Raw genomic sequence first — 115343 nt, 5'->3', positions numbered from 1 at the left:
GCTACGGCAACTAAGAAAGGTACTATTCATGACCCAAAGTCGAACCTAAAGGTTGGTGCCTTTAAGTTTACAAAGTCGAAGTTTAAACCGCGAAAGGGCGAGGTTCAATACTTCGTTACGGCAGGCAAAAAAACCTTCGCCTTTGAAACTGAAGGATTTAAGAAGGGCCACCGTCAGGTATTGATACTTGAGATGATCGCCCGTTTTTGCGTTTATATAGGCCTTATCGGCGCTAAAATACACTCTTCGTTACCATCATTCGGGTAACATGCTGGTGCGTTCGGGGTCGTGCAGCATATCGCTCATATCCATGATCTTGTTGTCGATCTCAGACACGCACTTATCCATCATATTAAAGCATTCCTCTTTATTAACCAATCCTTCTTTCTCCAGGTTAATTAACCCCTTAAGTGTGGCAATAGGGCCTCGTATTTGATGCGAGAGATAAGACGAGTATTCTGATAACTTTTTATTCTTCACCTGCAGGTCTTTGGTACGCTCATCTATGATCTCTTCAAGGTGATGATTAACACGATCCAGGTTGTCCTTTTGCCGCGATACTTCGGAGTTAAGATCTGTTAACCGCTGGTTAGTTAACGCCTTACGTTTAATGTTATTGGTAAGCAAGATTATCACAACCACAAGCAGTATAGCCACCGCGGTGACACCGAAAAAGAAATAACGGTCGTTCTTTTGCTTCAATATTGTATTAGCATTTTCCTGCTCTTTAGCCTCTGCACGGTGCTTTATCTGCAGCAATTTTATACGGGCAGAAACATAGTTCTGGAAGTCTGTACTGTCTTTGGTATAGATCTTCTGTAAGTATCTTAACGCTTTCTCGTAGTTCTTACGTCTGACCTCAAGCTGATAAGATGTGTACGTAAAGTCTGACAATAACTGTTTGCCTTTGACAATTTCGGCATAGCTTATACCTTCTTCTACGAATTTTTCGGCTTTATCAAAGTCGCCTTTAGCAATGTAAAGCGATGATAAGGTAAGGTCTATACTGGCAATTTGCTGCGGCATGTTAGCCGCCTTAGTGGCTTCATTACTTTTAAGAAGCAGGTTCTCTGCTTTGTCATATTGACCGAGATTAAAATAGATAACCCCGATATTCTGCATGCAGGTTACCTCAAATTCCTGGTTTTTTAACTTTTTAAACAGCTCGTCGCTTTTCTGATAGTTGGTTAACGCCGCGTAGAAATTTTTCTGGCGGTAATAAACGTTACCAATATTTAAATATAAAGAAGCGATAAGGTTTTCATTGTTCAGCGCCTGAGCTATCTGAAGTGATTTGCGCAGATACTCAAGGGCTTTCTCAAAATCGTTATCACGATACAGGTTGCCGATATTATTATAGACTTTTGCCTGGCCCGATAAATTTTTTGTAGCTAAAAAATAGGTTAGAGCGTTAAGGTAACTTTCTATCGCTTTCTCCGGCTCGTCATTGTAAGAGCGCCCTACGCCAATCACCCTATACGACTCGCCAATGCCGTTTTGAAACTTTAAATCCTGTGCAAGCTTTAATGCTTTGGTACCCATGGCAATGGTCTGTTCGGGGTCAGATTTACGCATCGCGTAACCATCGTCATTTAATTTGTTTACTTGTGCAGTATCAGATGTAACTTCTTCTGTATAACTTGCGTATACAGGAAATAAACAAATAGTAAAAAGTATCAGGAGTAAAAGTTTTTTCATTTATTCACTTATACGTACAAATTATGTTGAAAGTTATAAAAAATTAACAATAATCCAATTCATGCTATTCACGGGGTGAAATAGTACGGTCCAAAAAAATTTATTTTTTTTGGCTATTGGGAAAACATTATTACATTTGCATTGTTAAGTATCTGATTATCAGACAGTTAATAATCGTAGTTTTATATATTTAAATTTTTACCAGCTGATTGATCAGCGTGTTTTACTTGCGAAAAGACATTGGTGAAATTTGAAAAAATAAGACGTGAGCGCATAAAAAGAACGGAAAATTGAGGCTTTTGCCCGAGGCGTTAAATAAAACAAAGGAAGCAGTCAATGACGCTTTCACCGCCGGCAGAGCAAATACGAGTGAAGAAAAAAAGATTTTAAGCAGAAAAAAAAAATAAAACCATGAAAAAATTCATCATTACAACAGGCATTATGCTGGCAGCATCGCTAAGTTTTTATGCTAAACAGACCGTGAATTCTGACACCGTGGAAGTATTGAAGGCGCAAAAATTAAGCGCCGCAGCAAATCTGGACATGCCTTTTAACCGCGGCCACAAAATGGACATAGGCCAGGCAGACGCAGGTAACTAATTAACAAGAGCAATCACAACCAGGAAAATATTTAAGCAATGAAAAAAATCATTATCACCACAGCAGTAGTAGTAACCGCATCTGTCGGCTTTTATATCAACGAAGGTGGTTCGAAATCCAATTTAAAAAGCGCCATAAAAAAGGGCGTTAACTACGAAACCATGTTAGACCTTGGCGCTGTAAGCGGCCACCGCTTAGACATTGCCCAGGCAGACATCAACTAAAAAGTAATCATCAAACAGATCATAAAATATTAAAAATATAAAGTCATGAAAAAATTCATCATCGCAGCAGCAATCACTTTAACAGCTTCTTTAAGCTTCATCACTTATCAAAACAACGCGGTTGCCCGCACTAACGCTCACGCAGAGAAACTGATCAGCAACAACGACCAAGCCGACTTTGCACCTGCGCATAGCAACAGAATGGATATTGGCCAGGCAGATATTAAATAAGTATCACACAACCATTTTATTAATCATAACGTCAAATATATATAGCATATAAAATCATGAAAAAATTCATCATAGCAACAGCATTAATTCTTACAGCATCTTTCAGCTCATTCGCAAACCTTGATACTCTACACTTCGCTTCAAAAGCAAAACAAGATATCGGTCAAGCAGATCTGGCTAAGCAAGACGTAGGGCAAGCTGATCTGGCTAAACAAGATGTTGGTCAGGCAGACTTAGCTAAGCAAGATGTTGGACAAGCTGATTTTGCTAAACAAGACGTTGGACAGGCAGATAACCACGCAAAACAAGACGTAGGCCAGGCAGACATCAAATAATTTATCAATCATCATTATCAATCAACTCAATAATTAATACCCCCTCAATATATAAGGTCATGAAAAAATTAATCATAGCATCAGCAATTGTTCTTTCAGCATCATTCACTTCATTCGCAAGCACTAACTCAAGCGTCAACGCATCTAAAGCTAAACAAGATGTTGGTCAGGCTGATCTTGCTAAACAAGATGTTGGTCAGGCAGACCTTGCTAAACAAGACGTTGGTCAGGCTGATTTCGCTAAACAAGATGTTGGTCAGGCAGACCTTGCTAAACAAGACGTTGGTCAGGCTGATTTCGCTAAACAAGATGTTGGTCAGGCAGATTTGGCTAAACAAGATGTTGGTCAGGCAGACTTAGCTAAACAAGATGTTGGTCAGGCTGATCTTGCTAAACAAGATGTTGGTCAGGCAGACTTAGCTAAACAAGATGTTGGTCAGGCAGACCTTGCTAAACAAGACGTTGGTCAGGCTGATTTCGCTAAACAAGATGTTGGTCAGGCTGATCTTGCTAAACAAGATGTTGGTCAGGCAGACTTAGCTAAACAAGATGTTGGTCAAGCTGATCTTGCTAAACAAGATGTTGGTCAGGCAGACTTAGCTAAACAAGATGTTGGTCAAGCTGATTTGGCTAAACAAGATGTTGGTCAGGCAGATCTTAGCTAAACAAGATGTTGGTCAAGCTGATTTGGCTAAACAGGCTGTTGGTCAGGCTGATCTTAAATAATTATTCTCTTTAACGAGCAGAAATTCAAAGTCATGAAAAAATTCATCATAGCCGCAGCAATTATAATCATATCAGGTATCACAGCACTATCTGTGGCAAAGAACCTGGATACTAAAGCAGAAGTAAAAACTATTAAGATAGAAAAAGCAGAATTTGCCGGCAAAGGCTTTAGCGCCGAGAAAAGCGATATCTCATCTGCAGATTAATTAGCGCACTACAATACACTTTTTACTCAGGCGCCTGCCCCCCACTTGCATTGAATATATATAAATGCCCGGCGCCAAATCAGCGGTCGAAACCGTAAACTGGTGATAACCGGAACTCTGATATTCATCGTAAAGTCCTTTCTCTTTAAGACCTGTTATATTATAAAGGTCTATCACTACCCTACCGGCCTGAGATAAGCTAAAACTTATTGTAGTGCTTTGATTAGCTGGGTTAGGAAAATTCTGGTCAAGCCCGATCAACAACAACTTTTCTTCAATGGCACGGTTTATCCCATCGAACCAGTCATAAGCCAAAACCTCAAATCCGCGTTGGTTGGGGTGAACACCATCCGCATTATATAAAGAAAAATCCCGACCAACATCTTTATTGATGTCAGCTATCAGCAAGTGATTGTCAGCAGCTATACGCTTATATATGTTGTTGATCTGCTTAACATATTGATTTACCAGTTTGTAAAAATCATTGTTCTGATCATTCACAAATTGTATAGTGCCTATAATGGGTATCAGGTTGGCATCTAATGCGGTCTTTACGAAATAACGCATATTAGCCGTTGTCTCCTGTATGGTCATCTTCTTATTCGCCAAAGCTATGGCGTCATTCAGGCCTATCAGGATCAATACAAACCCTGTACGCCCTGCAATTGCAGGTGCAAATCTGGGCCTGGCTATTGTGCTGGTCTCCCCCGGGATGCCGTTGTTGGTAATATCTATTTTCTTGCCGGTATAACAATGTTCCAGATACTGTTTAAGCGGATCTTCGAAATTATAACCGTACATACCATGAACGGTGCTGGCACCGAACGCGGTTATTATGATACTATCCTTTGCATAAAATTTTGACGCCGCGCTGCAGCTGGGTTGCTGGCCGGCCAATGGAATTACAACCGGGGCGGGTATTGGGCCTTGAGGGGTGCCCGGTGTGGTTGTTTGCGCCAAAACATAACCAAACGGAATAAAAGAGATGAAAAGAAAAAATACAATTCTTTTTAAATGCATCATCTTGAAAGTGTACAGCTAAACGGCACTACAATTAGCATTGTCTTTTAATGCAGGCAAGATACTTAGAATAAAATTTTTGCAATGTCAAAATTTTGGGGGTGTTGCAGTAAAATTCTGATTACAAAAATAGCCGGCTTAAGCATTTATTTAAACAAGCCAAATGGTTTTATTAGGTGTATCGATATATTTGCTGCAAACCTATTATTATGGAACAGATTAGATCTTATATAGATAAAAACCGCGACCGTTTTTTGGAAGAGCTGTTTGAGTTACTGCGCTTTCCGTCTGTAAGTGCCGACCCAAAATACAAAGACAGCGTATTGGCGACTGCAGACCATGTTGCCGGGAAGTTAAAAGATGCCGGTGCAGATAATGTAGAAGTGTGCCCAACCGCGGGCTACCCCATCGTTTACGGTGAAAAGATAATTGATAGTACAAAGCCAACTGTGCTGGTTTATGGCCACTATGATGTACAGCCACCGGATCCGCTGGAACTATGGAAAACCCCGCCGTTTGAACCGACAGTCCGCGATGGAAAGATCTACGCCCGTGGTGCCTGCGACGACAAAGGCCAGTTTTATATGCATGTTAAAGCATTTGAGTTGATGATGCAAACGGATACCTTGCTTTGTAACATCAAATTTATGATTGAGGGCGAAGAAGAAGTAGGCTCATCGAACCTGGGCATATTTGTAAAGAACAACAAAGAGAAGCTAAAGGCGGACATCGTGCTGATATCTGATACGTCTATGCTGAGCATGGAAAATCCGTCGTTAGAAACCGGCTTGCGGGGCTTATCATATCTCGAAGTAGAAGTTGTTGGCCCAAACCGCGATCTGCATTCAGGTGTGTACGGCGGTGCGGTAGCAAACCCTATCACCATTCTTACTAAGATGATCGCGAGCCTACACGACGAGAATAACCACATAACCGTTCCGGGTTTTTATGGGGATGTGATCGAGCTAACCGACCAGGAAAAAAGCGAACTGAACAGCGCCCCATATAACGAGGATGAGTACAAAAATGACCTTAAAGTAAATGAGCTTTGGGGCGAAAAAGGTTACAGCACGTTAGAGCGTACCGGTACCCGCCCTACCCTCGAAGTAAACGGAATCTGGGGTGGCTATATTGGCGAAGGTGCTAAAACGGTATTGCCATCAAAAGCTAATGCAAAGATCTCTATGCGCCTGGTTCCTAATCAGTCGTCAGAGAAGATCACGCAATTATTTACAGACCACTTTGAGAAGATAGCGCCTAAAAGCGTTAAAGTGACAGTTACACCGCATCACGGCGGCGAGCCGGTGGTTACTCCAACAGACAGTATTGCCTACAAAGCAGCACAAAAAGCCATTACAGAATCTTTTGGCAAAGCACCAATACCAACTCGCGGAGGTGGCAGCATACCTATTGTAGCTTTATTTGAAAAAGAATTGGGATTGAAAACTGTACTAATGGGATTTGGTCTCGACAGCGACGCATTGCACTCACCTAATGAGAAATACGACATTTTCAATTATTACAAAGGCATTGAGACTTTACCCCTGTTTCATAAATATTTTGCAGAGTTAAGCAAATAAATTTCTGACAGAGAAAAATTATTGCAGTTTGGCCTGGTTTATGTATTAACGTTCACAACTAAAAATAAACACGATTATGGCAACTGCAAAATCAAATTCAAAATCAGAAGCTTCAAAAGATTTGAAAAGCTCAACAACATCAAAAAGTGAAAAATCAGCTGCAGCAAAAACAATGAGCAGCGGAAGCAAAAAAAGCCACAGCAAATAATAATTGCTTAAGCTAACAACAAATCCTCCCGGCTTTCGCCGGGGGGATTTGTTGTTTTAGGCCTATATGAAAGTTCATATAAAGGTGCTACATTTAACTTAACCAATTATGGCATCTTAAACCTATTCTGCCAATGCCTTTAGCGGGCTTACTTCGTGCACAATTATTAACGGTACTTATTTGTCTGTACGCTTTAGTATCGTATGCGCAATTCCCTGCTTTAACACCTAAAACTCCGCCTATAATCTTAAAATTAGATGATCAGGGTAAACATAAGGTTGTTGTTGACTCACTTGCTGCCGTTTACAATCCGACAGACTCTGTGATGAAATTCAAATTCAAACCGGCATCTTTTGATTGTAGCACCACGGGGAAAAATACGGTAAATGTTGTGGGTTTCACCAATGGCGGTATCGAAAAGACAAATTCGGGCGCCCTTGGATATAAAAGTTTTGGAGGTTTAGTTTATGACCAAAGCGGCAATCTGTTTTCCGGAGATTCGGGGATCGGAATTATGCGAAAATTTGAACCTAATGGGCATTTTTCATTTTTCGCTGGAGATGGATTACCTGATGCAAGGAACGGACAAGGCAGAAGTGCAGGTCTTGGTATTTCTAGCCCCGGTGGGATGGTTTGCGATTCATTAGGCAATTTATTTTTCGCTGATAGTCAAAACAAGCTCATTCGCAAGCTGGACAAATATGGCACCGTCAGTACATATGCGGGCACAGGACAAGCGTTTGTAAAAGACGGCGACGCGCAATCTGCCAGTTTTTATTACCCGGGACTGCTTACAATGGATAAAACCGGTAATATGTATGTATCAGAAGGCACGTATAATTATATTAGGAAAATATCTCCGGAGGGTAATGTTACAACACTAAGAAATAAAGAAGGATTTATAATTGCCATGGAAGGGTCGATATCCGGCCTTTCATTAGACAATCAGGGCAACCTGTATGTGTGTGCCCGAAGAGGACCTACAGTGCAAGATGAAGTTTTTGTTAAAAAAATCACTCCATTGGGTGAGGTTTCCATTTTTTTTGACCCGCACACTTATTCATCACAAAATAACGATTTTACAACCATTTATCATGCACAGCCTGAGTGTACTTTATTTTTGCCGAATGGCGATCTTATTTATGGCGGTTTTGGCGAGTTAACCAAAGTATCGAAAAATGGCACGGCGACGATTATTGCGGGCTCGCGAAGTGTGGGGGGATCGGTCGATGGGCGCGGATCGGCGGCACGATTTACCTTGATCTCTTACGTAACACGCGACATTTGCGGAAACTTTATTGTTGTTGATGGAAATTATATTAGAAAGGTTACAATAGACGGTTTAGTTACAACGCTAATAGGAGGTTTAAACCCACCGGTTGACGAAGGTAATATAGGCACAAATAGCTGTCAGGTGGTAAGTGCTGATGTACCGGTCAAAGTGCAAAGCGTACCTAAATTCATCAACACATTTTCAGATCTCACGTTAAATGATTGCGCTAACCTGGCCAACTACACTACTAAAGCTAATACTGCTAATAATTGCCCTGACAACAACGTTACGGTAACGCAAACTCCGGCACCTAACTCACCCGTTTTCAATAATGTGCCCGTAAAAGTTACACTTACCGCCACGGATACTACAGGGGGCACAGCAACAACATCTTTCGTTGTGACCGCAAGATATTCAGGTTCGCTCCCCGGCAGGTCTGTTAGCGTTTCAGCCTCAAAAACGGCTATTTGTGCTGGCGAGCCGGTAACCTTTACGGCAACTTTAATTAACCCCGATGCCAATCCAAATTACCAATGGCTGGTAAATGGTTTTAGTGTTGGCAGTAACCAGCCTACTTTTTCAACAGGCAATTTGGCAAACGGTGACGTGATCAATTGTGCCGTTACAACAGGAAATGGCTGTGGTATACCAAACACGGGGTTACCCGTGGCAATGAGTGTTGATTCTCTGCCGGTGGTAACCCTGGCAAAACAAGAAAGTGTGATAGCCGGTTCTGGCGTAACACTTAAACCTATTGTAAATGGCAAAGTGGTGAACTATTTGTGGTCACCGGCGGCGGGGCTTAATGATATTAACTCGCCATCACCGATCGCTTCCCCAAACCAAACAACCACATATACGCTTTAAGTGACTACAGCGTTGGGTTGCAGTGCTCAAGCAAGCGAAACTATAAATGTGATCAGCACCGTTACCGCGCCTAATACGTTTACCCCTAACGGCGACGGAATAAATGATCTGTGGCAAATACCGCATTTAAGTGATTACACAAATTCTTCTTTAAAGATCTACAATCGGCTGGGGATTATTATTTACGAATCGAAAGGCTATACCGTTCCCTGGAATGGTACTGCAAATGGAAGTAATGTGCCTGCGGGTGCTTACTACTATATTATCGATCTAAAAGACGGTTCCAAACCTGTTACGGGCGAGGTCACCATTATCCGTTAATACTACAAGTACCAATGCTCGCATTTTCGCAAAAACGCTTCGTCTGCGTCTGCGCCAATGCCCGGCGCGTCATCTATCAGTAATTTGTATCCATCGTATCTTACACCGCCTATGCACGGGTCCTCCAGGTGGCCCAGCATGCAGGTGTCCATATCATAAAATTGCACATTCGGGCTGCTGTAAACAAAGTGCAGCTGTGCGCTAAGGCCAATGCGGCTTTCCAGCATCCCGCCCATCATACAAGGAATGTTGTGCTGCGCGGCTATATTATGGATCTTTTTTGCCTCGAGTATTCCGCCCGACTTAGCCATTTTTATATTGATGTAATCGCAAGATCCTGTTTCTATTTGCACGCGTGCATCATGATGGTTGTAGACGCTTTCGTCGGCCATGATCTTTACCGGAGACAGTTGCATCAGTTTAGGCAGTTGATCATTATCCCAGGTACGCATGGGCTGCTCACAAAAAGCCACATCAAAATCTTTCATACCCTGCAGGGCCAATACCGCGTCGTCAAAATCCCATCCCTGGTTAGCATCTATGCGTATCTGCATTTCCGGGCTCACAGCTTCACGGATCAGTTTTATACGTTCTATATCCTCAACCGCGTTCTTTCCAAGTTTCACTTTCAGGATTTTGGCGCCGCTATTTTTGAATTGCATTGCCTTATCGGCCATTTTTTGCGGCGACGCGATACCGATGGTAATATCACTTTCCACCTCGCGCTTTTCGCCACCTAAGAATTTATACAAAGGCAATCCCGCGTTTTTTGCGGCTACGTCATAGAGCGCACAGTCGAACGCGCTTTTTATGGTGCTGTTACCAGCAGTAAAATTGTGCAGTTCTTGCAATCGTGCTTGAATGTCCAGAGCATTTTGCCCCTTCCACAATTTAGCAAAATCGCGCGCCATCACCAGGCAGGTATCCTGCGTTTCTCCAACGATCATCGGGAATGCTGAGCACTCGCCAACGCCGTAAAGTCCCCCGCTGGTATGTACCTTGATAAAGGTGTTTTGGGCATAATCCATGGTACCGGTAGCGATGGTGAACGGCTCCATTGCGATGCTGAAACGATAAATATCGACCCCGGTAATGGTTAGTTGTGGCATGGGGCTAAGGTAAGTAATGAATGGGAATTGCAAGCTTAATTGCGGTAGGGATAGTAGCGTAAAACCATCAGTGCAATGCCAATAGAAGCCCCACCCTAACCCTCCCCCGGGAGGAAGGGGATTAAATTGCATTAGGGATAGTGCCTGAAAATTTCTCCACCACATCTTTGCGAACCGCCAACGGCGGTGTGGCAATCCCCAACCTGGTTTTATAAGCCGCTATGGGATTGCTTCGTCATTTTATTCTTCGCAATGACGCTCTTGTGGAGTTTCATTTACACATCCGTATATCTGCGCATCCTCTCATACGCACATCCACTTTATTTGCACATCCGCACAAATCTGTTATATTTGTGTTGTTAATCTTACACACCGCCACTCAGCGCGTCTCCTGTACGCAAACTTACGCGGTTGCCATTTTTTCACTTTTAATTTTAATAATTGATGGTATCGTCATATACAGATATGCCGGGCGATTTTGATTATAACTCGACCCGCAGCAAACTTTTACTTACGGAATACGGCCGCAATGTGCAGAACATGGTAAAGTACATTTGCGAACTGCCCGATAAAGAAGAACGTAACAAATATGCCCAGGTGGTAATAGACCTGATGGGCTTTTTAAACCCGCACCTGCGCGATGTGGCCGATTTTAAGCACAAATTGTGGGACCACCTGCACATTATATCTAACTACAAGATAGATGTCGATTCGCCTTACCCCGCGCCTGAGCCGGATGTGCTGACCGCCAAACCCGCACCGCTTAAATATCCGCATCAGCGTATTAAGTACAAGCACTATGGCAAAACAATAGAGTTGATGATGGATAAGGCCAAGGCCATTGATGAACCTGCCCGTAAACAGCACATGGTGCAGTCTATAGCCAACTTTATGAAAATGGCTTATGTGCAATGGAATAAGGACACCGTTGCCGACGAAACCATCATTGCCGATCTGAAAGCCATGTCCGGCGGCGAACTGGCGTTGGAAGAGAACACCAACCTGGCCCGTGTTGAGTACCGTGCTCCGGTAACTAATAATGCCCGTGGCCGCAACCAAAACAATAACCAACGCAATAACAACCAAAACAACCGCAACCAGAATAATAACCAGCGGAACAATAACAATCAGAATAACCGCAACCGTAATAACGGCGGCAAGAAGTACTAATTTTTGACAGGTGGTAATCCATCCGGCATCGGTTAATTTGCATGACCGGGTATTTTTGCGTTAGCGATAGTAGCGAAAAGCCCGGAATCCCGCACAATTGCGGGATGAGGACTTGTAGGGCATAGCGCGACCCCGATTCATCGGGGTAACGCCCAAAATCTACGTAAACAAACTATTGACGTTGCTTTTAATAATGGTCGTTTCCTGACAAAAATTAATTCTAAGTCCCTACCAATCCTGCTTTGATATCGAATTTGATTTACGCTTGTTTTTCCCTTTGTAATTCTTTCGTGTAACTTAGCAGCAAATCCGGCTGCCTGGTTGGGTTGTACCAAATAATACCTATGAAAAACGCATTTGTTATAAAGGGCGGCAAACCGCTTAAAGGCGAGATCATCCCTCAGGGCGCTAAAAATGAGGCCTTGCAGATACTTTCTGCTGTGCTGCTTACGCCGGAACCGGTAACCATCAGTAACATACCAGACATTGTTGACGTTAACAAACTTATAGAACTATTGGGCGATATGGGTGTTATCGTAACCCGCCTTGCACCCGATACTTATCGTTTTGAGGCAAAGGATATCAATGTAGATTTCTTTAGTTCTGAAGAATTTAAGGCCAAGGGTGGTGGTTTACGCGGGTCGATCATGATAGTAGGCCCGCTTCTGGCGCGTTTTGGCAAAGCTGCTATACCGAAACCAGGCGGTGATAAAATTGGCCGTCGCAGGTTAGATACCCACTTTTTAGGATTCGAGAAATTGGGCGCGCGGTTTAACTACAACCCCGAGAACGGCTTTTATAATGTAGATGCCAGCAACTTGCAGGGTACATATATTTTACTTGACGAAGCTTCTGTAACCGGTACTGCTAACGTGGTAATGGCTGCGGTATTGGCTAAGGGTACTACCACTTTATATAACGCCGCCTGCGAGCCCTATCTGCAGCAGCTTTGTAAAATGCTTAACCGCATGGGCGCGAAGATCAGCGGTATTGGATCCAATCTGCTCACCATCGAGGGTGTAGAAAAATTGGGTGGCACAGAGCACCGCATGCTGCCGGATATGATAGAGATAGGGTCTTTCATAGGCCTTGCGGCGATGACAGGTTCCGAGATCACCATCAAAGACGTTCAGTATAAAGAGTTGGGCATGATCCCCGATACGTTTAAGCGTTTGGGCATAAAAATGGAGCTTCGCGGCGACGATATTTATATCCCCGCGCAGGAGCATTACGAGATAGAAACTTTCATAGATGGCTCGAGCATGACCATTGCCGATGCGCCCTGGCCGGGTTTTACCCCCGACTTGCTAAGCATTTGCCTGGTGGTTGCTACCCAGGCCAAAGGGTCGGTATTGATCCACCAGAAAATGTTTGAAAGCCGGTTGTTCTTTGTAGACAAGCTTTTGGATATGGGTGCGCAGATCATTTTGTGCGATCCGCACCGTGCCGCTGTTATCGGGTTAGATAACCAGGTGAAACTGCGTGGTATATCCATGACTTCGCCGGACATCCGCGCCGGGGTATCATTGCTTATCGCGGCCTTATCAGCACAAGGCGAATCGACCATTTATAATATAGAGCAAATAGAACGTGGGTATCAGCACATAGATGAGCGTTTAAAAGCACTCGGTGCCGATATTACAAGAATATGATTTTGTAAGCCCTCTCCGAAATGAGAGGGTTTTTATTTATATAAACGCCAGCATTGCCGCGCTCATGGCTATCATCAGGCCATCTTCAATAATGGTTACGGTGCTCATTGGCAGGTTAAACACCGCTCCCAGGCATGCGCATTTGATGGCCCGCTTGTTAAGTACGCTTTGCAGAACGCCGATGATACTTACCCCCATTACTAAAATGGTAGCTGTATTGGTAACAAGTGGATTATAGTTCACTGCATAAGCAAAACCCAAAGCCAATTCAATAAATGCATAAATGTATCCCCACGCGTTAAATTTTCTGGCAATGACATCATACATAGCGTAACTTTCTGCGAAGCCTTCAAGGTTCAGCATTTTGAAAAAGGAGAATACCAGGAAAAAGCCCGCCATGAAAGCCCGCATAGCGGTCATGATCTCAAAATTACCGCTATAGCTTCCGGCGCTTATAGATACGCCAAGCACGTAGCCAAAAATCAGCAAGATAGGTTTGTAGGTTTTAATCCATGTTTTTGATGCTTCTTGCCCGGGCTCGAACACCGCCTTTGGCATGGCGACATTTACGTCGCTGATCTGATACTTTGGATAATCTTTAAGCGCTTCCTTAAAGCTATTTGTATCGATGTGCGATTCCATTTCCACCCGTGCTTCACCGCCAGGCAAATCCACATTTACGGATTTTACGCCGTTAACGCCGCTCAAAAGGGTTTGCACTTTATATTGACATCCGGCGCAAGTCATGCCGGTGATTTTATAGGTATGTTCCATGTATTACAAATTTACAATACGTGCTGTCATTCATTTTACATATTTAGTCCTGGCGAGATGCGGAGGATATTAAATGAACATTTGAAATCTGGATTTCTTAATTAACTTTAGCCAACCAATAACCAATTAATGCCTTACCGTAACAGAAAGTCGACATACGGCAACTTTATCCTCATTTTTGTAGGCATTAAGATACTGTTCAACTTACTGGCAATAAACCACTTCGGTTTTCACCGGGATGAGTTGCTGCACCTGGCATTAGGCAACCATCTGGCCTGGGGATATAAAGAAGTCCCACCGTTTATAGCGTTATTGGCTAATATCATTTTACATGTTTTTGGCAACTCGCTGATCGCAACGCGGATCTTTCCAACGCTTTTTGCGGCGGTAATGGTTTGGTTTGCCGGGAAACTGGTTGTTGAAATGGGTGGGCGTAAAATGGCTATTACCATAGCTTGTTTGACGCTTATATTTTCGCCTGCGTTTGCCGCTAGCGACTATCTATTCCAGCCTGTCATTTTCGACCAGTTTTGGTGGCTGTTAGCAGCCTACCTTGTCGTTCGGTACATCAATACCAAAAACAATCTTAATTTATACCTGCTTGGCGTAGTGGTAGGTGTTGGTTTGCTAAACAAGTACACTATGGCATTTTTTGTGGTGTCATTGATCATCGGCTTATTACTGAGCCGCCAGCACAGGGTGATCTTAAGCCGTCAGTTTGTAATAAGCGCGCTTATCGCAGTTATGATATTCCTGCCCAACGCCATCTGGCAAGCTACTCACCATATGCCTATTGTAACGCACATGGGCAAGTTGGCCAAGTATCAATTAGACGGTAACAGCCGGACTGATTTCATTATTCAGCAGTTTCTTTGTAATGGCACCGGCTTATTTGTATGGATTACCGGTTTACTTGCGCTTTTCCTGTCGTACCGTTTGCGCAAATATTTATTTCTGGGTATAGCCTACCTGCTGGTATTTGCATTCCTGCTAAAAATGCACGGTAAGATCTATTACTTGTTTCCTGCTTATCCCATGCTGTTTGCAGCCGGCGGATATATGATTGAAAGCTGGATCCGCAAGAAATGGCTGGGATTAAGAGTGGTAGCCATCGTTATCGTGATTGTACCTAATCTTGTGCTGTTTCCGTTAGTGCTGCCTTTTTTATCGCTTCAACAGACATTAAGTTACACCGCAGCAACAGCAAAGAGATTGCATTCGGTAAGATTTTTAATGACCTGGGAAGACCGCAAACAGCACCCGCTTACGCAAGACTATGCCGACATGCTAAGCTGGGAGGAAATGGTGAGCAAGACGGCCAAAGTATATCACAGCCTAAGTCCGGAGGAGCAGCAGCAAACTGTAATCCTGGCAGATAATTATGGCGAAGCCGGCGCCTTTGTGCACTTTGGGCCCAAATACGGTCTGCCGCAGATAGTAAGTTTGGATAGTAGTTTTGCCTTGTGGGCACCGGCAAGCATCACTCCTCAAAATTTAATTTACGTTAGCGATGATAATGATGTGAGCGATTTGACACCTTTGGCAGCGTCGACAACCCGCGCTGATGGCGTAACTAACCCACTGGCCCGCGAATTCGGCACGGGTATATTCCTGATCAAAGGGTTGAAGCCACAACTTCAACAGATTTATAAAAAGGTGTTGAACGAAAGGCTGTCTGAATAACGTGTAAGTGCAATGCGATACTGAGGCCCCGATTTAATTTCACTTCTGAAGATGGCTAAATACATTTAGCTTAACGCATCCGCATATCTACTCATCTGCACATTTACTTATTCGCACATTCACTCATCCGCACATCTGCACATCTCTTATCCCGCCATCGCGTTGATAATGTCGTATTGCGTAATTATTTCTATTTCGCCCTTATCATCTTCTACCAATACAGCAATATTATCCTTATTGATCATCGACGAGATTTTGTCAATTGAGGCATTTAAATCAACAAATGGAAAAGGGGGCGTTGTAATTGTTTTAACGGCAGCAGATCGCAAGCCCGGGTTGTCTAACATAGCATCAAGGATGTCGCTTTCTGTGATCTTGCCAATAACCATGCCTTGCTGCGTAACCGGTATCTGCGAAATGTTCATCGCCTTGATGGTGCGGATAGCCTCTAACACCGTTTTCTCAGAGTCGATGGTGATGATCTCTGAGCTTTCTTTTGTAGCAATGATCTCACGTGCGGTAAGTTTCTCATCTTTCAGAAAACCACGTTCGCGCAGCCAGTCTTCATTATACATTTTACCAAGGTAACGGGTACCATGATCCGGGAATATGATGACTACCAAGTCGCCTTCTTTAAAACGATCTTTCATCTGTAAAGCACCCGCCACTGCAGAACCTGTTGAGTTGCCTGCAAAAATGCCTTCTTTTAAAGCAATCTCGCGCGTCATCAAGGCCGCGTCTTTATCACTTACTTTTTCGAAATGGTCTATCAAACTAAAGTCGACGTTTTCCGGCAAAAAGTCTTCGCCGATGCCTTCGGTTATGTAAGGATAGATTTCATTCTTGTCGAAAACACCCGTTTCTTTGTATTTTTTGAAAACCGAGCCGTAGGTATCAATGCCTAATATCTGAATATTTGGGTTCTTCTCCTTTAAATATTTGGCCGTGCCCGAAATTGTTCCGCCGGTACCTACCCCAACTATCAAGTGGGTTATTTTTCCCTCGGTTTGGTCCCATATCTCCGGGCCGGTTTGTTCATAATGCGCCTGCGAGTTCGACAGGTTATCATACTGGTTAGGTTTCCATGAATTAGGAACCTCTTTGATTAGCCTCGAAGAAACTGAATAGTAGGAACGCGGATCTTCCGGGTCTACATTGGTTGGACAAACGATCACCTCGGCACCAAAGGCGCGTAATGCATCGAATTTTTCTTTACTCTGCTTATCTGTACTGGTAAAAATACACTTGTAACCTTTAATGACAGCTGCAATGGCCAAGCCCATACCAGTATTACCAGACGTGCCTTCTATAATTGTACCACCCGGTTTAAGGCGGCCATCTGCCTCGGCATCCTCGATCATTTTAAGGGCCATACGGTCTTTTATAGAATTACCGGGGTTAGTTGTTTCTATTTTGGCCAATACCGTAGCCGGAATGTCTTTTACAATTTTATTGAGTTTAACCAGCGGCGTATTGCCTATGGTTTCGAGGATATTATTGTACCACATAGTATCAGCAAAGTTGCGAATACGCGGCGGAATATCTGCACTTTAATTGTAAGAATAGTTAGATACATGGTACAATTAATACAACTCAGCCAGTAAAATATGTAGTGTATAAGTACAATCTATAGTCGGATTTGATGAGAAACTTATTTTGGGCGTTACCCCTTCAGGGTCACGCTTTCCGCTGCAAGTCCTCCCCGTTAGCCAACGGGTACGGGCTATCCGCTGCAATCGCTAATGCAGCTTGTATATTTGATTGCGAGACTCATTTTTATCAGGAAAACATACTTAGTAACTGTCCTATGAGATGCCGAAACAAGTTCGGCATGACGGTATGGTTTGAGGCATTCTGGTTACTACGTTGTTCATAACGGCATAACGGTAAAACGACAAAGCCCTTGTCTTTTAAACAGGGGCTTTGTTTAGGTTCCTCTCCTTCGGAGAAGTTAGGGAGAAGTGTTTAAAATCTTAAGTGCTTGACAGTTAAACCGCCGTTAATCAATTGCTTTAAAGATTCGATACCTATCTTAAGGTGATTTTCTACATAATTGCCGGTAACTTTTGAGTCGCTTTCGGCAGTTTTAACACCTTCAGGGATCATTGGCTGGTCTGATACCAAAAGCAGTGCGCCGGTTGGGATTTTGTTGGCAAAACCTGTAGTGAATATCGTAGCTGTTTCCATGTCAACAGCCATTGCCCTAAGGGTCTTTAAATAGCGTTTAAACTCTTTGTCATGTTCCCACACACGGCGGTTGGTGGTATAACAGGTGCCGGTCCAGTAGTCATGGCCTTGCTCGCGCATGGTTGTCGATATCGCTTTTTGCAACGCGAACGATGGCAGGGCCGGAACCTCGGGTGGTAAATAATCATTTGATGTACCCTCGCCCCTGATGGCCGCGATCGGCAGGATCATGTCGCCGACATTATTCTTGCGTTTCAATCCCCCGCACTTGCCTAAGAATATCACCGCTTTAGGGTGGATAGCAGTAAGCAGATCCATCACGGTAGCGGCTACGGGGCTGCCCATACCGAAGTTAATGATGGTAATACCCTGGGCGGTTACGCTTTGCATGGGTTTGTCGAGACCCATAATGGGCGCATTCTCATTCCATTCAGAGAATAGCTGTAAGTATTTAGAAAAGTTGGTGAGTATAATGTAGCCGCCAAATTGGTCAAGAGTGCGGCCGGTATAACGCGGCAGCCAGTTTGCTACAATGTCTTCTTTGTTCTTTAACCCCGATTTTACAGGGCTTGTTACCTCTTTTACCTGGGCCGCGTTTTCTACGATCTCAGGATTTTTTTTGATGTTGAGTTCTTCGTTCATATGCCTCTTTTAACGTGCCTCCCACCATTAGGAGGGCTTTTATATCACGAACTTTCGGGTTTTATTCTGCTTGTAAAAGCATGCTGCAGAAGATCTCTCCCTTCAGTTCGAGATGACATTTCGTGATTACGAAACCTTTTTATACAACAAACCCCGGCGTTTCACCAGGGCTCGTTTTCTTGTATGCTGCAAATATACAGCTTTTATTTTTAACAGGCGGTTAAGCCACCTTTAACTTTTTGAGGTCGCTCTTCTCGAACTTCTCGCGGGCATAATCTAAAGTTACGCTTAAGTGTTTTACATCTTTTTGAGACGGAAACTCAAACATGGCGTCTATCATTATAGCCTCGCATATAGAACGCAGACCGCGGGCACCGAGTTTAAATTCCATCGCTTTGTCGACTATGAAATCAAGCACATCTTTATCAAAGTCCAGCTTCACATGCTCATAATCAAACAGTTTTTTGTACTGTTTAAGCAGCGAGTTCTTTGGCTCAGTCAAAATATTGTGCAGCGCGTCCCTGTCTAACGGATTCAAATACGTTAAAACTGGTAAACGGCCGATCAGCTCCGGAATCAAACCAAATGATTTCAAATCCTGTGGAGTAATATACTTATACAGATTTTTCAGGTCTATCTCGTGGTCGTCATTCTTAAACTTATAACCCACTGTTTGCGTACGCAACCTGTTAGCGATCTTTTTCTCGATACCGTCAAAAGCGCCGCCGCAAATAAATAAGATGTTGCTGGTGTTCACGGTGATCATCTTTTGATCAGGGTGTTTACGGCCGCCTTGTGGCGGTACGTTCACCATTGTACCTTCTAGAATTTTTAATAAGGCTTGCTGCACTCCTTCGCCTGATACATCGCGGGTGATAGAGGCATTATCGCTCTTACGGGCGATCTTGTCAACCTCATCTATATACACAATGCCTTTTTCGGCAGCGGTAACGTCGTAATCGGCAGCCTGCAGCAGGCGCGTCAAAATGCTTTCAACGTCTTCACCTACATAACCTGCTTCTGTTAGCACTGTTGCATCGCATATACAAAATGGCACGTTCAGTACCTTGGCAACCGTCTTAGCCAACAAGGTTTTACCGGTACCGGTTTCACCCACCATAATGATGTTCGATTTCTCAATCTCTACTTCATCTTTATCTACGCGCTGGTTAAGGCGTTTGTAGTGGTTATATACGGCAACGGCTAATATCTTCTTGGCATCATCCTGGCCTATCACATACTCGTCCAAGTGAGCCTTAAGCTCGGCAGGGTTTAAGATAGATGGCGCAGATGGTGAAGATTTAACTTTGCGTACCTTAAGTTCTTCGGCAAGTATATCATTAGCCTGGTTAACGCACTTATCGCAGATATGGGCATCAAGACCGGCTATCAGCATCAGAGAATCCTGTTTACCGGCTCCGCAGAACGAACACCTGATTTCTTTGCTGTTTTTGTTCATTTCAAAAGGATTAATATCAAATTTAACTAATAAGGCGCAATCGGCACAAACTTAATAACATTAAACCCCAAACGGGGCTTAATGTTATTTTTAAATTTATTTTTTGTCGGCGTTGTTGCGCAAAACCTCGTCGACCATACCAAAGTCCTTCGCCTCATCAGCGATCATCCAATGGTCACGGTCAGATGCTTCCCAAACTTTCTCATAAGAAGTACCGCTGTGTTTAGAGATGATCTCGTACAATTCTTTTTTCAATTTTTGTATCTCACGGGCAGTGATCTCAATGTCTGAAGCCTGGCCTTGGGCGCCACCCAACGGCTGGTGAATCATTACACGAGAGTGCGGTAACGCAGCACGCTTGCCATCTGCACCTGCGCATAGCAATACTGCAGCCATAGATGCAGCCATACCTGTACAGATAGTAGCGACATCATTAGATACAAATTGCATGGTATCATAAATACCTAAACCTGCATAAACAGAACCGCCCGGTGAGTTAATATAGATTTGGATATCGCGTTTTGCATCGGCCGACTGTAAGAACAGCAATTGCGCCTGGATGATGTTCGCGATATTCTCATAAATAGCATCACCTAAAAAGATGATACGGTCCATCATTAAACGTGAGAACACATCTAATTGCGAAATATTTAACTGGCGCTCCTCTATGATGTAAGGCGTCATGTCAACCGGCTGATGGATACCGGTAGGCATCATTTTATGTTCTACGCTCGATATAAATTTATCTACGTACATGCCGTTAATGCGGTGGTGCTTAACAGCGTAGTTCCTGAATTCTTGTTTATTAATGTTATTCATGTTAATGGTTATTGAAATCTTTTAAAATGTTATTGAGATATGCAAAACAGTGGAATAATATCACCTTCCTTTTTGCAATTTGTAAAAATCAATGATAAAAGAAAAGCAACAAGTATACTTGTTGCTTTCCGGTGAAGATATTTTAATTAAAGCTTAAGCTTGCTCCAATTCAGAGAATTGTTTAAAGTCTATTTGCTTATCGTTAAGCGTAACTACACTTTTCAAATAATCCAAAACCTTAAGGGCCTTAGTTTCTTCGAAAATGCGGTTAGCGTTTTCTTTATTCTGCATAAACTGTACAGCGTACTGTGCCAATTGCTCTTCGCTTATCGGCTGCGGGCTATACATCCTGAACTGTGCATCCAACTGACGTTTAGCTTGTTCAAAAACGTCTTTATATTCAACCTTAATGTCGTTGGCAGCGATCAATTTGTTTGTGATCAGCGTCCATTTAAGATTCTTCGCAAAGTCGTCATAACCACCGGCTAATTCTTCGTCAGTTAATTTCTCATTTGTCGCTTTCAACCAACGTTTCAAAAACTCGTCGGGCAGTTCAAATTTGATCTTCTCAAGGCTGTAATTGTAAAGATCATTCTGCAATTTACGGTCAGCATCCTGAACCATCATCGCTTCAAGTTCCTCTTTAATCTTAGCCCTGAATTGCTCTTCTGTGGTAACGTCAGTTCCTTCACCAAATATTTTTTCAAAGAACGCCTGATCAAGGTCACTTTCGTCTAAACGGTTAACATTTTTAACAGTTAAGCGGAAATTCGATTTCAGTTGCGCTGCTTCTTCTTCATCGATCTTAAACAACCCCGCAATTTTAGCTGCGTCATTGTTATAAGCCTTCTGAATGTCAAACTCAACTACATCGTCCTTTTTAAGTCCGATAAGCGAAGCCTTAATATCTTTATCCTGGATATTTTCTAAACGGATAGAAACAGTTTGCTTTATACCGTCTTCAAAAACAGCACCATCCGGAGAAAGTTGCTGCATTTCGCCATAAAGTACGTCGCCGTCTGCCGATACGTCAGGGTTTGTCATTTTACCATAGCTGCGGCGCAGGTTTTTGATACGCGACGCTAACGTTTCGTCATCAACGCTGATCTTGTAATAATCGATCTTATCTTTAGAATTGAAATCAACGTCGATCTCAGGGGCCAGGCCAACTTCATAAGTAAAATTAAAGTTGTCATTGAAATCCCAGTTGTATTGGGTATCCTCTTCCAGTTTAGGCAATGGCTGGCCAAGTACTTCTAACTTTTCGTCGTTAATGTAATTGTTCAGCGTGTCTGATAACAAGTTGTTGATCTCATCTACAAGGATGTTTTTGCCATACATGCGTTTAACGTGCGCAGGCGGAACCATACCCGGGCGGAAGCCTGGGATCTTAGCTTTTTTTGCTTGCTCTTTTATTGCTTTATCAACGCGTGGCTGGTAATCTTCAGGGTTTAAATTAATGGATATAACCGCATTAAGCTTGCCTGTTTTTTCCTGTGAGATGTTCATTTACTGTCTTTTAAATTTTAACATAAATACCGGCATATCATTTACGCCGATTTTTAGAGGTGCAAAAATACGGATTTTTTTTTAAGACCTGATGCTGCTTTTGCAGGCACCTAAACTATTAAACCTTTTGTGCGTTGTAAAAGCAGATTTAACCCGATGAAAAAGTTTATACACAATACAGCGCTAATGATCTCGCTGATAGCGGTTGTAACCTCATGCGGCATGCGCAGAAATAACAGCAGGCAAATTGCAGAAAAAGACAACCGCCCGGCAGGTACGGTAAATGCGCCCGATTCTACCCGGACAAGCAATAGCCTAAGCGTCTACCCGGATGCGAACCCGATAACTATCCCGAACCCAAATCCTAACCCGCCATCGCCAAACCCGCCAATGTAGGTTATCCCACTACACTTTTGAATTCGGGCGATTGCCGCTTTTTGCTGGCCTGCTCATAGGCATATGCTAACCCAATCAAAGAAGGTTCACTGTAAGCTGTGCCAAAGAAAGACAGGCCCATCGGCAAACCTAAACGGTAACCCATGGGTACGGTTATGTGCGGGTATCCCGCCATAGCGGCGGGACCTGAGAACGAAAAGCCGGTGCCATAATCGTTATTTACCAGATCTATACACCCGGCGAAACCGCTGGTTGGGCCGATTATCGCGTCCAGTTTATTTTCCTTTAACATGGTATCTATGAAGCCCTGCACCATAGTTGTCACTTTGGCTAAAGCTTCCAAATATTCTTTGCTGTCTAATCCGCCGCGGGCTTCAGATGCCTCAAGCGTCTCTTGCTTAAAGTATGGCATAGTTGCAGCCGCATTAGCTTTGTTAAAAGCGATCACATCCGCAAGCGTTTTCATTTTAGAATTGGCCGTTGCCAGGTATCTATTCACGCCTTCCTTAAACTCATATTGCAACACTGTGGTTTCGGCGTTACCTATCTGCCTTATCTGCTTAACCAGTTCAACCTCAACAATGGCAGCACCTTTGCTTTTCAACAAGTCAAGGGCTTCATTTAAAAATGCCACCATTGCCGCGTTACCCTGCAAGGCTGCCTTCTCAACGCCCAGCCTTTTGCCTTGAAGCGCGTCAGCATTGAGAAACTTCGTGTAATCTTTCAAAGCTTTACCTTTTACTTTAAGCGTGGCCTCATCTGCCGCGTCTTCGCCGGTTAAGGCGCCAAGCAAAATGGCAGCGTCTGTAACGTTACGGGCCATTGGCCCGGCTGTGTCCTGCGTTTTTGAAATCGGAATAATACCTGTGCGGCTCCACAAGCCTACGGTGGGTTTAATGCCCACCAAGCCGTTATTTGACGCAGGAGATACGATAGAGCCGTTTGTTTCTGTGCCGATCGCAATAGCGCAAAAATTGGCAGAAGCTGCCGCGCCCGATCCTGAGCTTGACCCGCTTGGTTGACGGTCTAATACATTCGGGTTTTTGGTTTGTCCGCCACGGCTGCTCCAGCCGCTGGTAGAATGGTCTGACCTGAAGTTTGCCCACTCGCTAAGATTGGTTTTACCTAAGATAACCGCCCCCGCTTCGCGAAGCAGTTTTACAATGTGCGCGTCGTAACTGGCATAATTATCCCCCAAAGCCAAAGCTCCGGCAGAAGTTACCATACCGTCGCCTGTGGTGATGTTATCCTTTATCAAAACAGGTATACCGTGCATTGGCCCCCTCAACTTTCCTGCCGCGCGTTCCTTATCTCTTTCCGCCGCTATCGTTAAGGCTTTTTTATTTAACTCGATCACCGCGTTTATGACCGGGCCTTTTTTGTCCATGGCATCAATCCGCTTCAGATACATTTCGCAGATCTTTTTTGATGTGTATTTGCCGGACTGCATCATTTGCTGCAATTGCGGAATAGTAACTTCGTTAAGTTCGAAGTTGTCTTTTAAGACAGGTTCTTCAGCCATCACACTGCCGGCCCTGGCATCAGTGGCTGATAATAATGTGCCGAGGCTTAAAGACGCTATCGAGCCGGTTTTAAGGAAGTTTCTGCGTTGCATACGGTAAGGATTGAAAGTGCCTCAATTTAAAAATTGCCGTCAATTTATTTTGTAACTATCTTATGGGTAAAGCAAATATTGCAAACGCATTTTTTTGTACTCACTTAATCCCGGTTCCCAGCTTTTTCTAATTTCGGCTTCGCTCATACCGGCTTCTACTTGCTTTTGAAACTGGTCTGTACCCATGCGCGCTTCTATCCTGCCCATTGCCTTACTTTGGGTGGCGTCAAAAAATTTAGCTTTATCGGGGTACGCGCTGTACAGGTCTATCATCCATTTAATATCTATCTTACCCGAAGCCCATAGTTTCTTTGCGTCGTAATTGCGCAGGTCAAGTCCGTAACAATCCTGATCCTGATGTAAAGGCGCTTCTGACATGCCCTGGATGCTAACAGGCTTAAAGCTGAAGTCATACTTGCCTTTTAGCAGTGGCGCACCTAATACAGTGAACGGCATGTAAGTGCCCCTACCCTGGCTAATGATCGTCCCTTCGAAGGGGCAAAGCGACGGGTAAAGCAGTATAGATTGCTGAGTATTTAAATTCGGCGACGGGTGTACAGGCAGCTCATAATACATGGCGTGGCTGTAATTCTTTACCTTGATGATCTTTAGCTTGCACTGCTCTTTGTTAGCCAGCCAGCCTTGTCCGTTAATCATTTGGGCAAATTCGCCTATGGTTAAGCCATGGGTGATGGGAATTGGAAACATGCCGATACCCGATTTGAATTTCATATCCAGAACCGGTCCGTCGATATAAGCGTTAGGGTTTGGCCTGTCCAGGATCAATAGTTCCTTTCCGTTCTCGGCGCAGGCTTCCATCACCCGTGCTAAAACATTTATGTTGGTATAAAAGCGGCAGCCTACGTCCTGCAGATCAAAGATCATCAGGTCAATTTTGTCCATGTCTTCTTTGGTGGGCTTGTTTTTTTTGCCGTACAAAGAAATAACCGGGATGCCTGTCTTATCGTCTGTTTCGTCGCTCACCGCAGCGCCGTTACTGGCATTGCCCCTAAAGCCATGCTCGGGACCAAAAATCGCGACAATGCTCACCCCTACAGATTGCAGGCTGTCAACGCTCGAGCGTTTGCCTATTATAGAAGTTTGGTTGACCAGCATGCCGATTCGTTTGCCCTTTAGATATGGCAGATACAACGACGTTTGGTCGGCACCGGTAATGATCGCGTCTTTTTTTTCGGCTTGGACTGCTCCGGTGATTAGAAACAAGTTCAGTAGTAACACTAATGCTTTTTTCATGCTTAGATTATTATAGGTTGGCTGTTATGGTTAAGCGATAGGCAAACAGGCAAATTTTCACTTAAAAACTAATTGCTTATCTTCACCGCCCGAAATATACTTTACAAATATGAAATTGTTAGAAGGAAAAACCGCATTGGTTACCGGCGCTTCAAAAGGCATAGGCCGCATGATAGCGCAAAAGTTTGCAGAGCACGGCGCTAACGTAGCGTTTACTTACCTATCGTCTGTAGAAAAAGGTCAGGCGTTAGAGCAAGAGTTGCAAGCTTATGGCACCAAAGTTAAAGGTTACCGTTCTGACGCTTCTAAATTTGATGAAGCAGAAAAATTGATCAATGATATTGTTGCCGATTTTGGCGCCTTAAATATTGTGGTAAATAACGCGGGCATCACGAAAGACAACCTGCTGATGCGCATGACCGAAGAGGCTTGGGATGATGTTTTGACTACCAACTTAAAGTCGATCTTTAACGTTACCAAAGCCGCTTCAAAAATAATGATGAAAGCCCGCGAAGGCGTGTTCATCAACATCAGTTCTGTGGTTGGCGTTAACGGTAATGCAGGCCAGGCCAATTATGCAGCCTCAAAAGCAGGTATTATTGGTTTTTCAAAATCTGTGGCTAAGGAATTGGGTTCGCGAAACATCCGGACCAACGTGGTTGCGCCGGGCTTTATCCGCACCGAAATGACCGATGTGCTTGACCCGAAAGTGGTTGAGGGCTGGACAGCAGGCATACCATTGAAACGCGGCGGCGAAACTACAGAAGTTGCTGATGTATGCGTTTTCCTTGCATCAGACATGGCATCATACATTACCGGGCAGGTGCTCGGTGTTGACGGCGGGATGTAAATATTGACGATAGACCGTGGACGATCGTCAATAGCAGAAAACAGCTGTCTTGCTGATTTGGCTAAGCATTTACTTTAAAGAATTACAAACAAGGTTCTTCACGTTTGGCGATTACTATCTGTCTAGAGGACAACTTTTAATCATCAGGTACGTATACGGTGTTATGCCTAAAAATATCACGCTAGAAATATGCGCCAGCTCTGCTATGTCTGCCCTTGCGGCTCAGCAAGGTGGTGCCCAACGTGTAGAACTTTGCGAGAACCTTGTACAGGCGGGCACTACACCGTCTTACGGGCAAATAGCCATTGCCCGCAAACTCCTTGACATCAAATTGTATGTACTGATCCGTCCGCGCTCGGGCGACTTTCTTTACAGTGATGATGAATTTGACATCATGATTGCCGATGTTCAGAATTGCGTTAATCTGGGCTGCGATGGCATAGTGACCGGCATTTTAAACCGGGACGGCAGCATTGATAAAAAACGATCGGGACGATTGGTAGATATGGCCCGTGATGCAGGGCTAGGTGCGACTTTTCATCGCGCATTTGATGTTTGCAGCAACTACTCACAAGCCCTGGAAGATATTATAGATCTTGGCTTTGAGCGCGTGCTTACATCGGGCGGGCAGATAACGGCTATTGAAGGGATGTCGACCATTAACCATCTGGTGAAACAGTCGGCAGGCCGCATTGGCATTATGGCAGGCAGCGGGGTTAATGCGCATAACGTTGCCGACCTGATACGTATTACCGGTGTAACCGAAGTTCATACTTCGGCGCGGAAGCAAGTAAGTTCTGCTATGGCATATCACAACAACCACATTACTATGGGTAACCATAAAAATGACCTTTATGGGTATGACCAAACAGATGCGTCTGCAGTAGCTGAAGTACTTAAAGCCGCCCGAGTTTAGAAGATCGAAACCGGCACCACCACTTCGAAACGGTTATTGCCGCGACTGCCTAAATCTTGGTCCAGCAATCTTACATACCTTAAGCCGATGGTGAACGGCAACTCATTAAACAACTTGGTATCGAAAAACAATTCTGCTCCGGTCGAACGGAAATCACCATTATAAACCGTACCGTTAGTGTAATAATCTTGTGCGCGGGTATAATCATAAAATATATTTCCGCGCAGGCGAAGCAGGTAGATGAGGTTGCCAAACCCTGCGTCGGGATAAACGATCGGGAAATGATAGTTGGCTGCTATCTTATCCATTTGGTGTAAATTGTAAACGGTATAGCCTCTGGAAAAAGGAAAATTGTTGGCATAATTAATCACCGAGTTTTGGCTGTTCAACTGATGAGCCGCCCCTATCACTAAATTATGGTTTGCCCAAAAACCCGGGAAATAAAAGTTACCAGTTGCCAGGAACTGGAAGGACGTGGCGTCTATTATGCCTTTTTTAAAGCTTAGGCTAATGTTCTGTGCAAAATGCGGGTAGATGTTCTGAACAGCTTGCTGAATACTGTTGCTAAAACTAAGGTAATTGCTCAGATAAGTATAAGAGGCATCCCTAAACCGCGACCTGAATGCCTCCTGAAAGCTCGTCTTATCATATACAATGTTACTGCCTATGGTAAGGTTTGTGCTATGCCCGGCGCTGCCAAGATTTAAGGGCACTGCCAGCCCGCCATGAACCTGGTACTCGTTATAGTAAATATTCTCGCCGCGGAAAAAGCTGCGGCGATCATACACCGCATCTGCGCCACCGGTGATGTAAGGAAATAAACCTCCATAAGTAGCATTATAGCCAACCTCTTTATAACCTTCGTTGCGATTGTAGGTGCCGTAAATTGATGAGCGGAAAGTGTTGAGCACGTTTTCTCCTTCAAGAGATAAAGTATAATTGGGGTCGGAGAAATCAGGTATCAGGCTATGAAAATTAAAGAAGTTGTGCAGCTTGCTGTACTTTGTTATAGGCAAAGGTTGCGGCTGAACTTTAGCCAGCAGATCTGCAGAGGAATCGCTTTTTAGATTTGTTATGCCATAGTCTTGCAGAGAACCCGTAAAGCCGTTCGCGACTGGCAACATTTTCAGTTGGCTATGTTTGGTAGTATGCAGTTGATAACCATAGGCAGTGAAACTTACCCATGCTAACTTATTGTCACTTATCGTTGGCTGATAATTGCCGATAGCATTCAGCAAGGTATCGTTCTGCAAAAGAAACAACTTTTTATCCGGAATGGATAAGGCATCTAAACGGTCGTTCTTACCCGCAGTAGCCGTGAAATATACCGTGTCTTTGTAAATATGTGTAAACCCAACCGGGGCGATATCAGGCTTTGTTAATTCTGATATTTTACCCGTGGCAATGTCAACCAAAGCAATGGACATTTTGCCATTGGTGTAGCGTATCGCAGATACGATTTTATCTTGCCCGTAAAACTTAGGATAGGTAAAGAAAACGTTTTCAGGATTATTTACCTGCTGCACCACCTTTCCATTAATTGCGTCGAGAATATGTAACTGATATCTACCGTTTGCCGCGACAGCTACTGCCACAACGCGGCTGCCATCGTTGCTAAACGCGGGTGAAAAGTATCTTGTATGGTGCGTAATTTTACGTTCTTCGCCGGTTGATATGTTTACCACTTTCAAGTCATTATACTCTTGGTTGCTCCAGCGAACATCAGGCTGGTAAGATGAGTAAATGATCTTGCCTTTAGCGTAATCAAAATATTTGTCGAGCGAAATATCACGCACGGCAATTCGCTTTTCCAGGCCGTTTCTATTGATCACGAACGCCGGCCTGTTTCTGTAGGTCGACTTCATATACAATATCGTGCTATCGTCAACAATCGCGGGGTATTCTACGTCTGCTATAAAGTGTTGGTTAGATTTGAACCCGGGACCACCTGTTTTATTATCACCCACTATTTCTTTTTTAAAATGATCCAACGCCTCACTCCTGAACTGCTTAAAGCTAATACCAGCATGCTTTTTGAGGGCGCCCTGAAAAGGATAGAAAAGTGTTTTGTATGCAGCAGCATCGTGCGTTACGTCTCGCCAAAAGCTGCTGCCATATTTTTCCCGGCCGTAGGCAGTTAACATATATCCAAGGGGGTACCAGTCCGGCACATAATCTACGAACGACCCATTACGCAGCTTCATCCAGCTATAGTCCTTACCCGCTTCCCAAATGCCGCGGAAACCGTTGAAGAACCAGGGCAACCGTCCCCGGCCCTGGTTGCTTACCAGCGTTTCGTTGTAGACTGCGTCGCCTTCATAAAACCAATCGGGAATGGCTGCCGTGTTACCCAGTTCCTGGCCGCTTTCGCCAAAAAGAATATGCAATACCCGCGAAAGACCAACATCAAACGCATTATTCTGCTGTACATGCCTAAACTCATGAATGGCCAGCTGTTGGTAAAACGGCAAACTGCCCAATGCAAACGAATTTTGCGTTGGCGTTAAGTAAAACTCACTCTTAAATGGCGCCAGTTGCACATAGCCATTGGATGCTAAAGTTTGGTTTTGCAGCAATATGCTTATCTGTCGTTGCTTTGTGCTAATAGTAGGGCGCACGGCGCCGTTCATCCTGCTGATGATATACGCGACGTTCAATCCAACAGAATCCATCCCCTTTGGAAATATAATCCTCGCGGCAGGTATGTTTACCTGATTCCATTTTACAGATGGCGGGTTACCACCAAACTGCGCGCGGCTTACGAAGCCAATTGAAAGCAGCAGTGGTATGAAAAGAAGCGAACGCCCGAACATGCCGTAAAGTAATTAAATAATGCCAAACCAAACGTGGCAATGACACGGCATATTTTTAAACTAATTACATTTGCCGTTTAATATCACAGATATTTCATGGCTAAAGTTTCTATAAACCTTGCTACCGGCTCTTTGCAAAAAGAGGATATCATTGCCGGTATCGACCTGGGTACCACCAATTCACTTATCGCTTTTATCAACCCCGATAAACAACCTGCCGTTATTAATGATCTGGGCAAGGGGGTACTGGTGCCGTCTGTGATCCACTTTTCGCCAAACGGCGATGTGGTGGTTGGTAACGAAGCTAAAGAGTTCCTAACCACAGACCCTGCAAATACCATTTTCTCTGTAAAACGCCTGCTTGGCCGTTCCTACAAAGACATCGAAAATTACCGCGATTTCTTTTCTTACAAGGTTATAGATGATGATAGCGAAAGCCTGGTGAAGATAAAGGCAGGCGATAAATACTACACGCCCATCGAGCTTTCCGCGCTGATATTGAAAGAACTGAAAGCACGTGCAGAGCATGCGCTAAAAACGCCCGTAAACCGCGCGGTCATTACCGTGCCTGCTTATTTCAATGATTCGCAACGCCAGGCCACACGCGACGCAGGTAAACTCGCCGGGCTTGATGTTTTACGTATTGTAAATGAGCCTACCGCCGCCAGCCTGGCCTATGGCATTGGCCTTGATCCCGAAGAAACAAAAACCGTTGCAGTGTACGACCTTGGCGGCGGAACATTCGATGTTTCCATTCTCCAAATTCAGAACGGTATTTTTGAGGTATTGTCTACAAACGGGAATACCTTTTTGGGTGGCGACGACTTCGACCGCGCAATTGTTGATTACTGGATAGAAGGAAACAAAATAGACCGGGCTACACTGGCTAATGACGGCGCTCTAATGCAGCAATTGCGTTTAAAGGCAGAGGAAGCTAAAAAAGCTTTTTCAAAGCAGCATTTGTTTAATGAACAGATCGGTGATATTTTTTGCAGCATTAACAGAACTATTTTTGAAGAACTGATATCTGCTAAAGTCGATGAAACTATTGATGCTTGCCGCAACGCTTTAATGGACGCCAACCTTACGGTAAAAGATATTGATGAGGTGATCATGGTAGGCGGCTCTACCCGCACGGCGGTGGTTAAAAAGCGTGTTGCCGAATTTTTTGAACGGCCGGTTCATGATGATGTTAACCCTGATGAGGTTGTGGCCTTGGGTGCTGCCCTGCAGGCAGATATCCTGGCAGGTAACCGCCGCGACATTTTGCTGCTGGATGTTACCCCGCTTTCTTTAGGTATCGAAACTATGGGCGGACTAATGGATGTGATCATCCCGCGTAATTCTAAGGTGCCAACAAAAGCCGGCAGGCAATATACTACATCAGTTGATGGCCAGGTGAATATGAAGATCACCGTTTACCAGGGCGAACGCGATTTGGTGAAAGAGAACCGCAAACTGGCGGAGTTCGACCTGAAAGGAATTCCTGCTATGCCGGCCGGTTTGCCTAAAGTGGATATAAACTTTTTGCTTAACGCTGATGGTATTTTAAAAGTACAGGCTGTAGAACTACGCTCTGGCACCAAACAGGAGGTAGAAGTAAAACCGACTTACGGCATAACAGACGACCAGGTTGAACAGATGCTAATGGACAGCATCACCCACGCAAAGGATGATGTAAACAGCCGTATGGTTATTGAAGCCCGCACCGAGGGCGAACAAATGGTGTACACAGCCAACCGCTTCATCGAAAAGAACCGGGATTATCTATCAGTAGCAGAAATAGCCGAAACTACCACATTCATAAAAGCTTTACAGGAAGCATTAACTACACAAGATAAGGACCTTATTCATACTAAAATTGATGCCCTTAACGATTATACCCGCCCCTTTGCAGAGCGTGTGATGGATATGGCTATCGGCCAGGCGATGAAGGGGAAGAGTATAGAGTAACACAACAACATTCAAAGCAAATGTCATGCTGAGGCTCTCGAAGCACAATTGCTTTGAATATCGTATTCCCCCGCACCAATGCTTCGTGATGTCATGGTGAGCCTGTCGAACCACCAGCATGACACCTTGTTTTAGTCTCTTACCGCTGCATCAACCTGGCTACGTACTTACCAATAATATCAAACTCCAGGTTTACGGTGTCGCCTGCCTTAATGTTATGCAGGTTGGTATGCTCATAGGTATAAGGGATTATCGCTACAGAAAATGAGTTGGCTTGCGAATTGACCACCGTCAGGCTGATACCGTTTACACAAATAGAGCCTTTCTCCACCGTAATATTACCAATAGCTGCGTCATACTCAAATGTATAGCTCCAGCTTCCGTCTAATTCTTCAACGTTCTTACAGATAGCCGTCTGATCAACATGCCCCTGAACGATGTGTCCGTCCAGTCGGGCATTCATTTGCATACAACGTTCCAGGTTTAACTCATCGCCGATAGCGATGCTGCCCAGGTTAGTTTTATTCAGCGTTTCTTCAATAGCGGTAACGGTATGCAAACCATCCGCAATGGCCACTACGGTTAGGCAAACCCCGTTATGTGCGACAGACTGGTCTATCTTCAGATCGTCAAGCCTCGATTCAACTGTGATGTGCAGATTGCCTTGGTCCTTATAAAGGTCTGTCACAGTGCCAAGGGTTTCAATTATTCCGGTAAACATGGGGCAAAGCTAAAGAATTTCGAATATCGAATTTCCAATCTCGAATCTTGAGCAAACTTAAATTGCTTATAAATGATTATTAGATTGACCGACAACATCGAAATTAAACATCCGATATCTAAATGAAGCAAAGCGCCGGAATATTAGTCTATCGACATGAGCATAAAGAACTTCAGGTTTTCCTGGTGCATCCCGGCGGACCGTTTTGGGCGAAAAAGGATAATGGCGCCTGGTCTGTGCCAAAGGGCGAATTTTTAAGTGACGAGGATCCGCTTGCTGCTGCCAAACGCGAATTTAAAGAAGAAACCGGTCAGCCTATTAATGGCGAATTTAAGCAACTAACGCCCGTAAGATTAGCGAGCGGCAAGATCGTGCATTGCTGGGCAGTTGAAGGCGATGTTGATGCGGATAACATTGTCAGCAATGTTTTTGACATCGAATGGCCGCCGCGCTCCGGTAAAAAGATCTCCATTCCGGAAGTTGACCGTGCCGAATGGTTTGATATGGAAACTGCTAAATTAAAAATCAATAAAGCACAGGTAGGGTTTATAGTTGAGCTGATCAGTTTCTTGAATGAGATTTAATGTTACTTTTCTTGGCCGTCAAGAAAAGTAACCAAAAGAACTCGCGGCTGCACCCTGCGCTACAATGTTTCTGCTGTTTTCAAATGTCGTATTTACGGCGCAGACTGATGCCGCATTTTTCGGCATTGTAAAGTCAGTGCCAACATTGATCCGTCTTGGAACGTTAGCGCGCAGCTTCGGTGATAAATTGCTGAAGGCACCAGGCATGAAACTTTCGCCAAGGCACCCAACTCAACGTAGCAATTTTGTTCCAACGAATGACGCTTGGATACAGCAAAAAATAGATGTGCTTGACAAAAAGAGCGGGGGCCTCGGCAGAAAAGGCGAGCCAGCGTTGGCGTGAATGTCGTTTTAGCTTTTTCGGGCCGTAACCGAAAAAGCGTTAAGAAACGGCAGAGCGGGTTGAAGCGTTTTTCTGCCTTGATTTTTTGGTTACTTTTTCATCTAAGGAAAAAGTAACGAGCCTTTAGCGGCGAATGAGCACTATAAATATTCTCTCCTATTCCTAACCCAACCCGATGCAACTTTTTGCTGGTTTAATGTTGCAGTTAATATTGGTTTTGCAGCGAGCAATTTCTCCATCACAACCGCAGCTATCAGTTCTTCATCATCATTGCGTTCAACTAACTTTTCCGGAGTAAAATATTTCTTTACAAAATGGGTATCAAACTTACCCGATCTGAAAGCTTCATGCTGCATTACAAACTTGCCAAAGCCCAGGGTGGTAGTTATTCCGGTGATCTGGTATTCATCTATCGCGCGGATCATTCGCTCTATTGCCTCTGCCCTGTCGCTGCCATAGGTGATCAATTTGGCTATCATCGGGTCATAATAAATAGGGACTTCCATTCCCTGCTCAAAGCCATCGTCCACACGCACTCCTGGGCCTTGCGGCGCCTTGTAAGTTTGTAGTGTGCCAATATCGGGCAGGAAATTATTGGCGGGGTCTTCTGCATAAACGCGCAGTTCCATGGCGTGGCCGGTAATGCTTAATTCATCTTGTTTAAAGCTAAGCGCCTCGCCGCGCGCAACTTTTATTTGCTCTTTTACCAGGTCAAGACCGGTTATGAGCTCAGTAACAGGATGTTCCACCTGTAAACGGGTATTCATCTCCAGGAAGTAAAAGTTAAGATCATCATCCATGATAAACTCAACCGTTCCTGCTCCGGTGTAATTAACGGAACGGGCGACATCAACCGCGCATCGACCCATTTCGGCGCGAATGGCGGGGGTTAGTACAGATGACGGCGCTTCCTCTACTACTTTCTGATGCCGTCGCTGTACAGAGCAGTCGCGCTCAAAAAGGTGAACGATGTTACCATGCGTATCACCCAAAACCTGTATCTCTATATGCCTTGGCGAAGACACATAACGCTCGATAAATACAGAGCCATCGCCGAATGCCGAGGTTGCTTCTGACACGGCCAGCTGCATCTGCTCTTCAAAATCTGCAGGGGCATCTACAATGCGCATCCCTTTGCCCCCGCCGCCCGCTGCCGCTTTGATCAGTATCGGGAAGCCCACTTCAATCGCCCGTGTCTTTGCTTCGGCAACATCTGTAATGGCTTCTTCAGTACCCGGCACCATCGGGATATTGTATTTCAACGCAGCTGCTTTTGCAGATAGTTTATTACCCATGATCTCCATCGCCTCGGGCGAAGGGCCTATAAGAATAAGCCCTGCCTCGCGCACCATTTGTGCGAACGCCGCATTTTCTGATAGGAAACCATAGCCGGGGTGGATGCCTTCTGCACCTGTTTGGCGGCAGGCGTCAATGATCTTTTCGCCCACCAGGTAAGACTGGTTTGCAGGTGCTTCGCCAATAAAAACGGCTTCGTCCGCATAACGTACGTGCGGCGCAGTACGGTCGGCAGCCGAATAAACGGCTACAGTTTTGATTCCCATTTCGCGCGCCGAGCGCATTACCCTTATGGCGATCTCGCCGCGGTTAGCTACCAGAATTTTTTGCATACAGTTTCAAATATAAGATTTGAGAATCAAGAGCCAAGACTAAGAATCAAGATACAAGAACCAAGAGACAAGAAAGAGACGCAGGAATAAAGAGCCAGGAATAAAGAGCCAGGAATTAAGACAATTCGAAAACTGATTTTCGCCACTGCACTACCTTAAACAAAAAAGCACCGCCATTTAGCGGTGCTTTCTAAGTTTTATATGTCGACTACCTGCTATGCGCCGGTGTAGAACCAGCCGGCGGCGTACCTGCCGGCGGCGTTGTTGGCGGGTTACCACCCGGAGGAGGCATTCCACCTGCCGGCGGCGTTCCGCCCGGAGGGCCATTGCGGCGCGGCGGAGCCGGTGCCTCTACAACTTCGGGGTGCGCCTTACCATTGTGGCAGGTGTAGCAGTTGACACCGCTTTCCATGATCATACCCAGCGAGTCTTTTTCTGCCTTAAAATATTTTTTATTGATCTCTGCCGTCATCTTAAACATCTCGCGGGCCATTTCTTTTTCAGGTTTGGCGTCGCTGGCAAAATCCATTTTCTTGGTCTGCTCATTTGGCGCGTGGCAAAAGTTACAACGCACGCCTAAAGAATGCGCCCACTCATCCATGATATGGTCTACCTGGCGATAAGTAAGTTTTTTTGAAAGGACCTTAATGTTTTGCAGAGGCGGGTCTACCCTTGGCTGTCCGGGCTGCATAACCGTCATTGCCGAAAGGCCGATTACTGCAGAGAACCCAAGTACCGCGATCATTTTTTTGTTAACGTTCATCAGTTTATGCGTTGAAACATCTAAACTATAAAATATAATCCGGATTACATTATCATGACACAAAAAATTTACGAAAGTTTAATGCACGATGCGATTAACTTGCTAAGGCCAGCTTTTCATTATCAAGTATTTTAAGCAAGGCCTTTTCCGCGTGGCTTAATTCCGACGCTTTGTGCATATCTTCAGGATCGAGCCCCTCCAAATATTTAGATAAGGTACCGGCCTCGTAGCTTTGAATGATGGTTGGATGCACGTAGTATTTCTTACAAACGGTACGGGTGTTGCCGAGGGTTAAAGCAACCTCATCTAATACGCTAACTATTTTCTTTTTACAGTCTGATTTATTTTCGGGTTCGCCGGCTTCTTTGAACGCGTAAAGGCTGCTTACGCTGCCGCTCCAGGTACGGAAATCCTTAGCAGTAAAATCTTCGCCGGTTACATTTTTGAGGTAAGTATTGATGTCTCCCGAATCGACAGAGCAACGCGACCCGTCATCATTGTAGTACTGAAACAACTCTTTACCCGGGATGTCGCGGCATTGCTTAACCAATTTGGCCAGCTTCTTACTTTGCAGATCTATTTTATGGAAAACGCCTTTTTTCCCTTTAAACTCAAAGTGCATTTTTGATCCGCTGATGGCTACGTGTTTATCCATCAACGTGGTAAGTCCGTAAGAACCATACAATTTTTTGTACGACTCATTACCCACCCGGATGCTGGTCAGTTCCATCACACGGATCACCAGCGCAACTACCTTATCATGCCCCATGCCTCGTGTAGCCAGGTCTTTGTCAACCTGCTCGCGAATCTTCGGTAAACAGTCTGCAAAGGCCTGCAGGCGGTGGTATTTACTTTGGTTCCGTATTTGGTTCCACTGCGGGTGGTAGCGGTATTGCTTGCGGCCGGCGGCATCTTTCCCGGTGAACTGCAAGTGACTGTTTTCGTATGGCGATATCCATACGTCTGTGTAAGCAGGCGGAATTACCAGTTTGTTGAAGCGCTGTATCAGCTCTTTGTCCTTAACAGTTATACCATCTTTATCTAAAAATGTAAATCCGCTTCCCGACTTTTTGCGGGTATAGCCCGGAGTGGTGTCGCACACGTACCGCAAGCCTACAGCCTTCGCTGTTACTTTTGGGTCGCGGCCAATTTTTTCGAGTTTTTGAGCTAAACGGTTCATGTCGGTTATATCGCTATAACAACATCCTTAACATTAAGTTTTTACATCTCTCCTAGCACCTTCACCACATGCTCAATTTGCTCTGGGTGAATATCCAGATGCGTTACAAAACGGATGCGGTGTTTATCTGTAGAATTTGCTTTAATACCCTTTGACTCTAATTTGGCCAGCATTTGTTCTGCAGGCTGTTCTGTGTCAAAAAGCACAATGTTAGTCTCTACGGGAACTACGTTAGTTACGCAGCCGCAATTGGCCAGTGCGTCTGCCAGGGTGTGCGCGTGGGCATGGTCTATCTTTAACCTGTCGACATGACGATCCAGGGCATAGCTTGCCGCGGCCGCCAAAAAGCCGGCCTGGCGCATTCCTCCGCCAAAAACCTTCCTTAGCCTGCGCGCATACTTAATAGTGTCTTTGTCAGCCAAAAAAACCGAGCCTACAGGCGCGCCCAAACCCTTTGACAGGCAAACAGAAATACCGTCGAAATATTTGCCGTAATCTTTGGCAGAGTCGCCTGTGTACGCCAAGGCGTTGAATATCCTTGCACCGTCAAGGTGTAATTTTAAATTATACTTTTTACATAGTTCCGCAATTGGCGCTATTTGTTGCAGCGTATAGCAGCTGCCTCCGCCTTTGTTAACGGTGTTCTCTAAAACCACCAAACTAGTATGCGGGTAATGAATATTTTCGGCATTGATCTCCGGCTCTATCATTTCGGCGGTCAGGATACCGCGGTAGCCATTTAGCAACCTTGTAGACACGGCCGAATTAAACGCTATGCCCCCACCCTCATACCGGTAAACGTGGGCGGTCTGGTCGGCAATGAGTTCATCCAAAGGTTGGGTAAAACATTTAATGGCTATCTGGTTGGTCATGGTGCCGCTCGGGCAAAAAATGGCAGCCTCCATACCGAACATTGCCGCCGCTTTTTCCTCCAGCGCGTTAACGCTTTCATCCTCACCAAAAACATCATCACCAACTTTGGCGCTCCACATGGCTTCCAGCATGCCCTGGGTTGGTTTGGTTACGGTATCACTACGCAGGTCGACGGTTATCATAATTGTTATAAAAGTTCGTTTATTTGTCTATGATCAAGCTTTTGCGACCAATTTTACTCATTTTATTTTTTATGCTGACCGTTGTATCAGCAAAATCACAAAAATGGCAGCGCGGGGCGTTTACCGATGTAAAAAACAACCGGCTGGAAGGTTTGATCCAGGCATCTCCGTCAGGTAAAGGGCCAATAAAGAACGAAGGCTTCATCATCTATAAGGAAAGCGATAACGCGCCGGAAGTTAGGCTAAGTGCCAGCGACATTAAAGGCTTTGTAGCCGGTACAGACAGCTTCGCGGTAGCACACCCGCCAATGGGCCAAACATGGCCTAACGAAACCGATTTTGTAAAAATAGTGATCAATGAACCGCTTAAACTCTACGTTTATCGTGGCGGCAGCCGCGGAAGCGGTGGCGGTAAAGGCGTGCACTTTTCACCAGGACTGGGTGTTGGTTACGGGGGCGGTGGCTATGGCGGGGGTGGGTACGGGGGCGCAGGCCTTGGCATCTCTATCGGTGGTGGTGGCAATGGTGGGAGTTCGAGGACTGCTTATTATTTTGGGGCAACCACCGCGGAATTGACTGAACTTACCCCGCAGAATTTTGAAGATGTGATGAGCGAGATCATGGGCGACGATACCGAGATACTGGAAGCGCTGCGCAATCATCAGTACAATTACGGCAACCTTGATAAACTTCTGAAGCGATACAAAGCAACCGTCGCTACAGCGAAATAGAGATCATCCGACTATTGCGCTAACATACATTGGCTATTTTTCTATATTTAGGCAAATCTTTTGTCATGAATAAATTCCTGAACCTGCTTGTAGCAGCCACGCTTATTACTGCTGCCAATAACGCTATCGCGCAAAGAAAAACCTTTGTAGATGTTGCCGGTATTGATCAGTCCATTAAACCCGGCGACAATTTTTTCCGTTATGTAAACGGTAAATGGTATGATACCGCCAGGATAGCTGCAGACCAATCGGGTGTGGGCTCTTATAGCTTTATGAACATTCCGCAGCGCAGGCTTTTGCAAAACATCCTCGACAGCGTCTCTAAGAGCACAAACACTTCGGGCAGCATCGAGCAAAAGGTTGGCGACTTCTATGCTTCGGGGATGGACATGGCTACCGTTAACCGCCGTGGGTATGAACCGGTAAAACCAGTATTGGCCCGGATAGACGCTATAAACAGCATTCCTTCGATGATGAAATTTATCGCGACGGAAATGAAATCGGGTAACCACTCGCTTATAGGTTTCAGTGTATCGCCCGACGATAAAAACAGCAGTATCAACATAGCGCACGCCTACCAAAGCGGCACAAGCCTGCCCGAAAAAGGTTATTACTTTAAAACCGACTCGCCAACCCTGCACATCCAGCAAGCATATAAAAAATATATCGCTACGCTGTTCGAACTTACCGGGGCAAACGCGGCAACCGCTGCTAAGGAGGCGGAGGTTGTTTACAACATCGAAAAGCAAAACGCAGTATCGCACAAATCGAACATCGAACTGCGCGATGTTAAGGGTAACTATAATAAACTGTCTATTGCCGCTTTAAATGCGAGTGAGCCAAATATTGGCTGGAAAGCGCTTATGGCCAATCTTGGTGCCGCTGCCGATTCTATAGATGTGGGCCAGCCTGCATATTACGAGAATTTAAACAAGCAACTAAAGACCGTGTATTTAAACGATTGGAAGCTTTATTTGAAAGCACGCACACTGGCAAATTACGCGGACGAATTGAGCCAGCCTTTCGTGGATGCTTCGTTCGAATTTAGTAAATTACTTTCGGGCCAAAGCGTACAGAAATCGCGCAGGCAGATCATGACAGAAAATGTCGATGGCTACCTGGGCCAGGCATTGGGGCAGCTTTACGTAAAACGTTATTTCAACGAGGGAGCCAAAAAACGAGTGCTCGACCTGGTGAACAATCTGCAAAAGTCTTTCGAGAACAGGATCAAAAACCTGGATTGGATGAGCGACAGCACCAAGCAAAAAGCCGTAGAAAAGCTATATGCTATCACCAAGAAAATAGGTTACCCTGACGTTTGGCGCAATTATGACCAGGTTAGCATTAGCCGCACCATATATTTCGAAAACATATTGGCCATTAACCGTAATGATTATCAATATCGCCTTGCCAAACTGAACAAGCCGGTTGATAAAACAGAGTGGCATACCACACCGTCAACGGTTACGGCATATTACAGCCCGTCTGCAAATGAGATAGTTTTTCCGGCAGGTATTTTACAGTATCCATATTTTGACTTTAATGCTGACGACGCCATCAATTACGGCGGTATAGGCATGGTGATAGGCCATGAAATGACACATGCCTTTGATGACCAGGGCGCGCAATTTGACAAAGAAGGCAACGTAAAAAGCTGGTGGACGAAAGAAGATTATCAAAAGTTCAGGGCTAAGACCGCGCAGCTCTCTACGTTATACAGCTCTTTCACCGTGTTAGATACTGTGCATGTTAAAGGCCCGCTTACACTTGGCGAAAATACAGCAGACAATGGCGGCATAGCCATAGCGTACGATGCATTTAAAATGACACCCGAAGGGAAAAGCAATGAAAAGATAGATGGTTATACCCCGGACCAGCGCTTCTTTTTATCCATAGCCCGCATCTGGCGTGTTAAAACACGCGACGCCTTCTTGCGCACTTACACCAATACCAACCCGCACTCTCCGGCCATGTGGCGCGTAAACGGACCGATCATGAACTTCGAGCCGTTTTACAAAGCATTTGACGTGAAACCGGGTGATAAAAACTACAAAGCGCCTGATCAAAGGGTGAGGATATGGTAGAGCCTCACCCCAACCCCTCTCCAAAGGAGAGGGTGCTTGCAAAACTTTATAATGTCGGTTAGCCCTCCTTCGGGGAGTCCGATAGTTATTCGTACCTTACTGAAGGAGAGAAAGGGTATGCTAGCTTATCAATCTTTGTCATCCTGAGCATAGCGAAGGATCTTATGCGTAAATGCAGTTCTGAATAATCCCGATAGGGATCGGGATTCGCAACGCTCAGAATGACATATTTTTAGTTTTCGTGTAGGTTAAATTCAAGATTGTCATTGCGAGGCACGAAGCTCCCGATAGCTATCGGGACTTAGCATAAAATCTTTGGGATTGTCCTATAAGATTGCCGCGTCGCTTTGCTCCTCGCAATGACGTATCGGTGAAAATGCCCTAAATATTTTGCGCGATAACGAAGCCGCTGGCCCAGGCCCATTGAAAATTGTAACCGCCCAGCCAGCCGGTTACGTCAACGCATTCGCCGCCAAAAAATAGCCCGGGTATATTTTTAGCTTCAAGGGTTTTAGACGATAGTTCGTCTGTAGAAACCCCTCCGCGCATTACTTCGGCTTTGTCATAACCTTTATGACCTGCTGCCAAAACCTTAAAATGATGTAACAAATTGTCGATGGTTTCCAAATCGGCCTTGCTTAAACTGCCCAGCGTTTTGTGAATAGGTAAGCGGTCGGCCAGGGCCTCAGCAAATTTCTTGGTATATAATCCTGCCAGCAATGTTTGCAATAATTGCTTGCCATTTACTTGCGCTTCCGTGGTAATCAGCTCCGTGATATTCCGGTCGGGCAGCATGTCAATAAATATCGATTCGCCCGGCTTCCAGTAAGACGATATTTGCAGAATAGCCGGCCCGCTTAAACCCCAGTGCGTAAACAAAATATTTTCTTCGAAGCTTGCCTTATCGTTCCACACCCTGCAAAAAATGCTGCTGCCGGATAGCTGCCCGTACCAGGGCAGGTCTTTCCCGGTAATAGTAAGCGGCACTAGTGCAGGCGCTGTTTCGGTCACCTTTAATCCAAACTTCCGCGCTACGCGCATACCAAAATCGGTTGCCCCTAGCTTGCTGATGGGCAATCCGCCGGAGGCGACAACCACACTTGGCGCGGTAATGCTTTGCTGCTTGCCGTAACGTTCGTAGCTGACAGCAAATCCACCATCGGCGTTTGTGTCAATATCCAACACTTTTGCGTTGAGCCACATTTCCTGCCCCAGGTTCGTCAGCAGATCTGTAAAAACCTTCACCACATCCTTAGCCTTACCGCCCTCAGGGAATAACTGGCCTAAAGTTTTTTCGGCGCCGGTAATGCCATACGTTTCGAAGAAAGCAATGGAATCATCAACCGTCCATTGAGAAAAGGCTGACTTGCAGAAGTGCGGATTTTGAGATATGAACTGATCTGGCGATGTGTAAAGGTTGGTGTAATTACACCGCCCGCCGCCGCTGATCAATATTTTGGCGCCCGGTTTGTCATTATGTTCTAAAATGAGTGTCCGCTTGCCTAAGAATCCGGCTTGCACCGCGCACATTAGTCCGCACGCACCTGCACCTATAATAATAGCATCGAACTGTGTTTCTTTTGTTAAATTTGGAGCCATGGGCCAGGTTGCGCAAATATCAGAATTTGGAAAGATATTTATCTTTCTAATTACGGGTGCCGTAATGGTTGGCGCAGCCTTTGGTGTTAATAAACTGATTGCCCCCAATAAACCAACGCCCGAGAAATTGACCTCTTACGAGTGCGGCGAAGAACCCACAGGGAGCGCCTGGTTGCCATTTAACTCGCGCTTTTATGTCATCGCTTTGATATTTTTATTGTTCGATGTTGAGATGGTTTTCATCTTTCCATGGGCTACGGTTTTTGCCGATAAGAAATTGATAGCGGCGGACGCGCGCTGGTCGACAGTTACGATGATTGAGATGTTCATCTTTGTCGGGATACTTATCTTGGGACTGGCTTATGTTTGGGTAAAAGGCGATCTGGAGTGGATAAAACCCGAAGTGCGAACCTTAACAACGGACGTGAAGATCCCTTTATCTGCCTACGAAAATTTAAACCGGCAGCAATACAAAGTCAGGGAGTTTACCCTTGAACCTACTGCAACTGCAACTGCCACTGCGACTGCTACTGCAAGTGCCACTGCGGCTGCTACTGCGACTGCTGCTACTGCTACTGCCCCTGCAACAACTACAGCCGCCCCACGTTTTAAACCTATATTTAAGAAAGCGCAAGAATGAACCAGGGAATGACAGGCGATGGCGGTGTGGTGATGACCAAGTTTGACGATCTGCTCAATTGGGCGCGCATGTCTTCATTATGGCCTTTAAGTTTTGGCATTGCCTGCTGCGCTATAGAAATGATGGGTTCATATGCTTCGACATACGATTTTGAGCGCTTTGGCGTGTTCCCCCGCCCTTCTGCGCGCCAGGCAGACGTGATCATCATCGCGGGCACGGTTACCTTTAAAATGGCCGAGCGTATTAAGCGCCTGTATGAGCAAATGCCCGAGCCAAAGTATGTGATCTCGATGGGCTCATGCTCTAATTGCGGCGGCCCTTACTGGCAGCACGGCTATCATGTAGTTAAAGGTGTTGACCGTGTTATACCGGTTGATGTTTACGTGCAGGGCTGCCCCCCAAGGCCCGAGGCGCTCATAGGTGCTGTATTGGAATTGCAGAAAAAGATAGAAGGCGAGCGGGTACTGAGCATGTAATTTGCTTGCAGTAAGCACTTTTTCCCTTTATATTTATCGCACCAATTATTCCCAAATTAATTTACTATGCGCCGATTAAACTATTACAGGTCGCTCTTTATTGCTTTTATAATAGCCGGTACCCTTGATATGCTTTCGGCCATATTGCTTAACGTTAAGATCAAAGCAGGCACAAGCTTCTGGCTCAGCTTTCATGAAACCCTTGTGCGCATCTGCAGGTACATTGCCAGCGGCATTTATGGTAAGGCAGCGTTTTTTGCCGGCAACCACATGATCTGGTTCGGGCTGTTGTTTCATTACCTTATCGCTTACGTGTGGGTGGCAACCTGGTTTATACTGTTCCCAACTTTTAAGAAAATACTTAAGAATACGGTGCTAACCGGATTTGTCTTCGGCTTATTCACGTGGCTCATCATGAACTTCATCATTGTGCCGATGAGTAACACACCCAAGCCTAAAGGCGGTATGACCGCTTACGGCATACTAACCGGACTTGGCGCGTTAGTGATCTGCATTGGTATACCCGTAGCCATCATCGCCAATAAATATTACTTCGGCAGTGAAAAGAAAGTGTATTAACGTTGTCTCGCCATTAATAAGAATATTAAATGCCAGAAGTCTTACTTTATTGTAACCGCCTGTTTATCAGCGTACTGACATTTTCATGCCAGTGTTTCACCCTGTGACAATGTGTGACACTTTTCGTAAATTTTTTGGCGGTTGTGTTACACTAACAGGATCGTGCGTGATTGATAATCAACCATTTATACAGCTGACATTTTACTATCAGATACTTAAAAGTCTGTATTTGTAGAGAAAGTGTAACATGTGACACCTACGCTTTTACGGCAGTAAAAATTCGGCTTAATGGAACGGCAAAAAACGCTATTTTTGCCCTCTTAAATTTGAGCGTTTTTTATGAGTATTGCAGCCTTATCAGAACAGGAAATTATACGTCGCGAATCTTTACAGCAATTGCGCGGACTGGGTATCGAGCCTTACCCCGCCGAAGCTTATGCCGTTAATGCCTGGGCGAAGGATATTAAAGATAATTTTAACAGCAAACCCGATGCTTATCAGCAGGTGCAGATAGCCGGCCGTATCATGATGCGCCGAATTATGGGTAACGCTTCTTTCTTTGAATTGCAAGACTCAACCGGCCGCGTGCAGGTATACATCAAGCGCGATGATATTTGCCCCGGCGACGATAAAACGCTTTATAATACTGTTTTCAAAAAGCTATTAGATATCGGCGATTATGTTGGCGTTAAAGGCTTTGTATTTCTTACTCAAACCGGCGAAATATCCGTACACACGCAAGAGCTTTCCGTTCTGGCCAAATCGCTTAAACCATTGCCGGTTGTAAAACGCGATGAGGACGGCAATATCTATGATGGCTTTACCGACCCCGAATTGCGTTACCGCCAGCGCTATGTCGACCTGACCGTCAACCCGGACTTTAAAGAAATATTTATCAAACGCACAAAGGTAATAAGCGCCATGCGCGATTACTTTAATGAACAAGGCTGGTTCGAGGTGGAAACCCCTATACTGCAAGCTGTTCATGGTGGTGCTGCCGCAAGACCGTTCAATACGCACCACAATACGCTGGATATGCCGCTGTATCTGCGCATTGCCAACGAGTTATACCTTAAACGTTTGATCGTAGCCGGCTTTGACGGCGTGTACGAGTTTGGCAAAATGTTCCGCAATGAGGGTATGGACCGCACCCACAATCCTGAGTTTACTTCGATGGAAATATACGTAGCCTACAAAGACTATGTATGGATGATGGAAATGGTAGAGCAATGCCTGGAACGTGTGGCCATAGCCGTAAACGGCAGCGCACTGGCAACGGTTGGTGATAAAGAGATCAACTTTGCAGGGCCGTATGAGCGTTTGTCTATGTATGATTCGATCCTGAAGTATACAGATATAGACGTATCGCAAATGGATGAGGCCGCCCTGCGCCAAACCTGCCGTGATTTGGCCATAGAGGTAGATGCCAGCATGGGTAAAGGCAAACTGATAGACGAGATCTTCAGCGCTAAAGTAGAAGCCAACCTGATACAGCCAACATACATAACCGACTACCCGGTCGAAATGACACCGCTTGCCAAGAAGCACCGTACAAAAGAAGGCTTGGTAGAACGTTTCGAGTTGTTTGTAAATGGTAAAGAAATAGGTAATGCCTACTCTGAATTAAATGACCCGCTGGATCAGCGCCAGCGCCTGGAAGACCAGTTATTATTGGCCGGCCGTGGTGATGAAGAGGCTATGGCGATGGACGAAGATTTCCTCCGTGCTTTGGAATACGGCATGCCGCCAACATCGGGCCTGGGCATTGGTATTGACCGCCTGGTGATGCTGCTAACCAATCAGCATACCATACAGGAAGTATTATTCTTCCCGCAAATGCGCCCCGAAAAGAAAGCTAAAGTAATTTCTGCTGATGATTTTATAGCCATCGGCGTTCCTGCCGAATGGGTGCCTGTGGTAAACAAAATGGGCTTCAATACTCCCGAGGAGTTAAAAGCAGCCAATCCCAACAAGGTATTCAACGATCTGGGCGGTATGCGTAAAAAGTTGAAGCTGGACATTGCCATGCCTGATAAGGACAGCGTGATGTCCTGGTTCGCCTAGAAAACGACCATCAATTTTTTTGTCATCTTGAACGAAGTGAAGTATCTGATTCAGTTTTTAATAACGCTTTGATAAGATTCTTCGCTGCACTCTGAATGACAATTTCTTTGTAGAATGGTCTCTAAAATTGCTTGGTCAGTAAGCGTTACCACGGGATGATACTCGCGTTAGGGACAGAAGCGGCATCCTGCGAAGCAGATACAGCGGATGGCCGACCCGAGTGAAGCGAGGGTAACGCCAAAAATCAAACGATAATACGATGAGATTGCTTCGGCATCCCACAATACAATTACCATTTTGCGCCGTTTATGCTTCGAGAGCCTCAGCATGACACGACGCTGCTATTTCCCTGTTCTTTGATAAGATTCCTCGCAGGCTCGGAATGACAACTGAGAACAAGAGTTTCTTAACCAAAACTTAAAGCGGCGATAACTTTTTATTTATTTCAATGTTTGAACTTTATGGAAAACGACTTTAAGTACGAACACATGACCTTAGAAATAACAGAACAAGAATTTTTAATAAAGCTTGACCGTAAGAAGTTCGGGCTTTCTTTTATACGCAGCTTGCTTAAGCAGGTTGAGATGGCCGACCCGTCTGAAGATGAGTTCATCATCCCAGACAGGCATATTTCTCCGTCTCAAAGGCATTCATCGTCTTCCGCCCCTGACGAATTTGATTCGTTGTACGAGAAATAAACCTCACCCCATCTCTGAGAGGAGTACGATAGTTGGTTTCCCCTTTAGGGGACTAAGGGGTTAGTAATTCCGGTATCCGCGCTGTACTTGTTTATCCATTTGGCCAAGTTGAGATTTCATCATTTTTATCTGATCGGCCAGTAATTTGTTTTTATCGTCTTTTGTGGCTTCGGCAAGATATTGCTGCGCTTCGCGCTTGTTGCGCTTAGCCATTGATATACCCGCCAGGCTAAGTTTTGCCAATGCGGTATTATGCGACATGCGCATTCCTAATGACAACGCCTTTTTAAAATATTTCTCAGATTTCATTGGTGCCGTACGCGACTCCATCAATCCTAGAAGTAAGTTGTAATAACCATATTGGTTCTTGTGCAATTGCTTTTCGTAATCGGTGATCTTGTTTAGCCAGGTTTGTGCTTCCACCGTTTTTTCTTTACGCAGGTAGAATTGCGCAATGATCATATTCTCATTTATAAAGAACGAGAACAGCACAATGGCGCCTATAAATAACACTAAAATTCCCCATCCCCAAAATCCAAATCCGCATAGGGTAACCGCGGCACCCATTATCACACAGGCTAATATCAGCCGAACAATATTTGACATTTTTGTTTTATAATTATACGGCGCAAATATCTGTTTATTTGCACGTTTAACCAAAGTATAATCACTTTTTATGGCGATAGACCTGGAGCCATCATGGCTTAAAGTTTTACAACCCGAGTTTGAAAAACCATACATGGTAAAACTGCGCGAGTTCTTGAAAACAGAGAAAGACAAGGGGCAGATCATCTACCCAAAAAACAAAGATATCTTTAACGCCTTCAACTCTACCCCGTTTGACAAGGTTGAAGTTGTAATACTTGGCCAGGATCCGTACCATGGACCACACCAGGCACACGGACTTTCTTTTTCTGTTCAGCATGGGGTTGCCATACCTAAATCGCTGCAAAATATTTATAAAGAACTGGCCACAGATATCCCCGGATTTGTAAGACCAAACCATGGCAACCTGCAGCACTGGGCAGACCAAGGGGTATTGCTTTTAAATGCTACGCTTACCGTGCGTGCGGCAGAAGCCGGCTCACATCAGAAAAAAGGCTGGGAAGTTTTTACAGATGAAGTGATTCGCAAACTGTCTGATTTAAAAACAGGATTGGTATTTATTCTTTGGGGAGCTTATGCGCAATCTAAAGAAGTTTTGATCGATGCCCGGAAACACCACATCATAAAATCTGTGCACCCATCCCCGCTGTCTGTAGAACGAGGTTTCTACGGCTCCAAGCCTTTCTCTAAAACAAATGCTTATTTAGCGGAGGAAGGTAAAAAGCCTATTGATTGGCAAGTGTAAGCCAATTTTGAATGAGTGAATGATAGAATGAGTGAGAGTTCTTTTTATTCTATCATTCACTCATTCTATCATTCACTCATTTATTAATATTCCAGCGGTACTATCGGTTCTTTTTTACTGGTAGACATGATCATCATGGTCTGGAAGTTCTTTACTACAGGGATGTGGCTTATTTTCTCCATGATCAGTTTCTCGTATGATTTTATATCGCGCACGTATACCTTTAGCAGAAAGTCGCACTGGCCGGTAACGTGGTGGCATTCTGTCACTTCATTGATCTTCTTAATCTCATCAAGGAAGATCTGTATGGTGTTACTTTTGTGAAAATCTAGGGATATCTGAATAAAGGTTTTGATGCCAAGACCGAGTTTTTCCTCATCCACCAGGGCATGGTAGCTTTTAATAAATTCATTATTCTCCAGTTTGCGAACTCGCTCTAAGGTTGGTGCCGGCGAGAGGCCTATCTCGTTCGATAGCTGCAAGTTGGTTATCCTGCCGTTCTCTTGTAAAATTCTGAGTATCTGCAAGTCGGTTTTATCCAGTTCTGATGCCATAATTTGGTCGAAGATATAATTAGCCTGTAAATCAAAATATAATTTTTCAAAAAACGAATTCTACCGAAATATATTCTACAAGAAAAATTATTTAGATTAGTCTAAAATTTAGTTTAGATTTGTTTAAATGCAAACGTTTACCGAAGAAAACTATCTCAAAGCCGTTTACCGCCTTTCTGAAGAGAACGAAGTGGTAACGACCAATCAGCTAGCGGCGTCGCTCAATACAAAGGCAGCTTCCGTTACGGACATGCTTAAAAAACTTTCCGAAAAAAAACTGATAGACTATACCCCATACTACGGCGTAAGCCTTACTCCTGCCGGAAAAAAGATAGCCGTCGACGTGGTGCGGCGCCACCGTTTATGGGAATATTTTCTGGTAGACAAGCTGAACTTTAAATGGGACGAGGTACATGAAATGGCCGAAGAATTGGAACACATCTCATCTACAGAATTGATAGACCGGCTGGACGAGTTTATGGAATTCCCAGCCTATGACCCGCATGGCGACCCAATCCCCGATAAGAATGGCCGCATAAAGAAAAATGAATTTAAACCAATAAGCACTTTAGCCGTTCAGGAAAGCGGAATTATATCGGGCATTCGCGAACATTCGGTGTCTTTTTTACAATACCTCGAAAAGATGAACTTACTGTTGGGCAATAAAATTATGATCATAGATATACTGGATTTTGACCAGTCTGTAGTATTAAAGGTAAACGGGGCAGATAACATCAGCATCAGCAAAGATGCTGCTAGAAAAATATTGGTTACCCCATGAGCGAATCTTTAGGTAACGTCCACAATTCTGTTTCCACCGAGCAAAAAACCGGCTGGAAAAAGTTTCTGGCATTCATTGGCCCGGCATATCTTATTAGCGTAGGCTACATGGACCCGGGTAACTGGGCTACAGACCTGGCGGCAGGCAGTCAGTTCGGCTATAAACTCATCTGGGTACTGCTGCTATCCAACCTCATTGCTTTGCTTTTACAATCGCTGAGTGCAAGGCTGGGCATTGTGCGCGGGCTCGATCTGGCGCAGGCATCCAAACACGCTTACAGCCGCTTTGTAAATTTTTGCCTCTTTATACTTGCGCAAATTGCCATAGTGGCCTGCGATCTGGCAGAAATAATCGGTATGGCCATCGGCCTTAACTTGCTGTTTCACCTGCCATTGTTATGGGGTGTGTCAATCACTCTCCTCGACACGCTGCTTATCCTTTTCCTTATGAACAAGGGCATGCGTAAGTTAGAAGGCTTTATTGTGTCGCTGGTATTCATTGTCGGTGTATCGTTTCTTACCGAAATGTTTATAGCCAAACCAAGTGTGGTAGAGATAGGCAAAGGGTTCATCCCGGATATCCTTTCAGGCAATGCGCTATATATCGCCATTGGTATTATAGGTGCCACGGTAATGCCGCATAATTTATACCTGCACTCGTCACTGGTGCAAACACGGAAGATCGATCGCAGCGAAGAGGGCATCAGATCGGCGATAAAATTTAATCTGTTCGACACCACAATCGCGCTAAACCTGGCATTCTTCGTCAACGCGGCTATTTTGATATTGGCGGCCTCGGCATTTTTTACAAGAGGTTTCCACCAGGTGGCAGAGATACAGGATGCGTATAAATTGCTAACCAAGATCTTCGGCTCTATGGCGCCAACGCTGTTTGCCATAGCACTGATAGCAGCGGGCCAAAGCTCTACCATTACAGGTACCCTTGCCGGGCAGATAGTGATGGAGGGACACATTAACCTGCGTATTGCCCCATGGCTGCGACGCCTCATCACCCGCTTACTGGCCATTGTTCCGGCCATTTTTACCATCATTTATTCTGGCGGCGAGGCATTAGGCCACCTGCTTATTTTAAGCCAGGTGGTGTTGAGTTTACAATTGGGTTTCGCGGTAATACCGCTTATCCATTTTGTGTCTGACAAGGTGCGCATGGGTGCATTTGTGATCAACGCGAAAGTTAAGGTGTTGGCGTGGACCTGCGCCGTCATCATTGTTGGGCTAAATGTAAAACTTGTTATACAGCAATTAGCAGATTGGGAAAAAGGAGGGGCTATATCTGAGTTGGTTTTATACGGGCTGATCATCCCGGTGATTGTCGGTATTACCTTGTTGCTTGTTTATGTAACGCTAAAGCCCCTGCTATTTAAAACGCCCGACAAGCCGAACAACGTTCCGCACGGAATTGCCAGGGCCATAAATCATATCGACAAGATCAGCTATCATCATATTGCTATCGCGATAGATTTTTCGCACAACGACTGGGAATCTGTGAGCAACGCGGTGATGCAGGGCGGCAAAGATGCCAAATACACGCTTATACACGTTGTAGAGACAGCCGCGGCGACCTACCACGGCGCCAACACTATGGATATGGAAACGCAAAGCGACGTTAGCAACCTGCAGACTTATGTAGATGAACTTTGTAATTTAGGTTATGACGCACATGCGCGGATTGGTTATGGCGGCACCGCGACAGCAATTGCGGAAATCGTTAAATCAGAGAAGATAGATTTTGTTGTGATGGGCTCGCACGGGCACAACTTTTTAAAGGACCTGATATTTGGCACTACCGTTAACGCGGTACGCCATAAGGTGCGCGTACCGGTGCTCATTGTAAAACCCGGCGCTAAATAATTTTCGCATATTTGTAGTCCCATGGCCGAAGACCTGTACATAAAGAATAAGAAAGCATACTTTGAGTATCACATACTTGATGAGTATACAGCGGGCATTAAGCTGCTGGGTACAGAGATCAAATCGATACGCGAAGGAAAGGCCAACGTAAATGATGCCTTTTGTACCTTCATTGGCGGCCAGCTGTATGTGCGCAACCTGCACATTTCAGAATATTCGCACGGTTCTTTTTACAACCACGAGGCTAAGCGCGACCGCGTGCTATTGTTGAATAAAAAGGAATTAAAAAAGCTGCTTACCCGCGGCGAAGAAAAAGGCCTTACCATAATCCCGCTTGCGCTATTCATCAGCGAACGCGGTTTTGCCAAACTGAAGATCGCATTGGCACAGGGTAAAAAGATCTACGACAAGCGCGACACCATGAAAGAGCGTGATGTGAAAGTAGAGATGGACAGGGCAATGAAGAGGTAAAACCCCTTAATCCCCTAAAGGGGAAACCAATCAAGCAAATTTTCATTGCTGTAATTGTATCTACAGCCCCCTTCAGAGGGTTGGGGGTTACCACGCTCTATCACCCACCAGCGGCACAAACCTGAAGGTATCGAGCACAACCTTCTCGAAGTCATTTTCACCAACGCGGAGCACGGTCACCATTTTTTGCTCTTTGGCGTCGCCAACGGGGATGACCAGTAAGCCGCCGATCTTTAATTGCCTCAGCAATATATCCGGTACAAAGGGCGCCCCTGCCGTAACTATGATCTTGGCGTACGGCGCGTGCTTTTCAATGCCTTTTGAGCCGTCGCCTAAAAAGAAATGGGCCTTGTAGCCAATATGGGGCAGCACCACCCTTGTACGTTCAAATAGCTTTTCCTGGCGTTCTATCGTATAAACTTTTGCGCCAACTTCGAGCAATACACAGGTTTGGTAACCGCAGCCGGTACCGATCTCCAACACCTTGTCGCCTTTATTGATGTGGAGTAACTCTGTTTGGTAAGCAACGGTGTATGGCTGTGAGATGGTCTGCCCCTCGCCTATTGGGAAGGCAATGTCTTTATAAGCTTGGTTCCAGAAAGTCTCGTCGAAAAAATAGTGGCGCGGAATCTTTCCAATAGCTTCGAGGACATGCTCATCTTCGATGCCTTTTTTCCTGAGCACCTCTACCAGTTGTTTACGGGCGCCGCGTTCGCGGTAATTATCAATATACTTGTAGGCCATATGGGCACCCAAAGTTAATCAAAAAGGGTTGGCGAAAAGGCCTGTTAAGCGTTGCTGAAAGGGATAGTTTTGTATGTCAATTATTTATTTTTTAAACCATGTCGCAATCCAATTACAGGCTTCGTATTTGTTTTTAAATCTTATAGTATGAAATTCAGACTTATCTATTGCTCATTAATATGCTTTTTACTTGCCTTAAGCAGCTGCAAAAAGGACTCGAAAGACCAAAATGTGTTAGGGACTTATAACGGAATTGACGCCACAGTAATTGATGCAGGAAACCCTGCAAGTGATGGATGTGGCTGGATGATAGTTATAGACAAGGTTGCCTATTACGCCGATAATCTAGATGAAAAGTATAAAAAAGCCAATTTAAAAGTTAAGATAAGTTATGATCTGCTAAACTTTAAATATCCATGTAGCTTAGACCCCACCCCGCGCATCAGTCTTATCCATCTTAAGTCTATCAGCACAATTTAATAGGGATCCACATCAGGCTGGACGATGCAGCCTTTACTTAGCTTAGTTGTTTGGAATTGAAGGATCATTGAACGGATCGCGTCTTTGGCTTTGCTAAGCGAAATACTGTCGCGCTCAAACTTTAACATAATAGTCTTGATGTAATAGTTACGAATACGGCTTACCAGCGGATATTCGGGTCCGATGACCCTGTCGCCAAATTGCTTGCGCAGTTCCAATGCCAGATACTCGGCCTGGTGAAAAAGCTTTTCGGGGTCTTTGTGTTTTACATCAAACTGTATCATGCGGTAAAACGGCGGGTATTTAAAGGCTTTTCGCTCGCTTATCTCGTTGTTATACAAGTCGGCATAATCATTTTCAATTACCTGCAGTATAACGCGGTGACCAGGGTCGTAAGTCTGAATCACCACCTTACCCTGTTTACCCCTGCGCCCTGCCCTGCCGCTTACCTGCGCCAGCATTTGAAAGCTCCGTTCGTTAGCGCGGAAGTCGGGATATTTAAGCAAGCTATCTGCGCTGATGATACCAATTACCGTCACGTCTGCAAAGTCGAGGCCTTTGGCCACCATTTGCGTGCCTACCAGGATATCGATGCGTTTCTCTTCGAGTTCATTCAAAATATTTTGAAAGGAATTTTTAGCGCGGGTGGTATCCATATCCATACGCATAATACGCGCTTCGGGCAAAAGGATCGATAGTTCATCCTCCACCTTTTCTGTTCCGAAACCTTTGTATTCTAAATGAGCCGAACCGCACGCCGGGCATATCGAGGGGCTATCTTCTTTGTAACCGCAGTAATGGCAATGCAGCATCCCACTCGACTTGTGATAGGTTAGGCTTACATCGCAGTTTACACATTTGGGGGTATGGGCGCAGGTGCGGCATAACATTACGGGTGCGTATCCCCGGCGGTTCTGGAACAAAATGACCTGCTCTTTTTTAGATAATGCTTGCTGCATATCTTCCATTAGCACACTGGTGAAGTGGGACTGAATGGTCTTGCTTTTTGTTTCCTCGGCAATGCTTACCACTTCAATCTGCGGCAACTCAACCCCGCCATACCTGAATTTTAATTCCGCAAAGCCATACTTTCCGGTCTTAGCATTATAGTAGGATTCGATCGACGGCGTAGCTGAACCCAGCAAGACCTTTGCCCCATAAACGTTACCCAGGTATATGGCCGCGTCGCGGGCATTGTAGCGCGGTGCAGGATCAAATTGTTTGTATGAAGTTTCATGCTCCTCGTCTACCACGATTAGCCCCAAATTTTCGAACGGCAGGAACACAGATGACCGTGCACCCAGTACGATGCGGTAACTGCCGTTCAGTACGTTTTGCCAAACCTCTACCCTTTCCTGGTCGTTAAATCGCGAATGGTAAACGCCTATTGCTTCGCCAAAATAACGGCGTAGACGCTCTATCACATGGGTTGTAAGTGCTATCTCAGGCAACAGGTACAATACCTGTTTGCCTGCGGCAACCGCTTCCTCTATTAATTTAATATATAGCTGCGTTTTACCGGATGAAGTGATCCCGTGCAGCAGCACTACTTCCTTTTGGTTGAACTGGTTTCTTACAGACGCTAAAACCGCTTCCTGTTCTTCGCTCAGTGTAGCGGTCAGTTCAGGCTCCTCGCCGCTTTCTTCGAGCAAGCGGCTCACATTCACCTCTTCAGCAATAAGGATCTCTTTATCAATGAGCGCTTTGATAATAGCAGTACCTGCGCCGGACGCTTCTGCCAGTTCGTTCTTTGCAACCCTGGCACCATTGCGCGACATGTGGATGTAAGCCAGCACAACATCGGCTTGTTTAGGCGCGCGTTTTTCCAGAATCTCAAAAAGCTCTTTTAATCTTTCCTGGTCCTGATAAGCCGAGTTGAGTTTAATAAATGTTTTGCGGCGTGGTTTATACCGTTCGTTAACACTTTCAGATATACTGATGATGTTCTTCTCAAACATCAGTTTCAGGATAGGCATTACTGTTTTTTGCCCAAGCAGTTTGGCGATGTCACTTACGGTAAGTTCGGGCTGCAGTTCAAGTGCATCAACAATTAAAAATTCTTTATCATGTAAGGTGGCACGGTCAACGCCGTGTTCTTTGTTGAGTATGATCTTTGTCTCGCTGGCCAGCTTTAACGCCGATGGCAAAGCGGCGTTCATCACATCGCCGGGGTGGCAAAGGTAATAGTCGGCCATCCAGTTCCAGAATGAAAGCTGCGCTGCCGTAACAACCGGCCTGTCGTCGAGCAGGTCCATCAGGTACTTGGCCTCATATTTCTCGGGCGCCTGCTCTGTAATGGCAACAATAATTGCCGTATACATTTTGCTTTTGCCAAATTGAACTACCGCGCGCTTACCAATGGCAACGGCATCATTCATATCAAAAGGCACACGATAGGTATAATTTTTGGCAATCGCCAAAGGCAATATCACCTCAACAAAAAGTGTCTTACGGCCTGCATTATGGGTATCAGCAAACTCCAGCATCAATTACCTTTCTTTTACAGCTGCAATGGCCAGGGTGATCCACCCGGCGATGAACAAAAGGCCGCCAACGGGGGTGATCGGGCCCATTATACGCAGCCACGGCCAGCCTAAAACCTGTATGCAAGACAGCAGATAGAGTGATCCGCAAAAAAATACTATTCCTAATAAGAATAACCAGTAAGACGCAAAAATAAGTTTGCTTTCTTTATTCTTGAACGTAGATAAAAACAGGATGGCAAAAACATGGTAAAAGTGATATTGTACTGCTGTATGCCAGGTTTCTAATTGCGTTGTTGTAAGTATGGCTTTTAATCCGTGCGCGCCAAAAGCGCCTGTAATAACGGCAATAGCGCCGAGTAGCGCGCCTGTGATAATTGCTGATTTGCTCATGTTGGTAGACAGCTAAATTAACCAATTGAAAACATTACTTTATGGGTGACAGGTAAAAATATACCTTTGCTATAATAGGGTAACAATGAAACACATGCTTATAGCCATTGCATTATTGATCATAACAGCTGTTGTTACCATCTTCTATTTCAGGAGCATTTCGCAAGCCAATTTAAAACCCGCAGACTTGCTTAAACATGTGCCGGGCGACGCCGCTTTGGTGCTGGAATATAACAATGACGATTCTTTTTACGAGGCATTTAACGATAACAACTTATTTGCATCTATCCTTGGCCCCATAAAAACTAGAGAGTTTGCATTGCTTAAAAAGGCACTGATGCAAAACGCCGTTTTCAAAAGCTACTTTAAGAACCGCCCTTTTTATGTGTCTGTACATCCGTTAACCGGCGAGCAGATAGACGTGCTGATCACTACCACTGCAGCTAATCCCGGTAAGGAAAAGCTCTATAAAAATGCAGCAATTTTAAACGACCCAAATTTCAAAGCAAACGTAAGCTACCCGGGATACACTAAATTATTGAAGCTGGACATTGCCGGCATGGGCAGGTCGTTTTTTATTTCAGAAAGTGACGACCATGTGTTCTCTGCCAGTTTCTCATTACCGCTGCTGCGCATCGCTGCCGAATATGATATTAAAAATCAAAGAAATGATTTTTACCAGGTACCAGATCAGCAGCACGCCAACGCCTTTGGCTTGTTGTACATTAACTACGCGCAGTTAAAGCCGCTGGTGGCGCAGGTATTCAGCGGGTCAAACCCCGAATTGCTGAAATCTTTTAAATCCCTGGCAGCACAAGCGGCATTAAGTTTCAATTATCGCAAGGATGCGCTAATGTTTAACGGGCTTACCGCCATTGACGCCAAAAAACCCGCCAGCTACCTTAACCTATTTGCTGCACAACAACCGCTTGATAACAGCCTTAAAGACATTTTTCCCGCAACTACAGCATACAGCACCAGCTTTTCTGTGTCAGACCCGCAGCGTTTTATTACAGACCTGGCGCAATGGATAGGTAAAAGCGGGCTGCACAAAAGTTCCGTCGAGCTTTTTGAAAAGATAAAGGCCGAGACAGGCGTAAACATAGATCACGAAATAAACAAGCAGTTAGGCGCCGAGTTTGCTACACTGACCACACGCTTCCAGGAACGTTATGCAATTGTAGATGTAAAAAACGGGGCGCAGATATTACCACCGCTAATTAATATCAGCACCATGCGCGATGACGGCATCGGTCAGTTCAATTATGAAAAGATTCCTTTCTTTTTATTTGGCGATGCGTTCAGCAATTTCAATAAACCGTACTTTACAATAGTAAATAATTACCTGATACTGGCTAATACGCCGGGCGAGCTGCATTCATTTATTGAAAGCTACAACAACCAAAAGTTTTTGAGTAAGACCGAAACGTTCAACAGTTTCGACAATTTACTATCCGAAAAAAGTAACGTGTCGTTTTATCTGAACTTTAAGAATGCAAGCCATGTTTTCCAAAGAGATATGAAACCGGGCTTTTACAGCGCTTACAACAATGCGGAGCCGGGGCTTAAAAACTTTTACGGATTGTCATTTCAGCTAAGTGCTTCGGACAATAATTTTTATACCAACCTGTGCCTTTACCAGCCTGTGTCAGACACTTCATCGGTAAAAAATAATAACTGATAGAGACTATGAAATATCAACCGGCAATTGCCGTTAAATGGGCAAAGGCTTAATTATCAGACTTAACACAATAATTGTGATTAAAAAATTTACGCTGTTCCTTTTACTGGTTTTACCCATAAGCGCTTTTGCGCAACGCTTTTCGCAATATTTTAGCAGCACGATGGTCGAGTCCTTCGAAAATCCCGCACAAGGAATTTTTAAGCCCGACACAACTAAAATGATGGCATTTAATTTTTTTGTGCCCAACCTAAGTGCCAGTGCTTACACTACCGGTAACGCGACTACAACCCTGAAGCAGTATTTGTTTTTGCATAATAGTACGTTCCCTAATATTTATGTAGGCCGCAATAATTTTAATACGCTTAGCACCAACAATAATATATATGTCGGCATGTTCAAGATGTTTGCAGACCTTGCGGGCAAGCAGGAAATTGGTTTCTCGTGGCAGATACGCGCCGAGGGGACGGCGCACTTTACCGACGAGACCGTGCAGCTTTTTGACGGCGGCACCAACTTTAATAACCTGCAGCCATATACAAACCTTTTTAATGACAGGTATTACGCACAGGGGTATCACCAGTTTAGTTTTACATACCGCGAAACGCTGAGCCCCAAATTTTCTGTAGGCTACAAGATCAGCGCGTTGTCGGGTATCGCGTATGACAACACTACTATCAATCAGTCGGACATTATCTTTAATAAGAATCAGTCGGACGGTACATCGGCTCTGTACCTTAATTTAATAGGCCAGCACCGTACCAGTTATACCCCAGGATCTTTTGCAGCCAACAATGTAGTGCCTAATTTTAAAAATCCCGGCTTGTCTGTAAGCTTTGGTGTAGAACAGCATAACGAAGATGGTGTGCATATCCAGTACAACATTAAAGACCTGGGCTTTATTCATTGGGGCAGCGATCCGCATATTTATAATTTTAATCATACTGATACTATCGGCTTAAGTTCGGGCAACGCAGGTCAGAATGTATATAACGGCGCCAGTTTTATCACTCAGCAGGGCGGCGAGAATAAGTCATTTACCACAGTAACCAATGGTTTGGCAGAGATAAGCGCGACCAAATATTTCTGGCTTGACGGGGAGAAACAGTTTAAATACAACCCTATACTTGTAGCATCGAAACAACTGTTTTACAACGGCATTGCCGGCGCGTTCATTAACAACGTGCAATATGGAAAAGTGACTGTAGGTGTAATGGGCACGTATGACGATCTGAAACAATTTAACCTGGGTGGCAAGATCATGTTCAAGTCGGCAAATGCGGAGGTATTTTTAGGTACCGAGCAGCTGCTTACCAGCTATGATATGTTTCGCGCGCACCGCGGCAATCTTAATTACATCAACAGCAATGCTAACTTTACAGGCGCAGGTATCTTCTTCGGCTTCGCGCTTAAGTTTGGTGCCGATGTAGAAAGCCCCGCAAATGCCAGTTCGATACCAATGGGTGAAGATGAAGGTTTTCTGAAACGTACCTTCAAAAATATCTTCGGTAAAAAGCCTAAGGATTACATAAACAGCCCGGGCGCTACCTCGCCGTAGTGATAAATTCTTTTAAATAGTAGGGCTCAAAGTAGGCTATATCTTCAAAAGCACCGTTTTGATATTTCTGCAAAGCGATGGCCGTTAGTTGCGTTGCAGAGTTTTCAAAATCGCTTAGCCAAAGCACATTGTGGTTTATCAACACATCTTTACATTTGAGTGCGCCATCGCCGAAAATTACCAGTTGATGGTCTCTCACATCTGCAAACGAATTTTCGTCAATGATCTTTGCAGATGTAGGTTTTACAGGCAATGCGTCGCTATCGTATAACGCAGTATATACTTCCATCCTTCTCGCATCTATCATCGGGCAAAGGATGGCATCGGCAGAAAATTGATCGTTAAATACTAACGCGCCTGCAGCCATGGCATCGAGTGTATTAATGGCAATAAGCGGCTTATCCAGCGCAAAGCATAAGCCCTTGGCGGCAGAAACACCAATGCGCAAGCCGGTGTAAGAACCCGGGCCTTTACTCACTGCTACGGCAGCAATATCTGCTAAAGTGTGCTTGGCCTGCTGTAACACATCTTGTATAAACAAGGTTATTTTCTCGGCGTGTACGTTACGCTCGTTCATCTCCTTAACCGCCAGTACGTTACCGTCTTTGGCCAGCGCGACAGAGCAAACTGTAGTTGCCGTTTCTATTTGAAGTATTACACTCATTTGACCTCTCCCAAACCCTCTCCGAGGGAGAGGGCTCTAATTGTTATGTGGATTAAACGGCTACTATGGAACCGGATCGTGGCCGTTGCCACCCCAGGGATGGCACGTGCCAATACGTTTCAAAGTTAGCCATCCGCCTTTAAAAGCGCCGTATTTTTTTATCGCTTCTACCCCATATTGCGAGCATGAGGGGGTATACCTGCATGACACGCCAAACAGAGGCGACAGTAAATATTGGTAAACTTTAATCAAGCTAATAAAGAAGTAACCTGCCAGGGTTTTAAGCAGTTTAACTATTGCTCTCATTTATGGCTGCAGTAAGCTGTTTAAACAATTTGAGCATCTTATCCTGCATCAGGCTAAAATCGTTGATCTCTTTACCGATGTAGCTTACAGACAATAAAATAGAGACCTGTGTATCAAGTAACATATCGTATAAATGTTCTTGCTTGTTAAGACGGTACGCCTCACGGGTGCGGCGTTTAATAAGGTTGCGGTCAACCGCTCGCTTGTAGCGCTTTTTTGCTACGGGAAAAACAACCTGTACAGGAACAGGTGCCGGTTCTTCTAGCTTTAGCCAGGAAACCCTATAGGGATAACATAAAAAAAAAGAACCTTTGTGAAAAAGCTGCTCAAGCAACTTTTTATTACACAAACGTTCTTCCTTTTTAAAAGTATTCATTGTTGCTTACACTACAACCGGATGCTAAAATCCGTTGATGAAATTACAGGTAAAGCAACCGTATGTTGATTACGCTTTGTGGCGGCGCTCGTCAGATACACTTAATCTTTTGCGGCCTTTAGCTCTTCTGGCAGCAAGTATTCTACGGCCGTTAGCTGTAGACATACGCTCGCGGAAACCGTGTTTATTTCTTCTTTTACGCTGAGAAGGCTGAAACGTTCTTTTCATAACTCTATTGTTGTATTCGTTGCTTTAAAAAATAAGAGTGCAAATGTAGCATTTTGTTTTAATCAATCCAACACTTGCACGGCTATATTTTATTTTGTTTGCGCAGCTAAGATATCGCGTATCTCTGCCAGCAACACTTCTTCTTTACTTGGCGGTACGGGCACAGTTGGCGCAACCTCTTCTTTACGTTTTAACGCATTGATTCCTTTCACTACCAAGAATATCACAAAAGCAACGATGATAAAATCAATAAGCGCGTTAATGAACAAGCCGTAGTTGATCGCGGTCTCCGGAGTTTTACCTTCTGCCGCTTTCAACACATATTTCTGTTTGCTAAAATCAAGCCCGCCTGTTAAGATCCCGATCGGTGGCATCAATACATCGTTTACCAGTGAGGTTACGATCTTGCCAAAAGCAGCACCAATGATAACACCAACTGCCAGGTCTACCACATTGCCACGCATGGCAAATTCTTTAAACTCCTTTATAAAAGCCATAAGAAACAGGTTTAATGTGACACTAAGATAAGCCCTTAACCGTTAAAACAATAAACAAATTAACTTTTGCCAAACAATTACCTGCTATTGCGTTTACATTGCAGACGGGTTGCGCCAAACACGGCAACTTTTATATGATGGTTAATTGATGTAATTTTGGCCCGTTCCTAATTATGCTAAAACAGAATCTTCAACAAAAACTTTTACAAAAACTTTCGCCGCAACAAATACAGTTTATTAAGCTGTTGCAGGTGCCTACTGTTTCGCTGGATACGCGCATAAAAGAAGAACTGGAAGAAAATCCCGCGCTTGAAGATCTTAGTTTGACCAATCTTAACGAACCCGAGGAGCAGTACCCCGACCGCGACCCTGAGGATGATAACTTTGACAGCAACGACGACAACAGCGAATATGACGAATTTAACATAGATGATTATTTGCAGGAAGATAATGTAAATGATTACGGCTCTAAATATGACCAGAATGGCGATGATGAGGAAGACCGCAAGGAAATGCCTATCGCTATTCAAACTTCTTTTTTTGAGACCTTACAAGCGCAATTAGACCTGCTGCCATTGTCTGACAAAGACTTTATGATTGGCCAACAGATCATTGGCAGTTTAGACGATGATGGCTACCTGCGCCGCCCTATCATGTCCCTGACAGACGACCTTGCCTTTTCGCAAAATGTAATGGCCGAGGATGAAGAGGTGGAGGAAATGCTGAAGGTAATACAGGCCTTTGACCCGCCGGGCATTGCCGCGCGTTCGCTTCAGGAATGTTTGCTGCTGCAATTGAAACGCAAAGATCACGGCGACCCTATCATCAAGAAAGCCATATTGGTTGTCGAAGACTATCTGGACGAGTTTACCCGCAAACATTACGACAAGCTAGAGCGATCACTCAACATGACGTCTGTCGAGCTGCGCGGTGTGATCAACGAGATATTGAAACTTAACCCAAAACCGGGCGACTCCAGCACTGCCAACACCAAGCAGCTGCAGGTTATCCCCGATTTTCATATCACCAACAATGATGGCCGGTTGGTACTGACCTTGAACTCAAAAAACGCGCCCGAATTGCGTGTAAGCCGCTCTTACCAGGAAATGTTTGATCATTACGACAAGGCATCGCAACGCGATAAGAAAATGAAAGAGGCGGTGCAATTTGTAAAGCAGAAGCTCGACTCGGCAAAATGGTTCATAGATGCTATTAAGCAGCGCCAGCAAACCTTGCTGAAAACCATGAATGCCATAATGCAGTATCAGTATGACTTTTTCCTGACCGGTGATGAGCGCAACCTGCGCCCGATGATCCTGAAGGACATTGCCGACCGTATTGGTATGGACATTTCTACGGTGTCCCGCGTAGCGAACTCGAAATATGTACAGACCGAGCATGGCACCTTTTTGCTAAAATCATTCTTCTCAGAGGCGATACAAACAGAAAGCGGTGAGGAAGTTTCTAACAAAGAGGTTAAAAAGATTTTGGAAGACTGTATTGGCGGCGAAGACAAGCGCCATCCCCTGGCTGATGAAAAGCTCACCGAAATTTTAAAAGAGCGCGGCTATAATATTGCACGCCGCACCGTTGCCAAATACCGTGAGCAGATGAATATCCCTGTAGCGAGGCTCAGAAGAGAAGTGTAAAGGATATGAAAAACATCCATCCCATATTCTTTCTGATCATTGCCACAGCCCTTGAGGTAAGCGGAGACGCGATCATCAGAAGGTCTATCTACAATGAAACCGGCACGGCAAGAATAGCATGGGCAGCCTTGGGTGCAATATTGGTATTTGCTTATGGTGTGTTTCTCAACCTTGCACCGTTAGAATTTGGTAAAGTTGTGGGATTGTACATCGCTACCTTGTTTGTGATGTGGCAGATCATCACTTATATTTCTACCAAAGAGATACCATCGATGCCTGTTCTGCTGGGCGGGTTGTTGATCGTTTCAGGCGGATTGATCGTTAGCTTCTGGAAAACTGCCTGAGCTGTTAACTTAAAACGACCGCTGCGGGCAGGTAACTTTGTAGCGGTTATTCAGCAAAATGCCTAAAACGATCTCGTGCGAACCGTTGCTTACCGTGTTAAGGTTTGAGGTGGTTACATCATAAGAATAGCCCACGTTGATGAGTGAGTTGATATTAAAACCAACCAGGCCTGAGAATGAATCGTTATGGCGGTAAGCACCGCCTACCCAAAACTTATCGCGGAAGGCAACTTTGCCTGTAATATCAAAAGAAACTGGTACCGGATTGATCACCTTTACCATAACCGACGGCAAAAAGGTTACATCATCAGATAAAAACAGCTTTGTGCCGGCTGTAAAAAAGAAATGCGGAACCGTTTGGCTTTGGTTATACGTTTTATTGGTGCTGAAGTACAGGTTTTGTTTGATCAGTTGCTGCACCGATGCGCCAACATAAAAGTTTGATGTATACGCCCAAATGCCGGCACCAACATCGGGCTTCCACTGGCTGATGTTGCCATTCGCGATAGCCGGGTCGAAAGGTGTTTCAAGCGTTATCTCAGATGTATTTAAGATCACATGATTAACACCAGCCGATACACCTACAGACATGTTCCAGGTTGGGCTTAAACCCAAATGGTAAGCGTAAGTAGCATCGATATTGGTTTGCGTTAAAGGGCCTGTCTTATCGTTCACTACCATAAAGCCAATACCGTGATGCGGCTGTGCGGCTTCATAATATTGTGTGTATAAACGGCTTAAGGGGTTAACACCGCCGCCCGCTGCAGACGCGGTTGCGTCTCCGTTTACAAAGTCGGCACCTATTGGGGCGTTAACGGTAAAATAAGAAGTAACAGGTGCGCCGCTAAGGCCTGTCCATTGGCTGCGGTAGCCTAATTTTACGTCGGTGTAGTTTTCAATGCCCGATACCGCCGGATTAAGCAGCATATTGTTGAATACGTACTGCGTATATTGAGGCCTTTGCTGGGCCTCAACATAACTTAGGGTAGCAATAAGAAAAAAAAGTAAAAATAGCGCTCTCTTCATCTATCTAACAATGGTCACGTTCCCGGCTATGGGCTTTTTTCCGTTCTTTAAATTCACAATATAATAATAAACACCCGCCGGTAAGTCGGACCCATTGTATTTTCCATCCCAAGGTACGCTATAACCTACAGACGAGAAAACTTTTTCGCCATTGCGCGTATAAATATTTACAAGTGCCTGCGGATAGTTGCTTAACAAAGCAATATTCCAAAGATCATTGATACCGTCGCCGTTGGGCGAAAAAGCGTTTACAATTTTAGTGCTGTTTAAAACCCTTACGCTAATATTAGCAAAATTTGTACAGCCAGATGCCGATGTAACGGTCAACGTGTATTTTGTATCGTTTAACGGCGTTGCTACGGGATTTAAAACATCATCGCGGCTTAACCCTGAAGCAGGGTACCACTTGTACTTCAACCCGTCGCCATTTGCGGTAGCTTGCAGGAATGTCGAGTCGCCTTCCAGTAGCGTAACATCATTTCCAATAGTAATTATAGGCTCCGGGTATACTATTATATTAAAATTCCTTGTGTAGGTGCATCCGGCAGTTGTAGTAAAAGTGTACGTCATGACGTGAATACCCGGGCCGGCATTGTGCGCATTGAAATCACCGGCTTTGCTTATACCGTCTCCCATAAAAACACCTTTGCCGGTGGCACCCGTTACCGTTGCGAGAACCTTCATTGTGGCATCGCCTTCGCATTGCGGTGCGGGTTGAGCTATACTAATAATTGGCGGCGGCGTGATGATTACGGCTTGAGTAGTTGTCACACTTTGACAGCCATTGCTATTAGCCACCCGTAACGTAACACTGTAAGTGCCGGGGGCAGCAAAGCTGTGCAGCGGATTTTGTTGTGTTGATGTAGTACCGTCGCCAAAACTCCACAGCCAAGAGGTTATCGCTGCATTTTCCGGATCATTTGACGCGTCTTTGAAAGCTACGCTTTCGCCGCTGCAAGTAGTTTGTACGTAGGTAAAATTTGCTACGGGCTTTTTGTTGATGTGCACCGCAACAGGCGCAGATACGTTGCCGCAATTATTAGTTACAAGTGATACAAGTACTTTATAGTCGCCGGGCGCAGCAAATTGATGGTTCATGGTAGCACCTCCGTTAACGACGTTTCCATCGCCGAAATCCCAGTTATAAATACTTGCGTCACCTGCGGCATTGGTTACATTAAAAGTCGTTGTCCCGTCGGCACAAGTGCCGTTGTACTTCACGGCTGGAGCATCAGGCGCAGGTGTAACGCTTACGCTAAACGATTGCGAAAATGTACAAGCGGTTTGGGCAGATGTAAAGTTATAGCTGATTGCATGCGTACCAATGCCCGCTATAGCCGGGTCAAATAATCCTTCCGGCGTAATACCATCACCTGTGAAAATTTCTGTGCCCGTTGCGCCGTTTTTGTTTGCCGTGATTGTTATTGGTGATGCATTAACGCAAACACTTGCAGGTTGATTAATGATGATTGTCGGTACCGGGTTCACCACAATAATTTGTGTGATCACATCACCTGCGCAACCATTATTGTTAGTGACCGTTAATGAAACCTTGTAATTGCCGGCCGAAGGGTAAGTGTGTGTCGGGTTTTGCGATGTGGATGCAGTATTGTCGCCAAAGTCCCACGCCCAAGTGCTTACCGCGCTCCCTGTTGCGGTTGAATTATCTTTAAAACTGATTGCCGTCGCGGCGCAATCTGGTGATGAATAGTTAAATGCAGCTACCGGTTTGTCTATGATCCTTACAATTTGCACAGCCGAGGTGGCGCTGCACCCGCTGGTATAATTGATCGTTAGTGTTGCATTATAGCTTCCTGCTGCTGTGTATATATGGTTTACATTAAATGTTGTGGCAGTAGAGTTATCGCCAAAATTCCACAGCACTGACGCGACATTATTATTATTTGTAGGCGTACCTGGTGTAAATGTAATTGCCTGGCCGATACACGCGCTTGTAGTCGCGAATAACGGAACCGGGGCATCTGTAACAGTCACAGAAAGTTCATTGTCGTCTGTCCCGCAACCAACCGAAGCATTTGCAACAGTGGCGATGATCTTATGGCTGCCTGCCGTAAGATGAATAAGGTTAGTATTCTGAGTTGAATTAAAATAGCTATAGGTGTAAACAGTTTGGTTGTAATTGCGCGTCGATGTAGCCGTTGGGTTGTTCTGAACATAATTGGTGCCATCGTCAAACTTCCAGGTGATCTGTGCCACTTGAAACGGCAGCGTTAACTGCGGCGTATAACCTTTACCGGAGCAAATGGTTGATTGAGCCGTCGCATTTGTAGCAGGATCTCTCAGACTTAATGCTTCATTTAATTTCTTAAAACTTGCACCTGCCGAGTAACCATACGACTCGAAATTGCCAAAGCCATACACTGTAGCGTTGAATGGTTTGTCAGCAGAGATACTGTGTACGCCTAGGGTGGCAGATGGGTTTTGCGTAACCTGCGGACCATTGCTAACGCGTATTTGCGCGTAGGAAAATGAACTGTTGCCCGGGATTGGTGCGAAAGTAACGCTTGCGGGACGCACACCGTCGAGTTTAAATGACGCAACCGCATCGGTCGGGATGGTTACGTTTAAAAAGCTGTTGGCAACAGCCCATTTACCGGCAGCGTAAAATGAAGATGAGGTTACACCTTGCTCAACCGGGTTAAGGTAGATCATCTCCGGGTCGCCGGTATCTCCGTTAGTGTTACTGCACGATGCCGCAAACTGCGATATGGCGTACTGTGCAACCTGCACAGGTTTGTCCGCGTTGATTACCATAGGCTGGTCAGACACAAATTCAATATAACCTTTAGTTTCAAGGTCGGCAGCGTTAAAAGCCGGCACACCTGTTATTGTTGTTGCAGGGTCTGAGACGATAACCCTGTATATATCTTTCTGCGTTTCGCGGCCTGCCAGCGGCACGGTGGCGAATTGAGTCCCCCATGAGGTTACCGGATAAGCCTGCTGAAATAAATTGTCTGACGTGCTGAAAATCGTACAATTTGACACCCGGCCATAAATGGCTGTTTTACTGCTGCCGCTAAACACGGCTATTTGGTTACAAATAGCGCTGTTCGCACCTACAGACCTCACGCGGCTGCCTGTAAGATCGTCGTCAGATAACCCCTGATAAACATCGCCCTTATTTAATGTAATAGTGAAGGGTGTGCCTGCCGGACGAACAGTTAGCAGCCCATCATTATAAACGTTAGCTTTAGGTGTGATCTCTATAGTTGTATTGTCTTCCGTAGCAACAACGTTTAAAAAATTGTAAGCTTTACCTTCGCTGAATGCGGCAGCATTTGATGTTTGCGTAAAATTTACAGAACGGTACTCGGTACCTAACACATTTACCGGCAACAGCATTGTTGCCCCCGAAACACCTACCGTAGTTGCGCCGTAGATCTGGGCAAACACGCTGACATTTTCTGTCGATGTAATATGCACAGCCTTTTTTGCAGCAACTTTTGACAAGCCTTTTAAACTTGCTGAAGGGATCACTTGGATGGTAGTTACCTGGTTTGCCGTAACTGTAAATTGCTGATTGAATGACCCGTCCATCACCTCCACCTTTACCGACGCGTTTCTGTCTGAGGTGACATACAGAAACATAGAACTGGTATTGGTAATATTACTCCCTACCGGACCGGCCGGATAGATGTGTTCAGCATAGGCTGTATAAAACTCCTTGCCCATGTTTGTCGACGTTTGAGCATTAGCTTTATAAGCAGTTAGCAGCCAAACTAAAAATAGCAGGCAGGCATACCTTAAAATAAATCGCACTCCATCTATAAACATCATCACAAAAAAGCCGTGTTGCGCTTTTATACGGACGCTTGTGATAATCGGTTGCGATTTTAGTTTGCTTTTTGCGTTTTATCGCCCTGCTTTAACTTTTGCGATAAGAATTAACTGTTATTTAAGTTTCTACCGGACGACGGTTACCCAGCCCGACATGGTTTTGCGGCCGCTTTTTGGATTGATGATGTAATAGTATACGCCGGCAGGAAGGTCTTGCCCGTTGTATTTACCATCCCACGGAACGCTGTAACCTAAAGAAGAAAATACCTTTTCGCCATTGCGGCTAAACACCTCTACCGTAGAATTTACGTATCGGTCAAGTTGGTCTATGTGCCAGGTGTCATTAACGCCGTCGCCATTTGGTGTAAATGTGTTCGATACCTTGGGCACTTTCAATACAGTGATAAACACGCTTGCCGATACCGAACAACCTTTTGCCGATGTCGCCGTCAATGTATAGCGCGTATCGTTAGTAGGGCTCGCCAGAGGGCTCAGGACATTGTCATGGTCCAGGCCGGCGGATGGCGTCCACTGGTATGTAAGGCTGTCACCAACAGCAGTAGGTTTTAATGTGGTCGTATCCCCTTCAAGCAATTTAAAATCTGCAGGCATAGTTAACACCGGTGTTGCATTAACAACTATATCAAACGTTTGCGAGTAAGTACATTCAGAAGTATTGGTTGTAAATACATAGTTTATCGTGTGCTTGCCCGGCCCGGCTTTGTACGGACTGAATATGCCGCCGGCCGATATGCCATCGCCTGAGAAAACACCATTGCCAATAAATCCATGCTGATCCGCGGGAATTATTACGGGTGATGCTTCCTGGCACACGCTTACAGGCGGTGTTAATGTGATCACCGGATTGGCGTTTACGGTTATCGTTTGCGTTGTTGTGCTTATACAGGTGAGCCCGGTGTACTCGTCAAGTGTAACGGTATAAGTTTTTGCCGTAGGGGTAGTTGCCGCAAACGTGTAAAGGTGCCGATACTGGCCGTTGGTATGGATACTGTCTTTCGGAAAAACACTGTCTGCCGAACTATCGCCCCAATGCCATACCACTTTGGTAATAACGTCGTCGGTTGATTTGGTGGACTTGTCCTGAAAAATCACCGGATTTGCCGTGCACAACATCGTCGAATTATTAACCGCGAACGCTGCTGTAGGCGTCGATGCATTCACAATGATGTCCTTTGTGGCCACAGAAGAAATACATCCAAACGGCGAAGTGATAACAAGTGTGACTGTATAAGTGCCTGCTTTAGTGTAAGCATGCTGTGGGTCTTTCGCGGTCGATGCATTATTAGCCGCCGTCGCGAACTTGTCGCCAAAGGTCCATTGATAAGCAAAGCCTGTTTGCGGGTCGCCTTTGAAATCGCTGGTATTGGTAAACTGCTCTTTACCGTCATTTAGGCAAATGTCGGGCGCGGTAAAGTCTGCCACAGGCGTTGGATGGATGACCAGGTTTTTGGTGGTAGTATCGCCCTGGCAAGCCTTGTCATTAGCTACAACCAGTTTTACCAAATAGGTACTGTCTTTAGCGTATGTGTGTACTGGATTTTGATCAGTTGAAGTAGAACCATCGCCAAAGTTCCAGTTCCATGAAATGATCTTATTGCCTTCGGGATCAACAGAAGCGTCTTTGAAAGCGATGCTCACATTGTTACAATCAGGCGAAGAGTAGCTGAAATCCGCTTTAGGTTTTTTACTGATGTGAACGGCCTGCGGCGCTGAAACATTACTACAGCCGGTGGAACTGGTTACGGAAAGTACGACCTTATAATCACCGGATGTGGCATAGGTATGCACTGGGTTTTGCTCGGTACCATGTAGGCTACCGTCGCCGAAGTCCCAATCATACGTATTAGTTACGGTGCTATCCACTACGCTGCTATATGTAAACGCGGTGCCCTGCCCTAGACAGAAATTGTTTATAGCAAAGCTGATCGGTGGCGGGTCGACGACATTAAAATCAAACTCTATGTCTACGTTGCTGCCGCAATCATCCGCGCCGGGTTTAAATACTGTGGCCACAACGGCGTGGCTCCCCTTTTTAAAGTTTACGGCACCCGTATAAGAATAAATGTAAGCCGGGTTGTCATTAATTACCGTGTCTTTACTAACCGGATTATTTTGATACACAGCGGCAGTGCTGTCTTTAAAATCCCATTTGATCTGGCTGGTCTTGTAAGGCAGTGTCAACTGCAATTTGTAACGTTGGTCTGAACAAGCTGTCGAGGTCAAAACTTGTTTGGTGGTACTATCTGTAACAGTGATCTGTTCTGCCAAATTCTTAAGGTCTGTACCGGCAGAATAACCATATGACTCTACACTACCAAAGCCGTAAGCAATAGCATTGAAATTTGCGCCGGCCGTTATGTTGTGCGTGCCATTTGCAACTTTGATTTGCGCGTAAGCATAGGTACTGTTCGCTAAATTGATAAAATTTGTGTAGGCAGCACCATCAACCTTAAACGTGCTTGCGGCAGTAGACGGAATGATAACATTTATATAACTCGCAGTGATACTATAACGTGGGCAAGAGTAGAGGGTAACATGGTCTAAACCCTGTTCAATAGGGTTAAGATAGATCATTTCCGGGTCCCCGATATCGCTGATAGTAGCACAGGTAAGAGAAGTCCCCTGCGTTACTGCGTATTGGACTACCTGTATAGGTTTGTCAGCTGTGAAAACGTTGGGCGTTTTGGATGTAAATTCATAATAGCCTGCTGACGTAAATGACGTTGCGGGAATTAAGTTGCCATTGATTTTTAACACCGTCGCCGGATCACTCAGTACAACACGAAAAACATCAAAATTACGAGATGATAAAGGCGCTGATATATAGTTTTTCCCCCACGATGAGGTTGGATATACTTGTTGAAAAAGATTATCAGACGTTTTTGCTGTACAATTGCCTATGTATATTCTGCTGCTGCCGGAGAAAACTGCGATCTTTTTACATGCAACCCCATTGGCACTTACCGACTTGATGTGGGTGCCGGTTAAATCTGTACCGTCGGCCGAAAGTCCTTGAAATACCTCGCCTTTATTTAAGGCCAACGTAAAACTTTGCCCCGCTACTTCGCCACTGATTAATGTTGCCGAAGGTGTTACCTGAACAGAAGTATTATCATCTGTTGCAACAATTATAAAAGAGTTATAAGCAGGATTATTTAAAGCGGCATTAGATTTTTGAGTATAATTTATTGAAGTATAATCTTTACCAAGGGTGTTTACGGGTAAAAGCAATGTAGCACCAGATACACTATTGGCAAAAATATGAGCGTAAACAGCAACCGGACGCTGGGCAGTAATATGAATACCCTTTGAAGAAGGGGCCTTACCAGATAGATTTCCTAAAAAAGCGCTGTATGGTACAAGTACCGTGGTTACCTGATTGGCAGTAACAGTAAAGGGTTGAGGAGACGAGCCGTCCGCAAGTTCAACCACGCCGGTTGTAGACACGTCCGACGTAATGTACAGGTTCATACTACTTTGCGTACCGGATGTGCCGGAGCCATTGTTATGATCCATGTAAGCGGTGTAAAACTCTGTGCCTTTATTGCTGGTGCCTTGCGCATGCGTACTAGCGCACACTTTCAGGAGCAGTAAAAACAAGGCAATACACCGCAGCAAAAATCTCACGTCGTCAGATAGTTAATTAGTATCAGGGGTCTAATCAAACCACTAATATACGGCGGCGACGTTACATGCAGATGAATTTTCTATGAGATTTACACCTTGTTACGCCGCTCTGACTTAAGGGATTACATCGAATTGCTTGCGAAGCCGTATATCTTCTGACGAGCTACCCACCATTACCTCAAAGGTTCCGAGTTCTACAGTCCAGTTCATATTTCTGTCTAACAAGGCCATATCATCAGGTTTTAGCGTTATGGTAATGGTTTTGGTTTCGCCGGGCTGCAGGCTTATACGTTCAAATCCGCGCAGGTCATATTCATAAGTGGTCGCGCTGCTTACCAGGTCTTTCAAATATAATTGCACTACTTCTTCGCCTTTTACCTTTCCGGAGTTCGTGACCTTAAAGCTTGCGGTTATCCCTGCCTGCTGGTGTATTTTATCTGCTGATAATTTCAGATCGCTGTAAGCGAAGCTTGTGTAACTCAAACCATAACCAAAGGGGTACAACGCGCCATTCACACTGGTTTTACCATAACCATTCGGTCCCGACGTGGGCTGCCCTGCTTGTGAAGCAGGTTTAAACGGAAAGTTATATTCTATCTGCCCAACAGTTTTTGGGAATGTGATAGGCAACTTTCCGCCAGGGTTATTGTCGCCAAACAATGTCGCGGCGATCACCTGCCCGCTTTCCGGGCCGGGGAACCACGCTTCTAATATGGCAGGCACAAAGCGGTTTTCCCAGTTAATGGTAAGCGGCTGCCCGTTTATCAATACCATAACCACGGGCTTGCCAGTTGCCTGAAGCGCCTGGACCAATTTTAGCTGGCGACCGGGAAGATTTAATCCCGTGCGAGACAGGCTTTCACCCACCCGTTTGGCATCTTCGCCTACAACAGCGATAACTATATCAGCCTGTTTAGCTTTTTCGACGGCCTCATTGATATCAGCTTGTTCCTGCGATGCTAAGGGTGTCTCGATGATCTCACTCTCTGGCCAGGTAGCGTCAATGATGTCGCAGCCTTTTGCGTAATTCACTGTAGTGCCGGCACCTACGTAATTTTTGATACCATCCAATACAGTGGTTACCGGATTGTGCGATGGCCCGTACCGGCTGATGGCATAATTGGCCTCCGTAGCCAGCGGACCTGTTACCAAAATGTTTTTCAGTTTGGCTTTACTAAGTGGTAGGGTGTTATTGTCATTTTTTAACAATACCATGCTTTCCATGTTCATCTGCAAGCCTATCGCCGCCGACTGTGCCGTATGGACTACGTTATCAGCCGACCTGGTGTCCGTCACATATGGGTGATCGAATAACCCCAATTTAAATTTAACGCGCAGCACATCGCCCACACGCTGATCAATCGTCTTCTCTGATATTTTACCCTCTTTGATCAATTCGCGGAGCGGCAAAATAAAAGTTTGCGGCATGGTAAAATTGGTGCGCACATTTAAGCCGGCTTCTACCGACTGTCGCACCGCTTCTTTATAATCTTCGGCCACGCGGTGCTTGCTAAACAGGTATTCGACCGCCTCACTGTCAGACACCACATAACCTGTAAAGCCAAATTTCTGGCGAAGCAACTCCGTCAGAAAGTAATAGCTGCCCGTTACAGGTACGCCGTCCCAGTCGTTGTAACTGCTCATTACGCCAAGCGGATGCGCTTCCTGTATAACCCGCCTAAAAGGATACAAATAGATCTGATACATCTCGCGGGGTGCAACATGCGGATCAGTACGTGCGTTGCCGTCGCGGCCACCTTTAGGCACGCTATAAACCGCAAAATGTTTGAGAGTGGACGCCACACCCTCTTCCTGTATGCCTAAGGACATTTGCTTACCCATCTCGGCAATATGAAATGGGTCTTCGCCATAACATTCCACTACCCTGCCCCAGCGCTGATCGCGGGCTGGATCCAGTATCGGCGCGTAAACGTTTGTATAGCCCAATGCCTTTGCCTCGCGCCCCACAATTTGCCCTGCCTTGCGCACCAGTTCTTTATCCCAGGTGCTCCCTATGCCAATGGGCGCAGGCAGCGAAGTTGCCCTATCGTGGTTTAGGCCGTGGATGCCCTCGTTAGTAAAATCAACAGGTATGCCTATGCGCGTTTCCTCAACAAACCAATGCTGGATGGTGTTTATTGCTTCGGCGTGTTTGCTGTAAGGAAATGAATACTGCGACTGGGCGTTATCTGTGTAAGAAGTAAGGCTGTTTAATTCTTCATCAATATTGGCGATGCCGTCTTTCCAGATCTCGTTCTTCCAGTTAGGCACCGGCATCTCATCTTTCAAAACGCGCTTGTAACCATAAAGCGTAGCCATCTGGCAGGTTTTCTCTTCTACTGTCATTTGCGACAGCAGGTCGGTCACCCGCTTCTCGATTGGCTGCGCCGGATCTTCGAAGACATCTTTTTTACCGTTCTTATTAAAATCTATCCAACCGTTATGGTAGATATTAACTTTTTGAGCCGATGCGTTAAACGCAAAAGCAAACGCTATTAAACAGGCGGAAAATTTCTTCATGGCAAGTAGATTGGCAAGTGCTAAGTAAATAAAAAGCGGACAATGTTTACAGCAACTGTTGGGCTAAGTTGATGATATTATCGGGCGCTGTCATCAGGTAGGTTTGCAGTCCAAGCTTACGGGCGCTAGCAATATGCTGAGGACTGTCATCTACAAAAAGCGTTTCTTCGGCAACTAGGCCGTTTTCTTGCAATACCTGGTTAAACATTTCGGCATCCGGCTTGCGTTTACGCGCCAGGTGCGAGTAATAAGTCTTCTCGAACAAGCTATCGTTACCGTCCATGCCAAACTCGCGCTGCAGGTAATCCATTATCCAGGCATAATGGATTTCATTGTTATTGCTCAATAAGAATGTGCGGTACTTTTTCTTGAGTTCTAATAGCACATCGTGCACGCTCGGCTGCACACCTATCAAGATACTATTCCAGGCGTCATCTATCTGCTCATCAGTAAGCGATGGCTGTCCGGCAAGTTCCCTGACATGATCCCGGAAATCAGCCGCGGATATATCGCCCCTGTCTAATAGATCGAACACCGGATCCTGCTGCAAATGGCCAAAAAAACTATCGACATTCTTTACGCCTAAATCAATAAACTTCTGGCGGACAGTATTGAAGTCTATCATGAAGATGACGTTACCATAGTCGAAGATGATATTTTTAACGTTTTGCATATTGTGTTTGGCTATGTGGGCGCAAATTAGTAAAATTGCACCCGGAAAATGTAACCCATTATCCGCGCCTATAGCTCAGTTGGTTAGAGTAGAAGACTCATAATCTTTTGGTCCCTGGTTCGAGCCCAGGTGGGCGCACTGAGTAGACAATCTCTACACCTACAAACCCCTTAAATCGCTGATTTAAGGGGTTTTTTCATTAATTATACCCTTACCAACCCTTTGTAAAGCCAAGGTTCTCGTTACCTATCCGACTACCTGTTTTTAATTTTTAACTTAGGTAACACAAACCGCTTCAATGAATTGAAATACAGTTTATTACGCGTTAAAAGTTGATTATTTTAGTCAATTTATATTGTGTTTGTGTTACCTGTTGTGTTACCTAAAAACGGGATGTATTAATAAACATTTAAAACTTAAAAATTAGATTTTATGCAAACATCACAGTCGTTCGGTATTCATTTTACCACCCGTCCTGACAAAGCGAAAGACGGAAAAGAACCTATTTATGCCTGCGTGACGGTAAACCGTCAACGCGCTTATATTGCTTTAAAGCAAAATGTTGATCCCAAAAATTGGGATGGCGGCAAAGGTGCCGCTAAAGGAAATAAGGAAGAGGTTAAGTCCATTAATAACTACCTGGAGGAAGTAAGGCTTGCCATTGGCAATAGCTACAAAGAACTTCAGATCAAAAGGAAAATGTTATCGGCGAAAGCAGTAAAAGACCTTTACCTTGGAGAGGAAGCTCAGGTTTATTCTCTGAGCCGTCTTATAACGTACCATAACGAAACTTCTACCGAAGATTTAAAGTGGAGTACACTCAAACATTATTATGTCACCCAGCGCTATTTAGTGAAGTTTCTGGAAACTCAATTTAATGCAACAGATATTTACTTACATCAGTTAGATTATAAGTTTGTAAAAGACTTCGAGGTTTATCTCCGCAACCATAAACCTAAAGATCACCAACAACCACTAAATAATAACGGTGTGATGAAGCATATTATCAGGCTGAAAAAAATGACTAATCTGGCTTTAAATTTACAATGGATAACAAACGATCCATTTGCTACCTACAAGTTAAAGATCCAAAAGGTAAACCGTGAACAATTATCTGAAAAGGAATTGGCGGATATGGAAGAGAAAAAGTTGTCGATTGCCAGGCTGGATATGGTACGGGATATGTTTGTTTTTTGCTGTTATACCGGATTGTCTTATGTGGACATGATCAATTTAACTCCGGCACACATCATTGCCAGTAGCGACGGTGAAAGATGGATCAGGACTTGCCGTGAAAAAACATTAATACCGGTTAATGTACCGCTACTTCCACCAGCATTAAAAATTTTAGATAAATACGAGGACAATATAAGATCACTTTCGGATGGCCGGGTATTTCCAACAGTATCGAATCAAAAGGTCAATAGTTATTTAAAGGAGATAGCCGACTTATGCGGGATAACAAAAAAAGTAACGTTTCATATTGCCAGGCATACTTTTGCTACAACTGTAACTTTATCTAATGGGGTTCCTATTGAAACTGTTAGCAAAATCTTAGGTCATACAAAAATTACCACAACACAGATTTATGCTAGAGTGGTTGAACGTAAACTTAAAGAAGATATGAGAAATTTAAAATCCCGCCTGAATATGGATTGATAAATATTAAGCCTGCATTAAATAACTTTCAATTTTAATGCGGGCTTACAAAAACAATGATAAAATGCTCGTTAACATTTATTGGTATAATCAGCATCTTTTACCTAGAAGCCATATTGAGTTTACAAACCCAGCATATAAATAGTTATCCATTGTTGAATAATCTAAACAAATTGGCGGGATCATTTCGGGGCGTATTTGCGTTTTGTCATATGCTTATCGCAAATGTTCGGTTTAGCGACGCCTTCCGTCTACTTAGCACAACAGATATGATGATAAAACGAGCTGGTTTAACCTGTGGGAAGATGCCGAATGAGATGCGAAAAAGCTTCTGGAGCTGTTGTCTTCATTAACCTGACGACGTTTTATCGAAACCACGCCATAAGTTTAATTTGTCTTCAACGGCTTAGCGCGTTATACAAAGCCTAAAATATTAACTTAGCAAACAACTTTATCATATTTACTTGAACCATCATGAAGCTGGATATATTAACTCAAAACCTGGTCGAAAATGCTGCGAACCTTATTGACCAAGAAGGAATTCCGAAAGACCATGTTTGGAGCCAGCATTATTTCATCGTAAATGAAAAAGAATATCCTTTTAAATACCTCGCCTATCGTGCATTGAGGATAATCGGCAGGACAGACATCAAGTTTGAGTCAAACGATCCCTACCGGAATTATTTTAAAGAAGCGCTGGGCTATAAAATGACCTATTACGAAGGAGGCTATAATTTTTTTACGCTGGAAGAATTGCAATATTACAATTCGGTCTTTAATAAGCCATATCGTAAAGATGAGCCCGCCCATCAGGTCTACCCTAATAAATTATATCCTCTGATTGCCAAAGTAAACTATTGGGCTGCACAGGTAGCAACTGATGGTTACAAACTAAAAAAGGATTCCAACTGGCTGACTGCTTTTTCTGCGAATATCGCGCCGTATATGTGGCCGCGTGTCTTTAAGGAAGAGGACAAGGACATTTTCTTTAATGTGGAGGTTAACGCGCCTAATCAGTTCATTGGTTATAAACTGGATGGTTATATCAAAACCAAGAAAGAGTTAAATGATGAGCAGAAAGGAATTTTATGGGATTTCAAAAATGAAATAGACTGGCAATGGATAAAAATCAAATTTTCGGATGTTCCCAACTATACCTGGGAACGCTTAATTGCCGAGACCAAGGCCTATATCAAAGCCTACGATCAGCATTATGACCATTTAAGAAAAAGACTTTACAAAGAAAAAAGACTAGCCAGGATCACATGGAATACCAATGGTTGGATCAAACCATCCGGTCGGGCGGGTAAAGCACTCAGCAAGAGCCATGAAAACGACCATGGGTTCGGTCACGAAGAATGGTTGTTCGATACTGATCAAATCATCGAAAAGCTTAAGTATGGCTTCCTGGAACCTATCCATAAATTCAAATCCAAGTATACAGGCAAAGTCTTCGACCTTTCCCTGTTCACCCGCAACTCTTTAAACGTTACCCAATACTGGGTAACCACATTAAAAAACGTGGAAGTGATCTCCCCGGAAGAAGCTGCTGCCGTGCTACAGGATTATAGAGACAATGGGTGGTTTGACCAGATGAAACAGGATCTTAAAGCGGTTGACCTTGATGGAACCATGCTTGATCAATGGGTAAAGACTGATCCGACAGCGCTTATTAATATTAAATTTAACGCGGCACAATTAACAGATTTGCCCTTGCAACTTATCGAAGTAGATAACCCGGATGATATCCCGGCCGATCATTATGTGCTTTATCATGTCGATGAAAAGCTAACCGGCAAATACGAAGCGAAGATTAAGCAGCCTTTCTCCTTTGGTTCCGGCAGCATGGAAGCTGATCTAAAAAAGAGAGGTAAGCGAAAAAGTTATACGACAGAGCGGGAAATGGAATTTCGTCATAACGACCTTCAAGAAAAACTCCTACTGTTCTTGCAAGATCAATATAAAAGTAAAGAAGATGTGAAGCGCGAATGCACAGCCTACGGTGGCTGCCGAATAGATATTACCAGAAAAACTGATACGGGCTATATCTTTTATGAAATTAAGACTTACAACAATTTATTGACCTCTATTCGTTTAGGTATCGGTCAATTACTGGAATACAATCTTTTCCCTCAAGCCCAACAAGCAGAGCAAATGATATTGGTTTCAGACCAGGCAGCTACCCAGGAAATACGAGATTATATCCTGCATTTAAAATCCTTTATCAAGCTGAATTTCTCTTATATGCACTTCGATCCAAAGCTTTGTAAGATCATTAGCGAAATTTGACGTTAACAATAATCAAATAACTTTACAATGGTTTAAACTCTATCAGGTCGCCTGTATTAGAAAAGCGATAATCGAAATGGCCAAGACGCAATACCACATCACCTGTTCCATTGCCGCTAATGACCTGATAACGCCCATAATTAATTTCCTGAAATGCCAATCGGGTTATTGGATGCCCATAATGACAAACTCGGATCATATGGAGGTTAACCAAACCGCCATCATAGGTATGCAAAGGAATAAATTCATTGCCAAAAGCGTTAGGAATTGCCGACCAGGCCTCGGATTGAATATTGATTTCCTTTTGCGCACCAAAATCGTCTCCCGACCGGTACTTATAAGCGGCACGAGCCAGAATATCATAAACTGTTTTGTTGACTTGTTTTAATTCTTTAGCCCCGGTGCTAAACCCGTCGTCGTATAGAAAATTACTCAGTAATCCATTGGTAAAATACAGGTAAGTTTTGATCCGTGATGCATAGAACATCCCGTTTCTGGACACATTAGTCAATTTCAGAACACTCGCTAGATAATCTACAGTTAGTGATTCATTTTCAATGCCAGATTCCAGGATGTTCTTGATCTCACCACTCGTATAATACTTTGTGACGGAAAATCCTGTTAGCGCTTTTTTCAAGTCACGATCCGAAATGAAGGTGATCTTCTTATCTGTACGAATAAAGACAATATTCCGGGTGAAAATCTCAAATGCTATATTAGTTATTTTGTCACTCTGGCTGCTATATAAAATCATGACCTGATCCCTGTGATAACCTAAAAACGTCATACAATCATTAAAGGATAAGCCGGACATTTCAAGCGGTGCCTGCTGAAAGCCGTTGCCATCAGGAATAAAAATATCGGTCGCAGGTTTGTTAAAATAAGACATATTAAGCTGAGATCTTTTTGGGAATGTTCGTCACTTTCTTGTTAATAAATTCGTGAATGCGCTTTAATTCAGCATTGCTAAAACTAACCCCGAAGAGCCTTTCAAAATGCTTCAATTGTTGGTTGATATTGGTACTATTTTGAAAAAGTTCCCATATATTGGTCAAACCCTTGAACCGGTTAATCACTTTACGGTCCTTAAACCAATCCATAGAATGAGTTAAGACCTTGCCGGCTATCTTGGCAAAATTTATTTCTTTCAGACCATCCTTCAAATCATGCGATTTCAGGAAAGTATTTGCGCTTTTGTCAAGGTCTGCATTCTGAAAAACATCCAAGTGATTATGAAGCAGACGATGACTGGGGTCAACATATTTTTTAACAAAGGTCGTCCAAAAAGTATTGAAAGCTTTGCGTGCGTCCAGTTGTTCCCGAATGGTTGGCGATTCTTGAATTTGCCGTTCCAACAGTATAAAGTGCTCCCTTAGTTCCTGAAAGTCAGCACGCAGTTGAGCCAATTTAGCTGGTATTTGGTCGATTTTATCCAGTTGAGCAAGTAGTATCGTTGTAAATGGCGGTATGGGTAAATAATGATAGCCCAAACTTTCTAACAAGTCTTCAAGCTGAACTTGATGTAATTTTGCTAATTTCTCCAGTGCTTCTATCGAGTATGGTGTTCTTGCAATTTCGTTGACCTGCTGACCGTACAATCCGATAGGAAGTGTAGTTTGAATCGTGGAGGTATTCGATACACTGATCAGATTGCTGATCAAATCATGAGAACTTGTTTGGACTTCGGTAACAATAAATTCATCGTTGTCATTAAATGCCCCCGTTACCAGCGGAAGCTTGGTTGCCGGTTTAGATACATCGCTTTGTATGAAATAATCTGTTTTTAACTTTCGACCATACTCGGTAATGAACTCTTGTTCGGCTTCCTTTTTGCTCTTCCCGTCACGGTTACCCCTATAGATTACCCGGCCAGGTGTTTCCAACACCCCACTTACGAACTTTAAGCCGGTCTCACGCACAAGCATATTGAGTATGGGCCGGCCTGTAGGAAAAATTGCAGGTGCCGTCAAACTTAAATGATTCAATTCATCCAGTGATGTGTAAAATTCTGAACAGCCAATAAAAGATTCTACAAATGTGTTCAGCGAAAAGATAAACTCAGGTGTCGGCTTGCCGTAGCCTCCTAGGCAATAATCCAGCTCATCTAACAGGCTAAGACTGATGTAGGCGCTATTGTAGTTAACAGTATCTTGGATAAGGTCTTCCATTTTCAAAAATAAGGTTTCGTATGAACCAACTATCAATCAATCCTCAGTACTGACTAAACAGAAGCTGAAGCAGAAGCACGGGCTACAATTTCTAAGTTTACCGGAACAAGCGCACTGTATTTTGCACGGATTTTACTGTACAAATCCACACTGGATTTGGGAGATATTACTGTCAAAACTAAAGCATACTTTATTTTTGCTGAGTTATATCTTCTTCCTCTTTCCAGCGCATGTAAGTGAAACATAGGGTTTCTAATATTGTCTGCCCTTTTGTTTTTTCTTCTTGACTCCAAACTATCCCACTTATAATCAGCGCGTAGTTCGTTTTCAGCCTGATACGGAGTTTGTCCTGATTCACTAACTGGAAATTGTGCCTCCCGTACCCATCCATCTGCTTCTAATTGCGCTACTCTATTCGGCTCAGCCGCGATATCTACCTGTGTTGTTTTGCCAGCCCGTTTGAAAATATATTTTGAGGTGTTAGGATAAAACGAAGTAACAATGGATGAGGTAGAATAATCATCAGGGCTTTGTGGGTCAACATTGGTAAGCACAGCAGCTGTCCACCTAAAATTAATATTTCCGGTGGTGATGTCCTCAGACCACGGAATAGGTAATTCAATAAATTTACCTGGTTCTATTTCGCCGTTATATATCAACGTGTACGATTTATCAGGACAAGTAGCAAACTGCTGGATGTCATCCGGCAAGACTCCGTGTCCTATTTCATAGTTATGGCCTGTTCCTGTTTCTGATACCCCATGAATTACTAGGGCACGTGCAATCAATATATTTATTGCATCATCACTATAGCCCACTAATTGGCCAGTTGTGGCGCTGGCTATTGGACTAGAAAAACTGGTTCCCGCATTCATTATCCTGGAGCCACCCACGTGATTCATCAAATGGATTGGAGTTTGAGAGCATCCGCCGAATGCAGAGAGGTCAGGTTTTAGTTTATTGCCTTCCCGACCTGGCCCAATACAACTGTAAGGCGCTCTAAATATGTTGCTATCCACCTTTGAATAAGCACCAATAGCTAAACCATTAACCATATCGGAAGGCGCCTGAATTCTGTTATAACCATCTATGTCGCCATCATTTCCTACTGCTGTGCAAAATAAAATATCATGCTTTTGAATAAGCATGTCACAGGCAAACGTAAACCGACAAATATGGTCATCTAATATTTGACCGTTAGGGCCTAAACTTAGATTGTAAACCTTTATATGATTATTGGCCGGAACGATTCCTTCTATAGCATCAATAACCTCATATAGATCAGGATCGCTTGTGTCTACCGATAATACACGGAAGTTTTTTACAGATACTGATGGTTCTGGCAGCTGATCAGAATTCCTAAACCTGTTCAGAGCGCCGTACAATACGGCACTGGTTACTTGGGTTCCATGATCGCAGTAAGCGTCCGCAGGTGCGCCGGTAACCCATTCTTCATACTCTACGTAAGGATCTAAAGCGGGATTTCCCGCAGTATAACCGCCATCGATAACTCCTACTGTGACCGTTGGCTTAATGGTGAACTCCGGAGGTCTTGGTGCGCCAGTTTGTATAGACCCGCGATTTATTTTTGAAAAATCCCTGATATTTAAAGGGTGTAGTGTTCTTAAAGGGTTGTAGCCAGCAAGTATTGATAATACGTCACGATTACCAATTAAACTTATGAAAGTTATTCCTTCTTCATATTGCTTATAGCGAACCTGATCCAAATCCACACCAGCTATACTTACAAGATTAAAAAATTGATTTAAAGCGGCTTCTTGATCGATATCGAAAGGGTGAAGTACGGCCTCTAGCCGGCCGCTTTCCCAATCATCAGGAATACCAACGATTTGTTCATTTTCTGAAAGCAAATCAACGCTCACTAATTTTCTAACATCTTCGGTAAAGCTTTTAGTTAAGCTCAACTCTGGTTTATTCAATTGCGCTTTGAACCTAACTAAGCTATTTTCCGTTCCTCTCACAAAAAACAACTTGCCTTGCGATAAAGGATCATTTCCTCCTTTTTCAGCATAATCGGCCGCCCGCCAAACCCTGGAGCCTATTTCCTGTAAGCCAAATCGCTCGGTAGTCCCGTCAAATATGGAATCAGGATAATAGCTTTTAGCCGAAAAATCAGGGTGCATTCTCATACACAAAACAACCTCATTCGGAAGTTTAGAGTTATTAGGCATCTGACGTAAAATCCCGGTTGCTGCGTCTATATCACCAATAATCTTCTCCTTGGCCTCGTCAAAGGTTGCCGGTAAAGGTTTGCCGCCGCCAGATGATCGTTTGGTAACTGACTTACTGTATAGCTCTCCTTTGTAAAGGATGGGTCTTCTTTTGTTACTCATGAGATTTTGATTTAGCTAAGTGATGTTGTACGCCTGCGGGGCTAAGTCCAGTTATGTCTGCTAATTTTCTGACCGTCATATCTTTTCCGAGCATCTTCTTCGCGAGGACGCAAAATTTTCCCCTGATTTTTTTGTCGGAACAAAAATTTTCTAATTCGTTAAGGGTCGCTGTAGCAAAAGCTTCATTTTTTATAACAACCCGTTTCTTTACATTATTTGAAAATTTGCAGATATCAGCAGCACTCTTTTCTGCCAGCATTTCAGAAATTAAGGGTATTGGCATAATTTGAAGATCCTGCGAGAAATACTTATCTAAGTTTTGTTTAAGTAATTCGTTTCTTTCTTCAAGATCAGGAATAGGTATCTCAATTATATGATCGAAACGCCGCCATATCGCCCTGTCTAAAAGTTCAGGGTGGTTACTTGTCGCAATAACCATTGATGATATCGGCCAATCCTCTAGTTCCATCAAAAGAACATTAACAACTCGCTTAATTTCGCCTAAATCGCTATTGTCATCGCGCTTCTTTGCTATGGCATCAAATTCATCAAGTAAAAGTACCGAACCGGTTGATTTGGCAAAATTCAATACTTTTTTTATGTTCGTTCCTGTTTTACCCATTAAGTTGGAGATACTGGCAGAAAGATCCATGATGACTAAATTTTTATCAAGTCTTTTAGCAATAAAATGAGCTAACATGGTTTTACCGGTTCCTGGTTGCCCAATAAGCAATAAGCTTGAAGAAGGCTTAATTCCTTCTTCCAATAAAACTTTAAGATTGTTTCTCTCCTCTAAAATATCTTCGATCTGATTCCGTAATACCAGATTAAATACCGGAACATCACCTTCAATCAATGTTGGACTTTTTACCTGTGCCATTTCCAAGTGTGTTTCTGTGTCCGTTGGTATTGGCGTAAGCCCCGCGCCGGATGATCTGATTGCATTCAGTCCGCCCGTTGACCTTGTACTAATGATAGCCTGAATTTCTTTAGAAATTTCAGGATCTGTTTGCTTAATAGACCTGGCCAAGCTTAGAGCAACCGCTTCCACTTTCCTTACATCGCCCAATAAGCCAGCGGAAACCAAGTCGGTTAAATATTTTAAAGATTGATTTTTGTTTGGTTCTTTGCTCATGTATAATAATAACAGTACAACAAAAGTACGTTAAATAAGCATTTATCAAAGTAACTTGTTCAGTTTATTTTTTATTAATAAAAAAACCATACAATAATTATTGCCAGTTAGAAGTTCAAGGCAAGAAATTATCAAGCAAAAACGGACAACAAAATTTTAAGTTGCGCCAATAAGTTGATACTTGAAGCAATTAACCAATCTAACTGTTGCCGGATTATTTACAAACGAATCGACATCTCAAAGTTCCCGTCGAGATAATTTGAAATTCCTGTAATTCAGTAAGAATTAGCTATTTTTCGTCTGGAGTTCCCTTGTCTTGAGCATTATTGTTACGTCGAAACTCTTCCAAATATTCAGGAATAATAAATTCCGGATCGCTCATATTGAAAGCAATATTTTTTGGTATATCAGGACCGTTGTCAATACGCGTTTGTGGGTTTTTAGGGTCTTGAAATTTTTTAAGTAATTCAAATATTTCGTCCACTTTGGAATTGTAAGATATCTTGGACGTTATAGGATTATACGAGTATGAATAAAAGGAAGCCATTACTTGATCTGCTGTTGGTTCTTGAGACATTGGATCATGTTCAATATACTCATCAAGAATAAACCTAGTTTCTGCAGACACAAAAAAATATTTCTGCAAAAAAACATCATTTCTTAAAGCAATGTTATCGCCAAATCCTTTCCTCTGTACAGACGGATAAATTATTGCTTCGACATCATCTTTTGAGCGGATAGGATAGAATAATTGTTCGGAACTAATGACTGCACTAAATAGATAATCTCTAGGCCTACTTCTGTCTACTTTTAATGTAAATACATCTACGAAAAACTCCCTAATCAAGGAATAAACTAATCGTAGTGGATCTGAAAAATTTTCAGCTGAAAATGGTTCAGGAATAATTACGGAGCATGTGGATTCAGCACCATTTTTCAGTACAAACCGAGTAACTGTTATTATATCCCCATATTTAGGCTTAGTCTCCCAAAATGCAGAGGCTTCATCAAGAGAGCAATAAAGCACTCTTTGCCTCTCAATATTGCATCTGTTAATTTTGACTAAATGTGATGGTGGGGCGAGGATATCTTCTATACTTGTAAAATAACTTACCGGTTTCGACCTGCCAGAAAAAATATTTGTGTTATGGGATATTCTGACCAGATGCCTTGGCAAACTAACAGCTTTTACAACTGATTTTAAATTGAAAAATGTTGCTACATTTTTTTTTAGCAATTCATACTGCTCTTCCGGTAAATCATGAACCTTGCCGAAGAGTGATCGGTACCAGTTTAATTTATCAATTATTTTATGTATTGGCTGAACATTTAATCTTTCTGTATTAAACTTGTTATTAGCGACTTTGGCAATTCTTCCGTTTTCATCAATTAAATCTTCTGCCATTAGAGCTTATTAAAGTGAATATATAAGTTAGGTATTGTGCATTATAGTATTAAGAAAATATCATTATTATGAAAGGCCATTACAATCGCTTAATCTATTAAATTACTTTTCGGAAATATTTATCTTAAAAACATAGCTCATTTTCAAATAATAACAAACAAATTGAATGATTTAATTTCTACCGTATCAATGTTTATACACATCAATATATTTGGATAGCGATTATTTTTAGATTGCGAAGTTTAGAGACAATTGACTAATCTACATCCCAATCATCTTTTGTATTTTCCTTATAATGCTTTAGATACTTGCCCTGTCGTGCCACAAACAAATCAGAACTATCGTCATCGAGAGAAATAATAAATTCAACCTTGAAATATTTGGCACAAACACTATGGATGCTGTTCATTTCATTGAAATGTGATTTTGCAGTTATCAACTGTTCGTCTGTAAAAGCGTGAATATTAAAGTTGTTTCCGGTTTTGGATTTATCGGTATGCGCAAATGTCTTATCCCGTAACATTCTCAAATGTTTATAGAAATCCGAATTTATTAGTTTGTCAATCCGCTCTCCATTAGATTCAAAATCTTTCTGATAAGATTTACCCTTTAGATAAGCAACTTTTCTGTTTAGTTTGTGTAATCCAGCATAATTACTATTACCCTTATTTGATTCTAAGAGCTTACAATATTCCATAGTAAAAGTATATAAAAGGCTAACGTTATACTTTTTGAAAATGAAATTATTTAGAAAATCTAATTCTTCTTTTTTCCGGTGTGGCTTAGAGATAATCAATATCTCTCCAAGTGCTACAGAAAGAAAAAACAGACTTCTGTGAGTGTAGCCGAAATTGTCTGGAAGTTCTTCATCGGATACGCCTTCGTATTGTGACATACAATAAATTAATGTGAATCAATTTTACAATAATTATATCATCTAATATAATAGGGCAATCATTTAATTGCATTGACATTTAAACAGGCTGCATGCAAAATATTGTCATTGCAGTTATTCATCCTAATAACTGTCATTTATAAGAATCACAATAAAAAACACCTACCTCGTACATGAGGTGTGAAAAATATATTTTGCCCTTCCTCACATTTGCTGTGCTAAATTTTTAAGCTATGGCAAATTATAATGAAACTTCAAATGACTTTCCCAAAGTTCACCGTGATCAGTTGATCACGGTGCAGGACTTGATCGATTTTAAGCAACAGCTGATTGTTGACATCAAAAAGCTATTAAAAGAACAGACCGGCCATCCGGGACACCAATGGCTTAAAGCGTTCGAGATCAAAAAGATGCTGCGCCTTTCAGAAAGCAAGCTTCAATACCTTCGCGACAAAGGCCTGATCCCTTTTAAAAAGTTGGGTGGTATAACTTATTACAACCTTGAAGACATCCAGGCGCTGATGAACTCCGGTAAGTTGAACGATCAAATGAAAATGGCATGAAGCGTAAAGCAAAGCGGATCGTTCCGAACGTCCATAAATCACCCAGGAACAGCGTAAAGATTGTTCCACTAAGTGATGAAGGATTAGGCACTTCCGTGCCGCCATCATTGGCCAGTATTGAAATTTATTTTGATCAAAAGGGAGTGTTATTGGCTGCCCGGGATTTTTATGAAGAACATGAGCTAAGGGCATGGAAAACCTCAACAGGTTACCCGGTTAACAACTGGAAGGTCTGTGCAGCTGAATGGATCTTTAATTACCGGCAGGAGTTAAAACGGAAATTCAGAATGTCTCCATTTTACAGCGAGTCTTCGTGAGTAAGTCATTGAAAGTTTGATGACAAATTGGCGGTTGGTGAGTGGCGTGTGAATTCGTTTGCTGAAAGCTTCGGATTTATTCAATGGTCCTAAACGAAGTATTTGTCACCATCAATCTAAAGCTATCAAAACAGGAAGTTTTTGAGAACTATTGGATTATTAAGGCAATCGTACAAGGAGCTCATTGGAACTGGACGAAACAAAACAGATAACTGTTTCCGGTACCCATTATAGATTCGGTATTTACAGAAATATGCATTTATGGAATTATGCAGCTACAGAAAAGTGTAATTATTGAAATACAGAATTACAGATATATGCAATTACAGATGTCTGCAATTAGAGAAATATGTATCTGAAGATTTACAGCATTATGCAATTACATCATAATGTATTTATTAAAATATAGAATTACATAACATGGGAAAGATCATCACCGTAGCCCACCAAAAAGGGGGTGTAGGAAAAAGCACACTCGCTATGAATTTAGCCGTGTGTTTTCAGGATCAATTAAAGGTTGCTTTAGTTGATACGGATTTGCAAGGCAGCCTTATTCAGATCAAAGAGGAACTGCCTGACCTCGCAGTATTAAGTAACGACGAATTGCAGGAAATTAAAAGTTTAGACTACGATCTCATTATCGTCGATACGCCGCCTTACCTGTCGAACAAGCTGCCGGAATTATTTGGACTATCCGACTTTATATTAATACCGACGAAGGCCGGATTTTTTGATGTGATGGCTATCCGTTCGACCATCGCACTGTTAAAAGATGCGCAGGTAACGAAACCGGATATACAGGCCGGCATTGTTATAAATATGATCAAGCCGCGCTCTGGTATTACCAAGGAAGTGAGCGGACTTTTAGCAAGCATGGAAACCCCCGTTTTAGATACAATGATATATGACCGCGTGAGCATCGCAAGGTCATCTATTACCGCTGGGGTTTTGCAAGGAAGCGATACCAAAGCGATAACAGAGATAACAGCTTTAGCGGAAGAGATCGTTAACCGCATCAGTGCATAATTACATAAATACAAAATTATGTAATCGCCAAAATCCGTGGTCTATTCAGGTAATTAAAGGAAAGTTTACAATGACAGATTATAAAGATAAGCTGGGTGGGTTAGCGGACAGGCTTAAAAAGGATACGCCGAAAACTCCGATACAGGAGGTGCAGCCGATCAGGCAGACTGCGGCAGTGAAAGAAGACGAGGCGCAATTAAATGTATGGATTCCAAAGGCACTTTTGAAGCGTGTGAAAACCTATGGGGTGGAATTCGATGCTTCTTTAAAGGATATCAGTATTGATGCTTTAAAGTATTTCTTAGAATCCAAATTGAAGAAGCCAACAGGTTGAAGGTCCTAACGGAATGCAGGCAGATTGAAGAAGTCTTAAAGGAGGAGATTGCCTCTTAACAGCAATCAGCAAGATAAACGTTTGTCGGACAAACGGATCTTGCCCCTGCCTTCCAAAGTCAGTCGGGGGTATTGTAAAAATCCTCCAAGGTCGGATTTTTAAAGATTACAGGAATGGAAAATCAAGAAGAAAATCGGGAACGTAAAGTAACCACACGGTTCAAACCCAATGAATTTAAAGTGCTCGATACCCGGTTTAAGAAAACCCGCTTTTTAAAAATGAGCGAATATATCCGGTGCGTGCTGCTTGAAAAACCAGTCACAGTAAACTACCGTGATAAGTCGATGGATGAAATGCTGGAAGAATTGGCTCTACTCCGAAAGGAGTTAAACGCAATTGGCAATAATCTTAACCAGGCGGTTCGCCAAATCAATAGTGCTCACGGAAATGCGGATAACAGGTTATGGTTAAATCTGCTTTCCATTATCGGCAGCAAGGTTGATCCGGCAATCGGACAGATTAAAGAACGTATGCAAAGTTTCTCAGAATTATGGTCGCAAAAATTAAAACCGGGAGAAGTATCAGCGGCGCAATAAATTACAATGAACACAAAGTGAGGCTGGGGAAAGCAGAGCTGATTTTGGCACAAGGCTACCTCAAAGAACCGGCTGACTTAACGTTCACTGATAAGCTGCAAAGGTTGACCGATTTAACTCAACGCAATGAGCGGACGCTCGTCAATACGCTGCATGTATCGCTGAATTTTGCGGTGAGCGAACACCTCGAAAAAGACCTGCTTCAGCAGATCGCCGATGATTACATGGATGGTTTAGGTTTCGGTAAACAGCCCTATTTGGTCTATCAGCATCACGATGCCGGGCACCCTCATTTGCATATAGTCACTACTAATATCGAGCCGGACGGTAAACGGATCAGCTTTCATTTACTTGCCAACAAGGCTTCCGAAAGTGCCAGAAAACAGGTTGAATTAACTTACAATTTGGTGAAGGCAGAAGACCAGGGCAAGCAGCAAAACGTCATCGGTAAGCCGTTGGAAATGGTAGACTATGGTAAGTCCGAATTGAAAAGATCAATCACCAATGTGGTTAGCGAAGTGATTAGAGCCTATAAATTTACGAGCATACCTGAACTAAATGCGGTCTTAAATCAATACAATATCACCGCTGATCGTGGGTCAAAAGACTCAAGAATGTATGAAAAAAACGGTTTGGTTTATTGGGTGTTGGATGGAAAAGGCAACAGACTTGGGGTACCAATTAAGGCCAGCAGCATCTACGGCAAGCCTACTTTAAAGCACCTTGAGGATCGTTTCCGGCTAAATGAGGTGCTTCGCAAACCCTTGAAAGAGCGCCTAAAGACTGTACTTGACAAAGCCTTATTAACGCCGGTTTCAAAAGCGGCGTTTCAAAAGAAGTTAAAAGCGGATGGTATCCAGGTCATTTTCCGGCAGAATGAAGAAGGCCGTTTGTACGGGATAACCTTCGTCGATCACCAATCGAAAGCGGTGTTTAACGGTAGTGATTTAGGTAAAAATTACAGCGCAGCTGCGCTGATGAACTGGTTCCGAAATGATGAAATAAACCGTAGCGAAACCGTTTCGGCAAGAGAAACCAACAATAGAAATGCTCCTGGTTTTGCTGACAAATTTTCAGGCTCAAACCCAACAGGTGGTGATAGCGATTCACTGCTAAACATATTATTCAAAGAAGAACAACAGGATATGGCCGCACTCGGCAGACTGCAACAAAATAAGCGCAAGAAGAGAAGAAAAGGTAACTCACTTTAAAATATACCATTATGCAAACAGGTGAAAACGAACAAGCCCTTAGAAAGATTATTGACTTTACCAGGCTTTTAAGCATTGCTATTTTAATAGTCCATTTTTATTTAAGCTGTTACCCGGCTTTTCAGATCTTAGGTTTAACCAAACCTTTTGTAAATCATATTTTATTGCCGCTATCAAAAATGGTAGTTTTTGCCAAAGTGCTTTATGCTAAACTGGCGGCACTCTTGCTATTAATGATCTCCCTTGTAGGCAGCAAGGGGAAAAAGGATGAATCCATTAAAGCCAGCAGAATAATGATTTATTGTCTAACAGGCTTGATCTTTTATTTCATCAGTTCGCTATTCCTCACCCTTCGTTATCCGGCAACGACTATAGCATTATTGTACATAGGCGTTACTGCTATTGGTTATATGCTCCTGTTGTCAGGTGTGAGCTTGCTTTTCAGGATGCTTAAACTAAACTTAGGTAAGGATATCTTTAATAAAGAAAACGAATCGTTTCCACAGGAAGAGCGGCTATTAGAAAATGAATACTCAATCAACTTACCGGCAGTTTATAATCTGAAAGGTAAGAGCCGCAATAGCTGGATCAATATTATTAACCCTTTCAGAGGTACGCTGATCGGCGGCAGCCCAGGCGCTGGTAAGTCTTATTTTGTTATCCGTCACATCATCACCCAGCATATTGAAAAGGGATTTACCATGTTAGTTTATGATTTTAAATATGATGATCTAACAAAGATTGTCTACAATGCGCTGCTTAAATACGGCCACTTATATAAAGTGAAGCCTACGCAATACGTCATTAATTTGGAGAATATTATGCACCGGGCTAATCCCTTAGAACCGCATACAATGATCGATATAACTGACGCGATAGATTCAAGCCGCACGATCATGCTTGGCCTTAACCGCGAGTGGATAAAGAAACAAGGCGATTTCTTCGTTGAATCTCCGATCAACTTTATTACAGCGATCATGTGGTTTTTAAAGAAATATGAAGATGGGCGCTATTGCACATTGCCCCATGTGATCGAGTTGGCTCAGGTAGACTATAAAGATCTTTTTGAGGTATTACTTCAGGAACCCGAAATTGAAGTACTCATTAACCCATTTGTTTCGGCCTGGCAAAATGAAGCGTATGAGCAGTTGGAAGGACAGGTAGCAAGTGCCAAGATCAGCCTGGCCCGTTTGTCATCACCGCAGTTATATTATGTCTTGAGCGGCAATGATTTTTCGTTAGATATCAATAATCCGGATGAACCAAAAGTAGTGTGCCTGGCCAACAACCCGCAAAAATCACAAGTTTACGGAGCTGTATTATCTTTATACATTAACAGGATAAACAAGCTGGTTAACCGAAAAAATCAGCAAAAGTGCAGTATGATCTTTGATGAGTTCCCTACTATTTATTTCAATGGCATTGACAATCTCATCGCTACCGCCCGTTCCAACAAAGTCGCTGTTACCTTAGCCGTTCAGGATTACAGCCAGCTTAAAAAAGATTATGGCCGTGAACAGGCAGAAGTTATTTTAAATATTGTCGGTAATGTTGTTTTCGGACAGGTAACGGGAGATACTGCCAAGCAATTATCCGAACGCTTTGGCAAGATCAATCAGGAAAAGGAAAGTATTTCCATCAATAGCCAGGATACTTCCATTAGCAGATCAACGCAATTGGACTATGCGATACCTGCATCAAAGATATCGGGTTTATCTTCCGGTGAGTTTGTAGGAATGGTCGCAGATGACCCAGATAACAAGATCGAGTTAAAGACCTTTCATAACGCGATTCAGAACGATCATTGCGCCATACGCGAAGAAGAAGCAGCTTATCAGCCTATCCCTAAAGTGCGTGATGTTGACCAGGCAGAAGTTTTATTGGCCTACCATCAAATCAAGCAGGATATTAAATTATTGGTTGATAGCGTGTTAAGTAACCTATGTTGAATGAGGAAATAATTTCGCTTAATATTTATAAGCAAGAATAATACAACGCATCCGTTGTACTGATTTCAAACGCTTTATTTTTCTTTTATACTTCCGATGAATAAGGAAGTATTATTAAAAGACCTGGGTGAAAAGATCCGCATTGTCCGCAAGGATAAGGGGATCACGCAGGTACAACTTGCCCACTCCATCGGAAAAGACCAGCAATCAATTCAGCGCTTAGAAACAGGAAACATAAATCCTTCTTATATTTACCTACAGGAAATAGCAGAAGGCTTAAATATGAGCTTGTTAGATCTCCTAAGCCAGGAATTGCCTGCAAAAGCCTGATTAAAGAACTTTCCTGATTATTTAAATTATTGCAGACGCAGTAAAGCTTCGCTGTACATATTTAATTCGTCCAATTAATCTTAAGCTGATTGAAAGATACTGACTAATTACTTACCGATCTAAACCTTACTATTACGATGAGAACATTTGCAGAGCGCTTCTACAGTGCTTTAGAGAACCAGTTAAATGAAGTTTCCATTAACGGCGATTCCTTAGCCGATCAGTACAAGACCTCCATAATGCTTTGCAAAAAGGCAATGGCCAAATTAAAGAACTACATATCCAGCTATGCCTTCGAAAACAAAGAAGATGAAATTTATTTCTTCAAAGTGCTAAAGCCACAGTTTTACAGCAAATACATCTTCTTTATCAATGTATATAACTTCATCATGCAGAAACCAACCGGCGGTGACGAGATCGTGAAGGAATACATAAACTACGAATTGACCGACCTGAAAAGGTTTTTCGACCATAATCATTCTTTTTATCAATATTATCGTTCAGGATCTACACAAATGGATGAGATCTACTTTACACGGGGCGGTTTTGACGTCCACGTTGAATTAGAAGATTTTGAGGAAGATGAGGTTTATTCAACCAGCCACGATTATAAGTTATCAAAGATCATCGCTAACGAAAAATATCAGGATTTTTTAAATCTGGAATTGCAGAAGCTTATTGAACATAATGAAGAACCAACTCCAATGGCCCTTGAATTACCGTTAACCTGGACATTCAACAAAACGGATCTGATTGAATTGATCTATGCCCTTGTTGCTTTGGGCGTTTTCAATAACGGCAATACGGAAATTAAAACCGTAGTCAGTTTTTTTCAAACGGCATTCCACGTCGATCTTGGCCAGTATTATCATAAGTACACCGACATTACCAGACGAAAGAAAGATCGTACCGCTTTCTTAGATAAATTGAAACTTGCTCTATTGCGTAGAATTGAAGATAAATTAGATGAAGACGGATCTTTTCAGCAAAAGATCAAATTTGGCTAATCTGTAATGTGCAGTTTTACCGCAGTTTAACAAGTTTAAAATAAAAATAACACCTACCTTATACATGAGGTGTGAAAAAATAATTTGCACTACTCCAACCTTTGCTTTCAGAATCGCCGCATGGTGCGGTGAGGATTAAAGCAAAGCAATATGTTGTCCTCTATTTCTTGGCAGCACTATCTCGCCGCCGTCGTTATCATTACTGTTTCCTATTACCTGTATATAGTGCTCAGGTATTACCAAAAGGAAATAGGTAATCTATTTAATCGCAAGCCACAAACCTCTAATTTCTTTTCCGGAGTTCAAGCACCTGCTTATGCTGTTATGGGCCAGGCCAAACCGGACAGTGGCGTAACCATCGGCGAAACACAAAACTTACCCTTTACAGACGTTCTGCCGGACGATCTTATTGAAGCCGTTACCAAGTCAACTGATTTGGTCAGCAATCAAAATGACCCTTCATCAGAATTAGTATCAGAAGCGGGAAACCTGATTGAAGCCTATAAAGACGTTGACAATAAACAGGAGTTTATCACACTCATTGGAATTTTAGTCGGCTCTTATAAACGGTTTCAGGAGCAAATAGACCTTCCGGCTGCACTTAGCCGTGTAGTGGAAATTTCCAAAGACAAATTAAAATTCACAGTTGCTTTATCAGACTTTCAAAACATCTGGGCGTAGGCAACATATCCCTTAACATCAAATTCAAATATTATGAAATCTCAAAAAACACACTTCCGCTCTGCGGTCGTAAACTTTCTCAGGCACACTTTGGCTACCATCACCTTGTTGATTATCAGCCTAAGCCTTTACGCACAGGATGGTAATTCAGGCATTACCGCTGCTACCACCCAGGTTAAAAGTTATTTCACTACTGGAACCAGCTTAATGTATGCTATCGGTGCCATAGTCGGGCTCGTAGGGGCTATCAAGGTATTCAAGAAGTGGAATGACGGTGAACACGATACCGGCAAAGTCGCTTCAAGCTGGTTTGGCAGCTGTATCTTTTTAGTAGTAGTTGCTACCGTATTGAAATCATTTTTCGGGGTATAAAATTCATATCATGGCATTATATCAAATCAACAAGGGAATTAATAAGCCTATCGAGTTTAAAGGATTGAAGGCACAGTACATCGGCTACCTGGCAGTTGGATTGGTGTTGTTGCTGATTGTGTTTGCTGTTATGTATATCGTTGGGGTTCCGGTAATATCATGTATTATCATTATCTCCGTATTAGGCAGCGGACTATTTTATCAGGTATTCAAACTAAGCCATAAATATGGCGAGCATGGCTTGATGAAGAAAGCAGCTAAAAGGTATTTGCCAAACCATTTAAAGTTTACTACACGAAATATCTTCTTAAAACTAAAGAAATAATCATGGCATCACATAGCAAAGCGGAACAGGTATTCCCTGTCTATAAGGTCGAGCACAACTGCATGGTGTCCGCAAACGGCGATCTTACCATTGGTTATAAAGTAAACCTGCCGGAGATCTTTACTTTGTCAAATGAGGAATATCTTGCATTTCACGAAGTAATTATAAAAGCGTTAAAACTGCTGCCTAAAAACACCGTGTTTCATAAGCAGGACTGGTTTGTGGGTGACCAATACGAAGCTGTTTTCGCGAAGGAAGGCCATCAGCAGGTTAAAACCTTTCTTTCTCATTCCAGTGAACGCTATTTCCATGAACGCGAGTTTTTGCATCATCACTGCCACATTTTTCTCACTAAAAAGCCGGATAAGTTTAAGCAGTATTCCAGCGCGGTTAGTTCCTTGATGCGTAAACGCATCGTGCCGGCACAAACAACCTGCGAGGAATTATTCAGGGACTTTCAGGATAGCGCAGGACAATTTGTAAGAGTGTTAGAAGATAGCGGCTTAATCTCTCTTTCACGGCTAAATGATGATGAATTAGCCGGTACATTGCAAAGAGCAGGAGTTTTAGAACAGTATTGCTTTTTGCTTAATCAAAACGAAGCGCCGGTATTAAAGGATATTCATATTCAGGACGAGATCAGGATCGGCGACAACCACTGTCAGCTTTATACTTTAAGCGATGCGGAAGACCTGCCGCCGTTATGCGGGCCGAGGATCACCTATGATAAATACAGTACAGATAAAACGAAGTTCAGCACCGGCTTCGCCACGCCTATAGGCACCTTGCTGAAATGCAACCATCTGTATAACCAATATATCTTTATAGGTGACAGTCTGCAAACGATCAAAAAACTGGAAGCAAAGAAATTGCGCTTACAATCGCTTTCAGCTTATTCACGGGAAAATGCCATTGGCAGGGATGCAACCCACGACTTTTTGAACGAAGCGATCAGTCAGCAGCGCTTACCGGTGAAAGCACATTTCAATGTTTTAGCCTGGACTGATAACCCTGCGCTTCTAAAGGACCTTAAAAACAAGGTCAGTTCCTCACTCGCTCAAATGGATGCACAGCCTAAGCAGGAAACCGACGGAGCCGCTCAAATTTGGTGGGCAGGCTTGCCAGGCAACGAGGCCGCTTTTCCAATGAATGACACTTTTGATACCTTTGTTGAACAGGCAACCTGTTTCTTAAATCTCGAAACAAATTATCAGTCAAGTATCAGCCCTTGCGGTATTCGCTTAGGTGACCGCTTATCAGGTAAGCCGGTGCATGTAGATATCAGCGATGACCCCATGACGAAGGGTATTACTACTAATCGCAACAAATTCATTTTAGGCCCATCGGGCAGCGGTAAATCGTTCTTTACTAATCACCTGTTGCGTAGCTATTTTGAACAAGGATCGCACGTGGTTTTGGTAGATGTGGGACATAGCTATCAGGGACTTTGCGAATTTGTCGGCGGTTACTATTTTACTTATACGGAACACGAGCCGATCAGCTTCAATCCGTTTTACATTGCAGACGGTGACGTTTTGGATACAGAAAAAAGGGAAAGTATTAAAGCTATGATTTTGGCTTTATGGAAGAAGGAAGATGAGGGCGTACAGCGGTCAGAATATGTGGCTATATCAGATGCTTTGTACCATTACTACGAGAAATTAAAACAAGAGCCCGAAATATTCCCCTGCTTTGACAGCTTCTATGAATTTCTTAATGGTGAATTTCATGAAACTATGAAGCAATCAAAAGTGAAGGATGAACGTTTTGATATAGATAACATGCTTTTTGTATTGAAACCATACTATAAAGGTGGTGAATACGCTTACCTCCTGAATGCTAAAGAAAACCTCGATCTTTTGCAAAGGCGGTTTATTGTCTTCGAGCTGGACAATATCAAAGACCATCCTATTTTATTCCCGGTAGTTACTTTAATAATCATGGAAACGTTTGTGTCCAAAATGCGCAAGCTTGGAAAAGATGTTCGCAAAATGATCTTGATTGAGGAAGCCTGGAAAGCCATTGCGCGTGAAGGGATGGCCGAGTATATTAAATACCTCTTTAAAACGGTACGTAAATATTTTGGTGAAGCATTGGTTGTCACCCAGGATATTGAAGATATTATCAGCTCGCCTGTGGTTAAACAAGCCATCATCAATAACAGCGACTGCAAGATCTTACTTGACCAGCGGAAGTATCAGAATGACTTTCCAAAAATTCAGCAGCTATTAGGGATTACCGATAAAGAAACGGCGCTTATTATGAGCATGAACCGGAATAATGACGAAAACTTGAAATATAAAGAAGTATTCATTAGTCTAAACGGCCAGCTTTCCAAAGTTTACCGCACGGAAGTAAGCCGCGAAGAATATTGGACTTACACAACCGAATCTTCGGAAAAAGCAAAAGTCCATGCTTACACTAAAAAATATGGAAGTGTTAAGCTTGCCATAGCCGCCATTGTCAGGGAAGAATTAGAAAAAGCAGCATAAACTAAAAACCATAATTATGAAAGCATTAATCATTTTGTTAGCAGTCGTCTTAGTATTTTCAATGGGCTGCAACAGTTCTAACAAGGGCAGTGAGGATATTGAAGGTACCTATGTGACACATTTTCAAAATGAGTATAATATCACTGACGATACTTTGATAGTTTCAGCGGTTAAATCTTCCGACAAAACGTATGATGTAGTAAGACAGACCGGATTTAATAAAATCAGAAATGGTAAGCCGCTACCAAAGGAATTTAAAAAGGTCCAATGGGTATCATCTTATAATACAGACAAGCAAGCTTTACAAGAAACTGATTTGGGCCGACAAATAAGTGTTTTACCAGACCGACATAAGTTGAAGCTTGGAGCATCTGAGTACACGAAAATAAAATAATCACTTCTATTTATTGGCGCTTAAATATTCGATCAAACGACCGGACAGGGAGGTTATATGAAAAAATTTAAAGTTATATACGTGTGTATTGTATTCATAATCATCAATTTGACTTGGGTGAATACCGTAAAGGCACAGTTCGTAATTGGCGAAGTAATAAAGCTTACGGTTACCAAAGTAATAAAGGCGATTGACCTGAAAGTACAGCGTATGCAGAATAAAACAATCTGGTTGCAAAACGCGCAAAAGGTCATTGAAAATCAAATGTCCAAAACGAGGTTAACAGAAATATCTGGTTGGACGGAGCAGCAAAGGCAATTATACAGTAGTTACTATACAGAATTAGGAAACATTAAAGCGACCATATCTAAATATCAGCGGATAAAGGATATTACTTTAAAACAAGCTGCCCTGGTCAGTGAATATAAAAAAGCCTGGGGCCTGTTTCGACAGGATAGTCACTTCAACCCCCAGGAAATCAATTACATGCAGCGTGTGTACACCGGCATATTAGATGCAAGTGTCAAAAACCTCGACGAGATCATGCTGGTCGTTAGCCCTGCTAAAACACAAATGACAGATGAGCAGCGCCTGGAATTGATTAACAAGGCCAGCGATCATTTAGACGAAAATTACAATGACTTGCACCAGTTCAATAACCAGGGCATTCAATTAAGCCTGCAACGCAGCAAAGATTTAAGCGATACCCAATCAATTAAAAAGCTTTATGGAATCAATTAATCAAATGAAGTTCCGGGCGGATCAGATCCGGCGCAAAAGCAAAAAGTTATTGGCGTTCACAGTAATGACATTAGCCGCTTCTGCACTGGCAACTACCGTTAGGGCACAAACCTTTGCTGAATGGTTCAGGCAAAAAAGCACACAAAAGAAATATCTGTTACAGCAGATAGCCGCTTTGCAGGTTTATGCCGCCTACTATAAAGTGGGCAACAATATCGCCCATAACGGCCTAAGCTCCATCACCGGCTATCTGCAATCCGAGAATGGTTTACACACCACCTATTATAATAACTTGACTAATGTCAGCCCTGTAGTTAAGAACAACAAACAGGTAAGCGATATACTGCAATGGCAAAAAGATATTTTAAAACGGATGACTTCGCTGGAAAAAACGGCCAACCTTAACGGCGGCGAGAAAAAGTACATCATCCAAGTTAAAACCGCTCTATTCAAAGATTGCGACCAGCAGATCACGGAACTACAAAACGTGGTGACGGATAGCAAACTAAAGATGAGTGACGAAGAACGGCTCAAGCATATCGGCGTTATACATACCGCTATGCAAAATAATTACCGCTTTGCTTCAGCCTTTGCCGACCAGGTAAAAGTTTATGCCGTGCACCGCGTACAAGAAAACAATAATGTGATTTCGGAAAAGAAGATTTACGGGGTCCAATAACATAAAGAAGTATGAAAAAGGATTTAAAGCATATGGTAGTTATACTCGTATTGTTCGTTTGCCTTGGTTCGGCAAAGCTTGCAAACGCCCAGGCACAGGAAATGCAGCAGCTAATTTTGGACATTGAAAAGCTTACTCAGCTTAAAGGCATTTTAAGTGATATGAAAACGGGCTACCAAATTTATCAGCAAGGTTATGGTAGTATTTCCCAGTTGTCAAAAGGAAATTTTGATTTGCACAGCGTTTACCTGAATGGGTTACTCTCGATAAACCCGACGGTGAAGGATTATGGCCGGGTTGCTGATATTATCACACAACAAGCCAGCCTGTTGAGCGAATACAAAAGTGCTTACAAGCAGTTTAAGCAAAGCGGCTTATTCAGTGCCAGCGAGTTGACGTACATGAGCAATGTATATGGTCAGCTGGTCAATCAAAGCCTTCAAAATCTCGACGATCTGACAAATGTCCTTACCGCAGGCAAGCTGCGTATGTCCGATGATGAAAGAATGCGGGCGATAGACCGGATCTACGCCAGTAGTTCTGATAAGTTACAATTTCTCCGGCATTTCAACCGGCAGGGCGTTTTACTGAATATCCAGCGCAGCAAGGACGCAGGCGACAACCGAACGATGAAACAGCTCTATGGTATAAATAACTAATCCCAATTTTATGAAAAAGAAGATTTATTTAACCGCAATTCTTGCGGTAACGGGGATAGCTTTTCCTTTATTTTCCAAAGCAGATGGGCTTGCAACTGATATACAGGGCCTGCAAGGCACCTTAAACGGCGTCTACAACGATATGCTGCCGATGTGCAGCCAACTAATCGGCGTTGGCAGAGCAATAGCCGGATTTGGTGCCTTATGGTATATCGGCAGCCGGGTTTGGCGGCAGATAGCCAGTGCAGAGCCGATAGACTTTTACCCGCTCATGCGGCCATTCGCTTTGGGTTTAGCTATCCTGTTATTTCCGACGGTCATCGCTATCATCAACGGTATCATGTCGCCTACTGTAAGCGCCACGGGTGGCATGGTGCAAAATTCAGATGCTGCCATTGCAGCATTACTGAAAGCAAAAGAAGCGGCAGTAGAAAAAACGGACACCTGGCAGATGTATGTTGGTGCTGATGGTGATGGCGACCGCGATAAATGGTATAAATACACGCATCCAGAAGATAAAGATGGAAGTGGTGAAGGAATGCTGGCCAGTGTGGGAAACGATGTGAAATTTGCCATGTCTAAAGCATCCTATAATTTCCGCAATTCGGTAAAGCAATGGATGTCTGAAGTGTTGCAGGTGTTATACGAAGCAGCGGCCTTGTGCATTAATACGATTCGCACATTCTACCTGATCATCCTTGCCATATTAGGGCCTATTGTTTTTGGCTTAGCCGTCTTCGATGGTTTTCAGCACACGTTAACCGTGTGGCTGGCTAAATATATTAATGTATTTCTATGGCTGCCGGTTGCCAATATTTTTGGTGCTATCATCGGTAAGGTGCAGGAAAATATGCTGAAACTTGATATTAGCCAGGTCCAAAATGCCGGTGATACTTTCTTTAGTTCAACCGATACAGCCTATCTCATTTTCTTAATTATTGGTATCATCGGTTATTTCACTGTTCCAAGCGTAGCTAATTATATCGTCAATGCAGGTGGAGGAAATGGATTGCTCCAAAAGGTCAATAGTATCGTGAGCAGTACCGGTCAGTCGGTTGTGGGTGCCGCTTCAGGAGGTAGCAATATGTCTGCGGATAGTTTCGGTAATCAGCGCTCAAATACCAGCCAAAGCATGGCGGCCAGCGCCGTATCAAAGCCTTATTTCCAGGATAAAGGCAGTAACCCAAATAATGGACGGGCGAGCAAGATCGATCCGCAGCAAGCCTAATTACTCACCTATAAATTCAAAATTATGTTTACTCATCTCAAAAATATTGAAACTGCTTTTAAGCACATCAAACTCTTCAGCTATTTCCTGATAGCAGCCTGCACCACCATATCCTGTTTCGCACTTTACAAAAGTTATCAGGCAGCAAATATTGCCGGCAGTCACATTTACATATTGGCAAACGGTAAGGCGCTGGAAGCTTTTGCAGCCGACCGGAAAGATAATATCCCTGTGGAAGCAAGGGATCATATCCGGATGTTCCACCATTATTTTTTCACGCTTGACCCCGATGAAAAGGTGATCGATGGCAATATCGGTAAAGCACTATACCTCGCTGATGAGAGTGCGAAAAATCAATACAATGATTTAAAGGAAAAGAGCTATTACAACAATCTGATTTCTGGTAATATCAGCCAGCAGGTTACAGTGGATAGCATCCAGCTGGATATTAATCAGTATCCCTATTACTTCAAATGCTTTGCGACGCAAAAGCTGATCCGCTCCACTTCAACCGCAAACCGAAGCCTGATCACCCAGGGATACTTGCGCAATGTAGCCAGGTCAGACAATAACCCGCATGGTTTCCTGATCCTGCATTGGGAAACCTTAGCGAACAGGGATACCACCATTCAACATTAAAAGCTATGAATTTATCAAACAGTAAAGCGTCAGCGCACTTGAGCGACAAGGTTGCAGCTTCGTTGGCAAAGAGAATTATCAATATCCAACTCTATTTTTCGGCCAGGCTTAATAAGTGGTTTAATGCTTATTCGTTACGGCAAAAGAAACAGATCGCGATTGCAATCGCGCTGCTAACGTCCATCATATTGATCAGCAGTTCGTTTTGCAGCTTTTATACTATTCCCAAATTAACACAAAACTATACCTCTGCCCATATCGGGCGGGCGTCAGAGTTTCCCGACCCCCATTTCATTAAACGTCAATTAACAGATTCATTAACTAAAAAAAAGTAAATCATGAATGCAGCATTAAACAGCGGCCAATTGCCGCAGCATACTCCTGAATTTTTGAAGGAGCGCAAATTTTTGGTCATCATGCCCCTGCTGATCATCCCATTTTTAACGATGGCTTTTTGGGCATTAGGCGGCGGTAAGCAGTCGGCATCTGCCTATGAAAATTCCAATGTCCAGGGGCTAAACGCCACACTTCCGCAGGCGCAGTTCAAAGATCAAAAAGCCCAGGACAAAATGGGAATTTACCAAACAGTTAAGACAGATTCCGCGAGTTCAGCCAATAGCGGTGTTAGTGAAAGTTTTGTTAAATCGATGGGACTGGATGCGGCTAAAGCCGGGCATTCTGATTCGGCTACCCAACGTTCGACCGCTAACCTTACAGGTGGCCCAACGGTAGCAGATGTAAACGAAGCAAAAATCCAGGCGAAGCTTGCCGCTATCAACCAGCAAATTAACCAGCCTGAACCCGCGAATTACGGCGGCGGCGCATCATCGCCCCAATCCGCCGCCGATGTGAAGCGCCTCGAATTGATGATGAAAGCAATGAATGGCAGTGGCGGCGGCAATGATCCTGAAATGAAGCAGCTAACTCAGATGCTGCAACAAATTAATGATATACAAAATCCAGGTAATGTAAATAGCAGGCTGCGCAATCAATCTATGAAAAATCACGGTCGTGTGTATGCGGTAATGGCAGCGAACAACGATGACGACGACAATACCCCAACTGAAAAAATGCAGGTGAACTACGCTTCTTACGACGGAGGCGGTAAAGCGAAAAAGCACCGTTCCGCTACAGCTGAAGCTGGAAACACCATCCAGGCAGTTGTGCATGAGGATCAAACGCTGGTTAGCGGCGCGGTGATCAAATTAAGGCTGTTGGATGGCATTTATGTGAACGGCAAAATGATTCCAAAGGGAAGTTTTGTCTATGGAACCTGCGCTTTAAACAATGAACGCCTGGATATCAAGATTGCCAGTATTCGCTATCTCAATAACATCCTGCCCGTAGCACTTACAGTTTATGATTTGGACGGTATGGAAGGGCTATATGTTCCAGGATCAATCGGCAGAGACGCTGCAAAGAACGGCGTTGGAGATGCGGTTCAATCTATGCAGCTGATGTCAATGGATCAGTCTGTTGGTACACAAGCCGCCAGTGCAGGTGTGGAAGCCGCAAAGGGCTTATTCAACCACAAGGTAAAACAGATCAAAGTCAAAGTAAAGGCCGGTTACGAAGTCCTTTTAAAGGATAGTAACGACCGGGATAATTAAATAAAAATGCCATGAAAAAATCGTTCATTATCTTCATTCTTGGTGCGTGGGGAACAGTTTCCTACGCGCAGGATACGGCTTATGTGAGCCGTGACAAAACCACAGCTTTATTCTTTAAGTCTGCGGTTAAAATTATCAGCAAATCAACTCCGGATTTCGATCTGACACAGAAAGAAGATGCGCTGATTACCATTAAAGCACGCAATACCGACTTTTCACCCACCCGCATCAACGTCCAGGATGTGAGCACGGCAAAAATTTATCACATCCCGGTAGAATATTCTTATGGACGGGCAGGAAGACGGATTGAAGTTGATGGCGCAGCTCCTATGACTGTTAGGGTGATTAAAAGTGCCGAATTTAATTACAACGCAGTCCTTTCACAATTAGCCGCAGGTAAGCGAAAAGATGTGGTAGATCACGAAAAAACGGGAGGCGTTAAAGCCTGGGTCGATGAACTATCGCTTGCCGGTAACCGGATTTTCTTTAGGCTGGATATTCGTAACAAATCCAACCTTCCCTACGAAATTGATTTTGTGCGGTTTTACATCAGGGACTTAAAAGCCGTCGCCAGGATGGCAACGCACGAACAGGAAATTGTACCCTTAATTACAACACTGCATAAAAAGACTTCCATTGGTCATAAACAGGAGATCGCGAAAGTTTTCGGTTTTCACCGTTTCTCGCTTTCAGAAGACCAGGCGCTGAATGTTGAATTATACGAGCGGAACGGTAACCGTCACCTTTACCTCCAAATCAAACAAAAGGATCTGGACGATTTGAAAACAATAACGCCGGCAGTGCAGCAGCCGGTTAATGCAATAGCTGCAAATACAATTAATTAACCATTTTTTTCATTTTTAATCATTACGTTATGAATACTCAAAATGCTGAATTTCTAAAAAAAAGTCTCCTAAATCTGGGATTTGGAGACAAACTAAACGCTGAATTGGACAGGCAAATCGCCGCCAAAGCGCCCGAGTTTAAGTTAGGGCTGCAACACGAGTTTAACCAAAAAACGGTTGACTACACATTACACTTTAAGGCCGGTGATAACCAGGATATGTATTTCTTTAATAAATACGACGCGACGGTTAACCACAAGGATGATCCTGCCAAGAATTCAGATCAAACCTTTTTTATCAATAAAGGCAGCGGCATCACCGCCAAAGAAGCTTTTAATTTGATGGAGGGCCGCGCCGTTCACAAACAGCTTTACAATTTAGAAGGTCAAAAATACCAGGCCTGGTTAACCCTTGATGATAAGAACCTAACCGACAATGGCAACAAAAAGATCAAGCATTACCATGAAAATTATGGCTATGATGTAGAAAAGGTTATTGCGGGTAAGGGTATCAAAGAATTGGAAGACCCGAAAGCAAAGGAGGAACTTTTGTACTCTCTGAAAAAAGGCAACGCCCAGCAGGTGACCGTTAGCGGTGAAGAAGGCGATAAAAAGTATTTCATCGCAGCTAACCCGCAATTCAAAACCGTTGACCTTTTCGATCACCAAATGAAGAAAATAAAACGGGAGGAATTGCTACAGACCGAACAGAAGCCGGTTAGGAATTTGAAACAACGTGAGCAGCAAAAGGAGGATGCTCCTGCAAAAAAGCAGTCGCGTAAAAGCAAAATGAGTGTTTAACATGTTTAGGCAACAGGTCAACAATGACCTGTTGCTAATATTTATTTATTCAAACTTTACTATGAAAACATTGGATGAGGCACAAAATGTATTATTGAACGTATCAGACAAGCAATGGCTAAAACTGGTTGAAATGCTTACATATGGCGTGTTAGAACTGAATTCCCGCACCTTGGAAAAAGTAGAGATCAAGTACAGCGTCGGCCATTATCCGGCAATGCTTTTTCGATTAACGACCATTTTAAATGATTCAGCTGATGGTAACCTTTCACCGCAGGTATCTGGGTTTCGGTTTGCCTTCGACCAGGACATTGATGATGATGTATATATAGAACCCCTTAGTTCAGACGGCTTTTGGGAAGACTATCTGGATAAAGAAGGCATTACACATGTGTTTGCCAGTAACGAAGTTGGAATAAGAAAGCTTTATCGTTTTATTAACGATGAACTGCATTTGTGGGATGATGTGCTTTTCCCTGGTGTCGAAAAGCCTGTGGAAGATACTTGGCGAACGTTGCTTGAACTTAATCCGCTTACTGATCAATAAAATGCTTGGTATATAAGTTAATTATATCTCTCTTAAGCTCTAATGGAAGATCATAACCTTCTTTCCAAATCAACTTGCCTGTAGGCACATCCTCCGGACTGGCTTGTATAATGTCGCAGCCTTCTAACACGTCTTCAATAGCATGAATGTCAAGATATGGTTCATACCTGATTTCCATCGCTTTCAGTTCGGGATCTGCAACGAGACTGAACATTCTTTCTCTGTATGGCTTTGAATACTGCTCCGCTGTCATAATCTTATCAGTTGTTTTTGCTTTTAAGAATTTCAACTTTTTCACGTTCGCTTGCGAGAAGTTGCTCGTAAAGCTTTTTATTTTCTTCATAAACCTCGATCAGTTTGTCTATAGGATTAAAAGTGGGATTATAATTTACAGCATTTAACATAGACGTATCGTTAAATGTATTTGAGATAATGTTGACTGCTTTCTCCTCGTCGAAGTTTTTGATTGCTTCAACAGGTACTTTTAGTATTGCAGCTACCTGAGCGAGAATATCCTCTTCAATGAGCTCTTTCCCTTCCAGTAATGATACTCTTTTTTGGCTCCAATCGTCACCTAAGGCTAAAGCCAGTGCTTCTTGTTTCAAGCCAAGCATTTCTCTAAAACGCTTAACATTGCGTCCTTGGTGAATACTTTTTTGCGAATCGGTAGCTGTGCTCATGATAGAAATGGTTGTTTAAGCAAATGTATGAAAATTTGAAATCTGAAATTACTTGTTTCTACTGGCTTATACAAGGATAAATTATGCCTCACTTTTTCTTCGTTAGAAATGATAAGAATAGCATAGAAATACACCCGTGCCGTCCTTTGTAATGCCGTCAACAATGCCGGTCCAATATCATGGGCACTTATCTGGGTAATATCGCGCCGTGGGAGCAATATCCTAAACATCTTCGTTTCGAAGAAATCATGAATCCGTTAAAGGTAGTTATTGATTTTTTTAGCTCCGGATGGCCGAAGGATCATCGGGAAGATCTGAAAGAGTGGCGCTATTTTGTCCTGAATGATAAGGTTTTCAAGGATAGACATGGTTCCGGTCACATTTTATTCATATACGATCAAAACATGCAATTGATTGAGGCTTTGCATTTATTATTACTAAAATTTAAGGATAGGTGGCCGCGTTTGGAAGACGTAACAAAAGAACAGATCACACAAGAAAGTAATGATTGGGTCTATTTCCCAAAGAACTTATCACAAAGCGAGCTGGCTAACCCATATAAGGCTATAAAGAAATGCTTTAAAAAGATCAGCCCACAGGAATATCGCGATTATCTGCATGAATGGCTTCACACAGCGCTATATAACAATGCTGCTGACGAAACATTATCGGCAAGCGAGATCATCGACGTTTATGATAATATCCGTAAGCTCTATTCTGCGGCATGGCTCATTCATCAGCGTGAAACTAACGAAGCTATTACGCACAAATCTTGGGGGAAGAATAAAGATAAACAGTTGACCAATGCAGAAGACTTGACGCCTTTAAAAGACCTCAATCCAAAACTAAGCGAGGAACAAGAGGCGGTTGTTGATAAAATAAAGAACCTGATCATTGAAAGAATACCGGGTGTGAACTTGATCTACTTGATTGGTAAGAATGCAAAACCTTCCATTTACTATCTTTTGATATTAATAGACGATAGCGAAAAGGCGGTTGAACATGAAGTAGCTAACAAGATTGAAGATAACTGCCGTTTCCTGGGGACAGTATTTGCTATTGTTCATAAAAGATCTTCCACGAAGAAAGGATTAGATAATGATAAACGTTTCTGGCATAACACACTTTACAAAAGCATTAATTTGTATAAGGCACCGGAAGCAGAATTGTTGAACGCAAAAGCTATTGAGGATCACGTGTGGATTGAAAAAGCTCAAAAAGACTGGGATCGCTGGGGTCTACAAGGTAAAGAATTCATGAAAGGCGCGATCAGGTATATTGAAGATAACAATTGCACATTAGCGCTTTTTTCTTTACATCAAGCTACCGAGAGCTCGCTGATAGGAATCATCCATGGCATTACAGGCTACCGCCTTACTACACATAACCTTCCACGGATGATCAAAATAACGTTGCTATTTACAGACGAAATAAAGCGATCGCTGCAACTTAATACTACCGAAGGTTTACAGCTTTTCAATTTACTCCAATTGGGCTATTCTGAAACAAGGTATAAGAGTGACTTTGAACCGGATGAAGGTTCCGTAAAGCTACTAAAGGATAGAGTTGCCTTGGTAATGGATAAGATTGAACAAGTTTATCAGCAATTTATTAAATGCAAAACCAGTTCTTAATAATAGCCAAATAGTAGCAAGCGGCAAAGATTTTCTTATGCCGCCTTGCTTCCTTCCTTCCTTAATATCCGAGCACCGCTAAGCACCCAAAGTAGCAAGGCGGGCATATTTATGTCCGCCTGAGCTGCTGAGGTTAATTCGTTTGAGATATTGAACTCCCGCTAACATGCAAATTGCAAACGATTTTGACATAGAATTCACAGCTTCTAAAATTAATACCTGGTTTATAAAATGAAAACTTCTAAATATACGCCCTGGGAGCATGCCGTCGCCAATCTTGACTTTTACAAATTACTCCAATATCCGTTCGAGCCTATTACCGACTTTTTCGAATCAGCTACTCCCATCAGACATCTTCAGTATTTGCGAAATTGGAGATATTGCTCACTTACCGCTGATTATCAATTTCATCAGGATGAAGGTCCAGGTAAACTTGTTGGGATCTATTCCATGTATACCCGATTGCTAGAAATGCTTTACTTACTTACAGGCGAAAGATTGTATTACCGGAGTCTATATGGCACAGCAAAATTCGAGGGATTTACACCGGCACCAGATCTTGATGATGAAGAGCAATATTGGTTATGGTTTCCCGATAACCTCGACCGACAGTGGCTATTAACGCCTTATGATCTGTTAATGAAAATTTTCGACAAGCACCCGCTGCCATTACTGAAGTCGAACCTTTTGATAGTGCTTGAAATGGCCCTTTCCAAATATCAGATCTCAAAGCATCTTTCAAGCAGACAAATAAATAATTTATTTGATGTCCTGGAAAAAATATGCTCAATAGCTTGGCTGATCAATCAACGTGATGCTGATAATTGGTATACTAAAGACGGGCCGGCACCTGATGACGGTATTGACGAGGATATGGTTGTGCGATAGATGGTCTAAATTGTTCATTGAAACGCTGACAACCTTAAAATTAACCATGCTCTAATAAGAGGTAAGCGTCAATATTGAGGCGCTAAATGTTAATTCAAGTCAAGCAGAACTGGTTAAAAAAACCATTTTCTAATGGCTTGTATTTCTTTTTATTACAAATGGAAATTGGCAGCATGTCATCCTACAATTCCTTAAAATAAAAGGCGCTGACAATTACTTGTCAACGCCTCCATATCAGGTGTGTTCCTTAATTACTTTTTCTTAACGGTCGTGCTCGCAGTAGTTGTTGGACGAACCGTGTTAGGATTTACGCCTTCCCTTATCATTTGAGTTGGTGGAGGTGTTGGTTTTTTTACTTCTGCCATTGCAATGTGTTTTAATATTTAAACGTTCAACAGTGTCTTTATATTTTATGTTCAGGTTAACCGGTATGACCGAATCGATCTTAACCCTTTGAACCTTATCTTTCCCTTTATTGACCCCAAAATCAATGCCAAATGGAATGATTAACAAACTTAATGCAATTAAGGCATAAATCATATACTGGTGGCATTGAAATCGCTGGAAAATTTTAGACTTATTGTTTTTTTGATTGATCCCTGCACTCTTGATCAGTTCTTGCAGCAGATAGGCATCAAATTCTTTTTTTGCTTCAGCGATGCTACCGGCTAACGTGCTATTGGGCTGCGACTGATAAAAATTAACTAAACCTTGGTAGTAAGCGTCCAAAACATCTGTGTCATTCAGGTAAGCGTAATCATAACCGTTGTGGAAATCTGAAAACGCGCGTATCAGATGATATATTGATTTACCCAATAAACATATAGATACAACACTAATGACAATAAAGCTTATAGATAAGAACTTGTTGTCGCTGAAATCAAAATTTGTCGAGGCAAAGTACAAACCGGCCAACAATGCAGTGAGAATACCTATAGGAGTAGACAACGAGGTATTGATCTCGTTTTTACGGTCAAGCGTCTTGTCATATTGGTCCTTATAAAATGCTTCCTGCTCCATATCGCTGTGTTGGCGGTAATACAAATATAAATAATTATCAATTTAAGACCGATTTTAGTATCAGTCCCATGTCTAACATTAAGTACTCATTAAATTTCAGCAATATGTCTTTGCCATGCAAACCAACGTTCTACAGATAATAATTCAGTGCTATTTCAAATACCTGGCTGTCCCTCCGGCCAGGCTTTCCACTCTATCTTTTCCGGGAAAAGGATGCCGCTGCAATCCTTGACAGTTGACTTCCTGAAGGCTGATTGGTATCATATCCGCTGCTGCATTTTTGCTGCGCGGCAAAAGCATTCGCTGTTGCTATAACTACTGCCAATTCCAATTAAGCGCATCATTCAGGACTTCACTTGTTTACCCGCTGCGCTGGGAAAAGCTGCGCTTGCCTTCTCTCTGCACTTATTTTCCTGCTAAAATATCAACTGCTTTCAGGTGCTATTTTCCAAAGAAAACGGACAAAAGCGGCGTCAAGATCGGTCAGCCCGTTCGTACGAACGCATAATGTCCTCCGCTGCGCTGCGGCCACCCTTCGGGACTTATAGTTCTCCCGCCCAGGCTTTGCGACCGCCTTTTTGACTTTCTTTTTTACCGTTTTTTCTTTTGAAAAATAGCTTTTCAGGGAAAGTCTTCGGGAAAAAAGGGAAACGAAAAACAAATTTTTTAACCCTTTTAAATCATTTAAAAAATGAAAACAGCAGAAAAAAATGCAAACGGTGTACAAGGTACAGCAGCAAAAAACAACCAATCAGTTAACCGTATTGAAAACCGCCCAAGCCTGACAGGAAAGGAAGCCAAACAAGATGAAACCGCTAAAGATCAAAAACCTGCGCAAACTCCGCAAGCTGAGAAAACCAACCCTGCCGAGGCAACGACCAGTAGCCCCGCTACAGTGGATAACCAACCCGCTAACGTTGCGCCATTTACCACAGGACACGGATTAGACGAAGCCCCAAAGAGCGAACCGGCCAAAGCGGAAGAACCAAAAGCCGAACCCGCCAAAGTGGAAGAGGTGAAAGCGGAGCCAAAAAAATTCGCTTTGAACTTAGAGCAAACTTTGAAATCGGTGGAGGGCTTACACCGCCTAAGCATTCAGCGTATTACCCTGTTATCCCGCATTAAGTTACTGGAAGATTTTGAGGTAAAACTGATCGAGGAAAACGACGAACTGGAAAACAATCCTTATCAGGGTTGCAAGCTGATTATCAAAGACGATAAAGGCCGGGAGTTTGTCACCAATACGCCAAACCTTATCCGCATGGTTTCCCAATTCATTTTTGATGCCTGCCATGAAAAACTGGCCGAGATCGAAGCAAACATCATTTTCCCCAATGCTTAAACAAATTATGCTCCCATCCCGAAAGCTATCGGGATGGTGAGCATTTTTTTATGGTTTCACAAAAAACAGCAAATCGGATGTACGAGCAATTTATAGAGTTAACCAACCAAATATTTTGGGATGGTTACGCCGAAACTTTAGCGCAGGAAAACCCCGCACGGTTTCAATTAGAATTAAGCGATTTTATGAATATATACCAATTTTAAAGCGATGGAGGATAAGATCTTTTTACTGGTGAAAGTCACCATTAAAACCGCGCATACGAGCATTCACGATGCAATACAGGAACTGCAAACCAAAACGGTTTTGCAGGTAAGCAGTACGCCGAACGTGGAAGTATTACAAACAAAAATTATTGAACTGAACACTAAAAAATAACATCATGGCACATCAAATAAATTTCAATCAGAAAACAGGCAAAAACAGCTTTATGAGTGTTAAGGAAAAAGCCTGGCACGGGTTAGGGCAAATCATAGACCGTTACCCAACTAGTAGCGAAGCCATACAGCACGCAGGTTTAGATTATATTGTAGAAAAACGCCCTTTGTTTACTTATGATACCGAAAACCATTTAGGCGATCCCGACAACGATATTATTATTCCCGAAATAGAGGTTCCTAATTTTTTTGCTACGGTTCGGGCCGATACCGAACAGGTTTTAGGGGTTGTCGGTAACGATTATGAAGTGGTACAAAACCGTGATGCGTTTTCGTTCTTTGATGCGATCGTAGGCGGTGGCGATGGTATTTTATACGAAACGGCGGGGGCATTGGGTAACGGCGAGCGGGTTTTTATAACTGCTAAATTGCCTGATTATATTCGGGTAGGTGTAAAGGACTGGATAGAACAGTATTTGTTTTTAACCACTACTCACGATGGTTTAGGAAGCATTACCGCAGCTTTTACGCCTGTTAGGATAGTTTGCAACAATACGCTAAACGCAGCGATGAATAATCATTCAGGGGCGATTAAAATCCGTCATACCGCCTCTGCTACCGAACGGCTAAAACAGGCACATACTTTAATGGGCATTAGTAAATCTTTAGGCGGCGAAATGGAGGGCTTATTTAATCAATGGGCTAAAGTACGTATCACAGATGCCGAGGTGAAAAAATTGATACAGATTGCAATGGCACCTAACAAAGAGGTTTTGGAAAACTTAGCCGGGGGCAAATTAGACCTGCTATCTACACACTACACTAACATTGTAGATAATGTTTATGAATATGCTTTAGGAAGTCAGACCCAGCAAATGGAAACGACCGCAGGAACTGTTTTTGGTGCATATAACAGCGTTACGGGTTATTTCCAAAATGTGCGCGGTTTTAAAAGTGATGAAGCCAAATTTAAATCCATCATGGACGGTACAGCGAAACAACGGGCACAAACCGCCTTTAATCTGTGTCGGGATTTTGCGACACAGGGAAGCGAAGCATTGATTTATAATTAATTGTTAGGGGGAGCAATCCCCCTTGTTTCTAAAATTGCCCGGCGGCGGGCTATCGCCCGCCCGAAGAACGCCCCCTGTTTTCATAGTGTTAAATGATTTTCGGTGAAAACAGGGTGCGCCTTGATTTACCATAAACCGACCTGAAATATCATTCATTTATTTTCCATCAAAAATTGTAGATTGCCACCCTTAATGGCAGGCATCCTTGCTTGCCTTGTGATAAGGTTTAGGTTGAAAGTCCCTTGCAGCGAGTGTTAAGGGACTTTTGTTATAAACCGCATTTTTTGATGAATCATTCAAACTTAGGCTCCAAGTTTTTCAAATAATTGCGAACATAGTGTTTGCAGGAGGCTGAGAAGGGGCTCTAACAAAAAGCGCTGGTATTCTTGAATGTCTTTATTACCATGAACCATATTGTTTCTGACTGCATATATGATTTTTAGGATTGCCATTATTTTAACGTCTGAAGATTCGGATTTTAACCCGAGAAGCAGTTCTTTATCTCGTTCTGATTTAGAATTTCCAGCCCGGTCAAGCACGATGTTAAAATAACCTTCTTCAATGATCCATATTAAAGAATGAATATCTTTTTCATTACCCCATTCCAAAAATTGGTTGTAAATATTTTCTTCCCCTAAATACTGTGCTACAAGATCAGTTGCTTTATGATTGTCATCGTCTTTAGCCCTTAATTTAACATTTTGCTTTGCAAGTGAAGCCGGGACTTCATTATACAGCATGTTATATCCGGTATAGGTTGTCGAATATTTATCATACAATCCGCTAATCGTATCGACATTATAACCGTCCGCTTTCTGGCGATGGTTGTTATATTTCTGTATTAACTCCTCAGTCATCGTTCGATTTACTACTGCTTAATCTTTTCCAGTTGTTGTAAGTTATTTAGCGCTACCTTTTGTGTCTTACCATTGGAAAAGTTAGTGAACAAAAACGCCGAGCCATCGAAGCCATCCTGAAACGAGCCAGTAAATCCTTCGCCTGTTTCGATCATTAGATAAATCAGATTACCAAACTGGAGGTGCAATTTTTGAAAATATATTTGGTCTATATACATGATTGAAGATACTAAACAATATGTTGTATAACGGTTTAAAAGAAAAAGGAAAAAAAGAAAGCATAATAAATTACCCGCAATAAGGCAAATGGAAACGGAATAAGTCCCGTAGGGCGAGCGCGCCGCGCTAAGAAGGCGGCTCGTTATGCCGTAGTCTTTTGCGGATATATGAATTCTACGAATTGCGGGTAAAGCTTTGCTGTACTTTTTTTGTTTTAACCTGACCACACTTCTCTTGGTGTTCTATGCCCCTTAACAGGTTTAACATAAATTAACATTTCTATGAAGTTTAATTTTGTAATAATTGACCTGTAAATCATATGTTTGTATCAAATGAAGTATGTAGGAATCATATTCAGCGTTTACATGACCTTACTGGCAGTGTTGCCATGCAGGGACAGTGACGACTTTGGGGATATGGTGAAATCTTATACTACTTTTACTAAAAGCCATTCAGGTGACGAAAAAGCAGGCAAAGAAACCTGCACGCCGTTCTGCACCTGTTCCTGCTGTTCTACTGTTCGGACGCTAACACCCTACCATCACGTGGGGAGCGTTTTCATACAAGAAGTTAAAAAAACTTTCGGTGAGCCGACAGTTCCGGCGCTTCTTGAACAATCCATTTCTATCTGGCAGCCGCCTCAGATCGGTTAATACATTCGCTTCAATTTTG

The 115343-nt window shown here is 43.4% G+C and carries 113 protein-coding genes and 1 tRNA gene (1 of these 114 cut by a window edge); 70 read left to right on the top strand and 44 right to left on the bottom strand.

Annotated features, from left to right (window positions below; all coding sequences use genetic code 11):
• Positions 1-267: the 3' portion of a hypothetical protein gene (locus tag GO620_RS04220; protein ID WP_157526556.1), read on the top strand. The gene continues 36 nt to the left of window position 1, outside the view; only the last 267 of its 303 coding nucleotides appear in the window; its start codon lies beyond the left edge, outside the window; its stop codon occupies positions 265-267.
• Here GO620_RS04220 and GO620_RS04215 read toward each other — a convergent pair.
• Positions 256-1698, bottom strand: coding sequence for a tetratricopeptide repeat protein (locus tag GO620_RS04215; RefSeq protein WP_157526555.1), 1443 nt, complete (start codon positions 1696-1698; stop codon positions 256-258). The two genes, GO620_RS04220 and GO620_RS04215, sit on opposite strands and share 12 nt — an antisense overlap.
• 411 nt (positions 1699-2109) lie before the next feature.
• Between GO620_RS04215 and GO620_RS04210 the strand changes: the two genes are divergently transcribed.
• The 6 genes from GO620_RS04210 (at position 2110) to GO620_RS04180 (ending at position 4020) form a co-directional block, all read left to right on the top strand.
• The gene (locus GO620_RS04210; protein ID WP_157526554.1) at positions 2110-2298 is read left to right on the top strand and encodes a hypothetical protein; all 189 of its coding nucleotides are present in this window, start codon (positions 2110-2112) and stop codon (positions 2296-2298) included.
• Between the two features lie 38 nt (positions 2299-2336).
• Complete coding sequence (locus GO620_RS04205; protein ID WP_157526553.1) at positions 2337-2522, top strand: hypothetical protein; 186 nt, start codon at positions 2337-2339, stop codon at positions 2520-2522.
• A 45-nt stretch (positions 2523-2567) separates the two neighbouring features.
• Positions 2568-2753: a hypothetical protein gene (locus GO620_RS04200; RefSeq protein ID WP_157526552.1), complete on the top strand. Its 186-nt coding sequence runs from the start codon at positions 2568-2570 to the stop codon at positions 2751-2753.
• 56 nt (positions 2754-2809) lie between these two features.
• Positions 2810-3088, top strand: coding sequence for a hypothetical protein (locus tag GO620_RS04195; RefSeq protein ID WP_157526551.1), 279 nt, complete (start codon positions 2810-2812; stop codon positions 3086-3088).
• 59 nt (positions 3089-3147) lie between these two features.
• The gene (locus GO620_RS17520) at positions 3148-3753 is read left to right on the top strand and encodes a pentapeptide repeat-containing protein (protein WP_244139457.1); all 606 of its coding nucleotides are present in this window, start codon (positions 3148-3150) and stop codon (positions 3751-3753) included.
• Positions 3754-3846: 93 nt separating this feature from the next.
• Entirely contained in the window at positions 3847-4020 is a 174-nt protein-coding gene (locus tag GO620_RS04180; protein WP_157526550.1) for a hypothetical protein, read from the top strand.
• Here the strand turns inward: GO620_RS04180 and GO620_RS04175 are convergent, their stop codons facing one another.
• Positions 4021-5043 carry a GDSL-type esterase/lipase family protein gene (locus GO620_RS04175; RefSeq protein ID WP_157526549.1) on the bottom strand — a complete coding sequence of 341 codons (1023 nt, stop codon included), beginning with the start codon at positions 5041-5043 and terminating at the stop codon, positions 4021-4023. It lies immediately after the preceding gene.
• A 206-nt stretch (positions 5044-5249) separates the two neighbouring features.
• Between GO620_RS04175 and GO620_RS04170 the strand changes: the two genes are divergently transcribed.
• From GO620_RS04170 to GO620_RS04160, 4 genes are all read left to right on the top strand, one after another.
• Positions 5250-6620: a dipeptidase gene (locus GO620_RS04170; protein ID WP_157526548.1), complete on the top strand. Its 1371-nt coding sequence runs from the start codon at positions 5250-5252 to the stop codon at positions 6618-6620.
• A 76-nt stretch (positions 6621-6696) separates the two neighbouring features.
• Positions 6697-6828, top strand: coding sequence for a hypothetical protein (locus tag GO620_RS17300; protein ID WP_262895027.1), 132 nt, complete (start codon positions 6697-6699; stop codon positions 6826-6828).
• Positions 6829-6961: 133 nt separating this feature from the next.
• Positions 6962-8968 carry an NHL repeat-containing protein gene (locus GO620_RS04165; protein ID WP_157526547.1) on the top strand — a complete coding sequence of 669 codons (2007 nt, stop codon included), beginning with the start codon at positions 6962-6964 and terminating at the stop codon, positions 8966-8968.
• Positions 8969-9289, top strand: a complete 321-nt coding sequence (locus tag GO620_RS04160) for a gliding motility-associated C-terminal domain-containing protein (protein WP_157526546.1) — start codon at positions 8969-8971, stop codon at positions 9287-9289.
• 2 nt (positions 9290-9291) lie between these two features.
• Here the strand turns inward: GO620_RS04160 and GO620_RS04155 are convergent, their stop codons facing one another.
• Positions 9292-10398, bottom strand: coding sequence for a mandelate racemase/muconate lactonizing enzyme family protein (locus GO620_RS04155; RefSeq protein WP_157526545.1), 1107 nt, complete (start codon positions 10396-10398; stop codon positions 9292-9294).
• A 444-nt stretch (positions 10399-10842) separates the two neighbouring features.
• Here GO620_RS04155 and GO620_RS04150 point away from each other — a divergent pair, with 444 nt between their 5' ends.
• Positions 10843-11568, top strand: coding sequence for a DUF4290 domain-containing protein (locus tag GO620_RS04150; RefSeq protein ID WP_157526544.1), 726 nt, complete (start codon positions 10843-10845; stop codon positions 11566-11568).
• 344 nt (positions 11569-11912) lie between these two features.
• Positions 11913-13220 carry a UDP-N-acetylglucosamine 1-carboxyvinyltransferase gene (gene murA, locus GO620_RS04145; protein WP_157526543.1) on the top strand — a complete coding sequence of 436 codons (1308 nt, stop codon included), beginning with the start codon at positions 11913-11915 and terminating at the stop codon, positions 13218-13220.
• A 36-nt stretch (positions 13221-13256) separates the two neighbouring features.
• Here murA and GO620_RS04140 read toward each other — a convergent pair whose 3' ends face one another.
• Entirely contained in the window at positions 13257-13994 is a 738-nt protein-coding gene (locus GO620_RS04140) for a heavy-metal-associated domain-containing protein (RefSeq protein WP_157526542.1), read from the bottom strand.
• Between the two features lie 129 nt (positions 13995-14123).
• Between GO620_RS04140 and GO620_RS04135 the strand changes: the two genes are divergently transcribed.
• Entirely contained in the window at positions 14124-15677 is a 1554-nt protein-coding gene (locus GO620_RS04135; protein ID WP_157526541.1) for an ArnT family glycosyltransferase, read from the top strand.
• Between the two features lie 146 nt (positions 15678-15823).
• Here the strand turns inward: GO620_RS04135 and GO620_RS04130 are convergent, their stop codons facing one another.
• The 5 genes from GO620_RS04130 to tig form a co-directional block, all read right to left on the bottom strand.
• On the bottom strand, positions 15824-17185 hold the full coding sequence (locus GO620_RS04130) for a pyridoxal-phosphate dependent enzyme (RefSeq protein WP_157526540.1): 1362 nt from the start codon (positions 17183-17185) through the stop codon (positions 15824-15826).
• A gap of 457 nt (positions 17186-17642) precedes the next feature.
• Positions 17643-18506: an AMP nucleosidase gene (locus GO620_RS04125; protein ID WP_157526539.1), complete on the bottom strand. Its 864-nt coding sequence runs from the start codon at positions 18504-18506 to the stop codon at positions 17643-17645.
• A 220-nt stretch (positions 18507-18726) separates the two neighbouring features.
• Entirely contained in the window at positions 18727-19965 is a 1239-nt protein-coding gene (clpX, locus tag GO620_RS04120) for an ATP-dependent Clp protease ATP-binding subunit ClpX (RefSeq protein WP_157526538.1), read from the bottom strand.
• Between the two features lie 96 nt (positions 19966-20061).
• Positions 20062-20784: an ATP-dependent Clp endopeptidase proteolytic subunit ClpP gene (gene clpP, locus GO620_RS04115; RefSeq protein WP_157526537.1), complete on the bottom strand. Its 723-nt coding sequence runs from the start codon at positions 20782-20784 to the stop codon at positions 20062-20064.
• Positions 20785-20937: 153 nt separating this feature from the next.
• A complete protein-coding gene (gene tig / locus GO620_RS04110) occupies positions 20938-22293 on the bottom strand; it encodes a trigger factor (protein ID WP_157526536.1) in 1356 nt (451 codons plus the stop codon).
• Positions 22294-22449: 156 nt separating this feature from the next.
• Between tig and GO620_RS04105 the strand changes: the two genes are divergently transcribed.
• A complete protein-coding gene (locus GO620_RS04105) occupies positions 22450-22689 on the top strand; it encodes a hypothetical protein (protein ID WP_157526535.1) in 240 nt (79 codons plus the stop codon).
• Between the two features lies 1 nt (position 22690).
• Here GO620_RS04105 and GO620_RS04100 read toward each other — a convergent pair whose 3' ends face one another.
• Together GO620_RS04100 and GO620_RS04095 are read right to left on the bottom strand one after the other, a co-directional pair.
• Positions 22691-24304: an amidase gene (locus GO620_RS04100; protein ID WP_157526534.1), complete on the bottom strand. Its 1614-nt coding sequence runs from the start codon at positions 24302-24304 to the stop codon at positions 22691-22693.
• 60 nt (positions 24305-24364) lie between these two features.
• A complete protein-coding gene (locus GO620_RS04095) occupies positions 24365-25558 on the bottom strand; it encodes an exo-beta-N-acetylmuramidase NamZ family protein (RefSeq protein ID WP_157526533.1) in 1194 nt (397 codons plus the stop codon).
• A 109-nt stretch (positions 25559-25667) separates the two neighbouring features.
• Between GO620_RS04095 and fabG the strand changes: the two genes are divergently transcribed.
• Together fabG and GO620_RS04085 are read left to right on the top strand one after the other, a co-directional pair.
• Positions 25668-26408 (top strand): 3-oxoacyl-[acyl-carrier-protein] reductase, encoded by a 741-nt coding sequence (gene fabG, locus GO620_RS04090; RefSeq protein WP_157526532.1) that lies wholly within the window; start codon positions 25668-25670, stop codon positions 26406-26408.
• Between the two features lie 163 nt (positions 26409-26571).
• Positions 26572-27324, top strand: coding sequence for a copper homeostasis protein CutC (locus tag GO620_RS04085; protein ID WP_157526531.1), 753 nt, complete (start codon positions 26572-26574; stop codon positions 27322-27324).
• Here GO620_RS04085 and GO620_RS04080 read toward each other — a convergent pair.
• The gene (locus GO620_RS04080; protein ID WP_157526530.1) at positions 27321-30137 is read right to left on the bottom strand and encodes a TolB family protein; all 2817 of its coding nucleotides are present in this window, start codon (positions 30135-30137) and stop codon (positions 27321-27323) included. The genes GO620_RS04085 and GO620_RS04080 overlap by 4 nt on opposite strands.
• A 96-nt stretch (positions 30138-30233) precedes the next feature.
• Between GO620_RS04080 and hscA the strand changes: the two genes are divergently transcribed.
• Entirely contained in the window at positions 30234-32090 is a 1857-nt protein-coding gene (gene hscA / locus GO620_RS04075; RefSeq protein ID WP_157526529.1) for a Fe-S protein assembly chaperone HscA, read from the top strand.
• A 139-nt stretch (positions 32091-32229) separates the two neighbouring features.
• On the opposite strand, the gene GO620_RS04070 is transcribed toward hscA, so the two are convergent.
• Positions 32230-32811: a riboflavin synthase gene (locus tag GO620_RS04070; RefSeq protein WP_157526528.1), complete on the bottom strand. Its 582-nt coding sequence runs from the start codon at positions 32809-32811 to the stop codon at positions 32230-32232.
• 122 nt (positions 32812-32933) lie between these two features.
• Between GO620_RS04070 and GO620_RS04065 the strand changes: the two genes are divergently transcribed.
• The gene (locus GO620_RS04065) at positions 32934-33395 is read left to right on the top strand and encodes an NUDIX domain-containing protein (RefSeq protein ID WP_157526527.1); all 462 of its coding nucleotides are present in this window, start codon (positions 32934-32936) and stop codon (positions 33393-33395) included.
• Positions 33396-33459: 64 nt separating this feature from the next.
• A complete protein-coding gene (locus tag GO620_RS04060) occupies positions 33460-33738 on the top strand; it encodes a hypothetical protein (protein ID WP_157526526.1) in 279 nt (92 codons plus the stop codon).
• A 140-nt stretch (positions 33739-33878) separates the two neighbouring features.
• Here the strand turns inward: GO620_RS04060 and accC are convergent, their stop codons facing one another.
• The 4 genes from accC to GO620_RS04040 form a co-directional block, all read right to left on the bottom strand.
• Complete coding sequence (gene accC, locus GO620_RS04055; RefSeq protein WP_157526525.1) at positions 33879-35366, bottom strand: acetyl-CoA carboxylase biotin carboxylase subunit; 1488 nt, start codon at positions 35364-35366, stop codon at positions 33879-33881.
• Positions 35367-35574: 208 nt separating this feature from the next.
• The gene (locus GO620_RS04050; protein ID WP_157526524.1) at positions 35575-36129 is read right to left on the bottom strand and encodes a c-type cytochrome; all 555 of its coding nucleotides are present in this window, start codon (positions 36127-36129) and stop codon (positions 35575-35577) included.
• Between the two features lie 94 nt (positions 36130-36223).
• On the bottom strand, positions 36224-37309 hold the full coding sequence (locus GO620_RS04045; protein WP_157526523.1) for a DNA topoisomerase IB: 1086 nt from the start codon (positions 37307-37309) through the stop codon (positions 36224-36226).
• A gap of 41 nt (positions 37310-37350) precedes the next feature.
• Complete coding sequence (locus GO620_RS04040) at positions 37351-38364, bottom strand: threonine aldolase family protein (protein WP_157526522.1); 1014 nt, start codon at positions 38362-38364, stop codon at positions 37351-37353.
• 71 nt (positions 38365-38435) lie between these two features.
• Between GO620_RS04040 and GO620_RS04035 the strand changes: the two genes are divergently transcribed.
• Together GO620_RS04035 and GO620_RS04030 are read left to right on the top strand one after the other, a co-directional pair.
• Positions 38436-39095: a hypothetical protein gene (locus GO620_RS04035; RefSeq protein ID WP_200230647.1), complete on the top strand. Its 660-nt coding sequence runs from the start codon at positions 38436-38438 to the stop codon at positions 39093-39095.
• A gap of 65 nt (positions 39096-39160) precedes the next feature.
• Positions 39161-41179, top strand: a complete 2019-nt coding sequence (locus tag GO620_RS04030; RefSeq protein WP_157526520.1) for a M13 family metallopeptidase — start codon at positions 39161-39163, stop codon at positions 41177-41179.
• A gap of 381 nt (positions 41180-41560) precedes the next feature.
• Here the strand turns inward: GO620_RS04030 and GO620_RS04025 are convergent, their stop codons facing one another.
• Positions 41561-42778, bottom strand: coding sequence for a BaiN/RdsA family NAD(P)/FAD-dependent oxidoreductase (locus GO620_RS04025; RefSeq protein ID WP_157526519.1), 1218 nt, complete (start codon positions 42776-42778; stop codon positions 41561-41563).
• Between GO620_RS04025 and GO620_RS04020 the strand changes: the two genes are divergently transcribed.
• From GO620_RS04020 to GO620_RS04000, 5 genes are all read left to right on the top strand, one after another.
• The gene (locus GO620_RS04020; protein ID WP_157526518.1) at positions 42777-43418 is read left to right on the top strand and encodes an NADH-quinone oxidoreductase subunit A; all 642 of its coding nucleotides are present in this window, start codon (positions 42777-42779) and stop codon (positions 43416-43418) included. The genes GO620_RS04025 and GO620_RS04020 overlap by 2 nt on opposite strands.
• Positions 43415-43894, top strand: coding sequence for an NADH-quinone oxidoreductase subunit B (locus GO620_RS04015; RefSeq protein WP_157526517.1), 480 nt, complete (start codon positions 43415-43417; stop codon positions 43892-43894). The genes GO620_RS04020 and GO620_RS04015 overlap by 4 nt, the downstream gene beginning before the upstream one ends.
• 66 nt (positions 43895-43960) lie before the next feature.
• Positions 43961-44473 (top strand): hypothetical protein, encoded by a 513-nt coding sequence (locus tag GO620_RS04010; protein ID WP_157526516.1) that lies wholly within the window; start codon positions 43961-43963, stop codon positions 44471-44473.
• Positions 44474-44812: 339 nt separating this feature from the next.
• Entirely contained in the window at positions 44813-46537 is a 1725-nt protein-coding gene (lysS, locus tag GO620_RS04005; RefSeq protein WP_157526515.1) for a lysine--tRNA ligase, read from the top strand.
• Positions 46538-46998: 461 nt separating this feature from the next.
• The gene (locus GO620_RS04000) at positions 46999-47235 is read left to right on the top strand and encodes a hypothetical protein (protein WP_157526514.1); all 237 of its coding nucleotides are present in this window, start codon (positions 46999-47001) and stop codon (positions 47233-47235) included.
• A gap of 60 nt (positions 47236-47295) precedes the next feature.
• Here GO620_RS04000 and GO620_RS03995 read toward each other — a convergent pair whose 3' ends face one another.
• The gene (locus GO620_RS03995) at positions 47296-47841 is read right to left on the bottom strand and encodes a DUF2892 domain-containing protein (protein WP_157526513.1); all 546 of its coding nucleotides are present in this window, start codon (positions 47839-47841) and stop codon (positions 47296-47298) included.
• Between the two features lie 70 nt (positions 47842-47911).
• Between GO620_RS03995 and ung the strand changes: the two genes are divergently transcribed.
• Positions 47912-48586: a uracil-DNA glycosylase gene (ung, locus tag GO620_RS03990; RefSeq protein ID WP_157526512.1), complete on the top strand. Its 675-nt coding sequence runs from the start codon at positions 47912-47914 to the stop codon at positions 48584-48586.
• 83 nt (positions 48587-48669) lie between these two features.
• Here ung and GO620_RS03985 read toward each other — a convergent pair whose 3' ends face one another.
• A complete protein-coding gene (locus GO620_RS03985) occupies positions 48670-49140 on the bottom strand; it encodes an Lrp/AsnC family transcriptional regulator (protein WP_157526511.1) in 471 nt (156 codons plus the stop codon).
• Between the two features lie 127 nt (positions 49141-49267).
• On the opposite strand from GO620_RS03985, the gene GO620_RS03980 reads away from it, so the two are divergent.
• Genes GO620_RS03980 through smpB form a run of 3 tightly spaced genes read left to right on the top strand, consistent with a single transcriptional unit; the run spans position 49268 to position 52263 of the window.
• A complete protein-coding gene (locus tag GO620_RS03980) occupies positions 49268-49921 on the top strand; it encodes a metal-dependent transcriptional regulator (protein ID WP_157526510.1) in 654 nt (217 codons plus the stop codon).
• On the top strand, positions 49918-51792 hold the full coding sequence (locus GO620_RS03975; protein WP_157526509.1) for an Nramp family divalent metal transporter: 1875 nt from the start codon (positions 49918-49920) through the stop codon (positions 51790-51792). The genes GO620_RS03980 and GO620_RS03975 overlap by 4 nt, the downstream gene beginning before the upstream one ends.
• Positions 51793-51813: 21 nt before the next feature.
• A complete protein-coding gene (gene smpB / locus GO620_RS03970) occupies positions 51814-52263 on the top strand; it encodes an SsrA-binding protein SmpB (RefSeq protein WP_157526508.1) in 450 nt (149 codons plus the stop codon).
• Between the two features lie 87 nt (positions 52264-52350).
• On the opposite strand, the gene GO620_RS03965 is transcribed toward smpB, so the two are convergent.
• Positions 52351-53007 carry a protein-L-isoaspartate(D-aspartate) O-methyltransferase gene (locus tag GO620_RS03965; RefSeq protein ID WP_157526507.1) on the bottom strand — a complete coding sequence of 219 codons (657 nt, stop codon included), beginning with the start codon at positions 53005-53007 and terminating at the stop codon, positions 52351-52353.
• Positions 53008-53154: 147 nt separating this feature from the next.
• Between GO620_RS03965 and GO620_RS03960 the strand changes: the two genes are divergently transcribed.
• On the top strand, positions 53155-53487 hold the full coding sequence (locus GO620_RS03960; protein ID WP_157526506.1) for a hypothetical protein: 333 nt from the start codon (positions 53155-53157) through the stop codon (positions 53485-53487).
• Here the strand turns inward: GO620_RS03960 and priA are convergent.
• Positions 53484-55973, bottom strand: a complete 2490-nt coding sequence (gene priA, locus GO620_RS03955) for a replication restart helicase PriA (protein ID WP_157526505.1) — start codon at positions 55971-55973, stop codon at positions 53484-53486. The genes GO620_RS03960 and priA overlap by 4 nt on opposite strands.
• A 3-nt stretch (positions 55974-55976) precedes the next feature.
• Positions 55977-56363 (bottom strand): DUF423 domain-containing protein, encoded by a 387-nt coding sequence (locus tag GO620_RS03950; protein ID WP_157526504.1) that lies wholly within the window; start codon positions 56361-56363, stop codon positions 55977-55979.
• 85 nt (positions 56364-56448) lie between these two features.
• On the opposite strand from GO620_RS03950, the gene GO620_RS03945 reads away from it, so the two are divergent.
• Both GO620_RS03945 and GO620_RS03940 read left to right on the top strand, forming a co-directional pair.
• Positions 56449-58044, top strand: coding sequence for a hypothetical protein (locus GO620_RS03945; RefSeq protein ID WP_198173603.1), 1596 nt, complete (start codon positions 56449-56451; stop codon positions 58042-58044).
• Between the two features lie 76 nt (positions 58045-58120).
• Complete coding sequence (locus GO620_RS03940; protein WP_157526502.1) at positions 58121-59602, top strand: DUF5723 family protein; 1482 nt, start codon at positions 58121-58123, stop codon at positions 59600-59602.
• On the opposite strand, the gene tsaB is transcribed toward GO620_RS03940, so the two are convergent.
• The 5 genes from tsaB to mscL form a co-directional block, all read right to left on the bottom strand.
• Positions 59589-60266, bottom strand: coding sequence for a tRNA (adenosine(37)-N6)-threonylcarbamoyltransferase complex dimerization subunit type 1 TsaB (tsaB, locus tag GO620_RS03935; protein ID WP_157526501.1), 678 nt, complete (start codon positions 60264-60266; stop codon positions 59589-59591). The genes GO620_RS03940 and tsaB overlap by 14 nt on opposite strands.
• A gap of 63 nt (positions 60267-60329) precedes the next feature.
• The gene (yidD, locus tag GO620_RS03930; protein ID WP_157526500.1) at positions 60330-60572 is read right to left on the bottom strand and encodes a membrane protein insertion efficiency factor YidD; all 243 of its coding nucleotides are present in this window, start codon (positions 60570-60572) and stop codon (positions 60330-60332) included.
• Positions 60556-60948: a ribonuclease P protein component gene (locus GO620_RS03925; protein ID WP_157526499.1), complete on the bottom strand. Its 393-nt coding sequence runs from the start codon at positions 60946-60948 to the stop codon at positions 60556-60558. Before GO620_RS03925 ends, yidD begins: the two co-directional genes overlap by 17 nt.
• Before the next feature lie 69 nt (positions 60949-61017).
• Positions 61018-61176, bottom strand: a complete 159-nt coding sequence (rpmH, locus tag GO620_RS03920; RefSeq protein WP_157526498.1) for a 50S ribosomal protein L34 — start codon at positions 61174-61176, stop codon at positions 61018-61020.
• Positions 61177-61265: 89 nt separating this feature from the next.
• Positions 61266-61673 carry a large-conductance mechanosensitive channel protein MscL gene (mscL, locus tag GO620_RS03915; RefSeq protein ID WP_157526497.1) on the bottom strand — a complete coding sequence of 136 codons (408 nt, stop codon included), beginning with the start codon at positions 61671-61673 and terminating at the stop codon, positions 61266-61268.
• Positions 61674-61846: 173 nt separating this feature from the next.
• Between mscL and rpoN the strand changes: the two genes are divergently transcribed.
• On the top strand, positions 61847-63322 hold the full coding sequence (rpoN, locus tag GO620_RS03910) for an RNA polymerase factor sigma-54 (protein WP_157526496.1): 1476 nt from the start codon (positions 61847-61849) through the stop codon (positions 63320-63322).
• Positions 63323-63327: 5 nt separating this feature from the next.
• Entirely contained in the window at positions 63328-63666 is a 339-nt protein-coding gene (locus tag GO620_RS03905; protein ID WP_157526495.1) for a hypothetical protein, read from the top strand.
• 9 nt (positions 63667-63675) lie between these two features.
• Here the strand turns inward: GO620_RS03905 and GO620_RS03900 are convergent, their stop codons facing one another.
• The 5 genes from GO620_RS03900 to GO620_RS03880 form a co-directional block, all read right to left on the bottom strand.
• A complete protein-coding gene (locus tag GO620_RS03900; protein WP_157526494.1) occupies positions 63676-64692 on the bottom strand; it encodes a PorP/SprF family type IX secretion system membrane protein in 1017 nt (338 codons plus the stop codon).
• Positions 64693-68472 carry a PKD domain-containing protein gene (locus tag GO620_RS03895; protein ID WP_198173602.1) on the bottom strand — a complete coding sequence of 1260 codons (3780 nt, stop codon included), beginning with the start codon at positions 68470-68472 and terminating at the stop codon, positions 64693-64695.
• A gap of 144 nt (positions 68473-68616) precedes the next feature.
• Complete coding sequence (locus GO620_RS03890) at positions 68617-72138, bottom strand: gliding motility-associated C-terminal domain-containing protein (RefSeq protein WP_157526492.1); 3522 nt, start codon at positions 72136-72138, stop codon at positions 68617-68619.
• 114 nt (positions 72139-72252) lie between these two features.
• On the bottom strand, positions 72253-74658 hold the full coding sequence (locus GO620_RS03885) for a glycoside hydrolase family 3 N-terminal domain-containing protein (RefSeq protein ID WP_157526491.1): 2406 nt from the start codon (positions 74656-74658) through the stop codon (positions 72253-72255).
• Between the two features lie 46 nt (positions 74659-74704).
• On the bottom strand, positions 74705-75331 hold the full coding sequence (locus GO620_RS03880; RefSeq protein ID WP_157526490.1) for an HAD family hydrolase: 627 nt from the start codon (positions 75329-75331) through the stop codon (positions 74705-74707).
• Between the two features lie 64 nt (positions 75332-75395).
• Here GO620_RS03880 and GO620_RS03875 point away from each other — a divergent pair.
• From GO620_RS03875 to GO620_RS03865, 3 genes are all read left to right on the top strand, one after another.
• Positions 75396-75469: transfer RNA gene (locus tag GO620_RS03875), tRNA-Ile, on the top strand.
• Between the two features lie 294 nt (positions 75470-75763).
• On the top strand, positions 75764-76990 hold the full coding sequence (locus GO620_RS03870) for a site-specific integrase (protein WP_157526489.1): 1227 nt from the start codon (positions 75764-75766) through the stop codon (positions 76988-76990).
• Between the two features lie 474 nt (positions 76991-77464).
• A complete protein-coding gene (locus GO620_RS03865) occupies positions 77465-79279 on the top strand; it encodes a hypothetical protein (protein ID WP_157526488.1) in 1815 nt (604 codons plus the stop codon).
• 22 nt (positions 79280-79301) lie between these two features.
• On the opposite strand, the gene GO620_RS03860 is transcribed toward GO620_RS03865, so the two are convergent.
• The 6 genes from GO620_RS03860 to GO620_RS03835 form a co-directional block, all read right to left on the bottom strand.
• Positions 79302-80168 carry a hypothetical protein gene (locus tag GO620_RS03860; RefSeq protein ID WP_157526487.1) on the bottom strand — a complete coding sequence of 289 codons (867 nt, stop codon included), beginning with the start codon at positions 80166-80168 and terminating at the stop codon, positions 79302-79304.
• A gap of 1 nt (position 80169) precedes the next feature.
• Positions 80170-81447: a hypothetical protein gene (locus GO620_RS03855; protein WP_157526486.1), complete on the bottom strand. Its 1278-nt coding sequence runs from the start codon at positions 81445-81447 to the stop codon at positions 80170-80172.
• A gap of 53 nt (positions 81448-81500) precedes the next feature.
• Positions 81501-83801, bottom strand: a complete 2301-nt coding sequence (locus GO620_RS03850) for a S8 family peptidase (RefSeq protein ID WP_157526485.1) — start codon at positions 83799-83801, stop codon at positions 81501-81503.
• The gene (locus tag GO620_RS03845; RefSeq protein ID WP_157526484.1) at positions 83794-84936 is read right to left on the bottom strand and encodes an AAA family ATPase; all 1143 of its coding nucleotides are present in this window, start codon (positions 84934-84936) and stop codon (positions 83794-83796) included. Before GO620_RS03845 ends, GO620_RS03850 begins: the two co-directional genes overlap by 8 nt.
• A 289-nt stretch (positions 84937-85225) precedes the next feature.
• Positions 85226-86341, bottom strand: a complete 1116-nt coding sequence (locus tag GO620_RS03840) for an RES family NAD+ phosphorylase (RefSeq protein WP_157526483.1) — start codon at positions 86339-86341, stop codon at positions 85226-85228.
• A 256-nt stretch (positions 86342-86597) separates the two neighbouring features.
• The gene (locus GO620_RS03835; protein ID WP_157526482.1) at positions 86598-87236 is read right to left on the bottom strand and encodes a hypothetical protein; all 639 of its coding nucleotides are present in this window, start codon (positions 87234-87236) and stop codon (positions 86598-86600) included.
• Between the two features lie 233 nt (positions 87237-87469).
• Between GO620_RS03835 and GO620_RS03830 the strand changes: the two genes are divergently transcribed.
• From GO620_RS03830 to GO620_RS03715, 24 genes are all read left to right on the top strand, one after another.
• Positions 87470-87799 (top strand): helix-turn-helix domain-containing protein, encoded by a 330-nt coding sequence (locus GO620_RS03830; RefSeq protein WP_157526481.1) that lies wholly within the window; start codon positions 87470-87472, stop codon positions 87797-87799.
• Positions 87796-88116, top strand: a complete 321-nt coding sequence (locus GO620_RS03825; protein ID WP_157526480.1) for a hypothetical protein — start codon at positions 87796-87798, stop codon at positions 88114-88116. The genes GO620_RS03830 and GO620_RS03825 overlap by 4 nt, the downstream gene beginning before the upstream one ends.
• Positions 88117-88536: 420 nt before the next feature.
• The gene (locus GO620_RS03820; RefSeq protein WP_157526479.1) at positions 88537-89142 is read left to right on the top strand and encodes a ParA family protein; all 606 of its coding nucleotides are present in this window, start codon (positions 88537-88539) and stop codon (positions 89140-89142) included.
• 70 nt (positions 89143-89212) lie between these two features.
• Positions 89213-89476 (top strand): hypothetical protein, encoded by a 264-nt coding sequence (locus tag GO620_RS03815; protein WP_157526478.1) that lies wholly within the window; start codon positions 89213-89215, stop codon positions 89474-89476.
• 173 nt (positions 89477-89649) lie between these two features.
• On the top strand, positions 89650-90072 hold the full coding sequence (locus GO620_RS03810) for a plasmid mobilization protein (protein ID WP_157526477.1): 423 nt from the start codon (positions 89650-89652) through the stop codon (positions 90070-90072).
• Entirely contained in the window at positions 90027-91283 is a 1257-nt protein-coding gene (locus tag GO620_RS03805) for a relaxase/mobilization nuclease domain-containing protein (protein WP_157526476.1), read from the top strand. Before GO620_RS03810 ends, GO620_RS03805 begins: the two co-directional genes overlap by 46 nt.
• Before the next feature lie 11 nt (positions 91284-91294).
• Positions 91295-93232, top strand: coding sequence for a conjugal transfer protein MobC (gene mobC / locus GO620_RS03800; RefSeq protein ID WP_157526475.1), 1938 nt, complete (start codon positions 91295-91297; stop codon positions 93230-93232).
• Positions 93233-93328: 96 nt separating this feature from the next.
• Positions 93329-93562, top strand: a complete 234-nt coding sequence (locus GO620_RS03795; RefSeq protein ID WP_157526474.1) for a helix-turn-helix domain-containing protein — start codon at positions 93329-93331, stop codon at positions 93560-93562.
• 137 nt (positions 93563-93699) lie between these two features.
• The gene (locus GO620_RS03790) at positions 93700-94569 is read left to right on the top strand and encodes an RteC domain-containing protein (RefSeq protein ID WP_157526473.1); all 870 of its coding nucleotides are present in this window, start codon (positions 93700-93702) and stop codon (positions 94567-94569) included.
• A 225-nt stretch (positions 94570-94794) separates the two neighbouring features.
• A complete protein-coding gene (locus tag GO620_RS03785; protein WP_157526472.1) occupies positions 94795-95250 on the top strand; it encodes a hypothetical protein in 456 nt (151 codons plus the stop codon).
• 33 nt (positions 95251-95283) lie between these two features.
• Positions 95284-95622 (top strand): DUF4134 domain-containing protein, encoded by a 339-nt coding sequence (locus tag GO620_RS03780; RefSeq protein WP_157526471.1) that lies wholly within the window; start codon positions 95284-95286, stop codon positions 95620-95622.
• A 10-nt stretch (positions 95623-95632) separates the two neighbouring features.
• A complete protein-coding gene (locus GO620_RS03775) occupies positions 95633-95947 on the top strand; it encodes a DUF4133 domain-containing protein (protein ID WP_157526470.1) in 315 nt (104 codons plus the stop codon).
• A 2-nt stretch (positions 95948-95949) separates the two neighbouring features.
• Positions 95950-98439: a TraG family conjugative transposon ATPase gene (locus GO620_RS03770; RefSeq protein WP_157526469.1), complete on the top strand. Its 2490-nt coding sequence runs from the start codon at positions 95950-95952 to the stop codon at positions 98437-98439.
• Between the two features lie 16 nt (positions 98440-98455).
• Positions 98456-98833 carry a hypothetical protein gene (locus tag GO620_RS03765; protein ID WP_157526468.1) on the top strand — a complete coding sequence of 126 codons (378 nt, stop codon included), beginning with the start codon at positions 98456-98458 and terminating at the stop codon, positions 98831-98833.
• 57 nt (positions 98834-98890) lie between these two features.
• The gene (locus GO620_RS03760) at positions 98891-99574 is read left to right on the top strand and encodes a conjugal transfer protein TraI (RefSeq protein WP_157526467.1); all 684 of its coding nucleotides are present in this window, start codon (positions 98891-98893) and stop codon (positions 99572-99574) included.
• Positions 99561-100253, top strand: coding sequence for a hypothetical protein (locus tag GO620_RS03755; protein WP_157526466.1), 693 nt, complete (start codon positions 99561-99563; stop codon positions 100251-100253). The genes GO620_RS03760 and GO620_RS03755 overlap by 14 nt, the downstream gene beginning before the upstream one ends.
• Positions 100254-100264: 11 nt before the next feature.
• Positions 100265-100912 (top strand): TerB family tellurite resistance protein, encoded by a 648-nt coding sequence (locus GO620_RS03750; protein WP_157526465.1) that lies wholly within the window; start codon positions 100265-100267, stop codon positions 100910-100912.
• Positions 100913-100922: 10 nt separating this feature from the next.
• On the top strand, positions 100923-102140 hold the full coding sequence (gene traJ / locus GO620_RS03745; protein WP_157526464.1) for a conjugative transposon protein TraJ: 1218 nt from the start codon (positions 100923-100925) through the stop codon (positions 102138-102140).
• 24 nt (positions 102141-102164) lie between these two features.
• Entirely contained in the window at positions 102165-102779 is a 615-nt protein-coding gene (gene traK / locus GO620_RS03740) for a conjugative transposon protein TraK (protein WP_157526463.1), read from the top strand.
• Between the two features lie 5 nt (positions 102780-102784).
• On the top strand, positions 102785-103114 hold the full coding sequence (locus tag GO620_RS03735) for a hypothetical protein (RefSeq protein WP_157526462.1): 330 nt from the start codon (positions 102785-102787) through the stop codon (positions 103112-103114).
• A gap of 3 nt (positions 103115-103117) precedes the next feature.
• Positions 103118-104389: a conjugative transposon protein TraM gene (gene traM / locus GO620_RS03730; RefSeq protein ID WP_157526461.1), complete on the top strand. Its 1272-nt coding sequence runs from the start codon at positions 103118-103120 to the stop codon at positions 104387-104389.
• Between the two features lie 11 nt (positions 104390-104400).
• On the top strand, positions 104401-105234 hold the full coding sequence (locus GO620_RS03725; protein ID WP_157526460.1) for a DUF4138 domain-containing protein: 834 nt from the start codon (positions 104401-104403) through the stop codon (positions 105232-105234).
• A 29-nt stretch (positions 105235-105263) separates the two neighbouring features.
• The gene (locus GO620_RS03720; RefSeq protein WP_157526459.1) at positions 105264-106034 is read left to right on the top strand and encodes a hypothetical protein; all 771 of its coding nucleotides are present in this window, start codon (positions 105264-105266) and stop codon (positions 106032-106034) included.
• A 1-nt stretch (position 106035) separates the two neighbouring features.
• Positions 106036-106581: a hypothetical protein gene (locus GO620_RS03715; RefSeq protein WP_157526458.1), complete on the top strand. Its 546-nt coding sequence runs from the start codon at positions 106036-106038 to the stop codon at positions 106579-106581.
• On the opposite strand, the gene GO620_RS03710 is transcribed toward GO620_RS03715, so the two are convergent.
• Positions 106568-106795: a hypothetical protein gene (locus GO620_RS03710; protein ID WP_157526457.1), complete on the bottom strand. Its 228-nt coding sequence runs from the start codon at positions 106793-106795 to the stop codon at positions 106568-106570. The two genes, GO620_RS03715 and GO620_RS03710, sit on opposite strands and share 14 nt — an antisense overlap.
• Before the next feature lie 46 nt (positions 106796-106841).
• Positions 106842-107261, bottom strand: a complete 420-nt coding sequence (locus GO620_RS03705) for a helix-turn-helix transcriptional regulator (protein WP_157526456.1) — start codon at positions 107259-107261, stop codon at positions 106842-106844.
• A gap of 179 nt (positions 107262-107440) precedes the next feature.
• Here GO620_RS03705 and GO620_RS03700 point away from each other — a divergent pair, with 179 nt between their 5' ends.
• Together GO620_RS03700 and GO620_RS03695 are read left to right on the top strand one after the other, a co-directional pair.
• Complete coding sequence (locus GO620_RS03700) at positions 107441-108895, top strand: HEPN domain-containing protein (protein ID WP_157526454.1); 1455 nt, start codon at positions 107441-107443, stop codon at positions 108893-108895.
• Between the two features lie 231 nt (positions 108896-109126).
• Complete coding sequence (locus GO620_RS03695) at positions 109127-109783, top strand: hypothetical protein (RefSeq protein WP_157526452.1); 657 nt, start codon at positions 109127-109129, stop codon at positions 109781-109783.
• Between the two features lie 300 nt (positions 109784-110083).
• On the opposite strand, the gene GO620_RS03690 is transcribed toward GO620_RS03695, so the two are convergent.
• Entirely contained in the window at positions 110084-110803 is a 720-nt protein-coding gene (locus GO620_RS03690) for a hypothetical protein (protein WP_157526450.1), read from the bottom strand.
• 691 nt (positions 110804-111494) lie between these two features.
• Here GO620_RS03690 and GO620_RS03685 point away from each other — a divergent pair.
• The 4 genes from GO620_RS03685 (at position 111495) to GO620_RS03675 (ending at position 113595) form a co-directional block, all read left to right on the top strand.
• Entirely contained in the window at positions 111495-112145 is a 651-nt protein-coding gene (locus tag GO620_RS03685) for a hypothetical protein (protein WP_157526448.1), read from the top strand.
• 77 nt (positions 112146-112222) lie between these two features.
• Positions 112223-112351 (top strand): hypothetical protein, encoded by a 129-nt coding sequence (locus GO620_RS17295; protein ID WP_262887321.1) that lies wholly within the window; start codon positions 112223-112225, stop codon positions 112349-112351.
• Positions 112352-112355: 4 nt separating this feature from the next.
• Entirely contained in the window at positions 112356-112523 is a 168-nt protein-coding gene (locus tag GO620_RS03680) for a hypothetical protein (RefSeq protein WP_166583813.1), read from the top strand.
• 4 nt (positions 112524-112527) lie between these two features.
• Positions 112528-113595, top strand: a complete 1068-nt coding sequence (locus GO620_RS03675; protein WP_157526446.1) for a DUF932 domain-containing protein — start codon at positions 112528-112530, stop codon at positions 113593-113595.
• Positions 113596-113897: 302 nt separating this feature from the next.
• On the opposite strand, the gene GO620_RS03670 is transcribed toward GO620_RS03675, so the two are convergent.
• Together GO620_RS03670 and GO620_RS03665 are read right to left on the bottom strand one after the other, a co-directional pair.
• Positions 113898-114452 (bottom strand): hypothetical protein, encoded by a 555-nt coding sequence (locus GO620_RS03670; protein ID WP_157526444.1) that lies wholly within the window; start codon positions 114450-114452, stop codon positions 113898-113900.
• Between the two features lie 11 nt (positions 114453-114463).
• Positions 114464-114607, bottom strand: coding sequence for a hypothetical protein (locus GO620_RS03665; RefSeq protein ID WP_157526442.1), 144 nt, complete (start codon positions 114605-114607; stop codon positions 114464-114466).
• 396 nt (positions 114608-115003) lie between these two features.
• Between GO620_RS03665 and GO620_RS03660 the strand changes: the two genes are divergently transcribed.
• A complete protein-coding gene (locus tag GO620_RS03660; protein WP_157526440.1) occupies positions 115004-115324 on the top strand; it encodes a DUF6660 family protein in 321 nt (106 codons plus the stop codon).
• The last annotated feature ends 19 nt before the right edge of the window (positions 115325-115343 follow it).

This window comes from Mucilaginibacter ginkgonis (assembly GCF_009754905.2).
GTDB lineage: Bacteria > Bacteroidota > Bacteroidia > Sphingobacteriales > Sphingobacteriaceae > Mucilaginibacter > Mucilaginibacter ginkgonis.
The sequence above is the reverse complement of the archived record's forward strand: the minus strand, read 5'-3'. Positions and strand labels throughout refer to the sequence as shown.

Coding starts and splice junctions, on each gene's coding strand:
- GO620_RS04215 (WP_157526555.1), bottom strand. CDS start 1,698: ATGAAAAAACTTTTACTCCTGATACTTTTTACTATTTGTTTATTTCCT.
- GO620_RS04210 (WP_157526554.1), top strand. CDS start 2,110: ATGAAAAAATTCATCATTACAACAGGCATTATGCTGGCAGCATCGCTA.
- GO620_RS04205 (WP_157526553.1), top strand. CDS start 2,337: ATGAAAAAAATCATTATCACCACAGCAGTAGTAGTAACCGCATCTGTC.
- GO620_RS04200 (WP_157526552.1), top strand. CDS start 2,568: ATGAAAAAATTCATCATCGCAGCAGCAATCACTTTAACAGCTTCTTTA.
- GO620_RS04195 (WP_157526551.1), top strand. CDS start 2,810: ATGAAAAAATTCATCATAGCAACAGCATTAATTCTTACAGCATCTTTC.
- GO620_RS17520 (WP_244139457.1), top strand. CDS start 3,148: ATGAAAAAATTAATCATAGCATCAGCAATTGTTCTTTCAGCATCATTC.
- GO620_RS04180 (WP_157526550.1), top strand. CDS start 3,847: ATGAAAAAATTCATCATAGCCGCAGCAATTATAATCATATCAGGTATC.
- GO620_RS04175 (WP_157526549.1), bottom strand. CDS start 5,043: ATGATGCATTTAAAAAGAATTGTATTTTTTCTTTTCATCTCTTTTATT.
- GO620_RS04170 (WP_157526548.1), top strand. CDS start 5,250: ATGGAACAGATTAGATCTTATATAGATAAAAACCGCGACCGTTTTTTG.
- GO620_RS17300 (WP_262895027.1), top strand. CDS start 6,697: ATGGCAACTGCAAAATCAAATTCAAAATCAGAAGCTTCAAAAGATTTG.
- GO620_RS04165 (WP_157526547.1), top strand. CDS start 6,962: ATGCCTTTAGCGGGCTTACTTCGTGCACAATTATTAACGGTACTTATT.
- GO620_RS04155 (WP_157526545.1), bottom strand. CDS start 10,398: ATGCCACAACTAACCATTACCGGGGTCGATATTTATCGTTTCAGCATC.
- GO620_RS04150 (WP_157526544.1), top strand. CDS start 10,843: ATGGTATCGTCATATACAGATATGCCGGGCGATTTTGATTATAACTCG.
- murA (WP_157526543.1), top strand. CDS start 11,913: ATGAAAAACGCATTTGTTATAAAGGGCGGCAAACCGCTTAAAGGCGAG.
- GO620_RS04140 (WP_157526542.1), bottom strand. CDS start 13,994: ATGGAACATACCTATAAAATCACCGGCATGACTTGCGCCGGATGTCAA.
- GO620_RS04135 (WP_157526541.1), top strand. CDS start 14,124: ATGCCTTACCGTAACAGAAAGTCGACATACGGCAACTTTATCCTCATT.
- GO620_RS04130 (WP_157526540.1), bottom strand. CDS start 17,185: ATGTGGTACAATAATATCCTCGAAACCATAGGCAATACGCCGCTGGTT.
- GO620_RS04125 (WP_157526539.1), bottom strand. CDS start 18,506: ATGAACGAAGAACTCAACATCAAAAAAAATCCTGAGATCGTAGAAAAC.
- clpX (WP_157526538.1), bottom strand. CDS start 19,965: ATGAACAAAAACAGCAAAGAAATCAGGTGTTCGTTCTGCGGAGCCGGT.
- clpP (WP_157526537.1), bottom strand. CDS start 20,784: ATGAATAACATTAATAAACAAGAATTCAGGAACTACGCTGTTAAGCAC.
- tig (WP_157526536.1), bottom strand. CDS start 22,293: ATGAACATCTCACAGGAAAAAACAGGCAAGCTTAATGCGGTTATATCC.
- GO620_RS04105 (WP_157526535.1), top strand. CDS start 22,450: ATGAAAAAGTTTATACACAATACAGCGCTAATGATCTCGCTGATAGCG.
- GO620_RS04100 (WP_157526534.1), bottom strand. CDS start 24,304: ATGCAACGCAGAAACTTCCTTAAAACCGGCTCGATAGCGTCTTTAAGC.
- GO620_RS04095 (WP_157526533.1), bottom strand. CDS start 25,558: ATGAAAAAAGCATTAGTGTTACTACTGAACTTGTTTCTAATCACCGGA.
- fabG (WP_157526532.1), top strand. CDS start 25,668: ATGAAATTGTTAGAAGGAAAAACCGCATTGGTTACCGGCGCTTCAAAA.
- GO620_RS04085 (WP_157526531.1), top strand. CDS start 26,572: ATGCCTAAAAATATCACGCTAGAAATATGCGCCAGCTCTGCTATGTCT.
- GO620_RS04080 (WP_157526530.1), bottom strand. CDS start 30,137: ATGTTCGGGCGTTCGCTTCTTTTCATACCACTGCTGCTTTCAATTGGC.
- hscA (WP_157526529.1), top strand. CDS start 30,234: ATGGCTAAAGTTTCTATAAACCTTGCTACCGGCTCTTTGCAAAAAGAG.
- GO620_RS04070 (WP_157526528.1), bottom strand. CDS start 32,811: ATGTTTACCGGAATAATTGAAACCCTTGGCACTGTGACAGACCTTTAT.
- GO620_RS04065 (WP_157526527.1), top strand. CDS start 32,934: ATGAAGCAAAGCGCCGGAATATTAGTCTATCGACATGAGCATAAAGAA.
- GO620_RS04060 (WP_157526526.1), top strand. CDS start 33,460: ATGTTTCTGCTGTTTTCAAATGTCGTATTTACGGCGCAGACTGATGCC.
- accC (WP_157526525.1), bottom strand. CDS start 35,366: ATGCAAAAAATTCTGGTAGCTAACCGCGGCGAGATCGCCATAAGGGTA.
- GO620_RS04050 (WP_157526524.1), bottom strand. CDS start 36,129: ATGAACGTTAACAAAAAAATGATCGCGGTACTTGGGTTCTCTGCAGTA.
- GO620_RS04045 (WP_157526523.1), bottom strand. CDS start 37,309: ATGAACCGTTTAGCTCAAAAACTCGAAAAAATTGGCCGCGACCCAAAA.
- GO620_RS04040 (WP_157526522.1), bottom strand. CDS start 38,364: ATGATAACCGTCGACCTGCGTAGTGATACCGTAACCAAACCAACCCAG.
- GO620_RS04035 (WP_200230647.1), top strand. CDS start 38,436: ATGCTGACCGTTGTATCAGCAAAATCACAAAAATGGCAGCGCGGGGCG.
- GO620_RS04030 (WP_157526520.1), top strand. CDS start 39,161: ATGAATAAATTCCTGAACCTGCTTGTAGCAGCCACGCTTATTACTGCT.
- GO620_RS04020 (WP_157526518.1), top strand. CDS start 42,777: ATGGGCCAGGTTGCGCAAATATCAGAATTTGGAAAGATATTTATCTTT.
- GO620_RS04025 (WP_157526519.1), bottom strand. CDS start 42,778: ATGGCTCCAAATTTAACAAAAGAAACACAGTTCGATGCTATTATTATA.
- GO620_RS04015 (WP_157526517.1), top strand. CDS start 43,415: ATGAACCAGGGAATGACAGGCGATGGCGGTGTGGTGATGACCAAGTTT.
- GO620_RS04010 (WP_157526516.1), top strand. CDS start 43,961: ATGCGCCGATTAAACTATTACAGGTCGCTCTTTATTGCTTTTATAATA.
- lysS (WP_157526515.1), top strand. CDS start 44,813: ATGAGTATTGCAGCCTTATCAGAACAGGAAATTATACGTCGCGAATCT.
- GO620_RS04000 (WP_157526514.1), top strand. CDS start 46,999: ATGGAAAACGACTTTAAGTACGAACACATGACCTTAGAAATAACAGAA.
- GO620_RS03995 (WP_157526513.1), bottom strand. CDS start 47,841: ATGTCAAATATTGTTCGGCTGATATTAGCCTGTGTGATAATGGGTGCC.
- ung (WP_157526512.1), top strand. CDS start 47,912: ATGGCGATAGACCTGGAGCCATCATGGCTTAAAGTTTTACAACCCGAG.
- GO620_RS03985 (WP_157526511.1), bottom strand. CDS start 49,140: ATGGCATCAGAACTGGATAAAACCGACTTGCAGATACTCAGAATTTTA.
- GO620_RS03980 (WP_157526510.1), top strand. CDS start 49,268: ATGCAAACGTTTACCGAAGAAAACTATCTCAAAGCCGTTTACCGCCTT.
- GO620_RS03975 (WP_157526509.1), top strand. CDS start 49,918: ATGAGCGAATCTTTAGGTAACGTCCACAATTCTGTTTCCACCGAGCAA.
- smpB (WP_157526508.1), top strand. CDS start 51,814: ATGGCCGAAGACCTGTACATAAAGAATAAGAAAGCATACTTTGAGTAT.
- GO620_RS03965 (WP_157526507.1), bottom strand. CDS start 53,007: ATGGCCTACAAGTATATTGATAATTACCGCGAACGCGGCGCCCGTAAA.
- GO620_RS03960 (WP_157526506.1), top strand. CDS start 53,155: ATGAAATTCAGACTTATCTATTGCTCATTAATATGCTTTTTACTTGCC.
- priA (WP_157526505.1), bottom strand. CDS start 55,973: ATGCTGGAGTTTGCTGATACCCATAATGCAGGCCGTAAGACACTTTTT.
- GO620_RS03950 (WP_157526504.1), bottom strand. CDS start 56,363: ATGAGCAAATCAGCAATTATCACAGGCGCGCTACTCGGCGCTATTGCC.
- GO620_RS03945 (WP_198173603.1), top strand. CDS start 56,449: ATGAAACACATGCTTATAGCCATTGCATTATTGATCATAACAGCTGTT.
- tsaB (WP_157526501.1), bottom strand. CDS start 60,266: ATGAGTGTAATACTTCAAATAGAAACGGCAACTACAGTTTGCTCTGTC.
- yidD (WP_157526500.1), bottom strand. CDS start 60,572: ATGAGAGCAATAGTTAAACTGCTTAAAACCCTGGCAGGTTACTTCTTT.
- GO620_RS03925 (WP_157526499.1), bottom strand. CDS start 60,948: ATGAATACTTTTAAAAAGGAAGAACGTTTGTGTAATAAAAAGTTGCTT.
- rpmH (WP_157526498.1), bottom strand. CDS start 61,176: ATGAAAAGAACGTTTCAGCCTTCTCAGCGTAAAAGAAGAAATAAACAC.
- mscL (WP_157526497.1), bottom strand. CDS start 61,673: ATGGCTTTTATAAAGGAGTTTAAAGAATTTGCCATGCGTGGCAATGTG.
- rpoN (WP_157526496.1), top strand. CDS start 61,847: ATGCTAAAACAGAATCTTCAACAAAAACTTTTACAAAAACTTTCGCCG.
- GO620_RS03905 (WP_157526495.1), top strand. CDS start 63,328: ATGAAAAACATCCATCCCATATTCTTTCTGATCATTGCCACAGCCCTT.
- GO620_RS03900 (WP_157526494.1), bottom strand. CDS start 64,692: ATGAAGAGAGCGCTATTTTTACTTTTTTTTCTTATTGCTACCCTAAGT.
- GO620_RS03885 (WP_157526491.1), bottom strand. CDS start 74,658: ATGAAGAAATTTTCCGCCTGTTTAATAGCGTTTGCTTTTGCGTTTAAC.
- GO620_RS03880 (WP_157526490.1), bottom strand. CDS start 75,331: ATGCAAAACGTTAAAAATATCATCTTCGACTATGGTAACGTCATCTTC.
- GO620_RS03870 (WP_157526489.1), top strand. CDS start 75,764: ATGCAAACATCACAGTCGTTCGGTATTCATTTTACCACCCGTCCTGAC.
- GO620_RS03865 (WP_157526488.1), top strand. CDS start 77,465: ATGAAGCTGGATATATTAACTCAAAACCTGGTCGAAAATGCTGCGAAC.
- GO620_RS03860 (WP_157526487.1), bottom strand. CDS start 80,168: ATGTCTTATTTTAACAAACCTGCGACCGATATTTTTATTCCTGATGGC.
- GO620_RS03855 (WP_157526486.1), bottom strand. CDS start 81,447: ATGGAAGACCTTATCCAAGATACTGTTAACTACAATAGCGCCTACATC.
- GO620_RS03850 (WP_157526485.1), bottom strand. CDS start 83,801: ATGAGTAACAAAAGAAGACCCATCCTTTACAAAGGAGAGCTATACAGT.
- GO620_RS03845 (WP_157526484.1), bottom strand. CDS start 84,936: ATGAGCAAAGAACCAAACAAAAATCAATCTTTAAAATATTTAACCGAC.
- GO620_RS03840 (WP_157526483.1), bottom strand. CDS start 86,341: ATGGCAGAAGATTTAATTGATGAAAACGGAAGAATTGCCAAAGTCGCT.
- GO620_RS03835 (WP_157526482.1), bottom strand. CDS start 87,236: ATGTCACAATACGAAGGCGTATCCGATGAAGAACTTCCAGACAATTTC.
- GO620_RS03830 (WP_157526481.1), top strand. CDS start 87,470: ATGGCAAATTATAATGAAACTTCAAATGACTTTCCCAAAGTTCACCGT.
- GO620_RS03825 (WP_157526480.1), top strand. CDS start 87,796: ATGAAGCGTAAAGCAAAGCGGATCGTTCCGAACGTCCATAAATCACCC.
- GO620_RS03820 (WP_157526479.1), top strand. CDS start 88,537: ATGGGAAAGATCATCACCGTAGCCCACCAAAAAGGGGGTGTAGGAAAA.
- GO620_RS03815 (WP_157526478.1), top strand. CDS start 89,213: ATGACAGATTATAAAGATAAGCTGGGTGGGTTAGCGGACAGGCTTAAA.
- GO620_RS03810 (WP_157526477.1), top strand. CDS start 89,650: ATGGAAAATCAAGAAGAAAATCGGGAACGTAAAGTAACCACACGGTTC.
- GO620_RS03805 (WP_157526476.1), top strand. CDS start 90,027: ATGGTCGCAAAAATTAAAACCGGGAGAAGTATCAGCGGCGCAATAAAT.
- mobC (WP_157526475.1), top strand. CDS start 91,295: ATGCAAACAGGTGAAAACGAACAAGCCCTTAGAAAGATTATTGACTTT.
- GO620_RS03795 (WP_157526474.1), top strand. CDS start 93,329: ATGAATAAGGAAGTATTATTAAAAGACCTGGGTGAAAAGATCCGCATT.
- GO620_RS03790 (WP_157526473.1), top strand. CDS start 93,700: ATGAGAACATTTGCAGAGCGCTTCTACAGTGCTTTAGAGAACCAGTTA.
- GO620_RS03780 (WP_157526471.1), top strand. CDS start 95,284: ATGAAATCTCAAAAAACACACTTCCGCTCTGCGGTCGTAAACTTTCTC.
- GO620_RS03775 (WP_157526470.1), top strand. CDS start 95,633: ATGGCATTATATCAAATCAACAAGGGAATTAATAAGCCTATCGAGTTT.
- GO620_RS03770 (WP_157526469.1), top strand. CDS start 95,950: ATGGCATCACATAGCAAAGCGGAACAGGTATTCCCTGTCTATAAGGTC.
- GO620_RS03765 (WP_157526468.1), top strand. CDS start 98,456: ATGAAAGCATTAATCATTTTGTTAGCAGTCGTCTTAGTATTTTCAATG.
- GO620_RS03760 (WP_157526467.1), top strand. CDS start 98,891: ATGAAAAAATTTAAAGTTATATACGTGTGTATTGTATTCATAATCATC.
- GO620_RS03755 (WP_157526466.1), top strand. CDS start 99,561: ATGGAATCAATTAATCAAATGAAGTTCCGGGCGGATCAGATCCGGCGC.
- GO620_RS03750 (WP_157526465.1), top strand. CDS start 100,265: ATGAAAAAGGATTTAAAGCATATGGTAGTTATACTCGTATTGTTCGTT.
- traJ (WP_157526464.1), top strand. CDS start 100,923: ATGAAAAAGAAGATTTATTTAACCGCAATTCTTGCGGTAACGGGGATA.
- traK (WP_157526463.1), top strand. CDS start 102,165: ATGTTTACTCATCTCAAAAATATTGAAACTGCTTTTAAGCACATCAAA.
- GO620_RS03735 (WP_157526462.1), top strand. CDS start 102,785: ATGAATTTATCAAACAGTAAAGCGTCAGCGCACTTGAGCGACAAGGTT.
- traM (WP_157526461.1), top strand. CDS start 103,118: ATGAATGCAGCATTAAACAGCGGCCAATTGCCGCAGCATACTCCTGAA.
- GO620_RS03725 (WP_157526460.1), top strand. CDS start 104,401: ATGAAAAAATCGTTCATTATCTTCATTCTTGGTGCGTGGGGAACAGTT.
- GO620_RS03720 (WP_157526459.1), top strand. CDS start 105,264: ATGAATACTCAAAATGCTGAATTTCTAAAAAAAAGTCTCCTAAATCTG.
- GO620_RS03715 (WP_157526458.1), top strand. CDS start 106,036: ATGTTTAGGCAACAGGTCAACAATGACCTGTTGCTAATATTTATTTAT.
- GO620_RS03710 (WP_157526457.1), bottom strand. CDS start 106,795: ATGTTCAGTCTCGTTGCAGATCCCGAACTGAAAGCGATGGAAATCAGG.
- GO620_RS03705 (WP_157526456.1), bottom strand. CDS start 107,261: ATGAGCACAGCTACCGATTCGCAAAAAAGTATTCACCAAGGACGCAAT.
- GO620_RS03700 (WP_157526454.1), top strand. CDS start 107,441: ATGGGCACTTATCTGGGTAATATCGCGCCGTGGGAGCAATATCCTAAA.
- GO620_RS03695 (WP_157526452.1), top strand. CDS start 109,127: ATGAAAACTTCTAAATATACGCCCTGGGAGCATGCCGTCGCCAATCTT.
- GO620_RS03690 (WP_157526450.1), bottom strand. CDS start 110,803: ATGGAGCAGGAAGCATTTTATAAGGACCAATATGACAAGACGCTTGAC.
- GO620_RS03685 (WP_157526448.1), top strand. CDS start 111,495: ATGAAAACAGCAGAAAAAAATGCAAACGGTGTACAAGGTACAGCAGCA.
- GO620_RS17295 (WP_262887321.1), top strand. CDS start 112,223: ATGTACGAGCAATTTATAGAGTTAACCAACCAAATATTTTGGGATGGT.
- GO620_RS03680 (WP_166583813.1), top strand. CDS start 112,356: ATGGAGGATAAGATCTTTTTACTGGTGAAAGTCACCATTAAAACCGCG.
- GO620_RS03675 (WP_157526446.1), top strand. CDS start 112,528: ATGGCACATCAAATAAATTTCAATCAGAAAACAGGCAAAAACAGCTTT.
- GO620_RS03670 (WP_157526444.1), bottom strand. CDS start 114,452: ATGACTGAGGAGTTAATACAGAAATATAACAACCATCGCCAGAAAGCG.
- GO620_RS03665 (WP_157526442.1), bottom strand. CDS start 114,607: ATGATCGAAACAGGCGAAGGATTTACTGGCTCGTTTCAGGATGGCTTC.
- GO620_RS03660 (WP_157526440.1), top strand. CDS start 115,004: ATGAAGTATGTAGGAATCATATTCAGCGTTTACATGACCTTACTGGCA.